This window comes from Rhodococcus sp. 1168, assembly GCF_002091955.1.
Lineage (GTDB): Bacteria > Actinomycetota > Actinomycetes > Mycobacteriales > Mycobacteriaceae > Rhodococcoides.
Map to the genome: position 1 here is coordinate 1 of NZ_MKKY01000079.1, position 115,343 is coordinate 115,343.

At 61.7% G+C, this 115,343-nt stretch carries 93 protein-coding genes, 1 tRNA gene and 1 pseudogene (1 of these 95 running past the window's edge); 49 read left to right on the top strand and 46 right to left on the bottom strand.

The features are described from left to right. Window positions 1-2: 2 nt before the first annotated feature. From BJI47_RS17715 to BJI47_RS17770, 13 genes are all read right to left on the bottom strand, one after another. Window positions 3-590, bottom strand: a complete 588-nt coding sequence (locus BJI47_RS17715) for a dTDP-4-dehydrorhamnose 3,5-epimerase family protein (protein ID WP_088942945.1) — start codon at window positions 588-590, stop codon at window positions 3-5. Between the two features lie 11 nt (window positions 591-601). Then, entirely contained in the window at window positions 602-1,471 is an 870-nt protein-coding gene (gene rfbA / locus BJI47_RS17720; protein ID WP_088942946.1) for a glucose-1-phosphate thymidylyltransferase RfbA, read from the bottom strand. Between the two features lie 308 nt (window positions 1,472-1,779). After that, the gene (locus BJI47_RS25040) at window positions 1,780-2,274 is read right to left on the bottom strand and encodes a DapH/DapD/GlmU-related protein (RefSeq protein ID WP_368655905.1); all 495 of its coding nucleotides are present in this window, start codon (window positions 2,272-2,274) and stop codon (window positions 1,780-1,782) included. 55 nt (window positions 2,275-2,329) lie between these two features. Continuing rightward, window positions 2,330-3,418 carry a glycosyltransferase gene (locus tag BJI47_RS17730; RefSeq protein ID WP_176224940.1) on the bottom strand — a complete coding sequence of 363 codons (1,089 nt, stop codon included), beginning with the start codon at window positions 3,416-3,418 and terminating at the stop codon, window positions 2,330-2,332. Window positions 3,419-3,538: 120 nt separating this feature from the next. Further along, window positions 3,539-4,786 carry an oligosaccharide flippase family protein gene (locus BJI47_RS17735; RefSeq protein ID WP_088944980.1) on the bottom strand — a complete coding sequence of 416 codons (1,248 nt, stop codon included), beginning with the start codon at window positions 4,784-4,786 and terminating at the stop codon, window positions 3,539-3,541. Window positions 4,787-4,836: 50 nt separating this feature from the next. Continuing rightward, on the bottom strand, window positions 4,837-6,198 hold the full coding sequence (locus tag BJI47_RS17740; protein WP_176224941.1) for an O-antigen ligase family protein: 1,362 nt from the start codon (window positions 6,196-6,198) through the stop codon (window positions 4,837-4,839). Window positions 6,199-6,474: 276 nt separating this feature from the next. Continuing rightward, complete coding sequence (locus BJI47_RS25045) at window positions 6,475-7,272, bottom strand: WecB/TagA/CpsF family glycosyltransferase (RefSeq protein ID WP_088944982.1); 798 nt, start codon at window positions 7,270-7,272, stop codon at window positions 6,475-6,477. After that, window positions 7,206-8,288, bottom strand: coding sequence for a glycosyltransferase family 4 protein (locus BJI47_RS17750; RefSeq protein ID WP_088944983.1), 1,083 nt, complete (start codon window positions 8,286-8,288; stop codon window positions 7,206-7,208). Before BJI47_RS17750 ends, BJI47_RS25045 begins: the two co-directional genes overlap by 67 nt. Further along, window positions 8,285-9,058: a glycosyltransferase family 2 protein gene (locus BJI47_RS17755; RefSeq protein WP_368655906.1), complete on the bottom strand. Its 774-nt coding sequence runs from the start codon at window positions 9,056-9,058 to the stop codon at window positions 8,285-8,287. Before BJI47_RS17755 ends, BJI47_RS17750 begins: the two co-directional genes overlap by 4 nt. Further along, on the bottom strand, window positions 9,055-9,963 hold the full coding sequence (locus BJI47_RS23795) for a glycosyltransferase (RefSeq protein WP_125458751.1): 909 nt from the start codon (window positions 9,961-9,963) through the stop codon (window positions 9,055-9,057). Before BJI47_RS23795 ends, BJI47_RS17755 begins: the two co-directional genes overlap by 4 nt. A gap of 23 nt (window positions 9,964-9,986) precedes the next feature. Beyond that, window positions 9,987-10,805 (bottom strand): glycosyltransferase, encoded by an 819-nt coding sequence (locus BJI47_RS25050; protein ID WP_088944985.1) that lies wholly within the window; start codon window positions 10,803-10,805, stop codon window positions 9,987-9,989. Window positions 10,806-10,883: 78 nt separating this feature from the next. Next, a complete protein-coding gene (locus BJI47_RS17765; protein WP_088944986.1) occupies window positions 10,884-12,365 on the bottom strand; it encodes a sugar transferase in 1,482 nt (493 codons plus the stop codon). Between the two features lie 630 nt (window positions 12,366-12,995). Beyond that, complete coding sequence (locus BJI47_RS17770) at window positions 12,996-14,315, bottom strand: UDP-glucose/GDP-mannose dehydrogenase family protein (RefSeq protein WP_088944987.1); 1,320 nt, start codon at window positions 14,313-14,315, stop codon at window positions 12,996-12,998. Between the two features lie 879 nt (window positions 14,316-15,194). Here BJI47_RS17770 and BJI47_RS17775 point away from each other — a divergent pair. The 3 genes from BJI47_RS17775 (at window position 15,195) to BJI47_RS17785 (ending at window position 17,783) form a co-directional block, all read left to right on the top strand. Next, window positions 15,195-16,586 (top strand): ice-binding family protein, encoded by a 1,392-nt coding sequence (locus BJI47_RS17775; RefSeq protein ID WP_088944988.1) that lies wholly within the window; start codon window positions 15,195-15,197, stop codon window positions 16,584-16,586. A gap of 80 nt (window positions 16,587-16,666) precedes the next feature. Beyond that, window positions 16,667-17,305, top strand: coding sequence for a class F sortase (locus BJI47_RS17780; RefSeq protein ID WP_217808558.1), 639 nt, complete (start codon window positions 16,667-16,669; stop codon window positions 17,303-17,305). Between the two features lie 268 nt (window positions 17,306-17,573). Then, entirely contained in the window at window positions 17,574-17,783 is a 210-nt protein-coding gene (locus BJI47_RS17785; RefSeq protein WP_088944990.1) for a hypothetical protein, read from the top strand. On the opposite strand, the gene BJI47_RS17790 is transcribed toward BJI47_RS17785, so the two are convergent. From BJI47_RS17790 to BJI47_RS17805, 5 genes are all read right to left on the bottom strand, one after another. Next, window positions 17,756-19,441 carry a hypothetical protein gene (locus BJI47_RS17790; RefSeq protein WP_254900667.1) on the bottom strand — a complete coding sequence of 562 codons (1,686 nt, stop codon included), beginning with the start codon at window positions 19,439-19,441 and terminating at the stop codon, window positions 17,756-17,758. The two genes, BJI47_RS17785 and BJI47_RS17790, sit on opposite strands and share 28 nt — an antisense overlap. Continuing rightward, window positions 19,441-21,402, bottom strand: a complete 1,962-nt coding sequence (locus tag BJI47_RS17795; RefSeq protein ID WP_088944991.1) for a hypothetical protein — start codon at window positions 21,400-21,402, stop codon at window positions 19,441-19,443. Before BJI47_RS17795 ends, BJI47_RS17790 begins: the two co-directional genes overlap by 1 nt. Before the next feature lie 23 nt (window positions 21,403-21,425). Next, complete coding sequence (locus tag BJI47_RS17800; RefSeq protein WP_254900668.1) at window positions 21,426-22,829, bottom strand: glycosyltransferase family 2 protein; 1,404 nt, start codon at window positions 22,827-22,829, stop codon at window positions 21,426-21,428. Continuing rightward, the gene (locus tag BJI47_RS24770; RefSeq protein WP_254900669.1) at window positions 22,822-24,375 is read right to left on the bottom strand and encodes a hypothetical protein; all 1,554 of its coding nucleotides are present in this window, start codon (window positions 24,373-24,375) and stop codon (window positions 22,822-22,824) included. The genes BJI47_RS17800 and BJI47_RS24770 overlap by 8 nt, the downstream gene beginning before the upstream one ends. 451 nt (window positions 24,376-24,826) lie before the next feature. Further along, the gene (locus BJI47_RS17805; RefSeq protein ID WP_176224944.1) at window positions 24,827-25,258 is read right to left on the bottom strand and encodes a DUF1707 domain-containing protein; all 432 of its coding nucleotides are present in this window, start codon (window positions 25,256-25,258) and stop codon (window positions 24,827-24,829) included. A 57-nt stretch (window positions 25,259-25,315) separates the two neighbouring features. Here BJI47_RS17805 and BJI47_RS17810 point away from each other — a divergent pair, with 57 nt between their 5' ends. Further along, window positions 25,316-25,912 (top strand): TetR/AcrR family transcriptional regulator, encoded by a 597-nt coding sequence (locus tag BJI47_RS17810; protein WP_176224945.1) that lies wholly within the window; start codon window positions 25,316-25,318, stop codon window positions 25,910-25,912. A gap of 59 nt (window positions 25,913-25,971) precedes the next feature. On the opposite strand, the gene BJI47_RS17815 is transcribed toward BJI47_RS17810, so the two are convergent. Together BJI47_RS17815 and BJI47_RS17820 are read right to left on the bottom strand one after the other, a co-directional pair. Beyond that, window positions 25,972-26,190 carry an aldo/keto reductase gene (locus BJI47_RS17815; protein ID WP_088944995.1) on the bottom strand — a complete coding sequence of 73 codons (219 nt, stop codon included), beginning with the start codon at window positions 26,188-26,190 and terminating at the stop codon, window positions 25,972-25,974. Between the two features lie 13 nt (window positions 26,191-26,203). Further along, complete coding sequence (locus BJI47_RS17820; RefSeq protein ID WP_254900670.1) at window positions 26,204-27,997, bottom strand: helix-turn-helix domain-containing protein; 1,794 nt, start codon at window positions 27,995-27,997, stop codon at window positions 26,204-26,206. 213 nt (window positions 27,998-28,210) lie between these two features. On the opposite strand from BJI47_RS17820, the gene BJI47_RS17825 reads away from it, so the two are divergent. The 5 genes from BJI47_RS17825 (at window position 28,211) to BJI47_RS17845 (ending at window position 36,043) form a co-directional block, all read left to right on the top strand. Then, entirely contained in the window at window positions 28,211-30,130 is a 1,920-nt protein-coding gene (locus BJI47_RS17825; RefSeq protein ID WP_088944996.1) for a hydantoinase/oxoprolinase family protein, read from the top strand. A 51-nt stretch (window positions 30,131-30,181) separates the two neighbouring features. Then, the gene (locus tag BJI47_RS17830; protein WP_088945127.1) at window positions 30,182-30,619 is read left to right on the top strand and encodes an acetone carboxylase subunit gamma; all 438 of its coding nucleotides are present in this window, start codon (window positions 30,182-30,184) and stop codon (window positions 30,617-30,619) included. 23 nt (window positions 30,620-30,642) lie between these two features. Beyond that, a complete protein-coding gene (locus tag BJI47_RS17835; protein ID WP_088944997.1) occupies window positions 30,643-32,769 on the top strand; it encodes a hydantoinase/oxoprolinase family protein in 2,127 nt (708 codons plus the stop codon). Window positions 32,770-32,817: 48 nt separating this feature from the next. Next, window positions 32,818-35,145 carry a hydantoinase B/oxoprolinase family protein gene (locus tag BJI47_RS17840; RefSeq protein ID WP_088944998.1) on the top strand — a complete coding sequence of 776 codons (2,328 nt, stop codon included), beginning with the start codon at window positions 32,818-32,820 and terminating at the stop codon, window positions 35,143-35,145. A 91-nt stretch (window positions 35,146-35,236) separates the two neighbouring features. Then, window positions 35,237-36,043, top strand: a complete 807-nt coding sequence (locus BJI47_RS17845; RefSeq protein ID WP_088944999.1) for a hypothetical protein — start codon at window positions 35,237-35,239, stop codon at window positions 36,041-36,043. 20 nt (window positions 36,044-36,063) lie between these two features. Here BJI47_RS17845 and BJI47_RS17850 read toward each other — a convergent pair whose 3' ends face one another. The 3 genes from BJI47_RS17850 to BJI47_RS17860 all read right to left on the bottom strand — a co-directional run bounded on the left by BJI47_RS17850 (window position 36,064) and on the right by BJI47_RS17860 (window position 39,039). Next, the gene (locus tag BJI47_RS17850; RefSeq protein WP_088945000.1) at window positions 36,064-37,323 is read right to left on the bottom strand and encodes a hypothetical protein; all 1,260 of its coding nucleotides are present in this window, start codon (window positions 37,321-37,323) and stop codon (window positions 36,064-36,066) included. After that, on the bottom strand, window positions 37,323-38,045 hold the full coding sequence (locus BJI47_RS17855) for a YdcF family protein (protein ID WP_088945001.1): 723 nt from the start codon (window positions 38,043-38,045) through the stop codon (window positions 37,323-37,325). Before BJI47_RS17855 ends, BJI47_RS17850 begins: the two co-directional genes overlap by 1 nt. A gap of 136 nt (window positions 38,046-38,181) precedes the next feature. Next, entirely contained in the window at window positions 38,182-39,039 is an 858-nt protein-coding gene (locus BJI47_RS17860) for a phytanoyl-CoA dioxygenase family protein (RefSeq protein ID WP_088945002.1), read from the bottom strand. 108 nt (window positions 39,040-39,147) lie between these two features. Here BJI47_RS17860 and BJI47_RS17865 point away from each other — a divergent pair, with 108 nt between their 5' ends. From BJI47_RS17865 to BJI47_RS17875, 3 genes are all read left to right on the top strand, one after another. Then, complete coding sequence (locus tag BJI47_RS17865; RefSeq protein ID WP_088945003.1) at window positions 39,148-39,738, top strand: TetR/AcrR family transcriptional regulator C-terminal ligand-binding domain-containing protein; 591 nt, start codon at window positions 39,148-39,150, stop codon at window positions 39,736-39,738. Between the two features lie 129 nt (window positions 39,739-39,867). Beyond that, complete coding sequence (locus tag BJI47_RS17870; RefSeq protein ID WP_088945128.1) at window positions 39,868-41,472, top strand: ABC transporter substrate-binding protein; 1,605 nt, start codon at window positions 39,868-39,870, stop codon at window positions 41,470-41,472. Continuing rightward, window positions 41,469-42,647 (top strand): saccharopine dehydrogenase family protein, encoded by a 1,179-nt coding sequence (locus tag BJI47_RS17875; RefSeq protein WP_088945004.1) that lies wholly within the window; start codon window positions 41,469-41,471, stop codon window positions 42,645-42,647. Before BJI47_RS17870 ends, BJI47_RS17875 begins: the two co-directional genes overlap by 4 nt. A gap of 197 nt (window positions 42,648-42,844) precedes the next feature. Here the strand turns inward: BJI47_RS17875 and BJI47_RS17880 are convergent, their stop codons facing one another. Continuing rightward, the gene (locus tag BJI47_RS17880; RefSeq protein WP_088945005.1) at window positions 42,845-43,183 is read right to left on the bottom strand and encodes a hypothetical protein; all 339 of its coding nucleotides are present in this window, start codon (window positions 43,181-43,183) and stop codon (window positions 42,845-42,847) included. A 106-nt stretch (window positions 43,184-43,289) separates the two neighbouring features. Between BJI47_RS17880 and BJI47_RS17885 the strand changes: the two are divergent. Continuing rightward, window positions 43,290-43,511, top strand: a pseudogene (locus tag BJI47_RS17885) (lipase); the annotation flags it as partial. 23 nt (window positions 43,512-43,534) lie between these two features. Here BJI47_RS17885 and BJI47_RS17890 read toward each other — a convergent pair. From BJI47_RS17890 to BJI47_RS17900, 3 genes are read right to left on the bottom strand one after another with little or no spacing between them, the layout of a single operon-like run. Further along, on the bottom strand, window positions 43,535-44,632 hold the full coding sequence (locus tag BJI47_RS17890) for a saccharopine dehydrogenase NADP-binding domain-containing protein (RefSeq protein WP_088945006.1): 1,098 nt from the start codon (window positions 44,630-44,632) through the stop codon (window positions 43,535-43,537). Next, the gene (locus tag BJI47_RS17895) at window positions 44,629-46,620 is read right to left on the bottom strand and encodes a condensation domain-containing protein (protein ID WP_088945007.1); all 1,992 of its coding nucleotides are present in this window, start codon (window positions 46,618-46,620) and stop codon (window positions 44,629-44,631) included. Before BJI47_RS17895 ends, BJI47_RS17890 begins: the two co-directional genes overlap by 4 nt. Window positions 46,621-46,622: 2 nt before the next feature. Then, complete coding sequence (locus BJI47_RS17900; RefSeq protein ID WP_176224946.1) at window positions 46,623-47,834, bottom strand: class I SAM-dependent methyltransferase; 1,212 nt, start codon at window positions 47,832-47,834, stop codon at window positions 46,623-46,625. Window positions 47,835-47,901: 67 nt separating this feature from the next. Here BJI47_RS17900 and BJI47_RS17905 point away from each other — a divergent pair, with 67 nt between their 5' ends. Genes BJI47_RS17905 through BJI47_RS17935 form a run of 7 tightly spaced genes read left to right on the top strand, consistent with a single transcriptional unit; the run spans window position 47,902 to window position 65,628 of the window. Then, the gene (locus tag BJI47_RS17905; protein WP_088945009.1) at window positions 47,902-51,849 is read left to right on the top strand and encodes a non-ribosomal peptide synthetase; all 3,948 of its coding nucleotides are present in this window, start codon (window positions 47,902-47,904) and stop codon (window positions 51,847-51,849) included. Next, the gene (locus BJI47_RS17910; protein ID WP_088945010.1) at window positions 51,846-58,355 is read left to right on the top strand and encodes a type I polyketide synthase; all 6,510 of its coding nucleotides are present in this window, start codon (window positions 51,846-51,848) and stop codon (window positions 58,353-58,355) included. The genes BJI47_RS17905 and BJI47_RS17910 overlap by 4 nt, the downstream gene beginning before the upstream one ends. Before the next feature lie 29 nt (window positions 58,356-58,384). After that, on the top strand, window positions 58,385-59,932 hold the full coding sequence (locus BJI47_RS17915; RefSeq protein ID WP_088945011.1) for an ABC transporter substrate-binding protein: 1,548 nt from the start codon (window positions 58,385-58,387) through the stop codon (window positions 59,930-59,932). A gap of 26 nt (window positions 59,933-59,958) precedes the next feature. Beyond that, window positions 59,959-60,897: an ABC transporter permease gene (locus BJI47_RS17920; RefSeq protein ID WP_088945012.1), complete on the top strand. Its 939-nt coding sequence runs from the start codon at window positions 59,959-59,961 to the stop codon at window positions 60,895-60,897. After that, complete coding sequence (locus tag BJI47_RS17925; protein ID WP_088945013.1) at window positions 60,894-61,697, top strand: ABC transporter permease; 804 nt, start codon at window positions 60,894-60,896, stop codon at window positions 61,695-61,697. The genes BJI47_RS17920 and BJI47_RS17925 overlap by 4 nt, the downstream gene beginning before the upstream one ends. Before the next feature lie 32 nt (window positions 61,698-61,729). Continuing rightward, a complete protein-coding gene (locus BJI47_RS17930) occupies window positions 61,730-63,109 on the top strand; it encodes an ATP-binding cassette domain-containing protein (protein ID WP_176224947.1) in 1,380 nt (459 codons plus the stop codon). Beyond that, window positions 63,106-65,628: a class I SAM-dependent methyltransferase gene (locus BJI47_RS17935; RefSeq protein WP_088945015.1), complete on the top strand. Its 2,523-nt coding sequence runs from the start codon at window positions 63,106-63,108 to the stop codon at window positions 65,626-65,628. Before BJI47_RS17930 ends, BJI47_RS17935 begins: the two co-directional genes overlap by 4 nt. A 12-nt stretch (window positions 65,629-65,640) precedes the next feature. On the opposite strand, the gene BJI47_RS17940 is transcribed toward BJI47_RS17935, so the two are convergent. After that, entirely contained in the window at window positions 65,641-66,555 is a 915-nt protein-coding gene (locus tag BJI47_RS17940; protein WP_088945016.1) for an NAD(P)/FAD-dependent oxidoreductase, read from the bottom strand. Between the two features lie 110 nt (window positions 66,556-66,665). Between BJI47_RS17940 and BJI47_RS17945 the strand changes: the two genes are divergently transcribed. Further along, entirely contained in the window at window positions 66,666-67,406 is a 741-nt protein-coding gene (locus BJI47_RS17945; RefSeq protein ID WP_088945017.1) for a trans-aconitate 2-methyltransferase, read from the top strand. A 205-nt stretch (window positions 67,407-67,611) separates the two neighbouring features. Here the strand turns inward: BJI47_RS17945 and BJI47_RS17950 are convergent, their stop codons facing one another. Beyond that, entirely contained in the window at window positions 67,612-68,256 is a 645-nt protein-coding gene (locus BJI47_RS17950) for a TetR/AcrR family transcriptional regulator C-terminal domain-containing protein (RefSeq protein ID WP_088945018.1), read from the bottom strand. A 51-nt stretch (window positions 68,257-68,307) separates the two neighbouring features. Between BJI47_RS17950 and BJI47_RS17955 the strand changes: the two genes are divergently transcribed. Then, entirely contained in the window at window positions 68,308-69,291 is a 984-nt protein-coding gene (locus tag BJI47_RS17955; RefSeq protein ID WP_088945019.1) for an NAD(P)-dependent alcohol dehydrogenase, read from the top strand. Between the two features lie 9 nt (window positions 69,292-69,300). On the opposite strand, the gene BJI47_RS17960 is transcribed toward BJI47_RS17955, so the two are convergent. Beyond that, window positions 69,301-70,302, bottom strand: a complete 1,002-nt coding sequence (locus tag BJI47_RS17960; protein WP_254900671.1) for a hypothetical protein — start codon at window positions 70,300-70,302, stop codon at window positions 69,301-69,303. A gap of 63 nt (window positions 70,303-70,365) precedes the next feature. On the opposite strand from BJI47_RS17960, the gene BJI47_RS17965 reads away from it, so the two are divergent. Further along, window positions 70,366-72,066 carry an HNH endonuclease signature motif containing protein gene (locus BJI47_RS17965; RefSeq protein ID WP_088945020.1) on the top strand — a complete coding sequence of 567 codons (1,701 nt, stop codon included), beginning with the start codon at window positions 70,366-70,368 and terminating at the stop codon, window positions 72,064-72,066. Window positions 72,067-72,209: 143 nt separating this feature from the next. On the opposite strand, the gene BJI47_RS17970 is transcribed toward BJI47_RS17965, so the two are convergent. Then, complete coding sequence (locus tag BJI47_RS17970; RefSeq protein ID WP_088945021.1) at window positions 72,210-72,521, bottom strand: cupin; 312 nt, start codon at window positions 72,519-72,521, stop codon at window positions 72,210-72,212. A gap of 158 nt (window positions 72,522-72,679) precedes the next feature. Between BJI47_RS17970 and BJI47_RS17975 the strand changes: the two genes are divergently transcribed. Further along, the gene (locus BJI47_RS17975; protein ID WP_088945022.1) at window positions 72,680-74,152 is read left to right on the top strand and encodes an MFS transporter; all 1,473 of its coding nucleotides are present in this window, start codon (window positions 72,680-72,682) and stop codon (window positions 74,150-74,152) included. 37 nt (window positions 74,153-74,189) lie between these two features. Continuing rightward, window positions 74,190-74,891, top strand: coding sequence for a type 1 glutamine amidotransferase domain-containing protein (locus BJI47_RS17980; protein WP_088945023.1), 702 nt, complete (start codon window positions 74,190-74,192; stop codon window positions 74,889-74,891). A 112-nt stretch (window positions 74,892-75,003) separates the two neighbouring features. Here the strand turns inward: BJI47_RS17980 and BJI47_RS17985 are convergent, their stop codons facing one another. Together BJI47_RS17985 and BJI47_RS17990 are read right to left on the bottom strand one after the other, a co-directional pair. Further along, window positions 75,004-75,987, bottom strand: coding sequence for an NADPH:quinone oxidoreductase family protein (locus BJI47_RS17985; RefSeq protein ID WP_088945024.1), 984 nt, complete (start codon window positions 75,985-75,987; stop codon window positions 75,004-75,006). Window positions 75,988-76,011: 24 nt separating this feature from the next. Further along, window positions 76,012-77,328: an MFS transporter gene (locus tag BJI47_RS17990; protein ID WP_088945025.1), complete on the bottom strand. Its 1,317-nt coding sequence runs from the start codon at window positions 77,326-77,328 to the stop codon at window positions 76,012-76,014. Between the two features lie 215 nt (window positions 77,329-77,543). Between BJI47_RS17990 and BJI47_RS17995 the strand changes: the two genes are divergently transcribed. After that, entirely contained in the window at window positions 77,544-79,208 is a 1,665-nt protein-coding gene (locus BJI47_RS17995; RefSeq protein ID WP_088945026.1) for a class I adenylate-forming enzyme family protein, read from the top strand. A gap of 100 nt (window positions 79,209-79,308) precedes the next feature. Continuing rightward, window positions 79,309-79,866, top strand: a complete 558-nt coding sequence (locus BJI47_RS18000) for a TetR/AcrR family transcriptional regulator (protein WP_254900686.1) — start codon at window positions 79,309-79,311, stop codon at window positions 79,864-79,866. On the opposite strand, the gene BJI47_RS18005 is transcribed toward BJI47_RS18000, so the two are convergent. Both BJI47_RS18005 and BJI47_RS18010 read right to left on the bottom strand, forming a co-directional pair. Continuing rightward, window positions 79,863-80,558 (bottom strand): phosphonatase-like hydrolase, encoded by a 696-nt coding sequence (locus BJI47_RS18005; protein ID WP_254900672.1) that lies wholly within the window; start codon window positions 80,556-80,558, stop codon window positions 79,863-79,865. The genes BJI47_RS18000 and BJI47_RS18005 overlap by 4 nt on opposite strands. Then, window positions 80,555-81,298 (bottom strand): GntR family transcriptional regulator, encoded by a 744-nt coding sequence (locus tag BJI47_RS18010; protein ID WP_088945028.1) that lies wholly within the window; start codon window positions 81,296-81,298, stop codon window positions 80,555-80,557. Before BJI47_RS18010 ends, BJI47_RS18005 begins: the two co-directional genes overlap by 4 nt. A gap of 131 nt (window positions 81,299-81,429) precedes the next feature. Between BJI47_RS18010 and BJI47_RS18015 the strand changes: the two genes are divergently transcribed. The 8 genes from BJI47_RS18015 to BJI47_RS18050 all read left to right on the top strand — a co-directional run bounded on the left by BJI47_RS18015 (window position 81,430) and on the right by BJI47_RS18050 (window position 89,116). After that, window positions 81,430-82,566 carry a TIGR03364 family FAD-dependent oxidoreductase gene (locus BJI47_RS18015; protein WP_217808559.1) on the top strand — a complete coding sequence of 379 codons (1,137 nt, stop codon included), beginning with the start codon at window positions 81,430-81,432 and terminating at the stop codon, window positions 82,564-82,566. 22 nt (window positions 82,567-82,588) lie between these two features. Next, window positions 82,589-83,497, top strand: a complete 909-nt coding sequence (locus BJI47_RS18020) for a phosphate/phosphite/phosphonate ABC transporter substrate-binding protein (protein ID WP_088945030.1) — start codon at window positions 82,589-82,591, stop codon at window positions 83,495-83,497. Then, entirely contained in the window at window positions 83,494-84,288 is a 795-nt protein-coding gene (locus BJI47_RS18025; protein ID WP_088945031.1) for a phosphonate ABC transporter ATP-binding protein, read from the top strand. The genes BJI47_RS18020 and BJI47_RS18025 overlap by 4 nt, the downstream gene beginning before the upstream one ends. Beyond that, window positions 84,285-85,106 (top strand): phosphonate ABC transporter, permease protein PhnE, encoded by an 822-nt coding sequence (gene phnE / locus BJI47_RS18030; RefSeq protein ID WP_088945032.1) that lies wholly within the window; start codon window positions 84,285-84,287, stop codon window positions 85,104-85,106. Before BJI47_RS18025 ends, phnE begins: the two co-directional genes overlap by 4 nt. Further along, window positions 85,103-86,119, top strand: a complete 1,017-nt coding sequence (locus BJI47_RS18035; protein ID WP_088945033.1) for a zinc-binding dehydrogenase — start codon at window positions 85,103-85,105, stop codon at window positions 86,117-86,119. Before phnE ends, BJI47_RS18035 begins: the two co-directional genes overlap by 4 nt. Before the next feature lie 219 nt (window positions 86,120-86,338). After that, window positions 86,339-88,405 carry an MMPL family transporter gene (locus BJI47_RS18040; protein ID WP_254900687.1) on the top strand — a complete coding sequence of 689 codons (2,067 nt, stop codon included), beginning with the start codon at window positions 86,339-86,341 and terminating at the stop codon, window positions 88,403-88,405. A gap of 29 nt (window positions 88,406-88,434) precedes the next feature. Continuing rightward, window positions 88,435-88,665, top strand: coding sequence for a YgaP-like transmembrane domain (locus tag BJI47_RS18045; protein ID WP_088945035.1), 231 nt, complete (start codon window positions 88,435-88,437; stop codon window positions 88,663-88,665). Window positions 88,666-88,705: 40 nt separating this feature from the next. After that, on the top strand, window positions 88,706-89,116 hold the full coding sequence (locus BJI47_RS18050) for a DUF302 domain-containing protein (protein ID WP_088945036.1): 411 nt from the start codon (window positions 88,706-88,708) through the stop codon (window positions 89,114-89,116). A gap of 70 nt (window positions 89,117-89,186) precedes the next feature. On the opposite strand, the gene BJI47_RS18055 is transcribed toward BJI47_RS18050, so the two are convergent. Beyond that, a complete protein-coding gene (locus BJI47_RS18055) occupies window positions 89,187-89,843 on the bottom strand; it encodes a class I SAM-dependent methyltransferase (protein WP_254900673.1) in 657 nt (218 codons plus the stop codon). Between the two features lie 2 nt (window positions 89,844-89,845). Then, entirely contained in the window at window positions 89,846-90,922 is a 1,077-nt protein-coding gene (locus tag BJI47_RS18060) for an NAD(P)/FAD-dependent oxidoreductase (protein WP_254900674.1), read from the bottom strand. A gap of 78 nt (window positions 90,923-91,000) precedes the next feature. Here BJI47_RS18060 and BJI47_RS18065 point away from each other — a divergent pair, with 78 nt between their 5' ends. From BJI47_RS18065 to BJI47_RS18080, 4 genes are all read left to right on the top strand, one after another. Further along, on the top strand, window positions 91,001-91,582 hold the full coding sequence (locus tag BJI47_RS18065) for a helix-turn-helix domain-containing protein (protein WP_088945039.1): 582 nt from the start codon (window positions 91,001-91,003) through the stop codon (window positions 91,580-91,582). 118 nt (window positions 91,583-91,700) lie between these two features. Then, window positions 91,701-91,970 (top strand): metal-sensitive transcriptional regulator, encoded by a 270-nt coding sequence (locus BJI47_RS18070; protein WP_084347360.1) that lies wholly within the window; start codon window positions 91,701-91,703, stop codon window positions 91,968-91,970. A 193-nt stretch (window positions 91,971-92,163) separates the two neighbouring features. Continuing rightward, the gene (locus tag BJI47_RS24775; RefSeq protein ID WP_254900675.1) at window positions 92,164-92,454 is read left to right on the top strand and encodes a hypothetical protein; all 291 of its coding nucleotides are present in this window, start codon (window positions 92,164-92,166) and stop codon (window positions 92,452-92,454) included. 248 nt (window positions 92,455-92,702) lie between these two features. Beyond that, complete coding sequence (locus tag BJI47_RS18080; protein WP_088945040.1) at window positions 92,703-93,083, top strand: Lsr2 family protein; 381 nt, start codon at window positions 92,703-92,705, stop codon at window positions 93,081-93,083. Between the two features lie 225 nt (window positions 93,084-93,308). Here BJI47_RS18080 and BJI47_RS18085 read toward each other — a convergent pair whose 3' ends face one another. Beyond that, a complete protein-coding gene (locus BJI47_RS18085; protein WP_088945041.1) occupies window positions 93,309-94,169 on the bottom strand; it encodes a 3-hydroxyacyl-CoA dehydrogenase in 861 nt (286 codons plus the stop codon). A 254-nt stretch (window positions 94,170-94,423) separates the two neighbouring features. Between BJI47_RS18085 and BJI47_RS18090 the strand changes: the two genes are divergently transcribed. Then, entirely contained in the window at window positions 94,424-95,164 is a 741-nt protein-coding gene (locus BJI47_RS18090) for a GAF and ANTAR domain-containing protein (RefSeq protein WP_176224948.1), read from the top strand. On the opposite strand, the gene BJI47_RS18095 is transcribed toward BJI47_RS18090, so the two are convergent. The 6 genes from BJI47_RS18095 to dcd all read right to left on the bottom strand — a co-directional run bounded on the left by BJI47_RS18095 (window position 95,090) and on the right by dcd (window position 101,337). Beyond that, the gene (locus BJI47_RS18095; protein WP_254900676.1) at window positions 95,090-95,902 is read right to left on the bottom strand and encodes a TspO/MBR family protein; all 813 of its coding nucleotides are present in this window, start codon (window positions 95,900-95,902) and stop codon (window positions 95,090-95,092) included. The genes BJI47_RS18090 and BJI47_RS18095 overlap by 75 nt on opposite strands. Window positions 95,903-96,075: 173 nt before the next feature. After that, window positions 96,076-97,125: a fused (3R)-hydroxyacyl-ACP dehydratase subunits HadA/HadB gene (locus tag BJI47_RS18100; RefSeq protein WP_088945043.1), complete on the bottom strand. Its 1,050-nt coding sequence runs from the start codon at window positions 97,123-97,125 to the stop codon at window positions 96,076-96,078. A gap of 73 nt (window positions 97,126-97,198) precedes the next feature. Beyond that, entirely contained in the window at window positions 97,199-98,155 is a 957-nt protein-coding gene (locus tag BJI47_RS18105) for an Hsp70 family protein (protein WP_125458754.1), read from the bottom strand. A gap of 117 nt (window positions 98,156-98,272) precedes the next feature. Then, entirely contained in the window at window positions 98,273-99,184 is a 912-nt protein-coding gene (locus BJI47_RS18110; protein WP_088945044.1) for a hypothetical protein, read from the bottom strand. A 98-nt stretch (window positions 99,185-99,282) separates the two neighbouring features. Beyond that, window positions 99,283-100,731, bottom strand: a complete 1,449-nt coding sequence (locus BJI47_RS18115) for a CYTH and CHAD domain-containing protein (protein ID WP_088945045.1) — start codon at window positions 100,729-100,731, stop codon at window positions 99,283-99,285. 27 nt (window positions 100,732-100,758) lie between these two features. Then, window positions 100,759-101,337 carry a dCTP deaminase gene (gene dcd / locus BJI47_RS18120; protein ID WP_088945046.1) on the bottom strand — a complete coding sequence of 193 codons (579 nt, stop codon included), beginning with the start codon at window positions 101,335-101,337 and terminating at the stop codon, window positions 100,759-100,761. A gap of 269 nt (window positions 101,338-101,606) precedes the next feature. Here dcd and BJI47_RS18125 point away from each other — a divergent pair, with 269 nt between their 5' ends. The 5 genes from BJI47_RS18125 (at window position 101,607) to BJI47_RS18145 (ending at window position 107,606) form a co-directional block, all read left to right on the top strand. Then, entirely contained in the window at window positions 101,607-103,439 is a 1,833-nt protein-coding gene (locus BJI47_RS18125) for a bifunctional diguanylate cyclase/phosphodiesterase (protein WP_088945131.1), read from the top strand. A 125-nt stretch (window positions 103,440-103,564) separates the two neighbouring features. Further along, a complete protein-coding gene (locus tag BJI47_RS18130; RefSeq protein ID WP_088945047.1) occupies window positions 103,565-105,328 on the top strand; it encodes a bifunctional diguanylate cyclase/phosphodiesterase in 1,764 nt (587 codons plus the stop codon). 50 nt (window positions 105,329-105,378) lie between these two features. Further along, window positions 105,379-105,449 (top strand) — tRNA-Gly (locus tag BJI47_RS18135). 204 nt (window positions 105,450-105,653) lie between these two features. Further along, the gene (locus tag BJI47_RS18140) at window positions 105,654-106,538 is read left to right on the top strand and encodes a glycoside hydrolase family 16 protein (RefSeq protein ID WP_254900677.1); all 885 of its coding nucleotides are present in this window, start codon (window positions 105,654-105,656) and stop codon (window positions 106,536-106,538) included. Window positions 106,539-106,646: 108 nt separating this feature from the next. Then, on the top strand, window positions 106,647-107,606 hold the full coding sequence (locus BJI47_RS18145) for a triacylglycerol lipase (protein WP_088945048.1): 960 nt from the start codon (window positions 106,647-106,649) through the stop codon (window positions 107,604-107,606). A 1-nt stretch (window position 107,607) separates the two neighbouring features. On the opposite strand, the gene BJI47_RS18150 is transcribed toward BJI47_RS18145, so the two are convergent. Beyond that, window positions 107,608-108,786: a CdaR family transcriptional regulator gene (locus tag BJI47_RS18150; RefSeq protein WP_088945133.1), complete on the bottom strand. Its 1,179-nt coding sequence runs from the start codon at window positions 108,784-108,786 to the stop codon at window positions 107,608-107,610. A gap of 202 nt (window positions 108,787-108,988) precedes the next feature. Here BJI47_RS18150 and BJI47_RS18155 point away from each other — a divergent pair, with 202 nt between their 5' ends. Both BJI47_RS18155 and BJI47_RS18160 read left to right on the top strand, forming a co-directional pair. Next, the gene (locus tag BJI47_RS18155; protein WP_088945134.1) at window positions 108,989-110,701 is read left to right on the top strand and encodes an aldehyde dehydrogenase family protein; all 1,713 of its coding nucleotides are present in this window, start codon (window positions 108,989-108,991) and stop codon (window positions 110,699-110,701) included. A 20-nt stretch (window positions 110,702-110,721) separates the two neighbouring features. Beyond that, on the top strand, window positions 110,722-112,305 hold the full coding sequence (locus tag BJI47_RS18160; protein ID WP_088945049.1) for a GMC family oxidoreductase: 1,584 nt from the start codon (window positions 110,722-110,724) through the stop codon (window positions 112,303-112,305). A gap of 9 nt (window positions 112,306-112,314) precedes the next feature. On the opposite strand, the gene BJI47_RS18165 is transcribed toward BJI47_RS18160, so the two are convergent. Further along, window positions 112,315-113,148, bottom strand: a complete 834-nt coding sequence (locus BJI47_RS18165; protein ID WP_088945050.1) for a sulfurtransferase — start codon at window positions 113,146-113,148, stop codon at window positions 112,315-112,317. Between the two features lie 378 nt (window positions 113,149-113,526). Between BJI47_RS18165 and BJI47_RS18170 the strand changes: the two genes are divergently transcribed. Further along, complete coding sequence (locus tag BJI47_RS18170; protein ID WP_088945051.1) at window positions 113,527-114,222, top strand: hypothetical protein; 696 nt, start codon at window positions 113,527-113,529, stop codon at window positions 114,220-114,222. Beyond that, a protein-coding gene (locus BJI47_RS18175; RefSeq protein WP_254900678.1) for a molybdopterin-dependent oxidoreductase crosses the window boundary here: on the top strand, window positions 114,223-115,343 show its 5' portion. 157 nt of this gene lie beyond the right edge of the window; only the first 1,121 of its 1,278 coding nucleotides appear in the window; its start codon is at window positions 114,223-114,225; its stop codon lies off the right edge, out of view.

Here is a 115,343-nt window from a genome sequence, read left to right on the forward strand (position 1 = left end):
GCTCAGGCTGTGTAGGTCGGCAAGTATCCGGCGTCGATGGCCTGCGCGAGTGAGGGCGCAGCTTTGTCTTTGTCGGAGAGCTGGTACTCGAGCGGTGAGCCGTCGCGAGCGAGGGTGGGCCAGTCGATCGCCAGATCGGTATCGAGCGGATTCATGTCGCGATCCAAAGCCGGGGTGTATTCGATCGAGCACAGGTACATCACCGTCGAGCCGTCTTCGAGCGACAAGATCGCATGCCCGAGGCCTTCCGGGAGATACACCGCACGACGGTCGACGTCGTCGATCAGCACGCTGTCCCAGGTCCCGAATGTCGGCGACCCGACCCGCAGATCGACGATCACATCCAGAAACGCACCCTTGGTGCAGGTGACGTACTTCGCCTGACCGGGAGGGGTGTCGGTGAAATGGATACCGCGCAGTACCCCGGCTGCCGAAACGGAGCAGTTCGCCTGCGCCAAATCCAACGGCCGCCCGACGGCCTGTTCGAAGTCCGAGGATTTGAACCATTCGAAGAACACGCCACGATCGTCACCGAACTGACGCGGGGTGAATTCGAAGGCACCGGGGATTTTCAATTCACGAAAACTCATCTGCAGATCCTCTACTTGCCGCGGTCGACGAGGTCGAGCAGGTATTGCCCGTACCCGGATTTGACGAGCTTGGTTGCCCGTTCCCGCAGCTGATCGTCGGTGATGAATCCCCGCCGCCACGACACTTCTTCCGGTGAACCAATTTTCAGGCCCTGCCGTTGCTCGATGGTGCGCACATAATTGGAAGCATCCAGTAGCGAATCGAAGGTGCCGGTATCGAGCCATGCCGTCCCTCGGGGCAACACTTCCACGGCAAGACGCCCGGCGTCGAGGTAGTGCCGGTTGACGTCGGTGATCTCGTATTCGCCGCGCGCCGACGGCTGAAGATCGCGGGCGATGGCGAGCACGTCGTTGTCGTAGAAGTACAGGCCGGGGACGGAGAAGTTCGACTTCGGGACCTTCGGCTTCTCTTCCAACGAGATCGCTTTGCCGGCGGCGTCGAATTCGATGACGCCGTACGCGCTGGGATCTTTCACCTCGTAAGCGAAGACCGCGCCGCCGTCGATGTCATCGAATCGGTCCAGCTGCGAGCCCAGTCCGGGACCGTAGAAAATGTTGTCACCGAGCACCAAAGCGGCACTGTCGGAGCCGATATGCTCCGCTCCGAGGACGAACGCTTGAGCGAGGCCGTTCGGCTCGTGCTGAACCTTGTAGGTCAGGTTGATGCCGAACTGGGAGCCGTCACCGAGCAGACGTTGGAACTGCTGCGAATCCTGTTCGGTGGTGATGATCAGAATGTCGCGGATATTGGCCAAGATCAGCGTCGAGAGTGGGTAGTAGATCATCGGCTTGTCGTACACCGGCACCAACTGCTTGCTGATGCCCATCGTGATCGGATGAAGACGCGACCCGGTACCGCCCGCCAGAACAATTCCACGCATATTCGGAAGTCTCCCAGATAGCAATAGTTTGCACATCGACTGCGCGATCAAAAGAACGCATTCAGCACCTCAGATCGGCAACCGAAAGGCCACCACCCGATGCGTGACTTCGCAACCCCAGTCGCATCTAAAACAATTCGGCAGGGGAATCCGCACCAGGATCGGTAGCTATGAGTAACACAGGGTTGCCCATAGGCCTACGCAACAAGAAAGCACAGTTACCTGCTATCAACCAACTGCGACCGCGCCCAGACCTACCCACACCCTGCCAAATAGCATCTAATTTTTCTACAGACAAGCAATCGTGACTACTTAAGGTCCCGTTTTGCGACTGCAGGGGATCCCACATACAGGAACCCCGGTCGACAATCACTCGTAACCAGCGATCCGGCCCCAATGACGCACCCGCTACCGACAACCACTCCTGGCATTAATATCGCCCCAGCACCTATCCAACACCCGTCTTCTACAACAATGGGCGCAGCGACAGACTTGCCCGCTCTGCGCGATCGCGGCCCAATTTCATGAGTACCAGTGATAAACAAAACGTTCATTCCGACATCACAACTTCTACCAACCGTAATCCGCGCACTATTGTCAAAGAAGCAACCGTAATTAATGGTCGCATTAAGTCCGATCGCAACATTATTTCCACCAAACCAACAATTCGGTGAGACAGTGCAGGCACCCTCAATATCTAGGCCAAGAAACCGGAGCGCCCGCCACCGTATTTTACGCGGCACCAAAGCAGATGAACAAACTCCATTAATAGTTAAGTCCCGCATCAACCGTTGAAACCCCATAAAATATCTCTTTCTACTATAAAATCATCAGGCCAAGACACACATAAGCGAGTGACTATAAGCCTTCACCTTCATCGTGTGCTTCAATAATTCCCAATAGACAAGCGTCGAACACCTCTCCCGAGAATCGCAATGCTGAGTCTGCTATTCTTTTTTTATCCCAATCAGTTTTGGCCGCGATGGATACGGATTCCGCGACAGATCGAGCGGTTAAGTCACCTACAAATATACAATTCAAATTTTCTGAACATGTATCTAGATACCCACCCGCACGAAGTGCAATCACTGGCGTCCCTACAGAGAATGCTTCAATTGGCGTTAAACCAAAATCCTCATTCGCGACAGCCACGAGCCCCGCACAGTTTGCGTACAACCACCACAACTGACGGTCCGTCAAACCACTGAGTGCAACCACTCGATCATGGCCTTGGATTTGCTCTTCCCAACCGTCCCCCACCACTATCAAATTTCTATCTGTGTAGTTCTTAAAGGCATCCAGCACGACATCAGTATTCTTATAGCCACGAGGACGGCCGACAGTCAAATAGAAATCATGACACTCGAAAGGGATGTCAACCTGCTCAACCGTCAGAACCGCGGAGAAAGGCGGATGCAAAACTATCGAATCACGAGCGTACGCATGTTGAATTCTGTCTCGCGAAATGGAAGAATTTGCGACGAAAATGTCGACCGATCTGGAGCTCCAGATATCGATTATCCTCACTATCCGCATAACAGCAATCGCGATAGCCCGCAACGGACGACTTAAACTGCCAAAATAGTCGGACGAAGCCCAAAACCAACGAGCCGGCGTGTGGCAGTATGCAACCTTAGTTCCACGAGTGCGGACGTACTGGCTCCATCCCGATGTACTACAGATTACATAATCGGCATCTATCTTGAACCTCGAAAAAATCCACGGAAGAAACAGAAATGCTAAACGCGGATCATTTCGAAACATTGACAACTTGTTGTACCTCGAAACTATCACATGGGCTTTCTTAAACTCAGGAAACGTCGTGTCAGGATTATAGAAGCTGGTATAAACAACCGCGTCTGGAAATAGACGCACAAGTTCAAGCACTACCCTCTCTGCACCTCCCCGCTGAGTAAGATAGTCGTGAACTATTGCGATAGTTGGCATGGCACCAGTATTACTATATGACATTTGAACCCCTCGACTGTCGGCATCCCAGCGAATAAATAGATCGAAGTTTAACAGCGTGGAAAGCTAGCGACCATGTAATATGCGCTGGCTGTACGATCACGGCTTTACCTTAACCAGACGCGCTGACTCTCTAGTCGGGATAAAATACTTCCAAACTGCATCGTCCGAAACATACCTTCTACACATTGCAACAGCCCACGCCAAGCTGGGAACCTTTGATACCAAGGTCGCTATCGCAGCTGCAATAGCACCGTAATGTGGAACCAACAACGATATCCCTGCGAACGCCACCAAAAACGTGGCAACTTCACCCAAAATAAGTGAACCTGGACGACCAACTCCCACCAAGGCTCCCGTCAGAATTACTATGCAACACAAGGGCAATTGTGCACACAGTAAAACGGCCATAATGGGAATAGACGGAAGGTAATCGGCACCTAGAACAAAAGGGACTAGAAACGGCAAGGTAACAATAATAAGGGTCGAGAGAACCGTCGTGGCTAGGAGCCCCATTGCGCTAGCCGCAGCCACGCCGCGGTGCTCACCTTGCGACACCCTGTTCCTGATCGGAAGCGCAAATGCAATCCCGACACTAGCAGGAAGTGATGCAAGGGTAATCGCGACTGCATAATAACCCAGCTCTATTTTGGTGGCAACCACGGTCAGAATTAGAATATCGATCCGTTGATTCAAGAACGCAATTGTACCAGTAGATCCACTGCGCATTGAAAAGCTGACAGCTTCCTTCATCGAAGACAAGGAAACCTTCTGAACACCGAAGAAACTCACCGCACAGATACCAGTCACGGCCCCTATGACAGCCGAGGTGAAGATCACAAGGCCCACAGTCAGAACGGTAGCACCCGAAATGTATAGAATAATCAAACCAAACACGGTGACGATACCAGGTAATAGCTTAACGATTGCGACAATACGCCAATCCCCAAATCCGGACGCTACTGCAACTGCAATAAAGCCGTAAATAAATACAGGAGAAAACGCACCGTACAGGAAAAGCAGAAGAAACACTACTGGGAGGTCACTCGCAACAAAATTTGCATAGGCTAGTACCGGCACAAAAACTAAACCACCAATTAAAAGTGAAAATATTAGTGACTCAGATGCCATCGACTTACGCGGCTCTGACTGCGCAGCCTTCCTTGCGTAAAAATCTGGAAGCCCAACTGTCAGCAACGCCATAAAGATCGTGGCTGGCACCACGGCAGTAGCAATGAGACCCCGGCCTTCCGGTCCTAACAGTCTCGCCTGAAGTGCTGCGGATATGATCCCGAGCCCCAGACCACCGAAGTTGGCTAACACAAGTATGGCACTTGAACTGGTCATCCTGCGAAGGATGGGCGAGATCTGTGGCTTTGGCCTTACCAACCTATGAGTCAAGCTCTACTGCTCAAAGATGCGGTCGACTTCTCTGTGCGTACGGGCAACCTACTCCCAATCGAGTGCGTTTCTTGCAAGCCCGTTACGCATAGAGCGGACAACAGCAAGAGCACGGTAAGTCCAGATACAGTCCAAGCAAAGGGGACGCTTATACTCAAAACGAGGACCGCCAAGACGCTGACGCCAGCCGAACGACCCGTCAGAGATTGGCACCTGAGCCCCCGCCACATACCATATGCAAACGGTGTAAGAAAGAGAAGAACTCCGATTAGACCAGTTTTCAGATAAATCGAGATATATACATTATGCGTGTCACGCTTCTCTACACTGATCACTTTGCCCGAGAAGTTGACGACTGAGCCAGGCCCAGATCCTATGGCTACCAGGAATGGATCACCAGCGAACTTGGAGAAAATCGTGTCCACCTCCTCGACCCGATACTGCGCGGAATTTTCATCGACACGAGCATCGAGATTGAAACGACTTTCCGATCCGAGCACGCCGCTGAAGACCAGTAAGATCACCGCAAGAGCCCCCACAACTACAAATTTTCGGACGAACGGCACCTGCTTTCGCGATATCACTATTCCAACCATGACGGCAGCAACCGAAGCTGCAACAAGGCTCAAGGTTTGACTCGCTAAGACTGCGCCGATAATCAATGCTGATGAAATATATCGGTTCTTAAGCTGACCTAGTTGCGGATTCAAAATCGCGAAGCAAATCACGATCGGAATGAGAATTTCACCACCCGGCCGCGATACTAACGGGTTAGCAGTGATACTCCAAAAGGAGTTCTGCCCCAACCCGATAATCCCGCTGTTACAAAGAATCCAACCAACAATACCAACAGTGCACGCAATGTAACCCAACAGTACAAGCCCCCGGATTGCGCGTTCCCGCCCCATTTCACGCACAAGTAGCAATGCAGGAAGCGCCATTGCGTACGCGGTTAAAAGCCGCAAGTCCAAAAACGGCGATATGAACTTGAAGGTATCTGTGGCGGGCTCGATTAATCTAAAGATAAGAAACGCCGGCCACCCTAGCGCAAGGGGTATATAGACACGATACTCGTGCATCCCAGGCGAACGGGTTACCAATATGACGGATCCAGCAATAATCGACAAAACAATTAGCGCGTCGACTTCAGTGAGGAGAACACCACCTACTGTGGTTTTAATAAGCTCAAATCCTGGCCGACACAGGATTACCCAAAATGTGGAGAATATGATGACAAATCGTGGAGCCATCATCGTATAGGCTAATGCTGCGGGTGCCAGCGCAATAGTTACACTCTGCGTAGCCAAGTATCCTGTGCCAAATGCTACTACAACAAAGATCGCCACTACAGATGCCAACGGGTGTCGGCGATCCTTAGCCGCTTGCAAACCTCCCCAACTGAGGTCTTTCCACCCCATATGGGGTGGTTTGGCCCAGCCGATACCTGTAACCACTATTTACCTCCACTTCGAGCCAGGAATCGTGAACCATCTTTTCTGTCATGAACTTTGAAATCTCGCGCCCTGAAACAGGGGCCGCGACACCGTCCGCATTTGTCTACGCGTCCGCACACTCCCTAGCCTCCTTGCGTTTCGGTCCCCGCCGTGCACATCGCCAATGGCGTCGCGGATCAATTACCAACTAACATCAGGTTTCCGCCAGGATTTAAATCCTCGATCTATGCTTAGATTAATTGCTAGTCGACCACATTCACAAAGCGCTTGGCCGACCCGCTTACGAAGATGTGGCAACTTTATTGCTCGATATGCAAATTCTAAACGATATTTTGTAACCCAGATGGGCGGAGATAGCACGGTACCCGCAATAACTTCAACGGCACCTCCAACACCTATTGCGATCAGACCTGGATGTCTTAGGCATATCTGACGGCATAAATATTCCTGGCGCGGACTTCCAAGAGCAACGATGAGAACCGCCCTTGCCCTATCTTCAGCCTGCGAAATCCAATTGGACAACTCGGCGATTCGATCATCGATGGTTTTGCTCGAAAAGTCGCCTCCAAATGCCGTCAACCCTTCGCGCTTATTCAGTACTTCGACGGCCTCCGGGGAACCCCCGACCACGATCCGTGTTCTGCCAGACCAAATGTCAGACTGATAGACAGCCTGAGCAATTTCTCTACCGGTTATTCTCTTCTGATTTATCCCATACAGCCTAAGCAATAGGCAGACGCCGTTCCCGTCTGGGGCAATTAAGTGCGATTCGCGGAGGGTCTCGCGGTAACGTTGATCCCGACGAGCCAACCAAAGCTGCCATGGAGCAACAGTACTAATCTGACCTGAGTCAAAATCGCGAAGTGTTCCCCACTCTATCAAGTCCACAAATCCGTAACCGAGTTCAACTCTCATCGGATATGCTCCTTGATTGCCGAAGCATAGAGGCTTCGAATTTGAGATGAAGTGTGTGGCCATGAGTAATTTTCCGACTTTTCGCGAGATGCTATCCTGAGTAAATGCAGCTCGTCTTTTGGCATCTGCGCAAGGCTTAAGAGCGCGACGCGTAGAGCCGAAGGCGACCCAGCAGGGAATACTATTGCGCCATGCGGCGCTACCTCAGCCAAGGCACCACTTGTGCTAATGATCGGGGCCAGGTATCGTGACATTCCCTCGACGAGGCTGCGGCAAAACTGTTCCGTCCACCCTGGTAATACATGGCTAGGAACGCATATAGCCTGGCAGTTCACGAACAATTTAGTTAGATCGTTATAGCTAAGAATTCCGTGGTCTGTGAAGTTCTCTGGCAGCACGACGTCAGCAGGTAACTCACCGCCTGCAAGGTGGATGCGAAGCCCGTCGATGTCGGCCCCAGCCTGGATCAGATCGTCGAATCCTTTGCGCTCCGTGTACCTGCCAGCAAAAATTAGTTGGACAACCCCTATATGTTTCGTCAGAGACATTTTTTCATCTTCTGGAACATCCACGCCGTTGCCCACAACTTCAACTATTTGTTTGTAGCCTTTTCTCTTCAGCACGTCCATTGCTTGCAGTGAGGGGACATAAGCTGCACTACTTCTTTCAAATGCACGGGTTTGGATTCGAGAAAATGGCAGTGGGTAACTTTTGAATACATTTTGGCTAGATCTGAAGATCATAGGTACGTGTTCCGGTATGGATCGGAGGACACTCCACATTGCCAGGGAGTATGGTTCCTCGTGCACATCGATCACATCGGGCGAAAATTGATCAATCTGCTTGCGCAGCTCTGCAATCCGGTACCACCAGAGAGGGTTTCGGAGCGGGCCCGTGGTCTTGCACGTAGTGACCTCAAGTAGATCGCGCTTTCGGGGCCTCCCAATGGTGAAGTCAGGAAGTTCGCGGTACCGAGTAGGGACAATCAATCGAACGACGGTCCCATCGCGCGCTAGTTCTTCGTCTCGGCTCTGATAGCGTTCAACCACACCGCCATGGAATATTCTTAAAACTCTCATTTTGACCGTTTTTCTCTGGAGCTCTTGCAAGCTCGAATTTTTCCGATTCCTCGCATTACGATATACTCGATGAGAGAATAATGCTTTCGATAAAATATCTTTTTGCTGATTTCGCGTTGAAGAGACCGGTTAAATCCTTTAGCAACGGACCCAGCCTCACCCTCATGCTCGACAACAATGCTGGTGTCAACTGCTACTATATGGCCGGAATCTTGAACTCGTTTAAATAGGTCATTCTCTTCGCAGTACATAAAAAAACGTTCGTCGAACCCACCCATCGCTTTGAGGGTGTCGGTCCGTATCGCGAAACAGCTACCCGACATGCATGCCGCGCGAATTAAGTGCGGTGTTGATAAAGGTTGTCCAACGGGGTACCTACGCGTCCGCCAAGGCGGTCCCATCATCTTTGAGAGGGAGTCCGAGTCCGATATGTACGGCGCGACTACGCCAATGGAGGGATTTTCATCCAAAGTCCGCGCAAGCAACATCACATTATCAGCGCTTATGTATGCGTCGGGATTGACAAAGACCACGAACTCGCAATCCTGAGCGTCGCGCCAACCACGGTTACAGCCCGCACCAAATCCTGAGTTACTTTGCCATATGTTCGTGACTGGGATGGTCTGGCTTAGTAATTCAAGTTGATCGCTGCTGCCATTATCGACGCGTATCACCCGGATCAGGCTCGTCGATTGGCCGACTTCAAGAGCCCCAATGAACCTTGGGAGTACCGCAGCGCTGTTGTGTGTCACGACCACCACTGCAATCACTGAAGCCCACTTATCAGATTTGTAATTGTGGCATCCCAATTGGTCCCCGCGCCGGTGGGATTCGGTGACGAATACCGTTTTCCGCCATCTAGCTCGATTGCGTTTGTCAAGTCCACCATTTTTTGTGCAATCTCTCCAACAGTTGCTTCGGGTAATAGTTGTGAATCTTCAGATAAGGAACGACTCAAAGTCGGTAAAGCTGTAGAAATAGTTGGTATTCCTGATGCAATTGCTTGCAAGATAGGCAACCCCAGCCCTTCATAGTTTGAGACGTGGACGTATCCTCCGCACTTACGAAATTCCATTTCCATCTGCCCGTTAGTCAAAGCGGACAGATGCACTATTCCCTCTGCTGAGGATCGTGGCGCATTGGTGATGATTCTCAAGGTCCAACCGTGTTTGTGAAGCCCTGACACCGACCACGCCCTAGTCAGATCATTGACCCTCTTATGCGGCCGGTTAGCGGCGACGTAAAGTAGTGTCTTCGTCGGGGTGCGGTTTGACGTGATATCCATCGCACCCATGTCAAGTGAGACGACGCGCGCCGCTGGGAAGTGATGTGTCACACGCTCAGCGGTAAAGTCGCTGACCGTAAAAACCGTGTCGAGCTTCTTGAGAGCCTTGCGCTCCCGAAACAGAAGACCGTTTCCCTCAGATTCGTCAAGACTTCGCAGATCATGAACGAGAGCAGCGTTGCGTTTGACGCGAGATGGCAGCATCGCTAGACGTGGTACAAGCATCCAGTCGCCTTGGGCAGTAATTAAATCTGAAAGCAGTCTCGTTCTTGCTTTGATCCCTGTGCCAACATTTTTCTCCGAGATAGTATCAATATGCAGTTCTGTTCGTTTCTTGAGCTCAAATAGAAGAGCGCGGCTAACCCGCCCAACTCCGGTCGTATCTGCCATACTGCGTCCATCGTAAAGTATTTTCACAATCGGCCTCGTATGCCATCTCTGAGCGCTACTGCTTGTTCAACGCACTCCGCTACCCTCGCTGCTACAACGCCTTGCCAGCCGAAAGATTCACGTGCGTAATGCCTTCGGCTTATTTTTGAGTATTCGGCCGCAGCGGTCGACATTTTGTGACTCCCTCCGACTCGGTGAAGCGCGCTAACTGAGTTCTGGACATACACTGCATGCGGCCCAGCGCGCCTGCTGAGATCGACATCTTCCCAAAACATAAAGAACTTCTCGTCGAAACCCTTCAGAGCAAGAAGGTCGGGGCGACGCCACACCATGAATGCGCCGCTCAACCAGCCGGCGGATGCAAGTCCGGGGCCCCCGCGGTCTACTTCACGCATCCGACGTAGCGCTAGATCACTGAGAGTAGGTAAGTATCTGGCATCGCTGGCGTGGGATCCATCGAGTCGATAAAGCCGCGGGCCAATAACACTGATGCCCTTCTCGTTCTCAAGAGTTTCGATCATTCGCAATAGAATCTTGGGTTCAAACTCTACATCTGGATTTATAATAGCCACGTACGGCGCCTCAGACCGGGCTAGCAGCGCGTTAATTCCTTTAGCGAAGCCGACGTTGGCTCCGCTTGTTACATCGACGCGGGCAGTTCGCGGAATTTCCCCGAGGGCCTCGGCCGTGCCTCCATTATCGCGGAAGTAGTATTTCCAATTCGGGGGCGACGTATCGATAAGGTGGTGCCAAAAACCCCTAATGTCTTCATTACTGTTATAGGTCAAAACGAGTATGTCGACGTTCGTCTGAGAAACGCAGTCATTGGCCGATCCCGACATATAGATTCCTTTCACTTCGGTTCAGACAACGCCACTGGCCCGCTACTTAACCTTTTACTGCAGGTTCGGGGTGATTTCCTAATACGCTCCGTCGCTACCTGCCACTGCCTTTACGGTCTTTGCAATGATAAGCAAGTCCCCCACCATCGACCAGTTTTCGACGTACGATAAATCTAGTCGCACAGTCTCTTCCCAAGATAGGTCTGACCGTCCACTTACCTGCCAAAGCCCAGTGATCCCTGGCTTGACCAACAATCTGCGTCGAACGTCTCCGTCATAGGTCTCAACCTCGCGACGCAGTGGCGGGCGGGGGCCAACCACACTCATTTCACGGCGGAGGACGTTCAAGAACTGTGGCAACTCATCGATGCTGAACTTCCGCATGAACCGTCCGACTCCTGTTACCCGTGGATCTTCACGCATCTTGAACAGCACACCGCCGGAACTATCATTCTGCGCGAGGAGGGTGTCAACCTGTTTGTCGGCGTTCTGGATCATGCTGCGGAACTTGATCATCGGGAACGGTTTGCCGTCGATGCCCATTCGCTCCGACTTGTAGAACACCGGGCCACGGCTTGTTGTCTTCACTGCAATGGCGGTCGCCAACAGTATCGGCGAGATCAGCACAAGCACGACCGTGGCGAAAATCAAATCGAAAGCCGTCTTGCTGAAGCGTTTGGCGCCGTTGTACTGAGGCTTTTCGACGTGGATCAACGGGAAACCGGCGACCGGGCGCATAACCAACCGAGGACCCGCTACGTCAACAACACCGGGAGCCACCACGAGGTCGACGTTCTTCTTCTCTAAATCCCAGACCATCTTGCGGATTCCCTTGGTTCCAAGATGCTCGGTGGCAGTCACAGCAACGGTGTCCGCGCCGGAGAGTTCGATGGCCTCGGCAACGCTGTGCTCGTCTCCGAGCACCGGGATCTCGTAGCCATCGACGATGGCTGCATCGCGCTTGGGCTCAAAGCCCGGCAGGCAAATACCGACCACGCTGTACCCTGCCCCGGGCGATCTCTCGAACTGCTTGGCCATCGAGACCGCGGCCGTGCGGCTACCGACGATGAGAACAGCCGTCTGATACTTGCCTTTGCTGCGCTTGGCAGCGACCCCCTTCCGCCACAACCATCGACTGACTAGGAGGCCCAAGAGACCGACCGGGAACGCGATCGCGAGGTAGAGGCGAGCGATGTCGATCTTGAACAGAAGCGACAGAATCGCGATGACACCGAAGAGCCGGAAGGTAGCCGAGACGATCCGCCGGTACTCCTCGGCGCCGTTCCCGATCACCCGGGTCGAACGGGTACGGAAGATAGCAAGGAACGCAATCCAGAGCCCTGCGAGGCCAACAGAGACTCCTGTGTAACTCAGCATAGCTGTGGTATGCAGTTCGCCGAACCGGATCAACTGTGCCAGTGCAACGGCAGCTATGACAACCAGGACATCGGTAACTCGGAGCCTGTCCATGTACTGGTGTTCCCACACCCGGCGAGAGGTCAACCGCCGTTCCCGCCACGCCGGCTTGCCTGGCGATACTGCATTCGAAGCCTGCCGCATTGATCCCAGTGTTGCCACCGACTCCCCCTCCTCACGGTACTGCGACAGCCTTGGGGGGACTGTCAACGATTGCCTGCGAACCCCGACGATTCAATTCCACATTGGCATGAAGGTACGTACTTCAGCCCGACTGCTCGAGCATTCCAATTTTCGCACGTTGCCTGAAGTTCGACTCGCCAAGTGAGTCACATCACAGTTTAATTACGTGGCCTAATTGGTTTACCACACCGACTACGCGGACCGCGAGCATAGCGCGTATAAAGATCAGCCCACACTACTCATCGAACGAACGCGAGGGACTGTTACACCCACGCACGCAAGCCGTCCCGACCAGCAATCTTGCACCGTGACAAGCGTTTTCCTGAAAGGAGCTACAGCGACACATAGCCGCCAGAGCCCACCACAACGCTACAAAACGAGCAGGCAACCGCGGTCGCGCGCGATAAATTTTCGTAACTGGAAACATTGACAATGCGGTTAGATTGCCAGATTAACGGTCATTCTGACGGTTTCCATGCAGTGGAAAACAATCTTGACGCCGATTCATACGATTGAATGACGCAAGTTCTTTTGGCCCTGGACAGACATTGTCGCGACTGTTAAATCGCTATTAAGAATGTCAGCTTTGCTTTACGGACGCCCAAGCCCGCGGTATGTCCATCCAGCGTCGCGCCACTGCACCGGATCGAGGCAGTTTCGGCCGTCGATCAAGGTTTTCGCCCGAACCACACTGTCGAGGTCCTTGGGCTTCAGCGCCTTGAACTCCTTCCATTCCGTCAACACCAGTACTACATCCGCGCCTTCGCACGCTTCGAGCGCCGAGGTGCTGTAGCCGAGTGTCGGAAACAGAGCTCGTGAGTTGTCCATTGCCTTCGGGTCGTACACATTGACCGCTGCACCCTGCAGTTGGATCTGACCAGCCACGTTGAGGGCAGGGGAATCGCGCACGTCGTCGGAATCAGGCTTGAAGGCGGCCCCGAGCACTGCCACTCTGGCCCCCAACAGGGACCCGCAGGCTTCTCTGGCCAACTCCACCATGCGGGTCCGCCTTCGCATGTTGATGTTGTCGACCTCGCGCAGGAACGTCAACGCCTGGTCAGCGCCCAGCTCACCGGCCCTAGCCATGAAAGCGCGGATGTCCTTGGGCAGACATCCGCCACCGAAACCGATTCCGGCGTTGAGGAACTTACGGCCGATGCGGTCATCATGTCCGATGGCATCTGCCAGCACTGTCACGTCAGCGCCTGCGGCTTCGCAGACCTCGGCGATCGCGTTGATGAACGAGATCTTGGTAGCAAGGAAGGCATTGGCCGATGCCTTGACCAGCTCGGCCGTCGCCAGATCGGTGACAAGGAAAGGAATCTGCTCTTCGAGCAGCTGCGCGTACACCTCGCGCGCCAATTCCTCAGCGCGGCCGGGACGCGCCTTGTCCACGCCCAACACCAGTCGATCCGGATGCAAGGTGTCCTTGACGGCGTAGCCCTCACGGAGGAACTCCGGATTCCACGCCACCTCGACCTCTTCGCCCACCGGGGCGAGCTCCCGGGCTCGTGTCGCGAGCCTGGCAGCTGTGCCGACCGGGACCGTCGACTTACCGAAGATGACGGCCGGCTTGGTGAGCAGAGGCGCGAGCTGCTCGATGACCGCGTCGACATAAATCATGTCGGCAGCGAACTCGCCCTTCTTCTGCGGTGTGCCGACACCGAGGAAGTGGACCTCGGCGAACTCTGCAGCCTCTTCATAGGAGGAGGTGAACTTCAGACGGCCCGCCGCGATGTTGCGCTGAAGAACCTCTTCGAGCCCCGGCTCATAGAACGGCACCTCGCCGGCCTCGAGCTTGGCGAGCTTGGCCGGATCGACGTCGACTCCGAGGACCTCATGCCCCAGCTCCGCCATACACGCCGCATGGGTCGCGCCGAGGTAGCCGGTTCCGAACACGGTAATTCGCATGGACAGTCTTCCTATTTCAGAGGCCGAATGTGAATCGCGAACAGTATGAACGCGAAGTCGAGCGCATGACGTCGATGACAAGTCATTGCTCTCGCACATCCTAAGGGCCAGATGTGACAAAGTGCGCGCCGGAACAACCACTGCCAATCGGGCAAGGATGACGCAACCGACACGGCGTCTTACCGCGAGATCACCAGCGGGGCAACAGGTCAGAATCGATGGTACAACCGGGCGTCTCAAAGGTTTCAACTGTCGTTCAGTTGAATGAATTCGTTTCTTGATTTCAGCTTCAATTACTTCATGTAATGCATGTCACATTCTCACGCATCGTTTTTTCGGCAGATACAGCAGACCCGCGATCATCGCACTGAGGCCTCAGCGCGAAGACTCGCCCAGCAATACGACACTTGGACCCTCAACTCCAGGAGTGCCCATCGCGCCTAAAGCAAGTAAATGGCTTGGTTTCTACGATGAGAGCGGAAATGGGAATTCACCCGAACTTGAGCCCTCGGGCAACAATTCTCCATAAAGCCCGTTTGGCTTCGTTGAAACAAACCTGTGAACCGATCGAATTCCGCGATTTTTAAGAAATTGTATGCCTAATGTGTAAAACGTCTACACACGGATTTAGGAGGAAATCCCTGACGCACCCAGCGCGTAGTCCGACGCCATTTCTCCATCTGTCGCTCATCGGACTACACCAGATTCGGCCCATGCGCCGCTGCACGTCCGCCCGTACGGAACCTCGATGACCAGCGCCTCCACACCAGGCGCAGCAAAGCGTCGCCGGCCGTGAAGGCTCATTCAACGTACAAATCCGGCTAGTCGGGGGACGCCGGTGTGCGGTTCAAATATGCCGCCGCAAAAAAGGGACTACATATGCCACAACCACGTTCTGCATTGAATGCGAATTTCACCCATCGTTATCGATTTTTTGCCATACCATCGGTCGGTATCCTTGCGTTGGGAACCGCTGCGCTATTGATACTGCCCAATGCGACGGCAGGTGCAGCCACCCCACCGGTGGGTCTGGGAACTGCAGACAGCTATGCAGTTCTGGCCGGTACTACGGTCACCAATACCGGCCCATCCATGGTCTCGGGCGATCTCGGGGTCAGCCCCGGTACAGCCGTGACCGGATTCCCACCGGGCCTGGTCAACGATGGCGTCATCCACTCCGCTGATGCCCCGGCGCTGCAAGCGCAGGCTGATCTGACCACCGCATACAACGACGCGGCAGGGCGGACGCCGCCGACATTGGTATCTTCCGATCTCGGTGGGCAAACCCTCGCTCCCGGGGTGTACAAAGCGGACTCTGCACTCGGACTGACCGGGACAGTCACCTTGGATGCCCAATCCGATCCGGCGGCCGTCTTCATCTTCCAAGCAGGTTCGACGCTGATCACCGCACCGAACAGCACCGTCGACCTCATCGGCGGTGCAGACCCGTGCAACGTCTTCTGGCAAGTCGGCAGCTCCGCCACGCTGGGCACGACCACCACGTTCGTGGGCACGATCATGGCGCTCACCTCGATCACCCTGCAAACAGGCGCCACAGTCGAGGGCCGAATCCTGGCGCGCAACGGTCAAGTCGCACTGGATACGAACACGATCACCCGGCCGATATGCTCCACGCCGCCCACTACAACCACCACGCCGCCCACTACAACGACGGAGCCACCGGTTACGACGACGGAGCCACCGGTTACGACAACGACAGAGCCGCCGACTACTACCCCGCCGGTCACCACCACCACGACCACACCGCCGATCACCACCACCACGACCACACCGCCGATCACCACCACCACGACCGCACCGCCGATCACCACCACCACGACCGCACCGCCAGTCATCACCATCCCGACAATCCCCGGCGTACCTACGATTCCTGGGGTCCCACCGGTAATCACGATCCCGCCGATTCCCGGGGTTCCGACCTTGCCGGGCGTACCCACAATCCCTGGCGTACCTACAGTGCCAGGCGTGCCCACCGTGCCGGGCGTACCTACAGTTCCCGAGGTTCCGCACACACCAGGAACACCCGAAGCTCCACAGTCGCCAGCTCCTAACGGCGGCCCGAGCACCAATGCACCGGGTGGTCAGATCACCCAGATACCCAACGGCGGAGTCGAGACCGGTGACGGCAGCACGATCAGCCAAGGCGATACGCGCCACTGGGCACCGATCTGGATTTCTGCCGCGGCCCTCGTCGGTGGAGCCGCACTGATAGTTGCCAGGCGACAGCACCGAAACACCAACGGCAGCTGATGTTCTCGCATCGCTCAGAATTGAGTGATCGTCCTACTGCGTCCCGACGTCGGGGCGCAGTAGGAGGGTTCGCCGTAGCCGTGGCGCTTGCACTGGCCTTGGTCACCGGTTGCAGTGCCCCGGCAGAACCCGATGGGTCCATCGTCGGGCAGCCGTCGTCGTTGGTCGACTCCTCTGCTTCTGCCTCGTCGGCCGCTACGCCACCGGACGCACCTGCACTCCTGCCTACGGGGGATGCGGACGTCGTCGACAAAGCAGCCGGCGCGCCTGCTGCGTCGGCGTCAATACCGATACGGATCGAAATCCCCGCCATCGGCGTCGATTCCGACCTCATCGGACTGGGCTTGAAATCCGACGGCACCATGGAGGTGCCGGCGGAGGGGTTCCCCGGCGGTTGGTACGACGGCTCACCCACACCGGGCGAGCTGGGGCCGTCGATCATCACTGGGCATGTCGACTGGGCCGGGAGCCCGGGGATCTTCTATCGGCTTCGTGAACTCAGCAGCGGGGACAGCGTCATCGTCAGCCGTCAGGATGACACCGTGCAGACCTTCACAATCTCCGATGTCGAGCAGTATCCCAAGGCCGAATTCCCGACGGCATCGGTCTACGGCGATATTGACTATCCCGGACTCAGGTTGATCACCTGCGGCGGTGCATTCGACGATGGTGCCGGCAGTTACGACGACAACATCGTCGTCTACGCCGCACTCACCTAGAAGCCCGCCGACTGATTACAGTCGAATCACTGTGCAGGTCGGGCGGATTCCACCCCGACCTGCACAGCCATTCGAGAGCTCAGTTCAGCGCAGGCTCATCGCAAGCATCCCGGCCGCTACGATGCCGCCGCCGGCGAGCCCGATGTAGACGTCGATCATGCGGGGTCTGAGGAAGACGCTACGTCTGCGCACTTTGTACATAAGAAGTCATCATGCCGGTGATTGAGCGTCAAACCAAGTCATTCGCCCGAATGTTTCTGACGAGCCCATGTCGCTGCGTGCCCCGGCCGTGGCCGGACTCTACGACACCACAATCGGGCAGACGGCGACAACGCGCCCGCTATCGGCCTTGTCGCCGGTCGCATGGGTGGCGTTGATCGCAGTGGCACCGTTGACCGTTGTACTCGTTCGCCAGATCCAAGCCGCATGCGTAGACCACTTCGCCAACCGTCAGCCGCCGGGTGCGTCCACCGAATAGATTCGCCAGCGGATCATGCCGCCCGGACCCACCACGCTCATCTCCCGAGCACCGAGGCCCGCTCCGTCCTCCCACAAACTGGGATACCGCGTGTTGATGGCATCCATGCCTCCGTCCGCCACGGGATCGGAGACCAAGATGTACCTGATGCCACTCGCTGCGGGGTCGTTGAGAACCGCGAAGAAATCGAAGTCGCTGGTGATCACGAATTGGTCGGGCCGGTTCGACGATAGCCAGATTCCCCAACTCTGGAAGCTATCGGAAAGTACCGATCCTTCTGGCAGATTCTGCCGATCGAGCCACTCGGCGATCGCCCGGTCGTCCTGGAAAAGTTGAAAGTAGTACTCCTGGTCCATCGGATTCGTCGAGGGCGACACAATCGACCGCAAACCGAACTGCACACTCTGATTCCCCACTGCCGGGTTCAGCATCGATATCCAGGTGACCGGAATGGACGTCACCGCGACGACGAGCATGGCCACACCGGGCAGATGCCGAGCCCATCCCGACGCACTCCGCGCACTCACTGTTGCCGGTGACCACCACGTCAAAATCGTGATGACCACAAGCGGAATGACAAAGATGTAGAACCTGAACCACCCGAAGGTGGTACCGGTGATTTGAGCCGCGGCCTGAAAGATGATCACCCCGCCGAACAGGGCGGTAGGGACGAAGGAGTCGAGGCGTCGTTGTCTTTGTGCGACAACAGCTGCAACAGCCAACACCACGAGCAGCAACGGCTGCATGCCGAAGATTCGAGCGAGAATTTCGCCACCGGCCGCGGCCAGGTCCACACCGCTCCCGCCTTGGTTCACCGCAGCCACCGATACCTGCGAGGAGTTTCCGTAGGGGGAGGTGATCTGCGAAATCGCCTCCCCGGTCAAGACCCACCCGGCAACTGCCCAGACCACGAATGCTGCCGCCGAGGGCAATCCCACGATCACGCCGTCGTGCAGAGCTGTCCCCAGAGCCCCCTTGTTTCCGGCGGTACCCCGATAACGCAACCAGGTCACCAGAAACACACCCACCACTGCTGCCGCCGCCACACTGAGCGCGTCGTAACGCACCAGATAACTCGCTCCGATCGCGAAACCCGCCCACGCCAAATCGAGCACGTCGTGAGTAGTCATCCACAACAACAACCGTCGAACAGCAACGACGACGAAGAAGATGAACGCGGCCTCGCTCAACCCCGTCGCGCCGTACTCGATGATCATGGGATTGAGGGCGAAGGTGGCTACGGCGAGCCACCGCCATACCCGAGGCACGTTCCGGTCCAACGCAATACGACGAACGGCCACCACCGCGAGCGCCATGAATACCGCACTCTGCACCACACCTGCCAAACCCAGCGTCTTCATCTCCGGCCACACCGGAGTCAGCAACAGCAACGGGATCTCGACGACGCTCGGTAGTGGATTCCACACGAACCCGATCGCACCCAGATGCGGGTCACGGCTGAAGATTGTGTAGCCCGCATTGGCCACGCGAGAAGGACCGTCGCCGTCGATCAGGTTGTATGTCGATGCCAGCAGGTAGCCGACGACGCTGTAGAGCACCGCACACGGGAGGAACAGTGCATAGGTCCAGACACCCTCGTGCCGTGCAGGTTCAGCGATGATCGGGGTCTCGGATCGCCGAACGTCCGTTACCGTCACTACCGGGACGCCGCTCGTTTACGACGTCGATCCATCCACAACCCGGCCACCATCACGGCCGCAGCGACAACCACGGCCGACGCTCCGATCCAGAGCCACGTCACCCACCCACGCTCCGGTCCTGACACCGCGCCTGCCGGTCCGTCGCTCATCACTGTCATCGGCACGGCCTCACCGCCGAGACCAGCAGCGACGACGTCGCCGGACAGATCCGCCCAACTTCCACCGGCAGTAGCTCGGTCGAGGACCGGCCCGACCAGGGACCACTCCCCCGTCGTCGTGATTGCTACGACGGTCCGATCGCCTTCCGCAAAGACCTGCAAAGACCCGATTCCGCCGTCGACGTCCATAGTCACGCCTTGATCGTTCGAGATCTTCACCGCCCCCTCGGCGACAGCCAACGGCGCCGATATCCCCGCCGCTCCGAGTGAGTCCGCATCGGCCACCACCAGAGCTCCCATGCCGCTACCGACGACCTCGTCCATCGGTGCAACCATCGGCCGCATCACCGCGTTCGCGGTGGTCTGCATCGACGCCACCACGCGCGTCGCGTAGGACAATCCCAGCACGCCATCGGCTTCCGGGTCCTGCTCGTCGAACGCGACCTGGAAGGTCGGCATGAGGCTGGTGGGTAGGGATTTGAATCCGCCGGTGCCGCCGCTACTTCCGGACACCGTGACCGTCGACTCCGGGTCGATCGAAAACTGGATCGGAGCAGTGAACGGAGTGCACCCGGCAGTCGGGCTGTAGGTCAGGGCCACATTGAGGCCGACGGTGCGGGCGATGGCCCCGCCGGCGACGGTGAACGTCGTGTCCACTCGGCCGGAGGAATCCAACTCTTGCGCATGCATCACCTGACCACCGGCAGAAATAGTGGCAGTGGCGGTGGCGTCGGACACCGGGGTGTAATCGGCCATCAGATGCACCTTCATACTGCCGGGCTGAGTCAGCCCGAAGGAACTGGAGTCGAAGCCCGAAAACAGTTGCGCCGAGCCGAGAACCGACGTCGATGCGACGGCGCCGAGCTGCTCGAAGGTCAAGGTGTCGATACCCAGGATCTCATCAGCTTCCAGATTGGTCACCGTTGCGGACCGGACCTGAACGATTCGGTCGAGACCGGCAGTGAACACCCCGACCTGATCGGCCAGCGAAGAACCGGTTCCGTTGAGAACGAGAACGGACCCCGCGCCGGTATCGGTGATACTGGCCGCCGGCTCGGTGTCGTCGCGCACCACGACCGAACGGGTCAACCCACCACCACCGACAGGGACCGGCGCCGTCCGCCCCAAAGGCCGTACCGATATCTGCACTGGAATGGGGCCGTACCGATGCACCAGGGCCGCAGCCAGAGTCAACACACTCTCCTTCTCGGCGGTCGTCGGCTCCGGATCCACGAACACCTCCACGGTATCGAGCACCGAGGGAAAGAACTGCTGCACCGTCTCCGGGACTAGATCTGCAGCAATGAAACTGACCGCAAGGTCGGCCGCCGTCAGCCGCTGCGGCGCACCACACACCGCACTCGAACGGTCGAGCGGCCTGACGGTCATCCGCAGTGTCGCCACACCAGCAGCGGCATCGACGGCCGCACCCGCGAGATCTATCGAGAACGGAGTCACACGCTGACCCGACTCGATGTCAGGGATGTCCGCCGAGCCGAGAAAACGACCGTCGGCCGACGTGACCTCGAGATATCCCCGTCCGAGTTCGACAGGAGAGCGCAACTGACCGGTCAAGGCGAGCATCGAGCTCCCGGCCGGAACGGGGACCTGCACAGCCTGTTCCACGTCAGCCGCCTCGAAGACGATCTCGGATCCGAGACCCAACGACGGCCAATTCAGAACCAATGACTCACCGTCCTGATCCTCGATCGACTCGGAGGGCTGGGCGTCGACGGTCGACGCAAATCCCACCATCGACAGCGAAAGCACCAGTCCTACTACGAGACCCGAGCACGCCATTCTCACTCGACCACAGATCGCATTCACTTGTTTCCCTCACCATTGTCCGACAGGCCATGAACAGTTTTTTCCCAATACGAAGCACGGAAGAAGAGTTGAAATAGCCCCTTGACCGCCGCGAGCCCCTGCATGACCCAGTACGCGGGCACGGTCAGCGCGGCGAGGAGAAGATACGGTTTGTCGGTTGCCCGCGTAGAGATCAGCCCCAACATCAGTGTGACGACGTTCCCCAGTGTGAAGAGCAGCAGACTGACGTAGTAGATCGCGCCGGGTAGGAGCGTCTCCATGATCGCCGGATGCCCGACGTACCAGAACAAGACGCTGGACCAGAAGATCAAGTTGATCACGTTGCTCAACGGCATCCCCAGCGTGGTGTTCGCAAACCGCAGAGTCGAAACCAAGCCTATCTCACGCACCAGTTCCCGCGGCGAACGGAAGTGCACCAGAAAGGTCTGCAAGTAGCCCTTGTACCACCGGGAACGCTGACGAATCCAATTGACCGGATCACTGTTTGCTTCCTCGAGAGTCACCGAGTCCATCAGTGCCGTCCGGTAACCGTGACGCGCCAGACGAATTCCCAAGTCGGCATCCTCGGTCACGTTGAAGGAGTCCCAACCACCCAGCTCTCGCCACACACTGCTCCTGAAGTGATTCGAGGTTCCACCGAGCGGAATGACACATTTGCGTCGGGCAAGCGCGGGAAGCATGTAGGTGAACCACTGGTCGTACTCCATGGCGAACCACTTGGTCAGGATGTTCTGCTTCTCGTTGAAGTAACCGAGACGGGCTTGAATGCAGGCTACTTCCGATGGCGACTCGGCGAACATTACTGCAGCTCTGCGCAATTGAAGTGGATCAGGGATGTCCTCGGCGTCGTAGATGGTGGCGTACTCACTGCGCTCCAACTCGAGCGACATTCCATAGTTGCAGGCCTTCGGTTTCGTTCGGGGCTCGCTCGGTGGCACCAGTACCGGAGTGACACCGCCTACGTGCCCTTGCTCGAACGCCTCGATAGTGGCGGAATCGTCTGCTTCGAGCAGCAACAGAATGTCCAACTTGTCGGACGGGTAGTTCAACCGACCGACGCCGTCCATCAGCGTCCGAACGATCTCGGGTTCGTCGAATACCGGAAGCAGGACTGTGTAGTGGGGTAACTCGTCATCGGGGACAGCCAGCGCCCGCTCGTCGGACACACGCACGGCAACGCTCTTGGTCATTCCGAGATGCAGCAGGTACGTCTTGTCGATGGTGGATGCCAGGTAATACAGGTTGACGACCACGACGATCGCGGTCAGTGTTTTGTCGGTCGCCAACACCAGCGACGTCGACAGCACCAACGCACACGCGAGCAGTCCGATCACCTGGCCACGTGTGAATGTCACTGCCGCGGACCAACGGGCGGGCAGTGCTTGGGTGTAGTCAGTCACCGAAGGATCCGCTCGCCAGGATCGATTCGAGCGTCTCCACCAGGGTGTCCATGTACTTCTCCTGGCCCGAATCCCACTCCGCGCTGCCCTGTTGGCGAGCCAACCAGTCGATCGGTCCAAGTACGGTTCCCTCGAACGTCGGCATCTCCGGCCGGGGAACGTTGCGAGGTTCATCCGCGCGCTTCGACATCATGAGATACACGCGCTGGAACACCTTGCCGTCGTCGGCGGACTGTGTCTTCCACGTCCACCCCAGCGCTGCCCACAGTGGTTCATTCGGAGTACTGACCTCGTCGGAACCGTTCTGCGAACCCACCACTACGACACCATGATCCAATTCGGCGAACTTCTCCTTCACACGGGCCGGCGGATTCGACGCGTACCAGATCGAACCCCGGAAGCTGGAGAGAACACCCGCCGATCGGGCGGTGAACACGTCGAGAAACATCACTCGCTCAGGATCTCCGGCGAGGTCCAACTCGTACCGGACTACCGAGCCGCCGGGTCCCAGAATTGCCGGTCCCCAATCGAACCGTTCCTGCTCGCTCACAGTGAAACTGTTCGAATCCGCCAGGCTGTCGAGCCAATCGGTCGGGGCGGTCGCCATGCCCGATTCGCGCACCCTCGAAGCAGGAGCCGGAAGAACCGCAAGCGCCAGCAAGGCCACCAGACCCAGCACGAACACCGAAATCAGCGACCGTTGGGGCATCGCCAGATACGCCGCGGGTTTACCGGCTCCCGGACGAGAGAACGCGTACGCGGCCGCGCAGCAACACGTCACGATGGACGGAACCACCAGACCCGCAGTACTCGACAGCGGTGTCAAGGCCACCGCGCCGAGAACGGTGCACACCGCCACAGCGAACGACAACCTCCAACGCACCGGCCGGCGCACCATCGCAAACCACACGGCAAGAGTATTGAGACCAGCGACGACGAGACTGAACACCATGGGGGTGCCGCCGAAGTACGCAGCGGTGAGCACTACCGTTCCCGGGAAGCAGAACGCCGTGAACAGAATAACGCGCCATCCGCGAAACGCCCGTCTGATGCCGAAATTGAGAATGCATCCGCAGAAGACCACCGCGAAAATTGGCACCAGCTCGATGTGCCACAGCGTCGCACTCGCCAAGAGTCGTGGGATCGCCATATACGTGCATCCGATAACCACCACGCAGATGACCAGCGCCGCGATCCAGTCCAATTCTTTGTCGTCGATGACCCGCCCCTGAGTGACCTGACCGACTCCGTACCCGATCATGACCACCCACATCGGCAACAGAACCAGATAGAGCGTGGGCGCACCGTCGACTACTGCAAAAAAGTTTGCGGAAATCACCGGCGCGAATGCAATAGCCGTCGTCCCCGCAGTGAGCAGAAAGCGACCGACAAGGGTGAATTGCCTAGGAGCACGGATACTTCGAGAGATCCGCGTACGCAGAGCTTCTTTGTCGGGTGCCTGCACGTGAGCTGTTTGGTCCAACGTCATCGACGCGTCCGACGTACCGCAGCCGACATCGCGCTCCCCCTTGACATTTGCCATCATGCCCGATCACCGCCAGGGTGGCGCACCGGAGAATTACTGCATAGGCAGTAAAGCAAGTAAATCGAAAAAGTACAGCACGGTATCCACGTTAGTGAGGCAGCTCACCAACGGCACGAAACGGGCATCAAGACCGAATGATGCGCAATATCAATACTTAAGATCATTTATTGCGAGGGGGCTTTACACGGCGCACTATTTTCCACCGATCGCTTGAATGGCACACTGAAAACATTCATTCGTATGAATGAACCATTCAAGCCGGGATGTCTCTGAGCCGGCGGGAAAAGACGCGAGAAACTCGGTCCACGACGCGGCGATATTCCGGTCGACGCTGCAGATTGCACTGTTCCAGCATCGGAATGCTCACGCTCAGCAGCAACGCCAGCATCGGCCAACACTGCGCTTGGTCGACACCTGCCCGGCGTCGACCCATCGTTGATACCTTGACTGGTCAGTGGCCTTCGTGGTCCTCGCTCGGCCAGAACACACACGCGATGAGCACGAGCGCCCAAATTCCAATCGGCAGTCCCGGCCAGAACTTGATCGCAGATCCGTCCATCAGACTTTGCACTCCCCAGATGCCCACCATCAGCACCGAACCGCCGACCCAGTACTGCCACTCTCTGAGCCACTCGCGCAGGTCATCTCGTGTACGTTTTTCGCTTGCGGTGGTGGCCGGTAGCAAAGGAGGAAGGTCGATCAGAGTGGCGGTGATCTGATCGATCGACCGGGCGCTGTTCACGTCTTCGATCCGATCGTTGTACTCCTCGCCACTCAAAGCGCCCCTGGCCAGAGCATCCGTGAGGTGGAGAGTTGCATCGAGGCGTTCCGCGTCGGTGGCTCGGCGAGTTGGCAGGTAGTCGGACATGTTTTCGGACTCCATTCGATCGACACTGACAACATTCAGCATAGAATACGTTTGTATTCTATGCTGAATGTTGTGCCCCAGACCTACGACCCCAGCGAGCGACGGCGACATGTCGGAAACATGCTGTTGGAATTGATCGCCGACGAAGGCCTCGCCGGAACAAACATCCGAGCAGTCGCTGAACGCGCCGACTGCTCCGTCGGGGCAATCCAGAAGTACTTCCGCACCAAGGACGACATGCTCGAATTCGCACTACAACTCGTGGGCGAACGAGTGGAAGCAAGGCTCCAGTCGGTCGATCGCACCGGCACCCTCGTAGACGTCGTGCGGAGTTGGTTGCTCGCCACGCTCCCACTCGACGCCGAACGAAGAGCCGAAGCCCGGATTTGGGCGGAGTTTTCAGTCCGAGCGATCGGACATCGCCCGTATTCCGAAGCCGCCATCGCAGTCGACAACGACATTCGTGCAGCACTCACCGAGTATCTCGAGGAGGGGCGACGACAAGGCGCCGTTTCTGCCGACATCGAAACTTCAACTGTGGCAGATGCATTGATCGCAACCAGTGACGGTCTTGCGCTGACAATGCTCTACGACGAGGGCAGAGAAGTGGAGGCGTTGGCCGCATTGGACGTGGTAGTCAATCGGCTCCTCCCACCCCCTGGAACCTGACGCCCAACAGCAAGGCAAGGGGTAAGGGGTTCGAGTCCCCTCACCGTCCCAGCTTCTTCTCAGTAGCGTGGGCCGACAGCGTCAGGTGCACCGTCGAGGACATCGAGATCCTCTGCAGTAAGGATGCGCTGCGCAGCAACGAGATTGGCGTCGAGGTGAGCCGCCTTCGTCGTCCCCGGGATCGGGATGACGTGCTGCCTTTGCGCCAACACCCACGCCAACGCGATGGCTGCCGGCGTCGTGGCGTGGCGATCAGACCGCGATGGCCACTCGTACAGATGTCAACGAGAGTCAGATCTTGTAGGTCTTGATTTTTCGGTACAGCGACGACCTCGCTATACCGAGGTTCTTGGCCGCTTGAACCCTGTTTCCCTCGCACTCTTCCAGGCTCTTGACTATCGCTTCCCTCTCCAAGGATTCGAGAATCCCGAAAGCGGCTGTCGATGAATTGCTGACTTCATCAGGAAGGTCCGCTAGCTTGATAACCTTCGCAGATTGATTTGCCAAACATACCGAAAGCACTTGACGCAGCTCCGCGAGATTGCCCGGCCAAGAGTAGTTGGCGAACCTCGCGACAACATCATCGTTTATCCTCGACACCGCCCCGTTCGACATTTCTCTCAACATTTCACCGGCGAGACGAGGAAGTTCCGCGGTGCGGTGCCTTAGCGGTGGGACATGTATCGAGTGACCGAACAAGGGAAGCAACGAGTTGGCCGGCGGACAACTCCCGCTGGCTACCCCTGACTCTGTTTCTAGAGCGGCAATTCCGACCAGGTTGCTCTTGACGCCAAGATACTCGAGCAGCGTACTTACAGTGTCTATTTCATCGATAGACAGCCGCTCCAACCCTCGGATCAGAATATAAAGAGCGGAACCGCCGGCGCAGGCTTCTATTTTGTCTTCTACAGCGAGTAGGTCGAAACCTGTTTCGATACCGAAAACTTCGACGTCGTCGAACACATCATGAATAGCACGAACGATCAGCGCCTCCTTCCCCACCCCGACCTCTCCGCTGATCATCAGCGATTCCTGCCGTTCGACCGCCTCACGCACGAGGTTACCGTGCCTATTCCATGCCGGGGCATTCGATTGCTCCAACGAGAGCCCCTGCACGCGTTCACTTTTCGCCGACCGATACGCGGCCACTACGTTCACCTGCATTGCTCCACTAGGCGCGTACTCCATTATGGAAACGCCCACGCCCACAACGGAGTTTTGGGAAGATATTCTCGTAGTCTTTATCTTTACTATCCGTTGCGCAGACACTTCCAACTCATCCGTTGCTTTCTCTGTCCGCTCTGCTAGATACAACGCGTGCTGCACGATAACCCGCTGCTCGTCAGCATCGAATATCATCTGGGCTTTACCGGTGGAGATCAACACATTTTTTCCCGCAACCATTACAGGCACCCGCGACTTGGCTTCCATCCTCGAAAATGCATCGAAGAGCACACGTTGGCTGAGCTCTCGATCACGAAGTAGTGCACTTTCGATCGTCGATGCGGCGGACCTGACGAAACTGTGCAGCAGCGGGCTCGAATGCTCGACCAGACACGTCAAATCCAGCACACCCTCGATGTGACCGGACAGTGGATCTCGGATCGGAGCGCCTGAACACGAGTATCTGTGAAACCGCTCGTGGAAGTGCGCGGTACCGACGATATGGACCGAACGCCCCGACTCCAGGACAGTGCCGACACCGTTGGTTCCCACTTCGCTTTCCGCATAGCTGAAACCTGGTAGCAGCGATATCGAATCGACCAGAGATCCGATGGAGGAATTGGTGTCCAACCTCGAGAGCACACGCCCCTTGTTGTCCGACACGGCGACGCTCAAGGGCACGTCCTCGGTGTACTCGATCAGCTTTTCCAGGACCGGACGGGCGTAGTGGACCAGCCTCGACGCCACATCGACATCGCCGATGTACCGAATGTCGCCCCCTTCGGGCGAAACGCCTGCGGCTTGTGACCGGAGCCAGGAAGCAGCAACGAACTCCTCGGAACCACCCGTCCATCCGTCCTTCCTGCCGAGACCGAGGCGAGTCGGCGCGTTGCTCGTGTCCGCATCGTCGGCGATACCCATCATTGCGTCCTCCATGCCACCTGCCTGCTTCTGCACCGAACCACTGCTCACAGTCGGTCTTACTCCCATGGAACACCTCGAGGCCCAGGCCCGGAGTGTCCCAAGGTCGGACACTCTGCACCCGAGCCTTCGGTGTGATGCTTGCCCTTGCTCGTCACACAAGTGATGACCATCACTTTAGTTCTAACCCTTTCGACGACGCTAGGAGCCTCGATGGAGCATCTGATCAACATCGATAATGGTGGAACCTTGACCGACATCTGTGTCGGCAGCGGATCCGAGTTCGCGTTCACGAAGACACTGACGACTCCGGTCGATTTGTCTCAATGTCTCTTCGACGGAATGACCAAGGTGTCATCGGTCATCTACGGCGAACAAGATCTTCGAAAACTGCTGCATTCGACCCAGCACATCAGATACTCCTCGACCCAAGGCACCAACGCGCTCGTCGAGAGAAAAGGCCCCCGCCTCGGGCTGATCGTCGACGAAGCTGCGATCATCGACGAACTGCGGTCCGACACTTACTCGACATCGCTCTTCGACGACATGGTCGGCCCACGCACTTCAGTGGTATCCGGCGGACTCGACGCCGAGGCCTTGAACTCCACCTTGGTCGCTGAGATCAACCGGTTGACGACGGCAGGTGCAGAGCGACTCGTCCTGGCCGCGAAAAGCAAAGAGCAGGAAGCACTTCTCAAACGCGTAATCCTCGAGAGCTTCCCTCGACATCTCCTCGGTTCGGTCCCTGTGCTCTTCAGCTGGGAGTTCGCTTCCGACGACCTCCGATCACGTCGGATCTGGTCCGGGATCATCAATTCGTACCTCCACCCCACCGTCGAACGGTTTCTCTACAGCGCCGAACGACGTCTACGCACCTACAAGGTCAAGAACCCGCTGCTGATCTACCGGAACGATGGAGCGTCCTCACGTGTCGCGAAATCCGTTGCACTCAAGACCTATTCATCGGGCCCACGCGGCGGACTGGAAGGTACGCGCGCCTTGGCCGTCGCGTACGGACTCCCACATGTGCTCATGATCGACGTGGGTGGCACAACCACCGATGTCGGATCGGTGAACGACTACACCATTGCCACCGAACGTCGTGGCCGGATCAATGGCATTCCAGTCTCGTACGAACTCAGCGATGTTCACTCCACGGGAGTGGGTGGCAGCTCCATCATCGCGGTCGAGAACGGCCGGATCGTCGTCGGACCACACAGCGTCGGCGCGGCCCCCGGCCCGGCATGCTTCGGTTTCGGCGGCAAGAAGGCGACGATCACCGACGTCAATTTGCTGCTGGGCGTTCTGGACCCCGACACCTACCTGGACGGTGAATTGTTCCTCGACGCGGAGCGATCCCGCACCGTGATCAGAGAGAGCATCGCAGAACCACTGGGACTGTCCATCGAAGAGGCGTTGATCGCGATGGCCTCCGCATATGCGACAAAGGTATCGGAATCGTTCGCGTCCTCCGTCGAAAGCCCAGAGACCACCACCCTGGCTGCTTTCGGTGGTGGTGGCCCGATGAGTGCCTGCGATGCTGCCAGGATCGCCGGAGTACGTAAGGTTCTCGTCCCACGACTGGCCGCGGTCTTCTCCGCCTTCGGCATCAGCTTCTCGGACATCTCACAGACCTACGAAGCCAATATCACCGACTGCACGCCAGCAGAGATCGATGCAGTGGTCAGCGAATCCCTTTCCCGCGCAACCCGCGACATGTTCCAAGAGGGATATGCCATCGCAGAATGCACACTGGAATGGACCGCACTCGTGGAGGACGCACAGGCGGTAGCGAACCGCAGCCCCTTCGAACGAGATATCGACGTCAGATCGATCGATGGGAACAAGACCCTCCTGGTGCTGAAAGCCACTCGCGAGCTCCCGCATTCGATCGTCAAGGGCGGGTTCCCCGACAAGAAGACGCCGGCCGTGTCCACTGCGACGCGCTCGGTACGAACATCGGCGACGCTCATCGAGGAACTGCCGGTCTATCTACTCGACCAGCAGAGCGCCGGGTCCGTCGCCTCAGGACCGGCCATCGTGGAGGGCCAGTTCTTCACCGCCCAGGTTCCGACCGGCTGGAATTTGGAGGTCTCCGATTCCGGTGACCTCATCCTGACCGACACCGTGTAGCTCGACACGACCATGACATCTGCATTTCTCGAAACGAAAGTGAAGAACATCATGCGTATTCCCATGACCGAATATCTCGCGATCGATCTCGACTCCGAACTGTGGCTGTGCCGGGTCTGCGAACACGACCTCGGTGATGCCCGCGGGAACTACAAAGAGGGAACTTTGGTGTACGACCGCGACCCGCGCGAGATTCACCCATCCATTCTCGATCCAGAAAAGTACGAGTACACCTTTGCCCCAGATCCCCTGTTCTGCCGCATTCTCGAATTCTATTGCCCGGGTTGCGGCACCCAGATCGAGACGGAATACACCCCTCCCGGCCATCCCCCGACCGTGGACATGATCTGGGATATCGACGCCCTCAAGAAGCAGTGGGCCGACCGCGAAGGTGATCCCGAAACCTTGATCAACTACGGGCCCGGAGAGAACGCCATCTCGGAACCGCGCCCCCCACACACGCATTCCCATTCACACGCTCAGCACTGATTACTGGATCGAAGGAGACTTTCATGAAACGCATTTCCGTTGACATCGGTGGAACGTTCAGCGACTGCTTCTTTGTCTGGGACGACATCTACGTCGAAGCGAAAGCCTTGACCACCCATCACAACCTTGCTCTCGGCTTCAACGAAGCACTCGACCTGGCATGCTCACGGGCCGGGGTGAGCCGTAGCGACGCCCTCCGCGAGGTCGACTCGGTTCGCTATGCCACCACACTCGGCACGAACGCCCTCATCGAAGGCAAAGGACCCAAGGTCGCGGCGCTGGTGACACACGGTTTCGAAGACACCATCCACCTCTCGCGCGGTCGCGGCTACGGAGAAGGTCTCGACGGCGTCAAACAGGGCGACATGGCAGATGCGCAGCGCCCCGAGCCATTGGTACCGCGTCAACTGGTCCGATCCGTGAAGGAACGGGTCGACGCGGTAGGCGAAGTCCTGGTTCCACTGATGGTCGATGATGTACGTCGACAAGTACGAGAGTTGGTGGACAACGGCGCCGAGGCCATCGTCGTAGCGCTGACGAACGCAACCGAGAACTCGTCCCACGAGCGGCAGATCCTCGAGATCATTCTCGACGAGTATCCGACGCATGAACTCGGCGCGATACCGGTCCTGCTCAGCAGCCAGGTATCCGGACGCAAGGGCGAGTACGTTCGCGCCACCTCGACGATCGTCGATGCGTTCCTGCACAACACGATGTTCCACGCACTCAATCAGCTGTCGAGCAACCTGCGCGATTCCGGCTACGAAAAACCGATGCTCGTCATTCACAATTCCGGTGGTATGGCCCAACCGAACTCGACCGACGCACTGCAGACGATTCACTCCGGACCGATCGCCGGAGTGGGCGGAGCGCAGCATCTCGCAGAATCAACCGGAATCGGCGACGTCATCTCGATGGACATGGGCGGGACATCCTTCGACATCGGCTTGGTCCCCGAGGGCGGTGTTCGACACTACGACTTCCAGCCGACCATCGGCCGTTGGCTGGTGTCGGTACCGATGATCCACCTCAACACGCTCGGTGCCGGTGGCGGCTCCATCGCATCGTTCGATCGCATCCACAATTCGGTGCAGATCGGTCCCGAATCGGCAGGCTCGGACCCCGGCCCCGCATGCTACGACCGTGGAGGACTGCAGGTCACGGTCACCGATGCCGACTTGGTACTCGGTTACCTCGACCCCGAGAACTACGCCAACGGTTTCATCACACTCAACAAGAAGCGGTCCATCTACGCCATCGACGAAAACCTTTCCGACGAGCTGGACATGGACGCTGTCGACGTCGCAAAGGTCATCAAACGCACCGTCGACGAACAGATGGCAATCGGCATCGAGAAGGAACTTCGTTCCCGTGGAGGTCTCGTCGAGGACTACACGATGCTCGCCTACGGCGGCAACGGCCCACTCCATGCCTGCGGGATCGCTGCCAAAGCGGGAATCAGCAAGATCCTGTTCCCCCCGTTCGCATCGGTGTTCTCCGCACTGGGCGCAAGCAACATGAAACCCCTGCACATCCATGAGCGCAGCTCCTACATCGTTCTCTACGAGCCGCGCGAGCGAACGATCTACGACCAGTACGAACTGCTCAACACCTACATCGAGGAACTCGAAACCAAAGGCACCGAGGACCTCGTGCGGCAGGGCTACGATCGCCAGGACGTCAAGTATCGCCTCGAGATGGACATGCGATACGGCAACCAGTTGGTCACCACTGCAGTCTCTTTCGAGATCAACCGGGTCAACGGTGTCGCTGATGTGCTGTACCTGATCAAATCGTTCGCCGAGATATTCGGCCAACGCTACGGCGAAGGCACCCAGGCCCCGGAAGCCGGCGTACGCGTCCAGACCTTGCGCGTTGCCTCGTACATCGAAGGGGGCGTCATCAAATTCGATTCCATCGACGCCGGCGGCGACCGTGCGGTCCCTGCATCGGTGGCTACTCGGAAAGCGCACTTCACCGACATAGAAGGACCAGTGCAGACCCCGGTCTACGACGAGAAGGCCCTCGATCACGCCTATGTCATTGCCGGCCCCGCGATCGTGACGACCGAGAGCACCACCTACCTCGTCGAACCAGGTTGGCGACTCGAACCCACAATGCAAGGCGCCGTCTGGCTCCTCAAAGACTGACGTGCAGTCGAATCATCCACAGTTCTTCGTAAGGAGCCTGAAAGCATCATGACAATTTTGGACAACTCCAGCGGCCCATCCTCCAACCAAGACGGATCCCAGAGGCTCAGCGAGCAAGAGCAGCAGTGGGTCGACAAGTTCATGGACGAGACCACGCTGTTCCTCGGTCCCGATCCAGAGATCATGCGCAATCACAAGATCGCTGCGCGCACAGCGCACGAAAACTATTGCATGACAGAAGATACGAACCCGATCGAGGCGGATCGCATCCGCAAGCGGCTCGCCGGTGCGCTCGACGAGGCCTTCGAAATGTGCGAAAGCATGGGCGCGGCGCCGGGCGCAAAATGGGCAGATCTCTCCGTCGCCGTGTACACGGCCGAAGGTGACGTCAGCTACCTCTCCAACCGCGGCGTCATCGCGTTCTCCGCAGTGCTGCATCACCCGATTCGCTACATCATGAAGAACTGGAAAGACGAACCCACAGTTGGCATCCGGCCCGGGGACGGCTTCTTCCACAACGACTCCAGGTTCGGCATGGTCCACAACACCGACCAATCGATGCTGGTGCCCGTCATGCGCGACGGGCGAATCATCGCCTGGGTCGGTGCGACAATCCACGAGGGTGAGAACGGTGCATGCGAGCCAGGCGGTATGCCGTCGGGATCGGAAACGCCATTCGACGACGGACTGCGGGCCTCACCCATCAAGATCGTCGAAGGTGGTCATCTTCGACGAGATCTGTTGACCTTCCTCCAGCATTCGACTCGTGACCCGAAACTGATGCTCGCCGACATCAAGGTCAAGATGGGCGCTGTCGGCAGGGTGATGGACACCGTCACCCGTCTCATCGACGAGGTCGGTGAAGAAGCGTTCGTTTCCACCCTGCGCACCACGGTGGAAAACGTCGAAGCAGAAGTGCGGTGCCGAATCGCCGACCTGCCGGACGGAACAGTCACGTTCAACCAGTTCGTGGACTCGACCCTCAAAGAGAACATTCTCATCAAGTTCGCCTGCAAGATAACCATCAAGGGCGAAAAAATGACCGTCGATCTGACCGGAACCGGCCCGGAGATCCTCAACCGAGCCATCAACTCTCCACTCGGATCGACCAAATCGTTCATGACGCAGGCCATTCTGTCGTACTGGTGGCCTGACCTACCCCGCAGCACCGGCGCCCTCTCACCGATCGAAGTCATCTCCGAGGAACACACGTGGGCAGACGCCGGCTACGACGCTCCCGTCGGACAGTCGCTGCAGGCATCGTTCCGCGGATTCTCTGCCCTGCAAACCGCCTACGCGAAGCTTCAATTCTCGGCCCCCACCAAGTATTCGAACGTCATCGCTCCGTGGTTCAACCAGATCAACGACTTCCTGTGGGGTGGAACGACACAGCACAGTGAGCAGGTAGGAAATCTGTGCGCCGACCTCAACGGAATGGGCGGCGGTGCCAAAGCCTTCAGGGACGGTGAAGACGGTGTGGCACCACTGTTCTGCGCGATGGCCGACATCGCCGAGCAGGAAATAATGGAGGAGGAAGTCCCGTTCCTGCAGCTGGTCAGCAAACGTATCGTCAAGGACAACCAGGGATTCGGAAAGTTCCGCGGCGGTATGGGATACGAGATGATCGTCGCTTCACGCGGCACCCCGAGCTGGGGATTCATGACCGTCACCTCCGGTTCGAAGTTCTCCTCCGTCACCGGAATGTTCGGCGGCTACGGATGCCCCACATATCCACTGTCGATGGTGAAAGACATCAACATCTACGACATCATCCGAAAAGACCCCGCCCAGTTCGACCTGTCCATCGAACGCGTCATGAACGAACAGCCCTACGAGGGAGGGACATACATGACGGGGCACATGGGCTTGCAGTTCGACGTCGCCAAGGAAGGTGAGCTGTACATGATCAGCCAGGGCTCCGGCGGCGGATACGGCGATATCCTCGAGCGCGACCCCGAAATGGTGATGGCCGACCTTCAGCTCGCACGAATCTCGGACAAGGTCGCCGGCGAACTGTACGGTGTCGTCTACGAACCCGACACCTTCGTCGTCCGGGAAGAGGACACGGTCGCACTGCGCGCACAAATGCGCAGGGACCGTCTAGGGCGTGGCAAGCCCTACAAGGAGTTCGTGGCCGAGTTCGTCAAGCCCGAACCACCGAAGGATCTGCTGTACTTCGGCTCCTGGGGAGACGACAACGACCAACTCGTTGCCACTCACTGGGGCAAGAGCAAGCCTGAACGAGTGAAGGCCCCGCTCAGCGAGCTCCCGTTGATCATGATTCCGGATCGTCGGGTCCTCAAGATCGAGGAACTCAACAAGCGTGTTCGTGAACTAGAAGCCAAGTGCGGCGAGGAAGTTCAGCACAAGTCCTGACCCCTTCGATTCCGTGCGGTGATGCTGCTATCGACTATGTCGGTACGGCATCACCGCACGGGATCGGTCTATCCCATGGAGCAGAGCACCCATGACAACCAGCATTCTTTCCGCAGTCGCCGCACCACAATCGGGGCGGCCCACGGCACTTCTACTCGATCACCACGAGTACGCGCACTCGGTGTTTCTCCGCAACCGGCCGGTCCCCTGGGACGACCCCGTGGCCTACGCCCGCTTCTTCAACCAAGCACAGGGCCTGCTCAACCCAGACCTGGCCATTCTCGACTTGAGCCACTTCTACGCTCACCACCTCGACCAGAACCCTGCGCTGCAGGGTGCCATGTCGGAGAAGAAGCGAACCGGTTTCGCCCTACGCACCATGCTTGCAAACAAGGCACTCAGCGGAAAAGCAGTCGATCTTGCACAAACACTGACTGCAATGGTTTCTGGACCGGTGGTGTTGCAAATACCTTCTCCCATGCAGTGGCTGCAGGCAACACATTCCTATTCGGGGGCCTCCGACCTCGACGGTCTCGATGCAGACGACGCGGAAAACTCGTCCATGTATGTCGCGGATTGGTTGCGTGGTTTCGCAGCACTGCCTTTCGCTGCTGTACTTCTCGATGACCGATCCGCTGCGGTCGGGTCGCCTACAACCGTCGGGTTCGACGCGTACACACCGATCACCAACGTCACTGCGCACTATCGACTCGTCGTCGGAATGCGGGATGCACATGGTGTCGACCTTCATCAAGAAGCCGTCCATGGATCTGACTTACCGGAGGAATATTGGCTGGGAACAGCGGACACCTGGCCCGCCGCAGATTTCCACATCTCTCGAATTCCCGCCACCGCCGTACCAGAAACAGTCCTCGATCAGCTGGGACAGCTCAGCTGACGCCACGACATCCAGTGTGGTCAGTCCGCAACCTGGTCACCGGACGAGTGAGCTCGACGCTTCCGCAGAACCGCGAATGCCACGCCCGCCGCCAGGACCGAGCCGACGGAGACTGCGGTGGACGTCCACATCCAGGTGGTCGGGGAGAACTTCGGCTCGATCGTGGTGAGCGGGGTGTAGGCCGTCCACCCGAACTCGGCGACGATCGGGATCGACACCGCGATCGGCGTCGTCACCGACATCGTTGCAGCGGGTGCAGCCGTCGGCAGCAGCGATGCGTATAGCAAGCCGACGGCGAAAGGAAGCACGAAAACGTTTGCGCCCATATTGATCCAGTCGAGCGGTGGATCGGTGAACAATCCCGTAGCAGCGACCACCGCCAGGAGTGCGAAACCCGTCATCGGTGAACGCCATCGCCACCCGACCACCGTGCCCGCCAACAACAGTGCCACGAACACCAGCGCCGTCGACATCTCGAACGAACCGGTGGAGCCTGCACCCAGATATGCCAACGCGGCGAGGACGACGGCCCCCGTCGCAGCAGGAAGTGCGAACGCGGCGCCGACCAGTAGCGGGATCACCACCAGCCCTAGCAACCACCGATTCTGCATGGCCTCGCCGGTCCCGAGGCTCCACACCGACCGCTGGAACAGCCAGTACAGCACCAAACCGGCAACAGGAATAGCGATCCCTACCAACAGTATTCGGCCCTTGCTGTCCACGGGTACGGGTTCTTTTTCGAACGCTTTCATCCACACCGACACAGCCAACAGGGCAGCGAACACACCGAGCGCGACCAGCAGATACGTCTGCGGTGCATCAGGTTCGAGGTAGTCGGCGTAGCGAGCCGAGATGCCTTCGCTTTCCAGAGGGCCCGCCATGACCGCCCCGGAGACCACTCCGACCACCAGAGCGCACTGCAATGTACGACGCTCTCGCATGCCGGTGAGAGCCGCGACGCCGCCGAGAATCAGCCCCGCCGCAAGCGCCCGCAGTTGCAGTTGCCCGGCCGGTTGCACCAGCGACACGACCGCAAGCAGCACGATGCCGAATCCCGCTGCCGCACCCGCACTCCGGGTGCGTGAGACGACGGTAGCGATCACCACCGCAACAATCGCACCGAGCGTCGCCCCCGACGCCGCACTATAGAAGAAGACATCGAGGCGATCACCGCCGGAGAAGAATGCGAATTCTTGCGCGACCGTCGTCGTCAGCGTCAACGCCGCCACGAACGCCCCCGCCAACAGGGTCACGTGCGCGAGTGCGAGTTTCAAGTTCATCAGTTGATGTTCCGCAAGAAGACCACGAAGGCAAGTATGCCAACGAGCAAAACGGTGTTGGCTTGCCAATAGCGCTGCAGCACAGCCGCGAATTCGCGTAGGAAAGCCTTTTGTAAGTAGGGCCGGGCAGTTCTGGCCCCCGTCACATGAGCGTTGATAGCCAGATCGCGGGTGAGCCCTGCTGTCCGCAGCACATGAAAGTCGCTGGTGACGACAATCATCGGCTCCGATGTCAGGCCCGCCGAGTCCAGTAACTCCTTGCTGTACACGAGATTCTCACGGGTATTTCGCGACTCCGTCTCCGCGAAGACCTTCGCCTCCGCAACGCCCTGCGCGGCGAGGTACTGCTTCATCGCAGTGGCCTCGGCCATCGACTCGTCGGTCCCTTGCCCGCCCGACACGATCAGAGCAGGCCAGCTTCCGGCCTCGATCTGGCCGTTGTACACCTCGAGCGCACGATCCAACCGGCTCGCCAACAATGGAGTGACGCTGCCACCCGGACCCAACTCACAGCCCAACGCGACGACGGATGCACTCCCCTCCGGTGGCTCGATGCGTCCGAACCTCGAGGCGTACACGGCAAATGCCGCGAGCTGAACAGCCAACAACGCCCCCGCCCACAGCAGAAGAAACCACAACTCGAGAACGACCACCGCGATCAGCAGTCCAAGCCCGAGCACCGCGACGAGGCCGAGCGCAACCGCACGTGCGTTGAACGACATTCGTCGAACCTATCCGACTGGGTATGCCCCACCGCAGGTTGCAACGATCCGCTCGCGGTCCGCGGGCACGGGCTGACGGCGCTTGAGCCCTGAGCCCTGAGCCCTGAGCCCCAGGACACAGAGCCTGGCGTAGCGCCTACAGTTTGCCGGCGGCGATCAGCTCGACGGGGTCGGCAAGGTCGACGGTGCCGAGATAGCCCCCACGCTGCGCGATCGCATCATGCACGCCGAATCCCAGAATATTCTGCGACTCACGCGGCAGGGTGCGAACCTGTTCCAGCGGGATCGACAAGTACTGGTTCTCCTCGGTTCGCAGCCAACCGACGCTGTAACTGATGTGCATCCCCCGGCGCCACTGGTCGGCCGTAGTGTTGGCGCCGGCGGCGTGGATGGTGGAACCGAGATAGATGATGCCCGAGCCCGCCTTCATCACCGCGGGGATGGCCTCGGCGTCGGTCGGCCGGCGCTGCGGATCCCACAGGTGACTACCCGGGATCACGCGGGTGGCACCATTGTCCGCGGTGAAGTCACGCAGGGCCAGCACCGAGGCCAACATGATGGTCGGCCGCGGTTTGGCCAAGTGAACCCACACGTCCTCGTCTCGATGGAGCGGCTGCGGGGTGCCGCCGGGTCCGCGGTTGAGCACGTGGGCAAGGTTGAGCTGATAAGTCGCGCAGTTGGGCAAAAGCACCTCGTCGCAGACCGCGCGATAGATCGGGTGGGTAAGCACCTCGGTGGCGAACACCTCGGACTTGGCAGCCAGCCCGGCCAGATGCTCGGTGCGGTCGCCGAAGAAGGCCGCCACCCCCGCATTGACGAAGCCTCGCTCGTCGCCCTGAGCGCTTTCGTTCAGGTGTACATCCAGCTCCTCGTTGAAGCGCCGCAGCAGATCCTGATCCAGCAGGTCTTCGACGATCACGGCACCATGCGCTTGCAGCGCGTCGGTGATGTTCTGCATGGGCCCGGAGGCGTGAATACGGGGAAGATCGGTCATGAGCACTCCTGAGTGTCTAATTTGCGGCTAGATGCACACAACCAGACATTTCCCACTAAAGCAACAGATGTCGCTTTAAGGCGCTGGTTCGGCAGATACGATCCCAACATGACGAGCGATGAACCCCGAACCCAACGCGTGCGCTCGGGTGGACGAAGCGAGGTCGTGCGGACCACGGTCGCCGCGACGGTGCTGGAGATGCTCCGCGAGGGCAACACGACATTCTCAGGCGCAGACGTCGCGCAGCGAGCGAACATCCACAGGTCGACCGTCTACCGATGGTGGCCGACCCGCGTGGCATTGGTGGAAGAGGCCCTCACGCTGCACACGGCACTACTCGTCGCCCCGGACACCGGATCCTGGGTCACCGATGTACAGGCCCTCACGCGAGAGTTCGCGAATTTTTTTGCCAACCCGGTGGAGATCGCACTGAACGCGATACTCGCGTCCGACGTCGACTCCGAGGTCGCGGAGATCCAGCGCACCCACTGGAACCCGATCCTGCGCGACCTGTCGGAGATGGTTGCCCGCGCGAAAGCGCGCGGCGAAGTAGGTGAGGACGTCAACGCCCGCTTCGTGCTGCAAATGATCGTCGGGCCACTCCTACTGAGCACAACTTTCGGCAAAAAGCCTGCCACCAGCGCCACAGTGGAGGCCATTGCGGAGGCGACCGCGAGGGCGTTCGCGCCAACTCTGTAGGCCGATCAGGAACGCTGCCAACACCCTTAAAGCAACAACTGTTGCTCTAAGGGTGTTAAGTCGCCTACTGTCGCCTTAGTGACTTGGACCACACGGGCCAGGCCGGAGAGGCGTGAGATGACGAAACAGATGAAACGGGGGCCAGCGACTCGGTTGACGCCGGTGCTCGCAGCGGCGCTGGGTGGCGCTTTGGTGCTGACCTCGTGCGGCAGTTCGGGCACCGGCAACGACGACGGCGGTTCCATCGGATATGTCGCCGAGGTCGCAGACTCGTCGAACGCGGTGGCCGGTGGCGAGCTGACGTTCGGCTCCTACTCGTTTCCCCGCACGCTGGACCCCGCCGAGACACAGGCTGCAGGGTCCACAGGCGGCACAGAAATGGCCGCGATATACGACGTGCTGGTCAAGCGCGACAGCCGCGACGGAAAATTCGTCCCTCAACTCGCCGAGACGCTCGATGTCGACGACGACGACATGAAATGGCGAATGACGCTGCCGGAAGACGCGACGTTCAGCGACGGCAGCCCGCTCGACGCGGCAGCCGTGGAATGGAGCATGGATCGGTTCGGCGCCAGCTACGCCAGTGGCTCGCAGACCTGGAACCACGTGGTCAAGTCTGTCGAGACCGCCGATGACCGCACGGTGGAATTTCAGCTCAACCAACCGTGGCAGGACTTTCCAGTGCTGCTCGCCACCGGGGCCGGCATGATCGTCGCCGAGTCCTCTGTGAACGGCGACAGATTTACACCGATCGGGGCCGGGCCCTTCACGGTGCAGAATTACGCTCCAGACGAGGCACTGGTCCTCACCGCGCGCGAGGATTACCACGCCGGCCGCCCCAATCTGGACAAGGTCCGGTTCGTTCCGACCACCAGCGCCAACATGCAACTCGACTCGCTACGCAGCGGCGAGCTGGACATGGCCTTCATGTTTCGCAACCCCGACGCGATCGCGCAGGTAGAACAGGACGGCTGGGCTGGCTACCGTGACCTTCAAGGGCAGGGGGCGGTCGCGTTCATCAATCAACGGGAGGGCCGACCGGGCCAGGACATCCGAGTACGCCAGGCTATTGCTCTGGCCATCGACCCGGCGATCATCGACCAGCGCACCTTCGGCGGCAACAACGACAGTCCAGTGGGCGCGGCGATGTTTCCTCAGGGCTCTCCGTGGCACAGTGACGTCGATCCACTCGTGGTAGACCCCGACGCGGCCCGTGCACTGCTGGACGCGGCGAAGGCCGACGGCTATGACGGGAAACTGACCTATGTGACCACTGCAGAACCGACGGCCGAGGCGGGTGCGCTGGCCGCACAGGCGATGCTGGGCGCAGTCGGCTTCGATGTCACGATCGACCGCGCCAGCAGCGTAAGCGATCTGATCCGAAAGCTGTACATAGTCAATGATTTCGATATCGCCCGAGGCGGCATGAGCCTTGTCGACGAAGCGCCCTACCTTCGCCTGTACGACGGATTGGGCAGCGACTCCGGCGACAATGCGAGCGGCTACGCGGACCCCAAGATGGATTCGCTCCTGGAGGAACTGCTGAACTCGCAGTCAGAGGAGGCCAGCCAGGGCATCATCGACAAGATACAGACGCAGGTCAACGAGACGGTGCCGTACCTGGTGTGGGCACCTGCACAAATCCGTGTGGTTTGGGATGAGCGAGTGCAGGGCGCGGAGCGCTCGGTCGACAACATCATTCTGCTGCACCGAGTCTGGGACAACGAAGCATGAAGGTCGTGATCCTCAGCGCAGGGAGCGTGGGCGGGGAAGTCGCCCGTGAGCTTGCCAAGTCTGGCGTCGTCGACGAGATGGTCGTCGCCGACCGTGACGAGTCGCTAGCAGTAGAAGTCGTAGCCGATGTGCAGTCCGAGTCGATGACCGCGGTCGCGGCGGGCTTCGATGCCGCCGACACCGCGAGCATCGGCGCGGTGATTGCCGGCGCGGACATCGTCTTCAACGCCGTCGGCCCGTTCTATCGCTTCGGCATGAACATCGTGTGTGCGGCGGTGGCCGCGCATGCCCACTATGTAGACGTCTGCGATGAGTTCGACGTCACGCAGAAGCTGATCAACAACTCGGAACTGGACGAAGAGGCCCGAGCGGCAGATTTGACGGTGCTGACCGGCATGGGGTCCTCACCGGGAGTAACGAACCTGGCCGCGCGCTGGGCGGTGGACGAGTTGACGTCGGCACACACCGTCAACGTCGTGATCGGCGTGCCATATCGGGTGGACCTCGGCTACACACTGAACGACCACATGCTGCACTCCATGTCCGGCAACGTATCTCAGTACCTGGACGGCGCAGAGCGTGATGTGCCGGCGTGGGCCTCGCCGCAGACGTTCACGATGACCGAGCCATTCGGCACTCACGACTTCGGCTACATGGGCCACCCCGAGGGTGTCACGCTGGGGCGCTACATCGCTGGACTGCGCAACGCGGTGGTGCGCTTCGCCTGGTTCGAGACAGAGGGCGTGCGGATCTGGAAAGACCTCGACAGGCTGGGCATGCTCAGCGGCAAAGTCCCGGACGGGCTGCCGATCTCACCGCGGGAATTCCTCGCCCGCTACATGACAACGCCGGAAGGCCAACAGGACCTGGGCATAGAGGTGACCGAACAACTCCCCGGCAGCGCCTGGCAGGTGGCCGTCGACGGAGAGAAAGACGGAGTGCCCACTCGGATCGCGATCGAAGGCCACATTCTCTACCCGAGTAGCCGAAACAGCGCGGGCACCATCACCGCAGTTCCCGCTGCGGCTGCCCTCGTCGAGCTGATCGAGGGACGACTGACCCGACGCGGAATCGTCGCGCCCGAGGCTTGCATCGAAGACGCGGAGGGGTTCGTCCGCAGAGTGACAGCGGCATCGGAAGTGGGGCTGCACCACACCGTTACGGTGACCTCCTGAACTTGGCCAATGATGGGTCGAACGGCGCGGTCTGCCACAGCGCCGCCGGCCGGCCCCCATAGGCAGGTTCTGGTCGAGGCAGCGAGGTGCCGATCGGTACCTCGCTGCCGGCGATCACGCTATAGACGGCGCACCACCCCGAGCCTCGCATAGTCGGAGAGGACTATTCTCCTGTGGCACAAGAGGTGCTACGCGACCTAGGCCCCACCGCAGGTCTCGATGATCAGAGGTTCGATCGGATCGGCCGTCAGAGCAATCACTCCCGCGAGTCGCGCCTGCATGCACAAACCGCCCGACATCCATTCCTCCCAATCGATTTCGTCCTCTTCATCCAAATAGCCCTCGGGAGCCGAACGATCCGAAGGGTCCGCCACCCGCCCCAACTCGAAATGCCGCTCGATGCCGCCGTCGACGGCATACACGAACGTCGACAACAAATTCACATCCCACTGCACAGTGATACTGGTGCCGAACGCGTCCGACAACCGCTCCGGAAGCGGCGACAACACCGCATTGATCGCGAACTCCTCAAGCACCTACACCCAGCCACCGGGTCAGCGGAATGCACCAGCGTGAAACACAAACCCATATCGAAGCGGTCGTCCTCCTCGACCCATGCAAAATCGTCCTGAGAAATTTCTGTACGACGAGCTCGTCGTCCCATACTCCGCGGCCCTGCAGCCCGGTGGCGACAACGTTCACAACATCCTCGTCCAAGACGGATGCGACGTCGACTACACCGAGCACGCCGGCATCGCCGGATCCCGGCGAGCCGCCTACTTCGTGCTCAATGCCCTCGATCCCGAGAATCCGCAGCCGGTCCCCTGCGATCGAGCGGCACCACTGTCCGGCTCGACCTTCTGAGCTCCGAGCGTCGACGGCAAGCCTTACTGCACCACCAACTCGTGCACCAACGGATCCGCTCGGAGCCAGTGCACCGCGTCGATCGGGTCGATCGCCTCGGCCGCCAAATGAACACCGGACGAGACTTCTCCCCGCACGATACGTTCTGTGGCAAGAGCTACCATCGAGCCGCTCAGACCGTACGAATCTTCGGCGCGCAGAACCACCCGAGTGATACCGCGGTCGTACCCACGCGCAGGCCTACCGGTGAACAGCATCACGTAGAACGACCCGAACTCGTCCTCGTCCGCGACTGTGGCATCGACGATCGACGGAATGAACGGAGCCAACTCGTCGTGATCCGGAGAATCCGACAGTTGTGCCCACGCGTGCGTCATCACCCGAGTGAGTCGGTCGGAAGCGAAGACGTTGTACGCGCGCACCTCCGCGATCCCCGGAAGATGTCCCAACGATTGCGCCTCGGTCGTCAGGTACGGCCACGCCTGAACCGGCATCGGGAATCCCGGTAACTGGACGTCGCGAAGAGGCGCCACCGAGTTGGATACGATCGCAGCGTCCTGCATCGACGCCATCGCCTCGCCGAATCGATCGCCGCGAGTCAGAAGTCCGTCGGCCGCCGAGAGCGGGGTGAACCGAGCCACCCCGCCGACGTAGGTTTCCAGCCGTCGCAACGGCCGGCCCGCGGTGATCAAGCGTGGCAACAGGCCGGACAAACCCGGCATGGCCCCCGCCGAGAAGATTGCGGTCCGCTCGGGAAAGATGGCCGCAGCTCGAAGTGCATCGGCGGCCGGGAGATCGCCGCCGACATCGACGTAGTCTGCACTGACCGAAAATGCTGCCTGCGCAACGGAATCGAGTACGAGGTACGAAGGACCGGCGCAGTTGACGACGACACTGCATCCCGAACAGAACTCTTCGAGATCGCCTCCGTCGGTCAAATTCAACCGCACCGTCTCGGCGGGCCCCACGCATTCTTCGGCGACATCCATTGCCGCATCGAGGTTTCGGCCGCCGATGCGCAGCGATCCTAGGCCGGCTGCGGATATTCGCAACGCTGCGGTACGGCCCACCGTCCCGGATCCCCCGATCAGTCCGATTACCGGGACGCTACCGCTGCTCATTGAACAACCCCCAGCCGCAACCGAACTGCCGACGCGGTGCCCGCCACTGTCGGATCGTCGAGGAAGTCTCGGATGGCAATGGCTGCACCGGTTTGCTTCGAGAGCAACGCCACCACGCGAACGGCGAGCATCGAGTCTCCGCCGAGGGCGAAGAAGTGACCCCCGCGATCGAGGACCGGAACATCGAGGAACTCTTCGAACACCTCGCACACGGTGTATTCGAGGTCGTCGATCGGGGGACCGCTATGTTCGTTGACCGGAGGATCAGGAAGCAAACCCAATCGCATCCGATCGTCGGCGACAGGATAGGCGGCGCGGGGAAGGTCGGGGGCAATGTCCCATCCTTTGCCTGCGGCGAGGTCGTGAATGGTGGAAACGAACTCTTCGAAGGCCACCGATACCTCTGCCGCGTCGAAGATCTCGTCGACCAGAGAGAACACGGTCACCACTTCGTCACCGAGTTCGAAGCAGCGGACTTCGAGGGCGACCTGTGGAGTGCGAAGCTGATGGAAATAGTCCGCGATGTCGACCGTCCCCAGGGGTCCGGCGTCCGTGGAGGCCGTTCCGCCCATCGCAGCATCCACTCCGAGGACGCTCTGGAACACGATCGGGGCCGGCGGACGACGAGTCCCTCGACGGCGGGCGAGCTCGCGACCAGCTTCGACACCGGAGACGAGGTTGTGTGATGTGTACTCGCTGGACACCGATTGCACGGACGCCGCCAACTCGGCAAAGGTTGCGTTGGGATCGAGTTCGAGCGGCATGAGCATTGTGGCCGCGAACGCACCGACGACCCGATGCACGTCCGAATGTAAGGGCAATCGGTTGAGTTGCAGTGCATTCAGCAGCAGGTGCGAGTGTCCGGACCAGCGTGCGAGAACCGTGCCGAACGCGGTGATCATGACCGTCGAGGCGGTGACGTCACGTGCGGTGCATTCCGCTCGCAACGCCGCCCATTCGCCGGCCGAGAATCGCGCCTCGCGATTGCCCATCGTGACCGGTCGGACGGACTTGGGGTCGGCGATCAGTGGAAGCGCAGGCGGTGCAGGCAGGTGGTCGAGACGATCCCACCACCACTCGCGATCGGCGAGCCAGGCCTCGGTACGGCTCAGCCCCGACAGCGAGGACACGTAGTCACCGAAGTCTATCGACAGCGGAACAAGTGTCGCGTTCCAGTCGGCTGCGTAGGCCAGCAGGTCACGGTTCATCGCGCCCGACGACCATCCGTCGAAAGTCAACAGACTCATTCCGAGGTGAAGGCGTCCGCGCCCACCCGGTAGCAGGGTCAGACGAACGTCGATGCCCGGGCCCGTGATCGGGTCGGGGCCGTGCTCGCTCATGTCGCGGCGCACTTTCGCCAGCGTCGTTTCGATCTCCTGTTCGCCGCGATCGCGCAGGTCGTGCAGCGTCACCTGAGGCAGAGCCGATGGATCCGACTCCGCGAGTACGTACTGACGACCGTCCGGCGTCACTCTGGCCCGTAGCGTCGGCTGGTGGCGTGCCAGACGTTCGAGTGCGTCGGTCAGTGCATCCTCGGCCTCGTCGCTATCCATGCCGTCGAGCGCGTAGTCGAGATAGTAGTGCGCGGACTCGTAGGACAGTTCCCAGCCGTCCTGCTGTCCGACGAAGTACCCCTGCTGCAACGGCAACAGAGGAAAAGTCGAGCCTGGATCCTCGCGTCTCGAGATCTCGATGTTCAACGCACGGGCCGGTTCGTTGGAACTTCGCCGTTCGACGAGCTCTACGAGTTGATCGAGTGTGGTTTCGACTCGGACGTCGGAGAGCTCGAGTACTATGTCGAGGCGTTTGCGAACCAGCGCGGACATGCGGACGGTGAGCACGGAGTCACCACCGAGTCGCAGGAAACTGGCATCACCGACGATGTCGTCCGGTTGCAGATCGAGCAGTTCCACCCAGATTTCCGTGAGCACTGGACGGATGGCGTCAGTGCTCGATAATGTTGGGACGCCGACTACTTGGGCATTCATGTTTACTGTCGCCTCCGCGGGGGTTGTAGGGGATCGGGCCGGACTGCGACAAGTAGTCGCTGCGAGAACGCTTCGAGTGGATCGCCTGCGCAGGGTAGATCGACGCACGGCCGGAGCCCGGCGGACGTCATCGCAGCGGTCCACTCGTCGGAGGTGAGGTAAGTGCGATGTGACCCGGCACGGATATCGGTTCGTTCCGGCGGCCCGGACCCGTCCGGCATCGACAGCGCGAAGGGCATCGTGGTCAAAGATTGCGCATGCTCGACGACCGTCTCGATCAGCACGACAACCCCGCCCGGCGCGAGAAGATCGTGTACTTCACGCAGGAGGACATCGACGTCGACGGCGTTGTGCGCCATTGTCGCCGCGAGGACGACGTCGTAGCTCACGCCGTCTGGACCACCGCCTCCAACCTGGTCGGCGATCGGTTCGGTGATGTCCACCGTCACGAACGTCATCGCGTGCGCCCACGGCTCGCGCGCGAATCGCGTTCGCGCGCTGCGTAGAAAGTGCGGGGACAGATCAGTGAAGACGTAGCGCTCCACGCGTGCGCCCCCGAGCGCTCCCAGGATATGTTCGGACGTAGCGCCCACACCTGCGCCCAGCTCGAGGATCCTCAGTGGTGCCGCTCGGGTGCACGCGAGATCGGCGACCACAGCCGCAGCGGCCGCATTGAGGTAGCGGCTGACGACGTTGGTGCCGTAGACCTCGAGCGCTGTGGTCGCGTCGCCATCGGGGTAGAGAATCGATTGCACGCTCACTGTGCCCCGCAACAGGTCGACGGCATAACGGAGCGAATCGAGCAAGAGCGTGGGCAGCGACGTCGAATAACCCACTCGCACACAGGCATCGATCATACGTTCGCGCGCGGCCGTCAGATCCTGCCTTCGGGGTCGTTCGACCAACCTGACTCGGTCGTCATCGACAACGTCCACCATTCCGGCGTCCGCGAGGTCCTCGAGCCAGCGTTCGACGACCCAGCGATGTTCGGCGGAGGTGGCCATCCGTTCTACGAGGACTCGTCTGTCACAGCCATGTGTTCCATCGATGTCGGTATTGCGCGCAAGCACGTCCGCGAGACCGACGAGCACCAGACGATCGAGCGCGTCCACGTCGTCGGCCCAGCTCGCGACCGGCCATCCACTGATCGCTGCGAGACCGTACTCGTCGGCTACGAGCTCGAGTTGCCGATCCGGGTCGATAACGATATTCATTATCATCTAAGGTAACAGACGAACCGCTCGTTTCATGCCATCCCCCACAGCCGAAGGGACGCCACTCATGCCGTCGACCGAGAACAATGACGTCACGGATTTCCGAGCCGAGGACGCCATCGACGTCGTTCTCGACGCACTCGGGGACATCGTGGAGACGCCCCCCGAGTCCATCGACTCGACGGCAATTCTCACCGCGCTGGGTATCGACTCCTACACCGCAGTGCGGTTACGCCGCAGATTGCTCGAAGACACCGGCGTCGATCTCGAATTGACCGATTTTCTCGGTGCCGCAACGGCATCGAGCATCGCCCAGCGCATCGGCAGGCAGAGAAACGAAGCCGGCCCCGCACCGTCACTCACATCGCCGACGACATCGGAGGCCGACGAGCACCCGGCCGACAACTCATTCGAGCTCGGCCCGGTTCAGCAGGCATACCTCGTCGGCCGGGAACCGGCTTTTCCGCTCGGGGGCGTTGCCACCTACTACTACCACGAATACGACCGAGCGACAGCAGACACCCACGCAGATTTGCGCACACTCGAAAATGCCTGGAACGCAGTGGTTCAACGGCACCCTATGCTGCGATTCGTCGTCAACACCGATGCGCGCGGTGTCGTTCGCGATACCTGCCCCAGGTACAGCTTCGATGTCACCGATCTGACGCAGGTAGCGCCGGAGGCATGCACAGTCGCACTGAACGAACTCCGCCGAGAAAACTCCCATCGCGTCCTTCCAATCGAGACTGGCCCGCTGTACGACATTCGCGTAGCCCTGCTCCCCGGTGGCATCACCCGCCTCTTCGTCGGCTTCGACATACTCGCCCTCGACATGGCCGGGTGGATCACGCTGATGCGAGAGTGGGGTGCTCGAGTGAACGGGCAGAACGATTTCCAGCCGCTGGGCCCGACGTTTCTGGACATCGTCCGGGCCAAGACCATCGATCCGGACCACCTGTCCAGGCGCGCGGCCGACCTCGAATACTGGAGCGCGCGTTCACGCGAGCTCCCTGCCGGCCCGAACCTGCCCTGGCTGGCCACCCCCGACAGCCTCGGCATCCCCCGGTTCACCCGCTGTTCAGCTGATTTGACTGCGCAGGAATGGGATTCGCTACGACGTGCGTGCGCATCGCGCGGACTGACACCGACTGCCGTGCTGCTGGCAAGCTTCGCCATGACACTCCGACAGTGGGGTGCCACCGAGAATTTCGCTCTCAACACCACTCTCTTCGACCGCGAACACTCGGACGACAAGCAGGCCACGACCGACTCGATCGGCGACTTCACGACCACGATACTGGTCGAGATTCAACCGGTCGAACACTGCGATTTCGAGACATTCTCGGCCGCCGTCAATCACCGGTTCTGGTCCGATATGGACCACCGCACCGTATCCGGGATGGAAGTGCGGCGACTGACCGCCGATGCATCGCTGACGCCCACTCATCCAGTGGTCTTCACCAGTGGACTGGGACTGTCCAACAGAGACGAATCCCCCACGGAATGGCTCGGCACCGAGATGTTCGGCGTCTCGCAGACACCTCAGGTATTGCTCGATCACATCGTGCGCGAGGACGGTGGCCGACTGCTCATCGCGTGGGACGCCGTCGAGGGAGCACTCGATCCCGACTTCGTGCGCTCGATGGCAAGTGCGCATGCGCGGCTACTGCAGCGATTGGCCCACGACGACTCCACCTGGACGGACAACGCCCTCACCCACGATCCCACCTTCCTCTCTCCGGAACCCGTCACACCCAACGCATTCGATGCTGCGGGCCCCCTGCTGACCGATCCGTTCGACGCCCGCACAGACCGATCCACACCCGCCGTCATCTGCGGCAGCACCGAGTTGTCCGCGGACCAGGTCCACCGCGGTGCTGGAGATATCGCTGCGGCACTGGCCGGGCGCGGAATTGGCCCCGGCGACGTTGTCGCCGTCAGTTCCGAGAAAACTCCGGCGCAGATCATCGCCGTTCTCGGCATAGCGGCGAGCGGGGCCGCCTACGTTCCGGCCGAACCGAACTGGCCGGCGGAACGCATCGCCAGCGTCGTCCGCCAGGCCGACATCACGCACGCTCTGATAGCGGCCGACAACGACCGCAGCCAGTGGCCCGACCACGTCGAAGTCATAACATTCGACTCAGCCGGCAAGGTCGATGCAGACGGCTCCGCGGACCTCCAGCAAACCGCTCCTTGCCGCCCGGACGCCGGCGATCTCGCGTACATCATCTTCACCTCCGGCTCGACCGGTGAACCCAAGGGCGTGGCTGTCGAACATCGCGCGGTACGAACCACACTCGACGACCTGATGGGGCGCTACCCGCTCACCGCAGACGATCGGGTGCTCGGGCTCTCCGCCTTCAGCTTCGACCTGTCGGTGTTCGACATATTCTCGGTGCTCGGGGCCGGTGGCGCGTTGGTACTGCCCGACAGCACACGACTGCGCGACCCCGGGCATTGGATGGACGTGATGTCACGTCACCGCATCACACTGTGGAACACGGCTCCGGCGCTGCTCGAAATGCTGGTCGAGTACGTCGAAATCGAACCGGAGCGGGCGCGACACGCCTTTGCCTCGCTCAGACTCGTCTTCCTCTCCGGCGACTACATCCCGACTACACTCCCGGACCGTCTGCGTGCTCTCGCGCCCGAGGCCACGATCGTGAGTCTCGGCGGTGCAACGGAGGCCTCGATCTGGTCCATATTCCACCCCATCGGCCACGTCGATCCGGAATGGACGACTATCCCCTACGGGCGTGCACTCGGCGGACAGAGCTTCCATATCCTCGACGACGGTGTGGCGTGCGCGGTCGGGCAGACCGGTGAGCTGTACATCGGCGGCGGCGGGCTCGCACGGGGGTACATCGGTAACCCGGAACAGACCTCAGCGAGGTTCGTCATGCACCCCGCTACGGGTCTACGCCTCTATCACACCGGCGATCTCGGGCGGTGGCGTACCGACGGCGCTATCGAGTTCCTCGGTCGAGTCGATCGCCAGGTCAAGATCGCCGGACACCGAATCGAGCTGGGTGAGATCGACTCGACCCTCGAGCGCCTCCCCGAAGTCCGTGCCGCAGTCGCCTCCTCCGTTCCCGGCCCCGACGACCGCCCACGCCTGATCTGTTTCGTCGTCGACGCGGCAACCGGAAACCTTGCCGCCGACACCGATCTCGTCGCGGCCCTACAAGTTCATCTTCCTCCGTACATGATTCCGAGCCGATTCGTGCGTCTGGCGTCGTTACCAGTCACACCGAACGGCAAGGTCGATCACCACGCCCTCCCGAATCCGTTCAAACGCGAACCCGCCCCGCAAGTCCCCACCCTCAGTGCCGAAGACGTGCCGCAAGCTATCGAAACGCTTTCCGGTGACGCAAGTCTCGACGTTCTCGCCGACGCGCTCGCCCGCGGTCTCGAGCTTCGCCTCACGGTGACAGCAGGGTCCCTGTCGCCACGCAAGTCCCTCGACGCTGCCATCCAGTGGGCCGATCGCACCGTGCGTCACCTCGGCGATGCCGTCGCCGTGCACGAGGTGCATGCGACGAACGGTTTACTCGAGCTGCACATTCGGGCCCTCGAATCGGCAGCGACGGGACCGGTTGGCCCGGCGGACTCGACAGAACGGGAGAACTCCGACAATCCGAGGAAACACGTCGATTCGAAGATCGAGGAGTTGGTGAACGGAGTGTTCACCGACCTCCTCGGCGAGGATATCGATCCGGCGACACCGTTCTTCGACGCGGGAGCAACTTCGCTGACCCTGGTGCTCGCACACCGACGATTGAGTGCCGCCGCATCCTTCGACGACTTCACGGTGATCGACCTGTTCGCCAACCCGACCGTCAACTCGCTCACCTCGTTCCTTACCGATCTCGGCAAGGCCCCCGCCTACAGCCCAATAGCGACACCGCCTCTGGAACACGCATCCAGACTGCCCCGCACATCGAAACCCGGCGCAGTCGACCGCTTCGACGCCCGACTCGCTGCTCGCCTGCACGCAGCCGAGGTCGCGCGATGACCGGTCATGTTGCCGTCGTCGGTCTCTCGACGCGCTTTCCCGGCGCCGCGACGGTCGATCAGTACTGGTCGCTGATTCGCGAAGGACGCAGCGGGCTGTCACGGCTGAGCACCGAGGAACTTCTCGCCCGCGGCGTATCGCCATCGTTGGTCCGCGACCGCAACTACGTACCGGTCGCCGGCATCATCGATGAGCAATCCCACTTCGATTCGGCAGCATGGGGATTCACCGAGGCCGAGGCGTCGACTCTCGATCCACAACACCGCATGTTGATGGAGTGTGCGTGGCTCGCGCTCGACGACAGCGGACACGGTCACGGTCGTGGTGCCGGCGCGGTCGGCGTCTTCGTCGGATCCACCCAGAGCGGCTACCTGGCGCACAACTTGGCCGATCGATGGGATTCGACGGGAGGTGGGCACGATCCACTGGGAAGTATGCAGACGGCAATTGCGACACAACCTGACTACCTGCCCCTGCAGATCGCCTACCGTCTCGGCCTGACCGGACCCGCGATAGCCGTCTCGACCAGCTGTTCGACATCCCTCGTCGCCATACACCTTGCGACGCAATCGTTGCTGTCGGGCGAGTGCGATACCGCGCTCGCGGGCGGGGTGTCGGCAATCGTTCCCCAGGGACGGGGATACCTGCACGTCGAGGGTGGAGTGTTCTCGCGGGACGGCGAGATCGCTCCGTTCGGGGCCCGCGGTTCAGGCATCGTCTACAGCCAGGGCGCCGGCGCCGTCGTCCTGCGAAGACTGGACGACGCGATTGCCGACGGCGACCCGATCCTTGCAGTGCTGCACGGATCCGCGGTCAACAACGACGGTACCGACAAAGCCGGATTCACGGCACCCTCCGTACGAGGTCAGGCCCGGGTCGTAGCGGAAGCGCTAGCCGCTGCCGATGCGGTGCCGTCGGACATCGGATTGATCGAGGCGCACGGAACAGCGACGAGGCTGGGCGACCCGATCGAACTCGCAGCGTTGCGCACGGTCTTCGGCCGAGGCGGGCCGCCCTGGTGCGGTCTCGGTTCGGTGAAAGGCAACATCGGACACACCAATTCCGCCGCCGGTATCGCCTCCTTCGCCAAGACAGTCCTCGCGATCCATCACCGGACCCTGCCCGTCTCGCTCGGCTCCGATGTGCCGGCGGAAGGCCTGCGGCTACCGGAGTCACCGTTCGAACTGCTCCGCGAAACCCGCCCCTGGAACACGCCCCCACTGGCAGGAGTCAGCTCGTTCGGCATCGGCGGCACCAACGCCCACGTCGTGCTCGGCCCCGCACCGGTCGTGTCCTCCCGGCCGACGGTATTCGAACGGCCTGTACTGCTGATCTCATCAGGCGCCACAACCGGTGGGGTCCGTGCCACCGCCGATGCCATCGCAGACTTCGCGCCGCTGACATCGCCGGTAGATCTCGCACACACCCTCGCCGTCGGCCGCGCCGAACTCGAGCACCGGACCGCGGCCGTGCTCGACCCGGCGCAGCCGCTTGCACGTCCATCGTTCTCCGAACCAGTCGCGGCGCGCACACAGGCGCCCTCACTGATTTTCACCTTTCCCGGTGCAGGCGGACACTACCGCGGCATGGGCGCAGATCTATACCGCGACGAGCCGGTGTTCCGCACGGTAGTCGACGAGGTCGCCGAACTACTCGTCCCGCACATCGGTGCCGACGTCCGCGACATCTTCGACCGCAACGACACCTCCGACCGGATCCGGGATGTCGCCTTCGCCGTGCCTGCCATGTTCGCAATCTCCCTCGGAACCGCTCGCCTGCTGCAATCCTGGGGTCTGACTCCGACTGCGATACTCGGCCACAGTCTCGGCGAATGCACGGCCGCAGCTTTCACCGGCGCATTGACGCTGCCCGACGCGTGCACACTCGTCGCCGCGCGGTGCACCGCTGCCGCGCGATCTGCGGGTATCGGCGCGATGATGTCCGTCGCACTCCCCGAGGACGAAATCCGCAGCATACTGACCGACCTACCTGCACTCGACTTGGCCGCAGTGAATGGGCCGAACTCCTGCGTCATCGCCGGTGCACATGGCGAATTGCGTTCCGCTGAGTACCTTTTGAAGGGCCGCGGTGTCGATGTCAGCATGCTGAACCTGGCCGCGGCAATGCATTCCCGGCACGTCGAGGCTGCACTGGGAGACGTCGAGCGGGCAGTACACTCGTTCGCGCAACCGCCCTCTCCCTCCCGTGTCTGCTCGGTATACAGCACGGTCACCGGCGATGTCATCGAGGACGCCACCCTTCGGCAATCCTCGCACTGGGTCGGACAGCTTCGGAGTCCCGTTCAGTTCTCGCAGGCACTCACCGCAGCGGTGAACTCCGCGCGCGGCGATGTGGCAGTGGTCGAGGTCGGACCTGGTTCGTCGTTGACGGGTCTGGCCCGCGCTCACGGATTCGGCAACGCCGCAGCGACCGTATCGACAATGAATCGCGATGAGTCGGAGTCCATTACCGTTCGCGCAGCCGTCGGTCGGCTCTGGTCCGTCGGTGTGCCCGTCGATGTCGCGGCAGTGTCCGGTGGCAGCGGCCGGCCGGTACGGGCGCCCGGCTATCAATTCGATCGCAGACATCTGTGGATCGAACCGGCAGACACCGACGCGGTGACCACCACCGCATTCGTCGACCTGCTACAGCTTCCGCTGTGGCGGCAACTACCGCCCGCGGGCACCGTCACCGCACCGAGCGGGGTGTGGGTGATCGTCGGCAAAGACCCTGTCGCAGAAGCACTGCGTCGCCGGTTCGAGCAGTTGGAGGTCACCGTCCTCGAACCGGACGGCAGCCCGACCGAGGTCAGCGGTGTCGTCACCATTGCCGACGCCGGCGAACACGGTGACGAGGCGGTGGAGGCCGTGACCACGTTCGCCGAGACAGCCGCGCATCTCGTTCCACTACTGATCGACGGTGCGCTCTGGATGTCGGTGACCTACAACGGGACAGCCACCGCTCACAGCGACACCATCGACCCGGTGGCCGCTGCGGTGCGAGCATTGCCCCAGATTCTCGGCCAGGAATGCCCCGGTCTGCGCTGGGCTGCAACCGATCTGGGTATCGACATCGCCGTCGATCCGCAGAAGTGCGCCGACGTTGTCGTGCACGAGGTAACCGACGCGCTCGGACGCCCGGCAACCCTCCCCTCCTCGGACGTCACCGTGGGTGTGGGTACGCGGTGGACGAGCACTCTGACATCATGGCCCGCCGTCGAAACACCCGAGGCCACTGTGCAACCTGGAACACAGGCATTGATCGTCGGTGGATCAGGGGCGGTCGGTCGACTTCTGAGCCGACACCTGTCCGAGCTCGGATACGACGTCGTGGTCACCTCTCGTCGAGACCGCTCCCACACCGACCCAGATTCCGGCGGCGTCCGTCACATCGTCAGCGATGCAACGGACGCCGCCGACCTCGCCGACGTGATGGCATCGATCGACGCAGAGGGCGGCCCGGTCGGCCTCGTCGTCCACGCAGCCGGGGTAGCGGCCAGCGTCGCTCCCATCACGCTCACTACCGGAGTATCGGAGGCCGCTCGTGCTCACCTCGATTCCAAACTGACCGTGGCACAAAACATTCACCGAGCCATCTCGGGACTGACCGAAGACCGCCGACCCGTCGTGGTGCTGTGCATGTCCTCGGCCACCGGAATGCTCGGCGGTATCGGGATGGGCCCGTACGCCGCGGCGAACATGGCAATGGACGCGTACGCCGCGGCTACGTCGAGTCACCGCACCCGGTGGGTCAGCATCGGGTGGGACGGGTGGCGCCCCGACCTCGGGCAATCGGATGTGGGATCGGCCATCGCCATGTCGGGTGCCCTCGACGCCGACACCGGACTGGCCGCCTTCGACCGCATCCTCGGCCTGGCTCGCACCGGACGCTGCCCGGCCGTCGTGGCGGTCAGCACATCCGATCTCGACGCACGTTCCCGCACAGCATCGGTTCCCCGGAAGCGAACGGCGGCCGACTCGGATCTGTCGGACCTGACCGACACTCAACAGGGTGTGGCCGAAATCTGGTCAGCGCTGTTCGGTACTCCCGTCGAGGAAGCCGACGCTGACTTCTTCGCACTCGGCGGGCATTCACTGCTGGGGACCCGCATGCTCGATTCGGTGCGTCGACGATTCGGCGTCGAACTCGGTCTGCGGGACCTACTTACAGCTGCGACGCTGGCGGAGTTCTCGGGACGCGTCGATGTCGCAGGCGAATTCACGGCAACTCGAAACGCGGAGAGCGCAGTCCCCGCGTTGTCGGACGTTCTGGGAGCTGACGCAACATTCGAGATGACCCGCGTCCAACATGCGTACTGGATCGGACGCGACGGCGGATACGAGTGGGGTAACGTCCCGTGCCACTTCTACCTCGAATACGACTGCGTCGGATTGGATCTGGAGCGATACGGCAGAGCGCTCGACGCGGTCATCGCACGTCACCCGCTGCTGCGTAGTGTTGCCACACCCGACGGACGCCTGCGGACACTCGACTCGGTTCCGCCATACCGAATCCGAACCCGCGATCTCACCTCGGCAGACGCTGAAACCAAGGCGCGCTCCCTCGCGGCGATGCGGCAACGGATTGCCGAGAAGCCTGGTCCGCCCGATCGCTGGCCGCTCGTGCAGATTGCCGCTGCCACGGTCGAAACGAACCGGGTTCGCTTGTTCATCGGCGTCGACGTCCTGATCTGTGACGCTGCGAGCTGGTGGATTGTCGAATCGGAACTGAAGACCTTGTACGACGACCCCGATCTACCGCTGCCGACGCTCGATCTCCATCCGGCACAGTGCTCGTCGGCGATGGTGATACGACGGCAGGGACGGGCAGGGGTCGAGGCCGAGCGTTACTGGCTCACCCGGGCGGACTCGATTCCCGGCCCGCCCGAACTGCCCATTCGTGCGGGATTCGATCGACGTCCACGGTTCGTACGACGGGCCACAGCGCTGCGCCCCGAGCAGTGGAGTCGATTCGTCACCGAATGCCGACGCCACCGCATCACGCCGACAGCTGCCCTGCTCACGATGTATACCGATGCACTGCGAACGTGGTCCACGACTGAACACTTTTCGGTGGTACTGACATTGTTCGACCGCCCGCCGGTTCACCCCGACGTCAACAAGGTGGTCGGCGACTTCACCTCGCTGATCGTGCACGAATCCGAGGCACATGCCGGTTCGACGTTCGCGGACCGGGCACAGGCGACGCAACGCAGGATGTTCGAAGACCTCGATCACCGCGAGTACTCGGCGCTGGAACTTCTGGCCGAGCAGTCGACGCGCTCCGGGGAACGGCGCTCTATTCCCGTCGTCTTCACCGGGGCTCTCGGAGTGCACGACATGGTCGATGACTCGGGCTCACTCGAGTGGGTGGGTACGCAGGTTCACGCGGTCGGTCAGACACCACAGACCTGGCTCGATCATCAGGTGCTCGAACAGGACGGGGAGCTGCGCTTGCAGTGGGATGTTCTGGACGGGCTGTTCGCTGACGACGAGCTGGATCAGCTCGTGGCCCGGCACACCGAAACGGTCGCGCACCTCGCCGACAACGACGAGGCGTGGACACACTCGAGTGATACCACCGATCTGCCAGCAGTCGATCCCGCCGACGTTCTCGTCCCGTTGCGGGGCGCGAGGGCCTCGGGAGGGGCTGATGGGCCCACACTGTTCCTGATTCATCCGTCGGGCGGAGACGTACTGTGCTACGCCGAGCTGTCCCGGCGATTGGCGACCGACGTCGCTGTCGTGGCGCTGACCGATCCGCAGCTCACCGGGGACACCCCCGGCCAGAATTCGACCGAAGCGATTGCCGCGCAGTACCTCTCGGCACTGCGGAGTCGGTATCCGACGCCGCTGGGAGGTTGGCTGCTCGGCGGCTGGTCCATGGGCGGAACATTGGCCCAGGAGATGGCACGGCAACTCTACGACGACGGCGAGCACACGGCGCTGATCATCATGCTCGACTCGAACGACCCGACCTACATCACCGCCATCGAAGGCACGACCACACAACGCGACACAGAGGTCGCGCGTCGCCAACTGGGTGCACTGGAGGCGTTCCTCGACATCGACCTCGACATCGGTGAGGCCGCGTGGAGCGAGATCGCAGACCTGGATGTCTGCGAGAGAAACAACATGATCGCCGCGAAGCTCCGCAGTCGTCGACTGCTCGGTCCTCGCGACGACGGTTCGTCACGGCGCGAGGTGTTCGGGCGCCACCTCAGTGCTCTCGCACGTCACGAACCTCGTCTGCTCAGCGACCCGAACACTGAGACCGTTCTCGTTCGCTGCACCGCACTCGCGCCGAAAAATTCGGGGATCGGCATGGGCATCGACGACACACCAACCGAATTCGCGGCGGACCTCGGCTGGTCACGTCATCTCACCGGACCACTGACCGTGGTCGACGCCGACGCCCATCACTACTCGATTCTCCGGGCCCCTGCCCTCGATGCTGTCCTCGCCCATCTTGATCGCGCACTCACCAAAATCCTCGACCGCCACTGATGTCATCAACCGAAAAGAGTAAGAAACTCATGCGATATCGCACCCATCGTTCTCCATCGACTCCGCTTCGCGCGGCCACAGCGCTGGCCGCGTCGGTCGCAGTGTTGACCGGTTGCGCGACCTCGGAAGACCCGAATACCAGCGGCAGTGAAGTCGGTTCGTCCGACGTCCTCCGTTATGTCGCACCGGGTTCGTCGGCCTTGAGCACCTACGACCCGCACGGACTCCTGCCCGCAGAGAGTGACGTGGTCCGAATGGCCCTGACCTACGACCCCTTGACCATTCCCGGTGCCGACGGACAGACGCAACCGCGCCTGGCCGCATCCTGGGAACCGGACGAGACGTTGACCGAGTGGACCATCACGCTGCGTGACGACGCGACGTTCTCCGACGGCAGCAAGGTCACCGCCGCAGATGCACTGTTCTCCTTGCGCCGGATGGGCGAGAAGTCCGCAGAAAACTCCGGACGCATGGAGCGTTTCGATCTCGCGGCCTCCGAGGCGACATCAGAGACGACACTCTCGTTGCGCACCAAAGAACCGTATGCGGAGGTCGGTCAGGCGCTGGAAGGATCGACCTTCGTCGTGCCCGAGGGCAGCGCCGACTTCACCGAATTGGTCCCGGGATCGGGCCCGTTCCGTCCGGCCGCCACAGACGGTCAGGTAGAGGTGTTCGAGCGCAACAACGACTGGTGGGGCCCCGTTCCTCCGATGGGCACCATCGAGATGCGAGCGATCCCGGATCCGCAGGCCAGGGCCGAGGCCGTCATGTCGGGGCAAGCCGACCTGGCCGCCGGAGTCCCTGCGTCGGCGGTCGTCGGGCTCGGCGATGAATCGGACATCGACGTGGTTCGCCACCCGGGCGCAACTCTCTACCCCCTGGTGATGCGCACCGACACAGCACCCTTCGACGACAACCGTGTCCGCGAAGCCGTCCGCAATGCCCTCGACCGCGAGCAGCTACTGGATGTCGCGTTCCTGGGTCAAGGACAACTCGGTAATGATCTCATCAGTCCGCAGGACCCGGCCGCGCCCGATCTTCCGCAGCGGACCCGTGATCTCGATCGTGCGCGCGAACTGATGACCGAGGCCGGTCTGGCAGACGGCGTCGACGTCACACTGAACAGCACCACCGCGTACCCCGGAATGGACAGTGCTGCAACGCTCATCGGTCAGCAGCTCGCCGACATCGGCATCCGGGTGAACGTCGAGCTCTCGCCCCCGGATACATATTTCCACGACGTGTACGCCCAACGCCCCTTCTACGTCAGCTACCTCGGCGGCATTCCTTTCTTCGACATCACCCAGGTGGTCCTGCGTCCGAATGCACCGACCAACGAGACGGCGTGGAGCGATCCCGCGTGGTCGGCGGAGCTTGCCGAGACCGTCGCCGAGCCCAACGACACGACCCGCAACGAGGGCGTCGCCGAGCTGATGACCACCCTCCGCGACGAGGGCGGGTACGCCATCTGGGCAGCCTCGGACCGCCTCGACCTCGCGGCACCTGGAGTGACCGGAGTGCCCGAAGGTATCGGATTCGCCAGTGCGTTCATCGACCAGGTCGAGCTCCTCGATTGATACCTTCATCACCCGATTCGAATGGGTTGCGGCTGTGCGCGGCGCTTGCTTCAGCGGCGCGCGCAGCCGTAGTACTCGTGGCAGTCTCGATCATCGTCTTCGCCGTCATCGCTCTTCTTCCCGGTGACGCCGTCTCACTGCGCGCGGCGGGGCGCATAACGCCCGAACAACTGTCTACGACGCGTTCCGCGTCCGGTCTCGACGATCCACTCACTGCTCGCTATTTCGCATGGCTGAGAAGGATAGCCACTGGTGATCTCGGCACGTCGACAAGCACGGGCCGGAGCGTGGCGTCCATGCTCGGCAACCGGTTGGCGGTGTCCGCGAGCATCGTGTTCGTCGCTCTCGTCATTGTCATCCCGCTGATGGGAGTTCTTGCGGTGCTCACTTCGCACGGTGCGGGGCGTCGATCGGCCGGAGTGGCCGCGATGACGGCCGTTGCGGCACTTCCACAGATCGTGGTTGCGGCTCTCGGTGCCGCGATCCTGTCCGGGTGGGCGGGACTCGTCCCACCCGTCTCCCTTCTGCCCCGTGATGAGTCACCGCTGGCTCATCTGGATTTGTTGCTGTTACCGGCGCTGACCCTGGCCCTACCCGCGAGCGCGTATGGAGCGCTGATGCTGCGTGGGCCGCTGGTCGACGCCGCGGCGACGGCATACATCGTCGATGCTCGGATGCGTGGCGTTGGCCGCATGCGGTTGGCCGGGTCCTACCTTTTTCCTGTCGTCGTGGCTCCGGCCGTTCGCGTGTTGTCGTTCATTCTCGCCGGCCTCGTTGGTGGAACTGCATTGGTGGAGAAGATTTTCGGCCTGTCCGGTCTCGGTGAACTGTTCGTGACCTCGATCGCGACACGCGATGTGCCAGTCGTACAGGCAATCTCGATGCTCGCTGCAACCGTGGCAGTGGTCGGTATGACCGTCGCCGACGTCGTCGCCGCTCGCACCACCAAAAGGGATGCCACATGATCGGGAGCTCTCGGTGGTTGCTGCGGCGGCTCGCCATGCTGGTGCTGGCTGCGGTACTCGTCTTCGCATTGTTCGGCCGCTATCTCACCGATCTCGACCCGCTGGAGACAGTGGCCAGTCCTTGGACGTCGCCGAACGGCGACCACCCTCTCGGAACAGACGCGCTCGGACGCGACGTACTGTCGCGAATCTACTGGGGCGGAGCGACTTTGACTGCTATCGCTCTCGTCGCCGCTGCGGTCGCGACGTCGGTCGGCGTTGCGGCCGGCCTCTGGGCCGGGTGGTCGGGCCGTCGAATCGGCCTCGGCGTCAGCACCGGGGCGGACTTGCTTCTGGCAGTCCCTGCCGTTCTCGTCGGACTGATCCTGGCCGTGACACTTCCGATGCCCGTCGCGGTCACGGCTGCGACCGTCGTGGCGGGTGCTCCGCTCACCGCACGTGTCGTTGCCGACGTGTCCGCCGATGCCCGCCATGCGACGTACATCGACGTTGCGCGCATGCGCGGTGATTCTCTGACGTCCATTCTCGTGCACGAAATCTTGCCGTCACACACGGCAGTGATCACGGCCGACTACGGACTGCGGGTCATCGTCGCCCTGCAACTAGTGTCCACTATCAACGCGCTCGGCTTGGGAACGTCACCACCGCAGGCAGATTGGGCTTCGATGATCCTCGAGAACTATTCCGGCATTTCACTGAACGCTGCGGCGACCGTCGCGCCAGCGGTGGCACTCGCGGTACTTGCAACGATGATCGCAGTCGCCTCGACGGCGCTGAGCGCTAGGCGGGACCCGGTATGAACACGATGCCCTGCGCCCTTACCGTCCGGGGATTGACGGTCACCGACACACGCGGACAGTCCCCGCTGCGCGGATTCGACTTCGACGCCGCAGCCGGAGAGGTCGTCGCACTCGTCGGCCCTTCCGGCTCGGGCAAGACCACTGCGATCTCCGCTTTCCTCGGGGCGCTCCCAGCGGGATTGGCCGTCACCGCCGGGTCGATCGACTGGTCCGGCACGGGCCCGCACGGGAGTAGGGCATGGCGGAGAAGGACAGTCGGTTACGCCGCTCAGGACCCGTCCTCTGCGCTACATCCCGGCTACTCTGCGTGGCGCTCGGTCGCCGAGGCGGCACGCATGCGCGGTTGTTCGCGGGATGCCGCAGCCGCATCTGCACGCGCCATTCTGATCGAACTAGGGCTTACCGCTGACCAGATCGACTCGCCCCCACATCGGCTTTCGGGTGGCCAGGCCCAGCGCGTTGCGGTGGCCCGCGCATTGGTGGCCTCACCGGAGTTGGTGGTCCTCGACGAACCCACCTCCGGTCTCGACGATATCTCCCTTGAACCGGTACTGGCAGCTATCACCGCCCGGCGGCACTCCAACGGCGTGACGGTCGTCATCACCCATGACCGGCGCATGAGTGAGGTCTGCGATCGAATGCTGCGAACCGCACCAGCTGCCTTACACCGGCACACGTGCGCGAACGGCACCGCGCGAGCAGGCAGGACTGCACTCGAACTGACCGGCTTCGGAATCAGTACGCACCAGGGACGTGTGCTCTTGGCTCGAGCGGCCCTCACCATCGGCACCGGCGAGCTCGTTGTTCTGCGCGGCCCGTCCGGGTGCGGCAAGACCACATTGCTGCGCGCGATATGCGGACTGCACACTTTCGACGGCACGATGCAGCTCGACGGTCGTGCTGTGGCCAGCCGGGTCGGTAACCGATCAGCGGACACCCGCGCCGCCATCGCACTGGTCGGTCAGAACCCGAGAGATGCGCTCAACCCCACCCACACCATCGAACGCATCCTCCGGCGGCAGATCACACGTCTACGTCCACAGGCGGACGCGCACGCCGAGGCAGAACACCTTCTTGGCCGCGTCGCTGTGCCCGCGGCCGCTTTGCGTCGCCGACCGCACGAACTATCCGGTGGTCAGCGCCAACGTGTGTCCATCGCCCGTGCACTTGCGGGTCGCCCGCGACTCCTCGTTGCCGACGAAATGACCACATCGCTCGACCACAACACGGCAACCCTGATCAGCGACCTGCTCGACGAGCTCAGAGAATCCAACATCGACACCGACGGCGGGATGGCGGTCCTGGCCGCAACTCACGACGAACACTTGATCAGCCGCGCTGATCGCGTCGTCGAGCTGAACAGCCGATCCATCAACGAAGTTCGACAGGACACGAGGAGAACACAACGATGACCGACACCCGATTGCCCAATCACACCGACCTCACCGCGGCCGCCGCTACTCTTTCCGCGCACCCCTGGGTCGCCCGTGTCGACACAGACGACATTCACGGCGACGGCGAACACGGCCTTCGAATCGTCGTCACCGACGAGTCCGTGGCAACGACGAGAGCTGCGGGCTCGGCGATTGTCGGCGGGCTCACCAACGAACATCTGACGCACTGGACGGAAGTCTACGACTGGACCTACAGCACTGCGCAGCAACATGATTCGGACGATGATTTGGCGGGCTGGCGTGCCACCGACACAGGCGAGCCACTCCCAGCCGAGCACATGATCGAATGGGTCGAGCGGACAGTTGATCTCGTTCTCGCGCAGCATCCGCGGAACATACTCGAGCTCGGGTGTGGAACCGGATTGCTGATGCGCAGGCTCGCCCCGCACGTCGAGCGATACGTCGGTACCGATGTGGCGGGCGATGTGGTGGAAAGGCTCTCGGCACAGGGCATTGCCGGGACCAGCTTCGTGAAAGCCGGCGCACACGAACTGCGCGGACAACTCGTCCAGGACGCCGTCGCAGCCACCGGCGCCGTCCCGGACTGCATACTGCTGAACTCCGTCACGCAGTGCTTTCCCGACACACGGTATCTCGCAGCCGTCGTACTCGACGCGATCGACTACGTTGCATCCGGCGGCACGGTTATCGTCGGTGACATCCGCCACTCGGGCCAGCTACTCGACTTTGCCCGCTGGGCCGAGACGGCCAAGAATCCCGACGGTGACCCCGGAACTCTCGACAACCGGGTCGCGCACCGTGCGGCTACGGACAGTGAACTGTCGGTGGACCCTTCGACGCTGGCGTCCATCGCATCCGCATCGGGCCGCGAGGTCTCGGTGCTCACGTACGCGAAGACGTTGCAAGACGATTCCGAACTCACCCGGTACCGGTTCGACGCCGTGTTCACCGTCGACGCACCCGCAGAAGGCGGACCCCATGCCGTGACGTCATGGCAAAGCCTCGATCGCAACGGAACCGGGCTGACGGAGCTGCGAGACCATGTCGAATCCGGACCCACTCTTGTTGCCGGGATCCCTCGCTCCGTCACCGCCGCGGCACTGCGCTCGGCCCTGACCGGGACGGATGCCGTGGTGTTGATCGACCCGACCGATACCGCCGTGTTCCGGGTGGCCTCGCCCCCTGCCGTCGGCGCGATCATCCCCGCCGATCCACCAGCGACCGGTGTTCCTCACGAACCGCTCGGCGCGTTCGCACGCAGCCGGATGCTCGACGTCGCGCGCACGGTGCTGCGTCGAGCCGGAACAACCCGTCCGGCTGGCATGCGCGTCGAACTTCCCTCAGGTCGCGGCCTCGACATCGTGGCGGCGACTCGTCGACGACGCGAGATCGACCGTGCAGGACGATGCGCGGTATCCGGCACACCGGAACCCATCATCGATGCGGCACTGGCACGCGTGCCGGGCGCAATCGAACGGCTCGACGCCATCGCGCTCAGTGCCCTGACAGGTTTCCTGCACTCTGACGCCGGTGTCTGCTCGGGTGTGCCCGTGCTCGTCGACGAGGTGGCATCGACACTTCGTGTTGCCGATCGGCACCGATGGATACTGCGTCGCTGGATCGAGGTTTTGTGCGAGCAAGGACACGGATCGATGCGCGGTGCCGACATATTCGTCCTGGGCGATTCTCGAACGGCGTCGAACGATGCGGACGACCGAGAGCTCGCGCGCGCCTGCCGTTCCCTGGGATATCCGTCTGCAATGGCCGAGTTCTACTCGACAGCGTTGTCCTCGCTCGGCCCGCTTCTACGCGATGAAATGTCGGCGCAGGCGATGATGTTTCCGGACGGTGACATGACCACCTCGCTCAGCAAGGACGAAAACAACATCAGCAACCGGTACCTGCACGGGGCCGCCGCCGAGGTCATCGCCGAGGCGGCTCGGACCCGCCCTGGGCCCCTTCGCATTCTGGAGCTGGGTGGTGGCGCTGGCGGTGGAACACAGGCGGCGCTCGCTGCACTCGGCGACCGGGATATCGACTACCTCTTCACCGATATCTCGCGATTCTTCACCACCTCGGCCGCTGACCGCTTCGGTGATCGACCTGGGTTTCGAACGGCCATCGCCGACATCGATGTCCAACTGACTTCTCAGGGTCTCGAGGCGCGCTCGTTCGACGTGGTGGTGGCAGCCAATGTTCTCCATTGTGCAAAGGACGCGGCGGCATCCGTTGCAGCCCTGAGTGACATGCTTGCGCCGTCGGGGATCGCGGTCGTGATCGAGGCCGTCCGGGAACACTACCTGGTACTGCTTACGATGCAGTTTCTTCTCTCGCCGCGAAACGGCGCACTTCATCCGGGTAAGCTCGACCGGCGCTGTGGGAGCGTCTTCCTCTCCGGTGCCGACATCCAGCACTACCTGTCCGTCAACCGTATTCGTCTGTCCCTCGACCTCCCAGAGGAAGGGACACCGCTGGCAGCCCCGTCGCAGCGCCTGTACGTCGGGCAGACGCTGTGACAGAGGCGGACGTCAGCTCGCGAATGCCTCGCTGAACAGATCCTGCTCCAACCACACTGCGGCGCGGACACCGTCCGCGGCCGCCGAGGCCACCAAGGTCACTGGCTCGGGCACCGCGGCAAGGTGCGCTGCGTCGCCACCGGCGGACACTCCCGGAACGGTAGTCTTTCCGAATTCGTCGACCCGCACGCAACCGTCGTCGAAGTGCTCGCACCCCAGCGTACGGGTGAGTGTGGTGTTGGGAGTTGTCGGCGCACGGTGATAGAGGGCTTGCCGTTCGAGAACGGAGCCGTCGGCGAAATGCACCGTCAGGGAGCCGAGTTCGCCTTCGATATGGGTAACCGGAGTCTCCACTACCTGTGCGCCTACCTTGTCCAGCATCGCGCGCAACGGATCCGGAATGGTCGACGGGCCGTCGGTGCATACCACTACATCGTCGGAGAACCGGTCTGCGACGTAGGCTGCGAGCACAGCATTCGAACCGTTCGCCAGGACACCAAGCGTCAGTCCGTCAGTTTCGAATCCGTGGCAGAAGGGACAGTGAAACACCCCCGACCCCCACAGTTCAGCCAAGCCGGGGATCTCCCACGGAACATCGGTGACGCCGGTGGCGAAGAACAGCTTGTGAGCCTGCAGCGGTGCCCCGTCGCCGATCGTCACCTCGAATGCACCGTCGACTCCGCCGACCGCGCTGACCTGACCGGCCACCCGCTCGACCGTCGGGTAAGCGTCGATCTCGGCGCGCCCGTCGGCGAGGAGCTGAGCCGGTACGCCGCCGTCGCGGCCGAGGTACATGTGCATTTCGGCCGCGGGTGCGTTGCGTGGCTTCCCACCGTCGATCACCAGGACCGACCTTTTCTGGCGCCCGAGCACCAGCGCTGCGCTGAGCCCGCTTGCACCTGCGCCCACGATGACAACGTCGTACATGGCAAGCATCTCCGATCGACGGCCAATTGACCGCTATTGTTGCAAGTGATTATCATTGTCAATGATAGCCGACGCCTGGCTGGTCGGATGGGACAACCTGAAGGACCCACGTGTTCGCGTATACAGACCCGTACATTCGATCTGCCGACCATCTCGATCTCCTCAGCGCAGGGCCATGGCAATCCATGGCCCCTATCGTCAGTGAGGCCTTGACCGGGATCCGCGATGGTGTTCGAGAGATCGTGGAACTCGGGGCTGGTACCGGTCTCGGAATCCGTGTCATCTGCGATGCGGTACCGAACGCACGGATCGTGGCGATTGAGCCGTCGAGTCCCCTCCGCGCTGTTTTGTTACATCGCATCGCATCCGATACCGACATGCGTTCCAGGGTGACGGTCGAGAACCAGCCGTTCCCGGCGGCGCGACTCCCCGAATCGTTCGATGCCCTTGTCATGATCAATACTCTCGGCCATCTCGACCGCTCTGCGCGAGAGAAACTTTGGCAGGTGATTGCCACAGGGCTGCGGACCGGGGGCTGCGCGGTAATCAACCTCCAACAGCCGACCACATCGACTGCCGTCCCGGAGTTCGAGATGGCACGCGAACAGGTCGGCAATCGCACGTACCACGGCTCTGCGTGGGCGGAGCGCATCGATGACACAACCATGAAGTGGCACATGACCTACCGAACGAGTGAGGGTAGCAACGAGATCGACGCGACGGACGTCGAGTACCTGTGGAACGTGATCGACTCCCGCACGCTGGAATACGAACTAGCACAACATAATTTGCGGGTCAGTGCTACAGGTGACGAGCGGGCCGGGGTGTTTGTCATCGAATCGAGCAACTAAGGGTTGCGGTCGCCAAACCTGGTATGGCTTCTTGCCCCTGTCATCAATGATCCGGGGGGGTGGTGTCGCCGGGTGTGGTGGCGTCGATGGACCGCTGACAGGGACAGGGCCGCTGATCGTGAGCAGGTCTCTTCATAACGTGGGTGTCGCCCGCAATCGTCCATGCCGTGGTCCCCGTTCTGCGGAAGCCTTGTGAGCACAGTCGTCACCGAAGCGCGCCCGCGCCGTCGATGACCATCGCCAGCCCCACTTCGAAGGAATCCGCGAACGAATACCCCGGTTGCATAACGTGCTCGCCGGCGAACTGTGCCATCCGTGGGAACTTCGTCAGATCCATCGCATCCCGAATCTCCGGTGCCGAACTCGGAAGGTCGATACTCGCGAGCATGCTCTCCTGCAACGCGAAACCATAGACGAACGCGTCGACCACCGCGTAAGTGTGCGCAGCGCCGGACAGCGAAAAGCCGTTCGACAGAAGCACATCGAGCACAGCTTCATGATTGGTCAACGTGGCCTCCCCCGGGCGCACCCGCGTCTCCATCAACGCAGTCGCCCACGAATGCCGACCGAGCGCCAGCCGAAGAGACCGCGACCTACTCGCCAACTCTTCCCTCCACGCCCCGTCCGCCACAGGCAGGTAGACCTCGCCGAAAACGTGATCGACGAGCGCGTCGAGAATATCTTCCTTGTTGGCGACGTGGTTGTAGATCGCCATGGGGCGAACCCCGAGCTCGTCGGCGAGAGCCCTCATCGTCAGCGCCGGTACGCCGTCACGATCCGCCAGCGTCACAGCGCAGGCCACGACGCGTTCTCGCGTCAGCGAATTTCGTGGAGCGCGTGCCTTTCCCATCGTTCCAGAGTAACGTACTTTGTACGTTACCAACTTCCCGGAGGTCGGCTGATGGATCAAGCACACACGATGCGCGCGATACTGCAGCCGCGCTACGGAACCAGCGCAACACTCGTCCTCGGCCAAACCGCGATCCCCACCCCCGGGCCCGGCCAAGTACTCGTGCACGTACGAGCGGCCGGCATCTCCCGCGGCACCGTCCACCTCCTCACCGGCCTCCCCCGAGTGATGCGCCCCTTCACCGGCCTCCGCGCCCCGCGCCGACGCATCCCCGGACTCGACGTCACCGGAGACATCGTCGCCATGGGTAAAGGTGTCACCGATCTCCATGTGGGACAACGGATATTCGGCATCGCGAAAGGCTCACTGGCCGAATACGCCATCGCCGACGCAAAATCCCTCGCACCCGCACCCGCCGGACTCGACGACAAGCACGTCGCCGTCCTCGCCGAATCCGGGCTCACCGCACTCCAAGCACTCGACGCCGGCCGCGTCGAACAAGGCACGCGCCTACTGATCATCGGAGCCTCCGGCGGGGTCGGCAGCTACGCCGTCGCGATCACCGCCGCCAAGGGCGCCGAGGTCACCGCAGTATGCAGCGGAGCGAAGGCCGAAGCCGTAACCAGTTGGGGCGCGCAGCACATCATCGACTACCAACGCGAGGACTACACCAAGACCCAACACAAGTACGACGCCATCCTCGACATCGCCGGCGGCACGCCGCTCCCGCAGCTCCGCCGAATACTCGCCGACGACGGAACAGCCGCCTTCGTTGGAAACGAAACCGGCGGACCCTGGACCGGAGGCTTCGAGAAGTCCCTCTTCAACGCTGTGCGGATGATCCCAGAGCGGCAGCGCTACGCAGTGGTGACAGCGCGCACCCGGAGCGAGGAGCTGGAGCGCCTCGCCTACATCATCGAACGCCACAACATCATCCCCCACGTACACCGCACCTACCCGCTCGATTCCGTGCCCGCAGCCCTGGACGAACTGCAATCAGGAGATGCCTGCGGGAAGATCGCCATCACCATCTGAAACCGCGGGTCAGGGACGAGACAGACCTGCGAGGACCGCGTCGGGCAACTCCCGGAACCCATCGAATCCGACGGCACGATGACACCCGTCGAGCTCGAACGACACCCGAGTTCCACCCGAGCCATCAGGCCGCAACAGAACGGTCGACGCCATTTGCGTCGCCTCCAGCGAACAGGGCTGTGCAACTGGCGCATCCGCGAACGATACCGCCAGCGCTGCACTGTCGGACCGATTCAACGCAAGTGTCGATCCCGGTACGACATAACTACCATCCAGCCCCGCCTGCACGGCGGGATGCCTGCACACTTGCAGAGCACCGACATCACTGATCGGCATCGCCAGCGCAGGCGGACGAATCCGGCCACCCTCGCGCTCACGTTCCACGGCCGCATCGACGTCCTCGGTAGTGGTGTTCTCGAACTCGCTACCCGATGCGCCACCACACCCCAGGGCATCGACGGCGACACCCGACGGGTGGACGGACCGCGACACCTCGTCCAGCATCCCGAGAGGCTCCAACGGATCATCCTGAAACCCACACGGCGCACTCGGCCACGCCGGGCGAAAAGCCTGTCCGCCATCATCAACGAGCCACACGCCCGCCGGAACCTCCACTGCAAAGACACAGTCGACCGAAATATTGTCCGCATACCGCGACGAACTAGCCGAGAACGCGTCCGCGACCGCACCCAAATCACCCTGCAGACGCACCGAATCCACCGACATCTCACCCGAGCTGCTGACCCCGCGCTCGCACCGCACCGCCGCGACCGGCTCGAAACCCGCAGGTGGATAACCTACTTCCGGCGCCGTGGACGCAATGGCCGAATCCCAGGGCCCCAAACCGGTCAAGGCCGTATAGATGTCCCGCGACAAGCAATCCGCGGACTCAACCACGGCGGCCGTCGGCGGCCGGAACGACACCGTGTCGATGCCGACCATCTGCAATCCATAATTGCACGAGCTACACACCACCGCCACGAGCGGCAGCCACACAGCTGAGCGACGCATGCCGTCGAGGCTACGCCCGGCTGGTTGCGAGTTCTTGTCGGTAGGGCGTTGTATCTTTTTCGTATGCACGAGTTGGGGGACTTTCGCAGCGCAGACGCACTCTCCGATCAGGAGATCGTGTCCGGCATCAGCGCCATCACCCACGCCGAAAACAACTTCGCTGCAAAGAAATACGCGCTCCTCGCCGAATTCTCCCGACGCGGACTCAACGTCACCCTCAAATACTCGACGCCGACGCGGTGGCTCGCGTCCGGAACCCGCGTCGCCGACGGAAACGCCGCCCGACAATTCGACACCGCCAACTGGCTCACCCACTGGCCCGCAGCATCGAAGGCCCTCGCGGACGGTGACATCCACGTCGCGCACGTCAGAGAAATCTACGACGGCTACACCCACATCCGCACCGCCGATCCGACGCTCGGCAGCACCCGAATCGCCGACATCGTCGACGACCTACTCGGCGTCGCATTCGACGCGACCGCAGCGAAGGTACAGAAGCGGGCCCACGAACTCGCCCACGCCGTCGCCCAGGACGCCCGCGCCCGCTACGACGAAGCCCAGCGCGAACGCCAACGACGCGAGTACGAACGCCGAAAGCAGGAAAAGCTCGGTGACACAGTCGAACCCGAAGACAAATACGAAGAGAAGGTGGGTGCCGACGGTGTGCCCGAGGGGCCGCCTCCGCTACCTGCATCGGAGAACCCAGCACTCAATAGGTTCGACCTCTACCTCCAATCCGACGGGCGCACCTCCCTGAGAGGGGACGTCGACAAGATCCTCGCCGAAAAGCTGCGGGCGGTCCTGTCACCGCTGTCGAAGCCGCAACCCAAGCCCGACGCCACCCCTGACACCCGGAGTCCATCGAAACGCCAGGCCGACGCGCTCTCCGCCCTACTCGACGCACACCTCACCGGAGACACCCCCGGGCACGGTGCATCGAGGCCGCAGGTGAACGTCACCGTCCACCTGCGGGACCTCCTCACCCCCGAAGCGCAAGCAAGAATGGGTGGGAATGCTGCGGCCGTTTCCGATGAGGCGGATACCGACAGAACGGGTTCCAACGGCCCCGGCGCCGACAGCCCAGGCGCCAATTCCTCCGGTCCCGACAGCCCAGGTTCCAATGCCCTAGGTCCCAACAGCCCAGGTTCCAACGGTCTAGGTGCCAATGCCCTAGGTCCCAACAGCCCAGGTTCCAACGGTCTAGGTGCCAATGCCTTGGGTCCGGACCGCCCAGGTACCGACTGCCCAGGCGCCAGTGCCTCCGGTCCCGACGACGCAGCAGCAGACCACGCAGGTTTCAACAGCGCAGCAGGGCCGACGGCCGACAGCCCTGACTGGCCTTTCCGCCTCGAGTGGACCGGACCCATCAGCAAAAACCTCGCCGAACTCCTGAGCTGCGACGCCGACCTGACCCCGATCATCATCGACCACAACGGGATTCCGCTAGCGATGGGCAGGAGAGTCCGCCTCGGCACAAGCCCCCAACGCACCGCCGTCATCCTCCGGGACCGCTGCTGCGTGATGTGCGGGCGCCCCGCCGACTGGTGCCTGCTCCACCACGTCGTCTTCTGGCGGAACGGCGGCCCCACCGACGTGAACAACCTCGCCCTCGTCTGCAGCGAATGCCACCGCGCCATCCACAACGACGGATGGGAAGTCGCATTCGGCGACGACGGCCACCCCGTCGTCATCCCGCCAGCCACCGTCGACCCACACCGAAAACCAAGACCCAGCTACCATCGAAGACGAAAACCGGCCATATAGAACAACATTGACCTCAGCGCTGGGTCTGCGCCGCCACCCAGCCACAATATATCGACGCCAGGAGATGCTGCGCCCCAACCCATTCAGAGCCAGAATAGGGAGAAGCACGAAAAACAAGACCATAGCTACCCGGGCAGCAACCGTCAGATCGAGCCGGCCTGCTCGATGACCAAGATCCGTGCCTCCCCGACCGGCACCGCCTTGTGCTCGTCACCGACTCCGGCCACGCACATCGTTCCAGGGACGAGCCTTTCGACGTGTTCGCCCGCCGAGTCCCGATAGTGCATGTCCACGACGCCGTCGACGACGACGAACACTTCGGTGCCATCGTTGACGTGCCAGACGTAAGCACTGTCGGTCCAATGCAGTCGGACAGTGGCGTTGTCTACGGACGCGAGCAGTTGCGCGCCCCAAGCTTGTTCTGCGGTGAAGTCCCCTGCCGTCACGAATCGCATCTATTCGTCCCTCCATATGTGTCGAAGTCGGTGACCGGACGCTACCGCCTCGCGCATGGCGCAGCTCACAGTCCCCTCAGTTGTACGCAACATAGTTGTGAACTACTATTTTCCGGGTGCAACGACATCGCGCCGCCTGCACAAACATGAGGAGACCTATGAGCACCACCGAAAAGCAGGCCAGTCCAGTGTTGATCCCGGCGCTCGCCATCACCGTGATGGTCGTCGCGCTGCTCCAAACAGTGGTCATCCCGGTACTGGCAGACATCGGCAAAGCATTGAACGCATCCTCCTCAGCGGTCGGCTGGACGGTGACCGCGAATCTGCTGGCCGCCGCGGTCCTGACCCCGATACTCGGACGGCTCGGTGATGTCCGCGGCCGACGCCCAGTACTCCTCGGCATCCTCCTAGTCGTCGCGGCGGGTTCGCTGCTCGCGGCGCTGACTACCTCGCTTCCGCTGCTGATCCTCGCTCGGATTCTGCAGGGCGCGTCGTTCGGCCTCTTCCCTCTCGCTATCGGGGTGCTGCGTGACGAATTACCCGCGCAGCGGCTCACCGGCGCGATGGCCGTGGTCAGCGGCACACTCGGCATCGGAGGCGGCATCGGGTTGGTGCTCACCGGGCTACTGACTCGCGACGGAGGCGACTACCACCGCATCTTCTGGCTCTCCCTCGCCGTCACCTTGGTGTCTTTGGTGCTGGCAGCGGTTACGGTCCCCAAGCACGGCCCAGCAGGCGGCGGCAAAATCGACTGGCTCGGCGGCGGAGTGCTCGGCGCCGGATTGGTGCTACTGCTGCTCCCGCTCTCGCAAGGCCATGAGTGGGGCTGGGCCTCGCCCGCCACCATCGGCTGCCTCGTCGCATCGGTGATCGTCTTCGCGCTCTGGATTGTCATCGAACGCCGGGTCGACGAGCCGCTCGTGCTGCCATCGCTCCTGGCCAACCGCCCGTTCATGATCACCAACGCCGCAGGACTCCTCATCGGCGTCGCGATGTTCGTCTCGTTCCTCGGCGTCTCCGGGTTCGTGCAGGCTCCGTCGGAGGTCGGTTACGGCTTCTCGGCCAGCGTCCTCGCCGCCAGCAGCGTCTACCTCCTGCCCGGCGCGTTGGCCGGGGTGGTCGTCGCGCCGATCGGCGGACGCCTCGTGCACCGTTTCGGTGGCCGTTTCACCTTGATCCTCGCCTCCCTGGTCGGCGCTGTCGGCTTCACGTTCATCGCCGTTCTCCACACCGCCAGCTGGCAGCTCATCCTCGGAGTGCTGTTCATCAACAGTGCAGTCAGCCTCGGCTACGCAGCGATGCCCGCGCTCATCGTCGACGAGGTCCGCCCCGACCAGACCGGCGTTGCGAACAGCGTCAACTCCATCGCCCGCTCGGTCGGCAGTTCGCTGGCCAGCGCGGTGGTCATTACCCTCCTCAGCAGTCAGCTGCTCCCCATCGGGCTGCCGAAGGAGTCCTCGTACGTCATCGCCTTCGTCATCGGCGCCGTCGGCCTCACCCTGAGCGCCGTCATCGTCGCCGTCGGCCTGCCTCGCCCGGGTTCACGCGTCGACACCCGGACCGCCCTGGAGATCGAACAGGAACGGGCGACTTCCCTCGCCGCGGAATGGTCGACGGTCAACGGACGTTGAAGGCAACATCAAGCCAACCAAGAACGGAAGTACAACCATGACCTCAGTACTGATCGTCGTCACCGGCTCGGACCACTGGACCCTCAACGACGGAACCCTCCATCCGACCGGATTCTGGGCTGAGGAACTGCTGAGCCCGCTGTCCGTATTCGAAGACGCCGGCATCCCCTTCGCCATTGCCACTCCCGGCGGAGTCCGCCCGACGGTCGACGAAACCAGCCTCGCCCCCGAATCGACCGGTGGCGCAGACGAATCCGCTCGCCAGCGTGCCGCACTGGATGCACTCGACGACCAGCTCGCAGCACCGCTGAAGCTCGAAGACGTCTCACCCGATGACTATGCAGCCATCTACATCCCGGGTGGGCACGGCCCGATGGAAGACCTCGCAGTCTCCCCGGTTCTGGGCAAGCTGCTCATCACGATGCTCGACACCGGAAAGATCATCGGCTCGGTCTGCCACGGCCCCGCTGCCCTGCTCTCCGCGACGAAGCCCGACGGCGAATGGGCATTCGCCGGGCGCGTGATGTCCGGGTTCACCAACGACGAAGAGCGCCAGGCCGGTTTGGCCGACAAGGCACCGTGGCTGCTCGAGGACCGACTCCGCGCCGCTGGCGCCGATCTGAAGGTCGGGCCCGCGTGGGGACCGTTCTCCGTCGTCGACGGCACCGTCGTCACCGGCCAGAACCCGCAGTCGAGCACCGAAGTTGCCGAGAAGATCGTCGCGCAACTCCAGAAGTAACGCACCGTGCAGGAACGGAGCCCGAAAGGGCTCCGTTCCTGTGTGCAACCATGGGTGAAGAACATCCTGGTGATCGCGGAAGATCTCGTCTCCGGTTCCCACGTCGGGTGAATCAGAACTGAAATACGATCCGGCCGACGGTCTTTCCCTCGCCGAGGCGTCCAATCCCGTCTGCGACGTCAGCAAAGGGCAGCCGCTCACTGATCATCGGTTTGATAGCACCAGAATCTGCAAGTCTGGTCAGCTCGGCATGACACTCGTGCATCGCTTGCTGGTTGTACTGCTTGTACAACCCCCAATGCAGCCCAATTATCGAGTAGTTTTTGATCAGAGCATGATTGAGCCCGGGGGTTTGGATAGTGCCGCCGGCGAACCCGATAATGAGGATACGTCCTTCGAACGCAATGCATTTCGTGGACTTCATGTACGACTCGCCCCCGACGGGGTCGTAGACGACGTCGGCACCGCGGCCGTCGGTGAACTCTTTGACGAGTGGGACGAAGTCCTCACTCCGTCGATCGATCACCAGATCCGCTCCAAGTTGGCGACAGTATTCCGCCTTGTCTCGACCGCCGACGACACCGATCACTTTGGCACCTGCCGCTTTTCCCAGCTGTACTGCGGTACTTCCCACGCCACCCGCAGCGGCGTGCACCAGTAGCGTCTCACCGGGCTGCAGTTGGGTGCGCCGATGCAGAGCGAACCAACTTGTCTGGTAGCCGATAGTCAACGCAGATGCTTCAGCATCGTCCAATGACGTGGGGGCGGCAAACGCATTCTCTTCGTCCAGTACGGACAACTCGGCAAAGCCACCGATAGGCAAGGTCGGGGTGCCGATCACTCGGTCACCGACTGCAAACCTGGTGACGCCGTCTCCGACCGCGACGACCCTGCCGCAGAGTTCGACACCGGGGGTGAAGGGCAACGTCGGCTTGACTTGGTATTCGCCTCGGCACAACAACACATCGGGAAAATTGGCCGGTGCAGCGAGTACTTGTACGAGAAGCTGCCCTGCTCCTGGCACTGGATCGGGCACCTCCTCGATAACGAGAACTTCTCGTGGCTCGCCGAGTTTGTTTATGCGCCATGCTTTCATGATGCTTCTCCTGGTTTCGTTTGTTCAGTTTGCTTGCAGGTCGGCACGGGAGGTATGACCGTGCCGAATAGTCGAGAGGGCGATCAGTCCGACGATCGCAAGGGCAATGACGAAGTACGCCGGGGATTGCACGTTGCCGGTGTATTCGACGAGCCAGACAGCAACGAATGGCGCTGTGCCACCGGCGATGATGACACCGAAGTTCCAGCCAAGAGCAACTCCGGTGTAGCGGGATTCCTTCTCGAAGAGTTGAGGAAGGACCGTGTATGCACCCACCTGCGCTGCAACGGTGTTCAGCATGATCACCACGTAGGCAAGGGTGGCGACGAGCAAACTGGATTGCATGATGCTCATCATCGGGTAGGTCAGCACGATGTATCCGACGAAGCCGATGGTCATCAGTCGCACCAACCCGATTTTGTCGCCGAGCATTCCCCCCAGCGGCATGCATACTGCCGAGATGCCGATGGCTATCGTCGCTACCCAGTACACCGGGGTGGCGTCGTATCCGAGCTGCTTTGCCAGATGGATGGTCATGTACGTCAGACCGATGTACGCAGTGCCGTTGACTGCGGCACTGATGGCCACCGCTTGGGCGAGCGCCCTCGGCTGACGTCGGAAGATCGCACCGGCCGGTGAATGGATAGCCTTGTCGGTTTCGGCAGAATCGTACGTTTCTTCTACTCGCGTGCGCGCCCAGAGGCAGAACAGCGTGAGTGGAAGTGCCAGCAGGAACGGGATCCTCCATCCCCACGATTCCATCTGACTATCGCTCGTCAGGGCAGAAACAACGCCTGCCACTGCGGCGGCCAGGGCGAAACCACCTGTCGCACCCAGCGGTGTGAAAGAGCCATAGGTGGCTTTTCGGTTCGCCGGCGCCGATTCGGCAATGAACGTCGCGGACCCGCCGACTTCTCCACCAGCGGAGAACCCCTGCACTACACGCACCACAACGAGAAGGACCGCGGCCCAGATTCCGATGAGGGACGGTGTGGGGAGTAGCCCCATCGCCGTGCTTCCCGCGCCCATGCAGATCAGTGTTGCCATCAGGGCTTTCTTGCGCCCGTATCGGTCTCCTATGTGACCGAACACCAGGCCTCCGAGGGGCCGGACGAGGTAGGCGGTACCGAAAACCGCCAGAGCAGACAGCAACGAGGTGACGGGTCGATCGCTCGGGAAGAATAGCGGCCCGATGATCACTGCCATGTAGCCGTAGAGGCTGAAGTCGTAGTACTCAATCAGCGTCCCCACGCCGCCTGCGATGGCTGCTCTGCGTGCTTTCGTCGCTTTTTCTGCCGACTGGACCACCGGTTGGATGGTCGTGGTTTGTTCTTCGAACATTTACAACTCCTCGAGCGGGCATGTGGGCAAGATCATCCAGAATGATGTGTTCCGAACGATCGTTTGTCAATCTTGCTGCGGACATTTCTTCGAAATAGTCATCTTTTGCTTGGCCTAGCCTCTACTGCCAATTTTTTGACAAACGAACGTTCGAGTGGCAATCTCGGTGGGTCAACAGTCCTGCGCACGCAGTCAAGGCAGAGAAAGGCGATCGAATGGACATCATCGAGACCCCCTGGGCGATCTACTACCCCAAGGGCGTAACAGCAGAATTGACAACACAGTTTCCGACGATGCTGGCAGCGTGGGACCACCAGGTCCACACCCGATCGACCGATCCTGCCGTCCATTATCTGGATGTGACACTGACGTTCGCGGACCTGGACGACGCCGCGAATGCTCTCGCTTCGGCTCTGCTCGAAAACGGGCTCCGTCGCGGCGACTGTGCGGCGATCTACCTACAGAACGATCCTCAATGGCTTGTCTCGATGCTGGCCATATGGAAGATCGGGGCGATCCCTACCGCGGTGAACCCGATGCTACTGAGCAAGGAGTTGGCACATCACCTGGCCGATTCCGAGGCAAAGGTCCTCCTTTGCATGGAAAGCCTGTACGCCGACGTAGTGGCGGAGGTTCGAGATGAACTGCAACTGCACACGGTGATCACCACGCACCCCCTCGACATGACCCCTGATGCCGTTCTCTCACCGAAGATGTCCACCGTTATCGGTCGACAGCAGGGCTTCGCGGAGACGCTCGACTGGACATCTCTGATGAACACCTACCGGGGACAGCGACCACCACCGTTGAACACTCGTGGTGACGATATCGGGATGCTGACGTACACCTCCGGAACGACGGGCCCGTCCAAAGGTGCGATGAACCTGCACAGCGCCATGGTGCACAGTTCGACAGTATTCAGTCAGTGGTGGGATTTGCATCCGCAACGCGACGTGATCGTCGGCATCGCACCCGTATTCCACATCACCGGACTGATCGCCGGATTCGGTGCACACATCGTCAGTGGCGTACCCCTCGTACTTCTGCACAGGTTCGACGCAGAGGAAACGCTTCGCGCGATCGAAAGGTGGCAAGGCACATTCATGATCGCAGCGAGTACTGCGTTCATTGCGTTGAGCACCAATCCCGCTCTCGCGAGCACAGACATTTCTTCCTTGACGAAGACACCCTCCGGGGGTGCATCCGTCAGCCAGGCACTCCTCGACCGTGTTCGAGCTTCGACCGGGTGGGTTCTTCGCGGTGCATACGGCATGACAGAAACGACGTCACCTACACATCTTGGACCACCCGATGTCGACGCCCCGACAGACCCCGATACCGGCACATTGTCAGTCGGCGTTCCAGTTCCAGGCGCCCGCGTGCGGATCGTAGACCTCGAAGACGGCCACGACCTGGGCCCTGGTGAGATCGGTGAGATCGTCGTCTCCGGTCCGATGGTCGTACCGGGTTACTGGCAGCTTCCCGAGGAGTCTGCCCACGCGATCAGGGACGGTTGGCTACATACCGGCGACATCGGTAAGACAACCGACGACGGGTGGCTCTTCGTCGTCGACAGGCTCAAGGACATGATCAACGCAGGCGGCTACAAGATCTTCCCGAGGGATGTCGAGGACGTCCTGTACCAGCACCCTGCGGTGAGGGAGGCGTCGGTGCGCGGAATTCCCGACGAATACCGAGGTGAGACCGTGCTGGCTACCATCTCCCTCCTACCAGGAACCAAAGCCTCACCCGAGGAGATCATCGAGTTCTGCCGCGGCCGAATGGCTGCATACAAGTACCCTCGCTCTGTGATAATTCTCGAAGAACTTCCGAAAACTGCAAGCGGAAAAATTCTGCGAAGAGAGCCGCGCCATGCCTAGGCCGGCCTCGAGCACCGAATCCGACGAAAGGGACGCAGCGAGCCCTCCCCCTCGCCGCTACCCAACTCGTCCCGACACAACCACGAGCCGGGACGCCATCATCGCGGCGGCCACGAAGAACTTCCAAAACCGCGGCTATCATGGCACTTCGATACGAGATATTGCCCGGGACGCGGACATGACTGCAGCGTCGATCTATCACCACTTTCCATCGAAACAGCACATCCTCCAGTACCTCATGGAGAGTGCACTGAAAACCGTTATCGCTCAGACCCAATCGGCGCTGATAAACGCCGGGCAATCCCCGGTGGAGCAACTCGAGGCGGTGGTGCGCGCGTGGGTCCAGTTCCACGCTTGCAACACCGCTGAAGCACTGATCAGTTCGACCGAGATCCGCAGCCTCGACGCGGTCGGCCATAGATTGGTGATATCGCTCAGAGATCAACAACAGCAGCTGTTTCGCGACATCATTCACCGCGGAGTCACCGATGGAGTCTTCACCACGGTGTATCCGGTCGAAGCCTCGCGAGCAATCATCAACATGGGCGTCGCCATCTCGTCTTGGTATCGACCGAACGGCAGTTTGACCCCCGATGACATTGCTGAGCGCTATGTCTCCATCGCGTTGGGTGCGGTCGGTGTTCGCGCAGAGGTCTAGAGCAGCCGACCGACGGTGGCGAGGCTCGGCAACACGTGCGTGAGCGGCGACTTCCTGAGCACGTCCTCGCCGAACGAACCACTGAGCACGCCGACGACGATGCCGGCGCCCGCATTGTGCCCGGCGAGAACATCATTGGGCGTGTCCCCAGCCACCAGGACGCGTCGAACATCGGTGACTCCGGTTGCCTCCATGCTGCGGAAGATCAGGTACGGCGCGGGCCGGCTCGCCGCAACGAGGTCCGAGGTGACGAGCGCGTCGACCGTGTCGCCCTCCCCTGGCCCGACGGTCCAGCCCATTCCGGTCAGGATGGCGTCGGCGATGTCTGCGGAATACCCGGTCTGCAGTGCAACTTTCACGCCCTGCCCGCGCAATGCACGCAGCGCCTCCGGCACGCCTGCCACCGGTTTCGGCGGAGCCTGCCGGTAAGCGGCGATGAGGCGAACGCGAAAGTCCTCGAACACTTCGTCGACGAACTTCGGATCGGTGGACGCGCCCAGCCCGTCGAGTAGACCGGCGATCGCTTCGAGTTTGCTGGTCCCCTTCCACTTGGCCAGCAGTTCGGCCGGTAGCGGGCAGTCGGCTGCATCGGCGACGGCCCGCGAGAGCACCTCGTACACGAGGCCTCCCTCGTCCACGGTGGTACCGGCCATATCGAGGCTGGCGAGGTCGAACGAGCGAGTGGTGGTCACGAAATCTCCTTGACGATGCGCAGGTCGTGCGCGGATCGGGTGTTGTCGATGGTGAAGGCGACCCGGTCGGGTCGGTACCGGTCGTCGGCGTATTCGAGCGGTGTACCGGAAAGGTCTACTGCCCTGCGTCTTTCGCGTAGCAGGGGCGCCCCTGGGTCGATGTCGAGGTGCGCGGCGTCGACGTCGGTGGCGGCGACGGCATCGATGGTGTGCCGGCCTTCGTGCAGGTCGACGCCTTGCCTAATCAGGTATGCGTAAATGGAACCGGAGTCGGGGTCGAAGTCGAACAGGGTGCGTCCGACCGATTCGACGAAGCTGGATCGCTCGAGCATCGCGGGCATGCCGTCGAGCATCCGGAGCCTGAGCACGTCGACGACGGCGGTGCCTGCCTCCAGGCCGAGTGCTGCTGCGGCCAGCGGAGTCGCTGCGCGGCGAGCTATCTCCAGGGTGCGTTGACCCGGTTTGCGGCCGATCGCCTCCGCCCACGCGGTGAACGACATGAACGTCTCGAAGGATTGCCCGACGGCGGTGTCGCACACCACCGGTGGACGTCCACGGCCACCGGCGATCAACCCCTCGTTACGGAGCGCGGCCAACGCGGCCCGCACCGTCCCGCGTGAGGCCTCGAATCTCGTGCACAACGTTGCCTCCGAAGGCATGGGAGCACCGACGGGCAGGGTGCCCTCGACGATCTGTGTACGGAGAGCATCGGCGACGCGGGAATGCAGCGGAAGTGACACTGAGGCTGGCCTCCAACATGATTGAACAACTTTGTCTATGCGCAGTCTAGCCACTCGAACCTGACAGAAACAATGCTGCACAACGGATATGAACGCGTGGTGAACTTGTTCGAACAACTCGCACTGAACCGTTGACGGCCACTCTTCGAGCGGGAACTGTTGCCCAGGTGATGATCGACCGAACCCCCCACCACCGATACGACCTCGTCGTCGTCGGCGCCGGCATCGTCGGCCTGGCCCATGCCGTCGAGGCAGTCCTGCGCGGTATGTCCGTAGCTGTCGCCGAACGAGACGACCACGCCGTCGGCGCTTCCCTCCGAAACTTCGGACACATCTGCGCCACAGCACAATCCGGGCACGCCCTGACACTCGCGCTGTCCGCACGCGAACGTTGGCTGATGCTCGGACGCAAAGCCGGCTTCGAGGTACGTGAATGCGGCACCCTCGTTCTCGCCCGTGCACCGGACGAGCTGGCAGTACTCGAAGAGTTCGCCGCCGAACGCGGTTCCGAACAGGTGACGCTCGGCGTCCCTACCGGCCCCTTCAGCGGCATCGGCGCCGCGCACCTGCCCCTCGACCTCCGCGTCGATCCTCGCGAGGCAGTGCCGGCGATCGCAGCGTGGCTCGCCGCAGAAGGCGTCGAATTCTTCTGGAACACATACGTAACCGGCGTCGACGCGAACGCGGTCCACACCTCGCGCGGTGAGATCCACGGGCAGAACATCGTGCACGCCGTCGGTCACGACGTCGACCGACTCTTCCCTGACATCGCGGCCGAATGGAACGTCGAACGCTGCCGCCTCCAGATGCTCGAAGTCGCTCCACCCGGCAACGTCGTCATCGACGCGGCCGTACTCACCGGACTGTCGATGCTCCGCTACGACGGGCTTGCGGCCATGCCTTCCGCCGCGGCGGTACGCGCACGAGTGAAGGAAGATTCACCCGAATTGCTCGACACCGTCATGAATCTCATGCTCACTCAGCGTCCCGACGGTGCCATCGTCCTCGGTGACACCCACCATTACGCACGCACCCACACCCCGTTCGACGACGAACGCAACGCCGAGCTACTTCTACGCGAGGGCGCATCACTGTTCGGGGCGCCGCTGACCGTCCTGCGCCGGTGGCGTGGGGTCTACGCCTCCAGTGACCGCACCGACTTCCTCACCGCATCCCCCTCCTCGAACGTCCGGGTGGTGTCGGTGACCTCCGGAATCGGTATGACCACCGCACTCGGACTCGCTCCCACCGTCCTCGACTCGTTCTGACCTTCACCCTCCAGGAGAACCCATGTTCAAGCCCCGCCACGCCGCCCTCGTGATCGCCGCACTCACACTTACCCTCACCGCCTGTGGCGAAAGCTCCGACTCCGCCGCAAGCACTCCCACCTGCCCAAACGGGAAGATCCGCTTCGGTGTGGAGCCTTTCGAGGATCCCGCAAAACTGACCCCAGCGTTCCAGGTCGTCGGCGAAGCTCTTTCGGAGAAGCTGAACTGCCCGGTCGAGGTGACCGTGGTGGACAGCTACTCCGCCGAGGTCCTCGCCATGCGCAACGGGCAACTCGAGCTCGGTGTCTTCGGCCCGCTCGGTTACGTATTCGCGAGCCAGGAGGCCGACGCCCGCGCACTCGCCTCCTTCGGCACGGCCGACGGTCAGCTCTCCACCTACACGGCCGGGATCTGGGTGCCCAAGGACTCCGACATCAGCTCGATCGATGACCTTCGCGGACGCACTCTTGCCCTCTCCGAGCCCGGATCGACCTCGGGTGATGCACTGCCCCGGATGGCATTGCGCAAGAGCGGAATGCAGGACAACGACGTCAAGATCACCTATGCGGGCGGGCACCCCGAGGCACTGCTGGCATTGGCCAACGGCAAGGTCGACGCCGCCGAAATCAACTCCCAGCAGCTGGCGACCTCCACCGGGGAAGGCCAGTTCGACACTTCGAAGTTCCGGCAGGTGTGGACCTCGGACCCGATCCCCAACGACCCCATCACCGTCGCAGGCGGAACCAGTCCGGAATTCCAGAAAGCCGTCGCCGACACCCTGGTGGACCTGCCGCCCGACGTCGTCGCCGAGGCTGGAGCTCTGCTCGACGTCGACCCGGCCGGACAGCTCCTTCCCGTGGACAAGAGCACGTACCAGCCACTGTTCGACCTCGCCGAAGCCCTAGGCCTCACCTCCAAGGACGCGGAATGACCGCCGACGTGTTGTCCAAAACAACAAGGGGCGCAGTTGCTCTCGAGCGCGACGCCCCCGCGTTGTCGATCCGCGCGCTGCGAACTTCCTTCGGTGACCGTACCGTCCTGCACGGCGTCGACCTCGACGTTCACGCCGGGGAATTGGTGGGCATCCTCGGCGCCAACGGATCCGGCAAGTCGACGATGCTGCGATGCGTCGTAGGCCTGACGTCGGTGGACGGCGGCAGCATCGAGATCGGCGGCGAACCCGCACTGACTCATGGCCGTGCCCGCAAGGCGGCCATGGTGTTTCAGCAGATTCATCTCGTCGGGCGAAGGTCGGTCCTCGACAACGTCTGCGCGGGCGCGCTGGGGCGATTGTCGCTCCGCCGATCGTGGTCCACCCTCGCATTCCCGCGTGCCCTGCGGGAGGAGGCGATGGGATGCCTCGACCGCGTCGGGCTCGCCGACCGAGCACACGACCGCGCCGACCGACTCTCCGGCGGCCAACAACAACGCGTCGCCATTGCCCGCGCACTCTGCCAACGAGCACCCGTCCTCCTCGCCGACGAGCCCGTCTCGGCCCTCGACCCTGCCTCGGCCGAACAGGTCATGACGTTGCTGCAGTCCTTGGCCTCCGACTGCATCGCCGTCGCCGCGGTACTGCATCAACCAGATCTTGCGCGACGGCACTGCCATCGCATCGTCGGGCTCGATCAGGGCCGAATCTCCTTCTCCTGCACGGCCTACGACCTGGACGACGACACCGTCGCCGCGCTCTACAGCCCATCCGAGAGAGCCGACCGATGACCACTCTCGAAGTCCGACGCCTCGAGGTCCCCCCTCACCCGCGTCGCCGAATGGGCCTGATCGGGGGCGCAGCCCTCGTCCTCGGCTTGATCGCCGTACACATCTGGGCGGTGGAGGAAACCGATGTGTCCGCCACCGCCCTCATCAGCGGGTGGCAGGGCATCGCCTCGTTCCTCGGCTCTGCTTTCCCACCGGACTTTTCGTGGACGACCGTGGTGCAACCTGGTATCGAGGCATGCCTGGTCACGCTGGCGATCGGACTCGTCGGCACGACGTTCTCCATCCCGTTCTCGGTCCTGTTCGCTGTCCTCGGATCACGGTCGACGAACCGGAACCCCTTCGTATATCAGGCCGCTCGCGCCGTCATGTCGTTCCTGCGCGCGGTTCCCGACATCGTGTTCGCGCTCATCTTCGTCACCGCCGTCGGGCTCGGACCGTTCGCTGGTGTACTGGCGATCATCCTGCACAACACCGGAGTGATGGCCAAGCTGTGGTCCGAAGCGATGGAAGAGATCGACCAGGGACCCATCGACGCACTACGCGTCGCCGGAGCGTCGAGCACGCAGGTAGCGGCACATGTAGTCCTACCGACGGTCGTTCCGCAGTTCGTCGGGCTGTTGCTCTACCGGCTCGACGTCAACGTCCGGTCCTCGCTCGTTCTCGGACTGGTCGGCGCAGGCGGTATCGGATTCCTCATCAACCAGTCGATCTCACTGTTCCGCTTCGACGAAATGATGACCTACATCCTGATGGTTCTGGTACTCGTCGTCGCCGTCGACCTGCTCAGCGGTGCAGTGCGCAAGCGCCTCGGGGCATGACCGCCCTCGCGGCCGTGTGGTCGGGGACCTCGTTCTCCCTACAACAGGTGCCGTTCCCGGACTTGGCCGATGGTGAAGTCCTCGTCGAGATCGAACTGTCCACGGTGTGCGGAAGCGACCTGCACACCGTCGCCGGGCATCGGAGCACACCGGTCCCCACCGTCCTCGGGCACGAAAGCGTCGGGCGCGTGGTCAGCATCGGCGCGGACGCGACCGTCGCCGTCGGAGATCGAGTGGTGTGGACTGTCGGTACAGCCTGCGACACCTGCAGGAGATGCGTGCGCGGGGTACCGCAGAAATGCGTCGACCTCCGCAAGTACGGACACACCGCGATCAGCGACCGGTGGACTCTCAACGGCGGCTTCGCAACTCACATACACCTCCTGGCCGGGACGCGCGCCGTCGTCGTACCGGAAGATCTGCCCGCGACGCTCCTCGCCCCCGCGGGGTGCGCCACCGCCACCGTCGTCTGCGCGGCGCGTCGAATCGGCCTCTCCCCGGGTGACGCCGTGGCGGTCCTCGGCTGCGGCATGCTCGGGCTCACAGCAGTGGCCTACGCCCTCGACCGCGGGGCCGCATCGGTGGTGGCCTGCGATCCGGACCCGGCCCGTCGAGCAGCGGCCTCGGACATCGGGGCGAGCGCGGTGTGCGCGCCGGAGGAGCTGGCCGAGGTAGCCCGCGGAGCCGATGCGATCTTCGAACTGTCCGGGAGCTCGTCTTCCGTCGCCGCAGCACTCGACGTGGTGGACCTGGGTGGCCGGATCGCGTTGGTGGGATCGGTGTTCCCCAGTTCAGCGGTCGAATTCGATCCTGAACGTCTTGTGCGGAACCTCGTCACCATCGTTGGAAGCCACAACTACGCACCGGCCGACCTCGTCGAGGCGGTGAAGTTCTTGCAGCGCACACCGGCGGCGCAACTACTGGCTACGGCCGTCGGAATGCCTCATCCGCTCGAAGAGATCGACGCTGCCTTCGTCTCCGGACGGTCCGCTGTGCGGGGTGCCGTAGGCTAGCTCACAGACGGGGTACCCCCGGGGGTACTTGCATACCCCCCTCGGTATGTGCGACAGTGGAGCAACAGAGCCACCGCTGACCTGACCACTGCTGGTCGCATACCCCCACCCGTATAGGAGTAGCTGATGTCCGAGTCGGACACCGTTCCGGATTCACGTCGTGAATCGGAAGAACAACAGCACCGAAAGCCCGGCATACTCGGCCGACTGGGCAGCACCATGGTCACCCGTCGCAAGTGGGTGTTCGGAGTCTGGCTCATCGCTCTCGTCGCCCTCGGGTCCGCCGCGCCGTCTGTCTTCACCTCGCTCGCCGGAGCGGGATGGCAGGCCAACGGCTCCGAGTCCGTCCAGGTCCGCGAGCTAGCGCAAGAACACTTCGGCGGGAACTCCTCGGCTGCAGTGCAGGTCGTGGTGCATTCCGACACCGCGACGATCGACGACCCCGCAGTGCAGCAGACACTCGCCGCGGTGACCGGAGTCTTCGACGGCGACGCCCGGTTCGGCGAGATCATCGCCCCACAACCAGGCATGACGATCAGCCCCGACCAGCACACCGGCATCGTCATCGCCGGCGCCAATGCCAGCACCGACGACATGGTCAAAGCCGTCGACGACGTCAAAGAGGACCTGACCGCACTGTCCGGTGACGGCATCGAGGTCTACCCCACCGGATCATCCGCACTGTGGTCGGACTTCAACAAAGCCAACCACGACGCGATGATCCAGGCCGAATTGATCTCCTGGCCGGTCACTTTGGCGATCATGGTGCTCGCATTCGGCTCCCTCGTCGCCGCTGGCCTACCGTTGCTGCTGACCGTCGCCGGACTCGTCGCCTCCGCAGGTGGCCTCGTCCTGCTGAACCAGGTCACACCGATCTCGGTGTGGGCGATGAACTTCGCAATGATGTTCGCCCTCGCCCTCGGAATCGACTACGCCCTCTTCATCGTCGCCCGGTTCCGTGACGCCCTACGCAAGTCCGATCCGCGGGCCGCGGTCGCCGAAACCATGGACACCGCCGGTAAAGCCGTGGTGCTCTCCGGCCTGACCGTGCTGGTCAGCCTCAGCGCAGTCCTACTCGTCCCTGCCCCCGCGGTGCGGACGATGGCCGTCGGAATCATGCTCGCAGTGTTCTTCGTCCTTGTCGCCACCCTGACATTGCTGCCGGCGACGCTCGGCGCCCTCGGCCCCAAGGTCAACGCCGCTTCCCTGCCCTACGCCAAACGCCAAACGCATCGTTCACCGAAGTTCGCGGCCTGGGGCGAACTGCTCCACAAGCACCCCTGGCCGTTCGCAGTCGTCTCCGTCGGCATCTTGATCGCACTCGCATTGCCAGTCCTGGGGCTCAAGGTTGCGATGCCGTCCATCGCCGTCGTCCCCGAGGACGCACCCGTCCGCCAAGGCTACGAACTGGTCCAGACACAGTTCGGCGACGGAGCACCCGGCGCACTACAGATAGTCGTCGCCGACGCCGATGCCCAGCAGACCGCAACAGCGGCAGCAGGCGTCGACGGAATCGCCATGGTCACCCCACCCCAAACCGCCATGGACGGATCGGGATACTCACTGCTACAAGCACTTCCGACGGTCGATCCTTCGGATGAAGCGATGGGCACCATCCTCACCGACCTCCGCGCCGAACTACCGGAGTCCGCACTGGTCGGCGGCGCACCGGCGGAGAACCTGGACCTGCAGCAGGCCCTGAACGACTACCTGCCGCTGGTGATCGGCATCATCCTCGTCCTCGGCTTCATTCTGCTGCTCGTCGCACTGCAAGCTCCGTTGATCGCGGTGCTCGGTACCGTCGTCAGCTTGCTGTCCACCGCCGCCGCATTCGGTGTCGCGAAGCTGATCTTCCAGGACGGTCACGGCGCATCCCTGCTCGGCTTCACCCCACAGGGCTTCCTCGACGGCTGGGGACCGGTGTTCTTCTTTGCGATGATCTTCGCCATCGCCATGGATTACACCGTCTTCCTCCTCGCCACCGCGAAGGAGCACTACGAGAAGTCCGGTGACGCAAAGATCGCCCAGGTCGACGGCCTCGCCCACTCCGGTCGCGTCATCCTCGCGGCAGCAGCGGTCATGGTCGCGGTGTTCTTCACCTTCGCGCTCTCCGACCCGCTGCCACCGAAAGAAATGGGCATCATTCTCGGCGTCGCAGTCCTACTCGACGCAGTGCTGATCAGGCTCATCCTGCTCCCGGTGATGCTGCGCCTGACCGGCCACGCGGCCTGGTGGTCACCGGCATGGCTCCGCAAGGTTCTGCCGTCCATCAGCTTTTCCCACTGACATTTTTGTACAGAAGATCGGAGAGAAAAATGATCGACAAGTTCTCGGGCTGGCCCATCGAACGCACCGTTCCCGCCCTCGCGGCCGCCGTTGTCACCACCGGTCTGGTCCTCGGCGAAACCAGCTCCCCACGCTGGCGGTTCCTGAGCGCCTTCGCCGCAGCAAACCTGGGCCTCTACGCTGCAGTCGGATGGTGCCCGGCAAGCCTGCTCCTCTCCAAGGCCGGCGTGCCCAGTCTTCGTAACGCTCGAAACGGGTAGTCCTTTTACAAGGGCCGCTCACAACCGAAAGGAACCACTTATGAACATTGCACTATCGACCACATTGACCGATACCGACTTCGACACCGCCGTCACAAAAACCAAAGAGGCACTCTCCGCGCAAGGCTTCGGCGTCCTCACCGAAATCGACATGCAGGCCACCCTGAAAGCCAAGCTCGGCGAAGACATGGAGCAGTACCTGATCCTCGGCGCCTGTAACCCGAACCTCGCCCACCGCGCGGTCGGCGTCATGCCCCAGATCGGACTGCTGCTCCCCTGCAACGTCCTCGTCCGCGCCGACACCAACACCGCAGGATCGTTCCTCGTCGAGGCAATGAACCCTGCCATCATGGTCGAGGTCACCGGCGAAGCCGAACTGTCCTCCGTCGCACAGGAAGCGACGACCAAGCTGCAGGCAGCGATCTCCGCCCTCGGCGGCAAGAACTCCTGATCCAACCGACGGGGGCGGCCAGGTTCATCCTGGCCGCCCCCGTCTGCGTCCTAGGACGCAGGCACTACAGCTAGCGATCTGCGCGGCGGAGCGCGATGACGTTGTCGGTCACCGTGGCTCTCTGCCCGTCGGGTCCCGATGCGGTTCGCTGCGCTGCTTCGACGCGTATCGGTTGCCAGTGGTTCTCGTCGAGGCCGAGCTTTTCCAGGGTGTCCTGTGGTGTCGGGAACCGAACGTCGGGGTCTTGGTTCCAGGACCAGGGGGCAGTCGAAGCATGATCGACGATCAGAAGCAGACCCTGCATTGCGACGCTCTCTGCCGCTCTGCGGAGGACCTGCTCCCTGGGGATGTCGATCGGGGTGTGGGAGTACTGTGCGGACACCAGATCGAACGATCCGTTTGGCAGAGACTGCGATACGTCGCATTTCTCGAAGGTCACGTTGGCGGTGAGGCCCCGTTCAGCAGCTTGGGCGCGGGCGCGTTCGAGGACAGTGGCAGAAACATCGACCGCTGTGACCTTCCATCCTTTGCCTGCGAGCCAGAGTGCGTCCCCGCCTTCGCCGCAACCGATATCCAATACCGACCCCGGAGTCAGGTCGGCAGTGATATCGGCGAGCACGGCATTGGGTAGACCGCTCCATGGTCGAATGTTCCTCTGGTAGTGCGGTTCCCAGAAAGACTCGGACGCGGGGCGTGGGACGGTAGAGCCATCTTCATGTGTCGTCACTGTCATACCTTCGCTTCGGTGGAGAATCCATGACGTCGGGCGCCCAGAACTCGTTCGCACACTTCCGCTTCTGCCGCGGCGGAGAACACATCAGGTGCCGTCGGGGCAGTTCGCCTCTCGGCGACGGCGCGACGCACATCCTCGTCGAGGAGGCTCGCATTGATCGCCGCCGCTGCGGTGAAACCTGCCGCTGCCGAATTGATCACTCCGGCATACATATCGGTGACATTTCCGGCCACCCATACGCCGGGCACCTGCGTAGCTCCGCTCGAATCTGCGGCGAACACGGAGCCGAGGAGCGCCTCACCCGCTCGCTGTTCGGTTGGATTCAGTTCGAGTGACTCGAGCACCTCGGAGTGCGCGGAGAAAAGCGGCGCAACCACCAAGGCTTGGCAGGCGAGTGTGTCGCCTGACCCCAACCTGACACCCGTCATGCGGTCGTCGTCGACGAGCACGTCGGTGACGAGGCCGTCGATCACCGAGATTCCGCGGGCGGCGAGCGCTTCCCACTGCTCCTCGGTCGGTTCCGGAGCTGTGTGCAAAAACAAGGTGACATCATCACTGAGCTGACGGAACATCAGTGCCTGATGCACGGCGGCCGGCCCGGTACCGAGGACCCCGATGGCCTGGTCCCGCACTTCCCATCCATGGCAGTACGGGCAGTGCAGCACATCACGGCCCCACCGCTCACTCAGTCCAGCGATGTCGGGGAGTGTGTCGGTGAGTCCGGTGGCGACCAGAAGCTTACGGGCGCGCACCCTCTGCCCGTCGGTCAGATCGACTGCGAAGCCAGTCTCGGTGCGCTGGGCAGCAACAGCACTTCCGCAGATCACCGTACCGCCGTAGGACATCAGTTCGTCTCTACCGACAGCAGTCAACTCCGTCGCGGAGATGCCGTCCCGAGTCAGGAAATTGTGTACTCCTTCGGCGGGCGCGTTGCGGGGGTGTCCGGCATCGATGACGATCACCGAGCGTCGGGAACGCGCCAGTGTCACCGCTGCGCTCAAGCCGGCGGCACCACCACCGATCACTGCAACATCCCAGGTAAGGGATCTATTGTTCATGTCTTGTCCGGTCATTGTGCAAATATGAACTGCCCACATCCTCGGCGACAAGTTCTCTTGCTGAGCTGTCAAGATGAAGGCATGAACTCCGACATGAGCACCTACTTGGAGCAGACCATCAGCGCAGTCGGGCCCCGGCTACGGGTCCTGCGCAAACAACGAGAGACCACACTCGCCGACCTCTCCGCGGCCACCGGGATCTCCGAGAGCACCCTGTCTCGGTTGGAGTCGGGGCAGCGCCAACCCACCCTCGAGCAACTACTCGCACTGGCGAGGACGTACCGAATGCAGGTCGACGAACTGATCGGCGGCCCGTTGACAGGCGACCCGCGGGTTCACCTGCAGCCAGTGACCCGCTACGGGATGACATGGCTCCCGCTCACTCGCCGCGCCGGCGGAGTACAGGCGCACAAGCTCATCATCCCGGCGGCACGGTTCGGCGATACGCCGATACCTTCCTCCCACGAAGGGTACGAATGGCTGTACATACTCAACGGACGGGTCCGACTCGTTCTCGGCGACCAAGATCTGATACTCGTCCCCGGTGAAGCAGCCGAATTCGATACCCATGTCCCGCACTGGTTTTCCACCGCAGCCGACGCATCCGCCGAACTGATCATCCTCTTCGGCCAGCAAGGTGAGCGCGCACACCTTCGTGCCCGATCGGAGCAATGACGCCCGAGGAGATGACACAACCGCCCGGAACGCTGCTGCTCAGAGGGCGTCATCACCGCCTTCTATGCCCCCAGGGGTACTATGGAGGAACACCCAGCACAATCCGAAGGAGTCCGACATGAACGGCGACCAAGACAGCATCGCATTGGTACTCAACCGACTGCGACGCGCCCATGGCCAACTCGCCGGCGTGATCGGCATGATCGAAAACGGACGCGACTGCAAAGACGTTGTCACCCAGCTCGCCGCCGTCTCCCGCGCACTCGACAAAGCCGGATTCAAAATCGTCGCCACCGGCCTACGCGAATGCATCACCGGCGAGACCGCCGACAACACCGAACCGATGACCGAAGCCGAACTCGAGAAGCTCTTCCTCGCGCTGGCTTGATCGTCTGGAAGTGGCTGACGGGGCCCTCGCGGTACTGGTAGCAGTGGTGTGCTCAGTGATCCTCTCCACCTTCACGCCACCCGTCGTCCTCTTCCCGTCTACGCACTGACCTCTGCCGCCTTGCGGTTCCTGGGCGCACTATGACTCGTACTCGCACGGATCGGCTGGTTCCGCAGTTGCACCGGCCATAGTCGTGATCACAGCCGCACTCGTCTTGTTGTCCGTACCTTCGAAAGGCGCATTCGCGGTATCGAAGGGCATACTGGAAACCGTCGCCCAGGACTGCACGAAATCCACGGGCAGCCTCCGAATCGAGGCATGCGCGGTCCGTTCGGTCCGCCCCACCGACAGCGGATGCCTGTCCTTCATCGTGGGCGGCCTCATCGACTCGACCGGCTTGGCCTACCTACCCGACGGCGCGCCCTACCTCGGCGAAACGCGTCGCGACGGAGACATCGGTTACGAACAATACGATGGCGATTGATACCGGTTCGTTCAGTTATTCCGACCCGCGAGCCCGTGTTTCTGTGGGCCACAACCACAACTATTCGGCAACTCTGGTAATTCTAACTAGTGAATGGACTGGGGAATAGCTCGATACTTAGCGTCTGAACACCATCCACTCTTTTACACCACCCGAAACGGGCATATCGGTCCATTCTCAGTTTTCGCGCCAGCCGCATTTGTTCGCTACTCTCGAGAGGAATACACACCTCGAAGGGATCTCGCACCGTGGCGAAGCAAGTAATCTATGAATTGGTCGACGACATCGACGGCACAGCGATCGACGAGGGCGAAGGCGAATCGATCGAGTTCTCCCTCGACGGCGTCGACTACGTCATCGACCTGAAAACCAAGAACGCCAACGAATTCCGCAAGCGGCTCGAACTGTACGTCGGACACGCAACCCGCGTCGGCGGCCGCAAGCGCAAAGTAGCATCAGCCGGCGTCGCACCGAAGGCCGCATCTTCCTCGGCACCGACGACCAAACGCGACCCCGCTCAAACCCGTGCAATTCGCCAGTGGGCATCGGACGGCGGCTATGAGATCAACGATCGCGGACGCATTCCCGCCGACATCGTCGAAGCATACGAAACAGCAAACGCCAGCTAGATTCCGACGCGCCTGGCCTGCCTACTGGTCAGCCAGGTGCCTCGAGTCGGCATGACAAAGACCACAATTTCTATTTCGGTAGCCGTTGTTCGCGGGAATTGTTCGGTATTTGTGTGCTGACCCTGTTCGTTCGCCCCCGCCCCCATCGCTTCAATGGTCCACTCATACGATCAGATAACTCGAGGGCGCCATTCAAGCGATCAGGGGCCGGCCACGCGAAGCAGGTCAGCTCTTCGGGTACTTGTACAGGCCTTCTCCGGTGGAGATGCCCAGCTTTCCCTTGTCGATGTAGTTCTCCTTCAGGAAAGCAGCCAACCGTCGCTGATCTTCGTTGCCCTGAGAGGCGATGTTGTACGGCGTCGTGAGTCCGATGATGTCGTAGATCTGGCATGGGCCGAGCGGAGCGCCGGTTGCGATGCGCCACGTCTTGTCGATCATTTCCGGATCGGAGACTCCGTCGACGAGGAGGAGTCCGGCCGCGTCGAGGAACGGTACGAGGAGGGAATTGAGCACGTAGCCGGGCTGTTCCTTCTTCAGTTCGATCGGGACCATGCCGATTGCGGATGCAAAGTCGACGACTGTCCGGTACACCGCGGGGTCGGTCTTCGAGGTGCCCATCACCTCGGCGGTGTTGCGAACCCAGATCTGGTTGGCGAAGTGCAGGGCGAGGAACTTCTCCGGACGACCGGTGGAGTCCATGAAGTCGCTGGGAAGCAGCGTCGAAGAGTTCGTCGCGAAGATCGTGTGTTCGGGGGCGAAACCGCCGATCTTGGAGTAGGTATCGCGCTTGATCTCGAGGTCCTCGGGAACGGCCTCGATGACCAAGTCTGCGGCCTGTACAGCTTCCTCCAGGTTCGACGACAGAGTGATCCGCTCCAGCACGGCCTCTGCCTTGCCGTCGGCCGCACCCTCGACCTGCTGGGTATACACCTTGACCAGCTTGTCGAACTGCACCTTCGCCTTGGCCAACGCCTCGTCGTCGATGTCATATGCTACGACCGAAAATCCATGGTAGGCGGTCTGATACGCGATCTGCGACCCGAGAACGCCTGTCCCCAATACCGTCACGTTGGTGATGTCAGTCATCTGATGGTCTCCTCTGCAATTCATTCGTCATCGTTCACCGAGCGATGTCAAAGATTCACCGCGGGAGAGGGTGTGGCACACACACTTGCTCTCCTACGGAGTTCAGCCAGCTCTCAACATACGCCAGATTCTCGATCGAGGCCGAGCATCGAATGTTCGAGAGATCCGGCACGGATGCAATCGTCGGCGAAACTCTTTGTCCATCAACGTCACTAACAACAAGGCCGAGATTCGGATCATTCCGAATCGGGGGCATGACCGTTGACACACACGGACCATCGCGACGGGACGCCGGATACCGATTCGCGTCGCTGGCCTGGGACCTGGCGCAACACCCTGGAGCAGGCCCGACCGCACAGCGCGTCGTCGACCTCGCGGTCACGACCATGAGTTGCGTCGGCGCCGCGGTGACCACCCTTCGCGCCAACGGTCGGCTACGGATCATTGCGGCCAGCGATCGACGAACGGTCGCCGAGGCCGCCGAGGTCGCCGATCGCACAGGCCAGTCCGCCACCAAAGCCGTTCTTGCAACCAAGGGCACCATCGTGAACAATGATGTCGAGAACGATCCGCGGTGGGCACAGTATCGAGAACTGATGACCAAGCAGACTTCGATCCGGTCGACCGCGAGCTTCTATCTGATCCTCGGCGGCGTCGAGCTGGGTGTCATGGGCTTCTACAGCGCCCGCAAGGACTTCTTCACCGACGAGATCCTCTACGACTGCGCCATCTACGCCGACCACGCCGCCGTGGCACTGAAAAATGCCGACGCAGGCGACCGCAACGATCAGCTGTCGATGGCGGTGGACACCAACCGCGAAATCGGGATCGCCGTCGGGATAGTCATGAGCCGGTACAAGCTCACCCGGGACGCCGCGTTCGACATGCTGGTCGTGGCCTCCTCGCACACCAACCACAAGTTACGGGACGTCGCGGCCGAGACAGCCTCCACCGGGAACGTCCCGACCTGGCGGCCGAAAGCCCTCGCTCCATAGGTGCTGCGCGGGGCGCCTGACGACGGCGGTGTAGATCCCCGCCACCAATGCTGCGATCGCTGCCGCCCATCCGACGCGGGCATTGATTACGTCACCGGCGAGGCGGCCCTGGGCAATCCACATCAATCCCCAGACGATCCCGATCGTCGGCGCGAGAGCGCCCGAAGAGTACGTGGCCACCCCGACTGCCACCAGAGCTGCAAGGATCAGGACTGCCACTGCCCAGAAGGTGGCTCCGCCGGTGACGCCGAGGTAGACGAGCCATGCCGTCACGTTCGTGATGGTCGCCACGCACACCCAGCCGAGGTAGACGCCCATCATTCCGTCCGTGATCACCGCGTCCAGCCGGTTCTCGGGGCGCTGCTGCTGAAGGAGGACGAACACGCGGGCGAGGACCGCGAGCAGCGCTGCGATGACGAACACGCTCAGCCACAGCAGTCCCACCTGAATGGTCAGGATCCATGCGGCGTTGAGGAGCATGGACGCCGCAATCGGCAGTCGGAGGGGACGGTGGCGCTCGCTTCGCCCGGGCAGCGCCTGCCACACCGCGTACGCGAAGAATCCTGAGTAGATGACCGTCCAGATCGAAAATGCAGTCCCAGCAGGCGCGACGAGCGTAGACGTGGCGCTGAGCGCACCGCCTGCGGCTTCTGCGATGGGAGTGCCAACCCACGCACCCGAGCCGATGAACGAACCGATGACCGCCGCAATGGCGCTGACTATTACCCCGACCTTCATAACGGGTCAATGCTCGGATCGACCGTTCGCAAACGGGCATCAGGTACACAAGCGCTGCGCATTTTCATCGAATCTCCCGCGTCATGTTCGCCTAAGGGGAGCCCTGAGCGGCATTTCTGCTGGTCAATACGCTTGCGCGGCCGGGAGGTACGGGCCGGAGCCGCAGGTTTGCATCACGCCAGGTGAACGGTGGCCGTCGCCCGGTGTCCGAAGATGCGCTTGCCCTCGAAGGTCGCGCCCAGCGAAATCACTGCCGTACGACTGTCCGCGTCGAGCGATTTGATCTTGCCAGTGAACAGGATTTCCGCGGCGCGATGCGGGTCGACGGGTATCGGTGCAGTGAAGCGGACCGTGTAGTCCTTGACCGCGCCCGGATCACCCAACCATGACGTGATGTAGCCGCCGCCGAGCCCCATCGTCAACATCCCATGTGCCAAAACATTTTTCAGGTCGACGAGCTTGGCAAACCCATCGCTCCAGTGGATCGGGTTGGCGTCTCCGGCGACACCCGCATAGTTCACGAGATCGCCGCGAGTGAGTCGAAAGACCTTCTCCGGCAACATATCTCCCACAGTGACGTCTTCGAACTTCACCGAAGGTGCAGAGCGATGATCCACCAGCACGAGTGGCGGATGCTCCACCTGCTCCTCTTCCTCGTGCATGGTGGCGTTCTCACGCGCAGTCGACGGCGTAGCGCCGTGCATCACCAGATTTTCGGCGGCCTCCACGATGCCGGAGTCGACATCTCCGTCGCGGCCGATCAGGAGCGTCGTGTACGTGGTCTGTACGAGTTCGTTGCGTTGATTGGACACGATGTTCTTGGTGACCATCATGTCTTTGCCCATGACTTCTTTGTAGGAGTCGAGGGAGACGTCGCAGTACAGCTGATCGCCGGCGACGATCGGCTGGTGGAATTCGAGGATCTGATCGGTTTGCAGCATCTGCCCCAGGTCGAATCCGACTGCGATCTTCTCGAGCAACCGACGCTGCGCAAGGGTTCCGACCAAGGAGATGAAGGTCAGCGGCGCAGCCAAGCCGCTGTAGCCGAGAGCTTTGGCCGCGTCGGAGTCCCAGTGCACCGGGTTGAAATCCTGAACTGCGCGAGCGTACTCACGGACCTTCTCGCGTCCGACCTCGTAGAAGTCGCTCGCCCGGTAGTGCAGGCCCACCATGGCACGGACATGCTCCGCTGGATCGAAATTCTCAGAAGTTTTTCCAGTCATTTCTCGCAACATACCGGGCCGAGCGCCGGTAGTACACGTAGGACCGTGACCTTGTGGCAGTTCACAGCCTGCGTCAGGCGGTGCGATGCCGGGGAACGGCGTCGTAACTGTCCGGCTCGAATGGCGTGGCCGGGGGGATGCGTGTCACTGTGGTCAGTGCCCGCCGAGAGCGAGCACGCGATGCATCGGCGGCCAGCAACGCCGCCCCGTGTGCGGTCAGCGATTCCGGCATATCGGGCACGAGCACCGGCAGTCGAAGATCACGCCGAAAGACGCGGCGAAGCGAAGGGATATGTGCGCAGCCACCGACTATGACCAGCGCATTGACCGATTTCGGTGCGTCCACGATGGCACTGGCGGTCCAGTCCTCGATCGACCGTACCGAGCGGTCGACGATATCGTCGAAAGAGCTGCGCCACAACCGAACCGGTCCGCCGACGAACGGTCCGGTCACCTCCGCCACGCGCAGGCTCGACAACTGCTCACGAGCGAACCGAATGGCAACGCTGAGACTGGCTAGTGCCGAGGCGGATACCAACTCGTCGGCACCGTAGGTGGCAAGTAGGTAGTTGCGCACTGCCTCATCACACACCGATCCACCGAATCGAGTTGTGCGCTCCGAGCTGAAAACCTGACCGGTGGCGGGATCGGCAATCGACACGGTCGTCCCCGAAGCACCGACGTCGCAGAGTGCGACCGTGCGCAGACCCTCGAGCTGTCCACTGCCGCGCAGAAACCTCAGCTGAGCGCCGAGTTCGGAGACGACCATGAACCCATCGGCCTTGTGCATCGAATACGCCGAGGTCAGGGGCCTGCTCGCCGGATCGTCCGGGACAGCGAGAACGGTATCCGCGGCGTCAACATCTTGCACCTTCGCCATGGAGTCCAACAGGCCGAGAGCCGCGGCGACGTGCTCGAACGGCTCGAACAACCGCGCGACGTTGACCGATCGCACCGAATCGTCCGCTGTATCGAGAGCTGTAGCCCGGGCGGCCGAAGAGCCCACTGACACCCCAAGCACCGTTTTCATGGCTTCCTCGACTCCACTATGACTGACCAGATGTAGAGACCATAGCTGTGAAATCAGTCCGTGGGTAGGCTTCGGTGCCGTCGAAGATTCTTGAAGTATGTTTCGGTCCGTACGCGGCTACTCCGGAGTCGGCTCGGGCTCCTCAGCCGTCGTCGGTTGGGGCGCGATCGTGGTGGGCGTGGGGTCCAGGGTGGGCTCGACCGACGTTTCCACCGGCGGGTGGTCCACGTCCGTCGGTTCGACGCCGCCACCACCTGGAAATGTCGACGTGGCCGTAGGCACAGAGGTAGGCGCATTCGTCGCAGCCGGCGGAAGATATGGCCGTGGTCGTTCGACCCCTACGACAGGGGGTTGTAAACCATCGACGGGCGGAAGCAATTCTGGTCCGACGGCAGGGTCAACCACTGGATCCTGGACTGACGGCGGCACCTGTGCCGGAGGAACCGAATCATCTGCCGCCGGAGTCGACGTCGCGTACGGCGCATCCGGCGTATCGACCGAGTCGGCAGGGATGACCGTTCTGGTATCCACCGCAGGGTCCACCGTCATCGCCAACGCACTGACTCCCCCGAGCGCCGCCAACATCAAGGCGCCGACGGCAGCGACCTGCCAGATCCTGCGACGAGGACCGGACGCCGCCACGGTACGCCGGGCCGGACTCACCGGATCCAGTACGCCGACCAACAAGGCTGCAGCGACATCGAGCGGTAACCCGTCGACGAGGTGGGAATCGAAGATGTCGACGACGATCAGCGGCTGCGCCTCCGACGCAGCGACCGCGTCGATGACGACCTGGCACTGCATCACGTTCTCGCAGACAACGGCAGCACCGGTGACCGTGAGACCGCTCTGCAGAGCTTGAATTCTGGTCGATCCCAGTGCTGTGGCAACCGCCTGGCCGATACCGTCGGGCACTGCTTCGACCGACACGACGCGGGTAGCTACCGGCCCGAGCTCGGGTAGATCCGCGTCGACCAGGGACGCCGTCACCTCGAAGGTACTGACGTGCACGCCGAGAGCTATACGCACGACAGACCTCCCCCCTTCCCGTTTTCCCCGAAAATTTCTATTGCTCGAAAGGTTTTGTGTCCAAGAATACAGTCGCCTTCCAGTTTTTCGTTAGTTGTTCACACATCAATTTTCGACACTTCGGCCCGAGCAGCCTCGGCCGCCGCGACCTCCTGGGCATAGAGCACACCGAAAGTGAAGCCGTTCTCTCCCGGAGTCACCCCCGCCTTCCGTCCGAGCTCGAGCAGCTTCTGTGCAGCTACGACCGCATCCTGATGCTCGCCGAGCACTTCCTGGACCGCCTCGTATCGCTCGATCCGAACCTTTGCTTCCTTCTTCCCGACGATCGGCTTGACCAACTCGGCGGCGTACCTGGCACGCTTACCCGCCTTGCGGGCCCGGTGCAGTGCCTCATCGTCACCCCCAGCTACTGCTGCAGCAACGCGCCTACGCACCTTGCGTCCTGCCTTACGCGCAAGTCGATCGAGTTCTTCGGCATCGACGTCCTCAGCCCCTGCCGCTGCCGGGAATGCGCGCGAGAGGTCGCCGAGACTCGTCAGCAGGGCCCGGTAACGATCTCCGTCCAACTCCGTTGTGATGATCGCTCGGTGGCGAATCTGTTCGGCCAACAGATCATTCTCGATCCGCGCGGCAACCGGGCCCAGTACCAGCTCCGGCGCCAGCTCGTGCACCGCGTCGGACAAGCGGGAACGCAGCACCTGCCGATCCCTGACCTCACCGAGAAGTCCTGCATACCAAGCCAACTCGGAATCCAGCATCGAAGCAGTGTCCTCGTCGAACAAGGCACCGAAGACACGCAGTGTGCTCCGGTAGCGTCGAATCGCAACGCGCGTGGAATGGATCGGATCGAGTCCCCGACGCAGATACACATCGCCGGCGAAGATGGCCTGCGCCTGCTCGTCGAGGTAGTCGACCAGGACCGCGAGCTCCGGCACCTGAGTCTTCTCCAGGTTTACCGCCAACGCGCGATGCAGCTTCGACGGGTGTGTGCCCCGCTGAGCCCCGGCGGTGAGCAGCGTCTTACCGAAAAGCTTCAGCGTCGCTTCGGACCCCGCCGCACCCAACTCGACTTCCAGCTCGCGCCAGCGGTGGCCGGGGACGCCTTCGGCTTGGACGCCGACCGAATCGTCGGCGAGCTCGGCGAGGACGGATCCGTCCGAGGCAGTGAATACATGCCGTCGCCGCCTCGACGTCAGGGTGGCAACGGTGACCAACGGCTTACCGAGGGCGACGCCTGCGAGCACGCTCGCAAGCTCATCCGGGACCTGCGCGTCTTCACCGCTACCGAGTGGCAGCCGGATCTCGGTGCGTGCCTTGTCGGCGGGGACTTTCACGTGCCAGCCCGTGTCGGAGTCTCCGCGCCGACGCCGCAGCGTGATGCCGCGCCGGAGTAGATCGAGACCGGGTGTATCGAAGTAGCTGCTGATCAGCTCCACCTCCGATACGTCGATCGCTCCGCCTTTCGGAATCAGTTCGGTGAGGGAGGGAAGTACGAAGTCCGAGGTCGCGTCGTATTTGTCCTCGCGCTCGGTCTGTATCGAAGCCATGTCCGCCAGTGTGCCCGACAGGCCAGATCAGTCGACCGGTGACTGGACGAAGTTCAGGTACGCCTTCGACGGAGTCGGGCCTCGTTGCCCCTGGTACTTCGAACCGGTCGTCGCGCTGCCGTAGGGATGCTCGGCCGGGCTGGACAGCCGGAACAAACACAGTTGGCCGATTTTCATGCCGGGCCAGAGCGTGATCGGAAGGTTCGCCACGTTGGACAGCTCGAGGGTGATGTGGCCGCTGAAACCCGGGTCGATGAATCCGGCCGTCGAGTGCGTCAGCAACCCGAGGCGACCGAGCGAGCTCTTGCCTTCGAGTCGTCCCGCCAGGTAGTCGGGAAAGGTGGTCAGCTCTAGTGTCGAGCCGAGAACGAACTCCCCGGGATGCAATACGAACGGCTCGCCTTCGGCGGGTTCGACCAAGGTGGTCAGCTCGTCCTGCTGCTTCGACGGATCGATATGGGTATACCGAGTGTTGTTGAAAACGCGGAAGAGCTTGTCGAGACGTACATCGACACTCGACGGCTGAACCATCGAGTCGTCGAACGGCTCGATCCCCAAGTTGCCGGTGGACACTTCGGTACGGATATCGCGGTCGGAGAGCAGCACACCCCGCAGGCTATCGCGCCCACCGCTGAGGTTCGGTGGTGGCCGTGTGTCGAGCACCCCGCTTTCGTCACTTCATCTTGCCGAACAGCGGGACTTACACACCAAAATGATCAAGATCAACCTCGGATGGATTCGACTTCGGTTCTCGACACTGCGGTCAGGGAGCAGAAGACGAACATCGGCGTAGGTGATGCACTGGACGGTATGGTCCACTCGGGCTTACCCGGGGTGGGTTGTCGAGGCTGAAGTTCGAGGTCAAGGGGATGGGAATGCGCGACATACGAAGTTTCGACGCGCTCGTCACCGACGTCGCCTCGGACCTCATCGGTGTCGATGGGTCTTCGGTATCGACCGCATACACCCGAGTGCTACGCACGCTCGTCAAGTTCTTCGATGTCCACGCCGGATACCTTCGACACACCGACCACCGGAATCGATCGACGGTGATGATTGCCGAATGGCCTCCGAGACCCGATGCGCCCGAGCCCGATCCACTCGGCATCATCTATTTTGCCGACGCCGACGTGGTCTTCGCCGCGTGCGAACATCTGGTACACCCCAAGGTGTTCCGCCGACCAGTCGATGATGAGGAACTTCACCTGCGGATCGAAGCAGCCTTCGGATACACCGTCGCCTCCATGGCGGTAGTTCCTCTCGTCCAAGAGAAGTCGATCGGATGGGTCGGCCTCATCAAAAGCCACGACCGCACGTGGTCCGAGGGCGAAATCAACGCACTCGTCGCCATCGCGTCGATGCTCACGCAGGTTCACGCCCGCATCCGGGCCGAGGAATCGCTGCGTCTCGCCGCCGAAAGCGACGCCCTGACCGGGCTGGCGAATCGGAGAAAGTGCACCGATGACCTTCGCCGCCGCCTTTCCTCCGGCACCGGACCTCTCACCCTGCTGTTTCTCGATCTGGATCGACTCAAAGCACTCAACGATTTCTACGGCCACTCGGCAGGCGACGAATATCTCCGCGCGCTGGCCGACACCCTCAGAGCAGTCCTCGCACCGGAAGCCACCATCGCCCGATGGGGTGGGGACGAGTTCGTCGTCGTCATGCAACCCTCGATGCTCGACGGCAAACCGACGTCGCCGTACAACCTGGCGCTACGAGTCCTCGACGCAGTGGCCGCTACGCGGGTAACGATCGCCGGCGACGAAATTACTCGCACCGCAAGTATCGGCGTCACCACCGTGACCCCTGGCGTGGGAAGCGTCGACGACGTTATCGCCAATGCCGATCAGGCTGCGCTGGTAGCCAAGCATCGGGGCGGAAACAGTGCCGTACTGTTCGATTCGACCATCCGCGCGAATACCGCACTGCGTAACGACGTCGAACTCCATCTCCAGGCTGCCATTTCGAATGGCGATCTCGTGCTGCACTTCCAACCCGAGGTCGATCTCAGAACCGGTGAAATCACCGCCGTCGAGGCACTCGTGCGTTGGCAACACCCCACTAGAGGGCTCCTTCCCCCGAGCGACTTCATCGATATCGCGGAGTCCTCGGAACTCGCAACCGGACTGGGCCGATGGGTGCTCGTGGACGCTGTACGCGCATACTCCGACTGGGCATCTCGCATCCCCGGCCTCGACATCGTGCTGCGCGTGGACATCTCACCCGCGCAGCTCCTCGCCACCGAGTTCGTCACCGTCGTCGCGCAAGCACTCGACGACGGTTGCGTACCGCCGACCGGACTGTGTCTGGAGATAACCGAAAACGCTGTCCTGCAAGATACTGGCCAGACTGCCAAGATTCTGACCACGCTCCGCGAGCTGGGTGTCGGTATCGCGATCGACGACTTCGGCACCGGATTCAGCTCTCTCGCACACCTGAAGGTGCTGCCGTTGGATGCCCTCAAAATCGATGGCGAGTTCGTGAAAAATCTCGATTCCGACACCAACGATCAAGCGATCGTCAGAGCCATAGCAAACCTCGCCGCAGCCTTCGGGCTCGAACTGCTCGCCGAGGGTGTCGAGACCGAGGCCGCGAAATCAGCGTTGCTGGCCGTGGGTTGTGATCGGGCGCAGGGCTATCTGTTCTCGCGGCCGGTACCGGAAGCGGAGATGCTCGAGATGTTGGCGCGGGGAGCCATCCACTGACCACTCCAGGCTCGATCGACCACAGTGGGTTAAAGTCTCGTTAGCCGGGGGGCCGGAGGCAGGAGAGGGCACTGAATCGACGCCGAGACCTCGATGTCGTCGTAACCGACGTCGCGACTACCCTCATGCGCGTGGACGCCGAATCGGCCCACGAGACATATCCATCGATCCTCCGCGGCCTGGCCTTCGAACTGGAACTCGAGTCGGCGTTTCTACGCTTGACCGATATCGATACTCGGACAAGCATTCTCGTAGCCGAATGGCCGCCGAAAATCGGAATAACCTACCCGGACCAGTCGACGGTCGCGTACCGGGACGGCCCAGATCCGATCCTCGCTCTCGCCGCAACGATGAAGGACGTCACCGTAGTGTCCACGGCCGGAGACTACGCGGAACAACTCGACGGGCTTGCACCCGAGAAGGTTCCGCTCGTGGTGATCCCCCTGGTCGCCGGAGGCGTCGACGTGGGGGTCCTCGGCTTCGCCAAGACTGCCGGGCGCATCTGGACCGAGTGCGAATTGAGCTCGCTGCGATCGGTTGCTTTGTTGATGACACAGCTGCAGGCGCGAGTGGACGCGGAGAACCGTTCCCGTTTCGCAGCCACGCACGACGAACTCACCGGGATGTCGAACCGCAGAGCGCTGTTGAATCATCTGAGCGCGCGCCTGGAGGAACCCGGCTGCGGCCCGGTGGCAGTGCTGTTTCTCGACCTCGACCAGCTGAAGTCTTTGAACGACTTCCTCGGCCATTCGACCGGCGACGAATACATCCGTGACGTCGCCGAGACAGTGCGCAGAGATCTTGGATCCAAGGATGTGATCGCCCGCTTGGGGGGCGACGAGTTCGTCGTCGTACTCGCAGGCCCGACAGACGAATTCATCGCCAACTTGGCAGCCGAAGCGATACTGATGGCAATCGACGGGATCGATATGCCCCTCGCCGATCTGCGTCGGCGTGCCCGGATCGGCATCATGATGGCCCAACCCGGTCGCATCACGGCTGAACGTGCCTTACGGTGCGCGGACCAGGCTGCGCTCATCGCGAAGATCGGCGGTACCGACAACATCGAGCACTTCACCGAATCGGTGCGGGCACAGAGCGAGCTGCGAAGCGACGTCGAAGTGCACTTGCGTGACGCGATCGAAGGCGACGCCCTCGTTCTGCATTACCAACCCGAAGTCGACCTCGACAGCGGACAGATCACCGCGGTGGAAGCTCTCGTCCGCTGGCAACACCCGGTGCGCGGACTTCTGCCGCCGAGCGCATTCATCCCCGTCGCCGAAGCGACCAACCTCGCACCGGAATTGGGGCGGTGGGTGGTGGACAGAGCGTGCCGCACGTTGTCCGAATGGCAGTCGACGTTGCCGTCCCTCGATATCTCCATGCGCGTCAACGTCTCCCCGGCGCAGCTCGTAGAACGCGATTTCGTCGGAACCGTCGAGGCAGTACTTCGGCGATACGGGGTCGAAGGCCCACAATTGTGCCTCGAGATCACCGAGGTCGCCGTCGTCAACGACGTGGACCGCACCCGAAAGACGCTCTTCGGCCTGCACCAACTGGGCGTTCGCATCGCCATCGACGATTTCGGAACCGGTTACAGCGCACTGTCACAGCTGAAGGAACTCGAAGTCGATGCGCTCAAGATCGACCGCTCCTTCGTCACCGACCTCGGAGCAGGCGACGCCAACGACCTCGCCATCGTCGAATCCGTCGTCGGGCTCGCCGACGCCTTCGGCCTCGATGTCATCGCAGAAGGCGTCGAGACCACCGCGGCGGTCGATGTCCTCCAGGCGCTCGGTTGCACGCGGGCGCAGGGGTACCTCATTTCCCGTCCGGTGCCCGCTGCCGAGACGCTCGAGCTCCTTCGCGCCGGGACCATCGAGTTCTGACTGCCGCCGGCGGCTGCTAGAGTATGTCCGCGTGGCCTCAGGGCTGCCAAGCCGGTGTAGTTCATTGGTAGAATGCGACCTTCCCAAGGTTGAGAGGCGGGTTCGATTCCCGTCACCGGCTCAATTGCGACCACAACCCAAACAGGATAAAACCTGATTTCGGCTCGATAAACGAGATTTCTGTCCGAAACATCTTCGGACAATAACCCCCGAATCACGTATTTGATCTTTTTTCCCGTTCACCCCGTTGATATCCACTCCTTCGTGCTAAAACTTCTGACGTGCCTGTTGTTTCCCCCGACAATTGCCATGACAGGAATAGAGCATGAACTGGATCGCATTATTGTTGTCCGCATTGATGTGGACGCCCGGGGCACCCCCTGCCCCCACTCCCACCCCGACTCCAACCCCGACTACGCCGGTTCCGACCACGACCACGACCACTCCCCCTCCCGCGCCACCGGTACAAGGTGGAGTGCTGTGGGAAGACTCGTTCAACGGCACCGGAGCCGTGGACGCCAGCAAGTGGACATTCCAAACCGGCAGGTGGGGTGCAAGTTCCGGCGAACAGCAGTACTACACCAACTCGACGTCCAACGCGTCGATGAGCAATGGCGCCCTGCAGATCACCGCTCGGCGCGAGAATCCACCCGACGGGGTGCGCGCACCCGACAACATCACGAGCGCACGCGTCGTAAGCTTCGGAAAACAATCCGTAACCCCGCCGGTTCGAATAGAAGCATCCATAAAGATGCCAAGAGCCGCTGGATTACTTCCGGCATTCTGGTTATTGGGCTTGGAACCGGGACATGAATACGATTGGCCGCGTCAGGGTGAAATCGACATCGTAGAAATTCCAGGAACCAATGGCCCATCCTTCAATCTGCATGGTCCATCGCGCAGCAATTCTTCGGTGGACGTCAAAGCCGGCGGCGACACCGCTCCCCTGTCCGACGCTTTTCACACCTACCGCGTCGACTGGATGACCGACAGGATCACCTGGTTCATCGACGGGGTAGCCAAGTATTCGCTGACCAAGGCCCAGTACGAAGCGAAGGGCGGCAACTGGACTCCGTTCTCGGGCGCCTTCCCGCACTACGTGCTTCTCAACGTGGCAGTCGGCAACAACTGGGTAGGTAAGGTCCCCGCCTCGACGCCGTTCCCGCAGACGATGAGTGTCGACTGGATCAAAGCGAGCCGAATTTCCTGACCACGGTCACGTTTGTGACCCATCCCACCAACTACCCCCGCTCATTGGGACATAACACACAATTGGGCATAGCATCCAGAAAGGAAGTAACCAAAGTCGAGGTGTGGCATGAAATTTCGTCTCGCGCTGAGCTTCAGCGCTGTCTGTGTTGCCTGCTCCGTAGCGGGAATGGGAATCGCGTCGGCTGCGCCGGTGATCCCGACGACACCGGGTCCGGGTCAATCCAACCACGCTGATGCGATCAGATACTCCGCGGAGAATTCCGAAGCTGTCCCACCGGGGGTCAATGATCTCGAATGTGTTCCTATGCCCGAGCACTCGGAACCGGTGATCCTGGTCCACGGAACCGATGCCACGGCATACTCCGACTGGGCCGGTCTCGGGCCGATGCTGAAAGCTGCGGGGTACTGCGCGTACGCGTTGAACTACGGTGCGTCACCGGACGGGACGAGCTACGGCTTCAGCGACATCGGCGGCAGCGCAGAACAACTGAAAGAGTTCACCGATTCGGTACTCGCCTCGACGGGCGCAACTTCGGTGAACCTCGTCGGTTACTCCCAGGGCGCTGCGGTCACCCGCTACTACACCAACCGCCTGGGCGGGGACGCCGTGGTGGACAAGTGGATCGGCATCGCCTCACCTACCTACGGCGGCACTGCATACGGCACCTCCCCTGTACTGCAAGCAGTTCCGGGTGGAACGAAACTGGTCGCCGGTAAGTTCGGGCCGGCACTCGTCGAACTACTGCAGGGTTCGGACTTTCTGAACCAACTCAATGACGGCGGCGACACCGTCCCCGGCGTCGAGTACACCAGCATCGCCACACGTGTCGACGAGACGATCCAGCCCTATACCAATGCGCTGCTTCGTGACCCCGGTGCCACCAACATCGTGATCCAGGACGTCTGCCCGCAGGACAACGTCGCACACTTCACCTTCACCTACGATCCGACCGCCATCGGGCTCGTCCTCGCCGCCCTCGACCCGTCCGCCGGGATCGTCGCACCCTGCGGTCCGGTCCCACTCGGTGCCGGAATTCTCGACGTCGTCATCGCGAGCAACCAGTAAATCACCGAACACCGCTGAGATTCGCGGCCGACAACTGATAAGCACGCAGACCTACGTACAGCTCCGAGCACTGAATCGGGTCGAGAAAGTCCCGACCGGTCAGCTCGCCGATCCTCCGCAAGCGATACAGCACGGTGTTGCGGTGATAATGCAACCGCGACGCGGCCTCGCTGGTCGACCCTTTGGAGCCGAACCACGCATCCAGGGTCATCAGCAGGCTGTCCCGCTCCTCTTCGGGAAGGTCGAGCAGGCGGCCGAGGATCTGCTGGGTAGCCGCCTGCGCACTGTCCGGATGCCGAGCGAGCAACAATGGCACCGGAACCTTGCCGAAGCGGGTCAGCGCACAGCCGCCCACGCGCGCACAGGTCCGCGCCAACCTCGCCTGCTCGACGGCCGTCGGCATTCCAGCCGGTGACGAGAATCCGGCACTGACCCCGATGGCCGCATCGGTGACGCCGTTGTCGATGCAGCGCAGAACCTCTTCCAGGAGAGCATCCGACGTCGCGAACAGCAGGCCGAGGGTGCCGTCGACTTCGGAGTCCCACACCGCACCGATGCCCCGCGTCGACAGTTCGACATCACGTGAGTCCGCGGAGACGACGACGAACGATCCACGATCGGGAATTCGGAAGGTCCGCACCGCGTCGGCCACGGCAGCCGGGTTCGAGACATGATCGCCGAACAGTGCCCGCACCAGCCGCCGTCGAGATTCCGCATCCTGTTCGGACAGTGTGTCCACCGTCGAGCGGTACGCCTCCGCGGCGGCGTCGGAACAGACGTCGACGAGCGCCCAGACCTGCGCCGCCATCTCGAGCAGGGCACGCGATGGTTCTCCGTCGGACCGATTCATCAACTCTTCCCAGATGAGTCGACCGCCCAGCCGAAACGCGTGCAGCAACGCGGCGAGCGGGACACCCTGCTCGGCCTTCAACCGACCCGTCGCGTGCGCCGAAGACAGATCCGGTACGCCGTGACCGGCGAGGCAACCGATCATCGCGCGCAGATTTTCCTGGCAAGCACTGCGCAATTCGTCCTCGGTCAGCAGCGAGGCCTCGAGGTAACCGTGCTCGGCGTCGAGTATGCGGCGGACCAACGTCTCGGCCAGCATCTCAGTCGAGTCGAGCAGTTGCGCAGCGAGGTCCGTCGACGCGAGCACAGTGGTCGGGGTGCCGGTTGCCATGACCGAAGCGTAGCGCCGCACATCTACGCCACGTCAACCTTCGGTTGTGCGGTGGCACAACAATGTGACCGACTTGGAGAGCGCGGGCCTATAGCGCTCACGACCAAATGAGACGACAATCACATCAACAGTGGACGTACGCGCACCCCGAGTAAAGAGAAGAGCCACCCCCTTGACCGATCGAATCGAACCCGACCTGCACATCGCGCTCACCCCCGAAGATGAGACGCACCGCCTGGTCGACGCCGCACTCGAGGAGTTGAGTGCAGGTGAGAAGAAATGGGCGACGCTGACACTGACCGCACGTCGGGAACTGCTCGAGCAAGTGCGCGACCTGACCGTCGCGCACGGCGCCGAGTGGGTCGACGCCGCGTGCTCGATCAAGGGCCTCGACCCGTCGTCGTCACTCGTCGGTGAGGAATGGATCTCCGGGCCCTACGCATTCGTCAGCGGCGCGGCCACCCTCGCACACACTCTGGCAGCCCTCGAATCCGGCACCAGCCCGCTCGCCCAGGCGCACTTCGGGTCCGCGCCCGGCGGACGCACCACGGTCCAGGTACTGCCCCTGAGCATCTTCGACTCGCTACTGCTCAACGGATTCAGCGCCGACGTGTGGCTGAAGCCTGGAATCGACGCCGAGACCGCCAAACGCACCGCAGGCCTGGCCCAACGCGATCCGGCACACACCAACGGCATCGGCGTCGTACTCGGCGCAGGCAACATCATGTCCATCGCGCCGCTGGACACCCTGTACGAACTCTTCGCCCACAATCGCGTCGTCGCGCTCAAGCTCAACCCGATCACCGACCAGTTGTTGCCGGTGCTGAGAAAAGTCCTTCGGCCGCTGATCGACGTCGGTGTCGTCCGCTTGCTCACCGGCGGAGCCGAAACCGGCACCTATCTGGTCAACCACGACCTGGTCGATCACGTACACATGACCGGTAGCTCGATCACCCACGACGCCATCGTCTTCGGGACCGGACAGACCGGAGCCGAACGCAAAGCCGCCAACGACCCGATACTGACCAAGCCGATGACGAGCGAGCTCGGTGGTGTCTCACCGACCATCGTGCTCCCCGGCGAGTGGAGCACCGCCGACATCGAATTTCAGGCCGAACACGTTGCCACACAACGCCTGCACAACGGTGGCTACAACTGCATCGCATCACAGGTGGTCGTACTGTCCTCCAACTGGAGCCAGCGCGACCAGTTCCTCGCTGCACTTCGCAAAGCACTCGATTCGGCACCGGCCCGTCGCGCGTACTATCCCGGCAGCGACACTCGCGTAGCCGGCGCCCTGGAAAATTATCCGAAGGCCTCGAAGCTCAGTGGCGGACGCGTCCTGATCGACGACATCGACCCAGGCAAAGAAGCCTCACTGTTGGAGACCGAGTACTTCGCACCCGTTCTCGGCGTCATCGAACTCCCCTACGACGGAGATCAATTCGCTGCCAAAGCAGTGACCACCGTCAACGAGGATTTCATCGGCACCCTGGGGGTCAACATCATCGCCCACCCCAAGACGATCGACCGCCTGGGCGCGAAGTTCGACTCGATGCTCGCCGAACTGAACTACGGCACGATCGCAGTGAACGCTTGGACCGGAGTCGGATTCCTCACCGCCGCCGCGTCATGGGGCGCATTCCCGGGCCACACGATCGACGACGTCCAGAGTGGAATCGGCATCGTCCACAACGCACTGCTGATCGACGGTGCCGAACGCACCGTAGTGCGCGGACCTTTCCGTCCATCTCCTCGCTCGCTGATCAACCGCGAATGGTCGATCTCCCCCAAGCCGCCATGGTTCGTCAACAACCGAACGGCCGCAACCACCGGCCGACTGTTGACCGGATTCGCCGGAAAGCCCTCCTGGGCAAAGCTTCCTGCCATCTTCGCCTCCGCCCTGCGCGGCTAGAGAAAAAGGTACATTCTTTTATGTCACAACCAGCCATCGCCGACTACGTGGTAGTCGGCGCCGGATCCTCTGGGGCGGTACTCGCCAATCGGCTCAGCGCCGACCCGCGCCACACCGTGGTGGTGCTCGAAGCGGGCCCAGAAGACAAGAACAAATTCGCTCACATCCCCGCGGCGTTCTCCAAACTGTTCCGCAGTGACGTGGATTGGAACTACGACACCGAACCGCAGCCAGAACTGCGGAACCGCAGCATCTACTGGCCCCGCGGCAAGATGATCGGCGGATCCTCGTCGATGAACGCGATGATGTGGGTCCGCGGGTTCGCCGCCGACTACGACGAGTGGGCATCACTGTCGGACTCCTCATGGTCGTTCGAGAACGTCGTACCCTACTTTCGTAAGATCGAAAGCATCGAAGCAACAAAGGAACTCGACGCGGGCACCGGCGGACCGTTGATCGTGTCGAACCAGCGCAATCCACGTGCGTTGACCGCTTCCTTCCTCGACGCCGTCCAGGAAGCCGGATACCCGGTCGAAACCGCCAATCGTGCCGAGCCCAAGGGCTTCTCACAAACCATGGTCAACCAGAAACGCGGTGCCCGCTGGAGCACAGCCGACGCGTACCTCGCACCGATTCGCAAGCGGGCGAACCTGACTATCCTCACCGAAGCTCACGCAACGCGCGTCGTCTTCGAAGGGTCCGCCGCCGCCGGCGTCGAATACATCAAGGACGGGATCACCCACACCGTCCGTGCCGCCAGGGAAGTGATTCTCGCCGGGGGCGCAATCAACACGCCACAGTTGCTGATGCTCTCGGGCATCGGAGACAAAGCGCAACTGCCCGCACACGGCATTGCCGTGCAGCACCACTCCCCGGAGGTCGGTAAGAACCTGACCGATCACCTGTGTGCGCTCATCGGCTGGAAGACCGAATCCGACTCACTGTTCCACGCCGAAAAGATCCCGCAGCTCGTGAACTACCTGGCTCGCCGACGCGGCATGCTCACCTCGAACGTCGCCGAAGCCTACGGATTCATCAAGAGTCGAGTCGAAGTACCGTTCCCCGACGTCGAGCTCATCTACGCCCCTGCCCCATTCTTCGACGAGGGACTCATCGCGCCGGACACCCACGCCGCCGTCATCGGGGCAGTGCTGCTCAAACCGGTGAGCCGCGGCGAGATCGGTCTTCGTTCCGCCGACCCACAGGCCAAAGCCGTCATCGAACCTCGTTACCTCAGCGATCCCGACGGCGCCGATCGGCGCGCGATGATCGAGGGATTGCGGGCATGCACGACTATCGCCTCGCAACCCTCCCTCGAGAAATTGCTCGGCAACGTCGTCCGCCCACGCGTGAAAGCCGGCATCTCGACCGAGGACCTCCTGACCGAAGCCCTCGAGCAGAATGCTCACACCCTCTACCACCCGGTGAGCACCTGCCGGATGGGCAAGGACAGCTCGAGCGTCGTCACCCCGGATCTCCGTGTCCGTGGCGTCGACAATCTACGGGTCGCGGACGCGTCGATCATGCCGACCATCATCCGCGGCCACACGCACGCGCCGAGCGTACTGATCGGCGAAAGGGCCGCGGACCTGGTGCTGCGCTGAGGGGACGGGTCACATGCCCGTCGCCACCGGACGAACCGGGTCGTTGGACCATTGTGACCACGACCCCGGATAGAGGGCTGCATCTATTCCGGCGATGGCCAGCGCGGCCACCTGATGGGCCGCCGTGATACCGGAGCCGCAGTACACCCCGACCTTCGGCTTCACCGCGCCGAACCGTTCGCGGAGCGCTTCCGCCGTCAGGAATCGCCCGTCCGCGTCGAGGTTGGCGCTGGTGGGAGCGCTGAGGGCACCGGGGATGTGGCCGGCGCGCGGATCCACCGGCTCGGACTCACCCGAGTACCGTTCGGCGGCCCGCGCGTCGAGCAGCGTTCCGGACTCGGCGAGTGCAGCGGCTTCCTCGGTCGTGAGCGTCGGCAGATGACCCGCGCTGAGCTGGACATTTCCGAGCACCGACGCGACTTCCTCGCCAGTGGAGGTGCCGTTACCTACGGCGATCCAGGCTGCCAGACCGCCGTCGAGCAGGGTTACCTCGTCGAAGCCTGCCCACTTCAGCAGCCACCACGCTCGCGCCGCGGCGAGGTTGCCGGTGTTGTCGTAGACCACGACCGGCACACCTTCGGTGACTCCCCAGCGTCGCGTGGCCGCCTGGAGCCTCTCGATGGAGGGCAGCGGGTGCCTGCCCAGCTCGGGAGCGCCGGGTTCGGCGAGTTCGTTTTCGAGGTCGACGAACACCGCGCCAGGGATATGCGCGTCGCGATAGTGCAGGCGACCGTCCAAATCCCCCAGAGACCAGCGAACATCGAGCACTACGGGCGGAACGAGGCTACGCAGTGCGGACTTCAGGTCGGTGACGTCACGAGTCGTTCGGTTCTCCTGTTGCATGGGTGAATTTTGCTCCATTATTGCTTCGAATCGACGGAAACCCGCCCAGCCAGCGCGATAGTGGAGCAAAATTCACGGCACTAACCGGGCGTTAGGTAACGGTCCGGCAACGGTGACGTATCGAACTCGACTCGGGGTTACTACGAATGTTCGGATCGGACATTCTGCCCAAATTCCCGTGTTTTTCCGTGAGAACATTTGTCCACCAAGGTGATTTGCCGTGCTGTTCGGTCCGGGTCGAACGCCCGTATACGAGATTTTCAGCAGTTCGGCATGTGGGACAAAGCCCCGGACTAAGATTGGACCCATCCGGAACGGGCCCTGCGGCGAATTACCTACAACGCTCAACACTTGAGCCAACGAAAGGTAGATCCTCACATGATCTCGATCCGTAAAGTTATGGCCGCCACTGCAATCGGCGCAATGACCCTCGTACCTCTCGCCGCATGCTCGAGTGACGACTCATCGAGCACCGACTCCAGCACCACCTCGGCCGCCGCTGCTTCCGCCGATACCACCGAGGCAATGCCTGCACCAGCTGCCGAGGTCGATGACCTCAGCAAGGGTGTCAGCACCGCTGTCGCACTCGATGCCGGCTTCACCGGCGCCCTGACGACCCTCGGCCTCACCCCCGGAGTTGTCGGAACCGCTACTCTGGCAGACGGATCCATCGTCTTCCCGATCACCGGCGGAGACGTCAAGTACTGGGAGCCGGGCACGGTCGACCCCTACGTTCAGGGCGAGATCATGCACGACGGAAGCGGCTTGTCGCTGACCGCAGGCGAGACCGTTGTCGAGCTGACCGACTTCGACATCGATCCGGGCACCTCGCTTCTCACCGGAACTGTCACTGTCAACGGTGACGTTGCTGCCGAAGATGCAGTCCTCTTCGACCTCGACGGCCGCACATTGCAGCCGCTGGCAACCGGCCCGAACGACACCGCGGTCCTGACCGGAACCCAGGTCAAGATCTCCGAGACCGCCGCCGGCCTGCTGAACGACACGTTCAAGACCGACGCTGTCACCCCCGGACTGCTCGTGGGCGTTGCAACCATCACCATCGCAACCGCGTAAATGACCAACGAAACCGTCCGCGCGAAGTCCCCACACATGGCGGCCCCGCGCGGACGGTTTCGTAGTCCGCTCCGAGGCCCCTGGCTCACCTCGATCTTCGGCGCCGTACTGCTCGCCGGCCTTCCCGTCGTCATTTTCACCGGGCTTGCCTCCTACATGGCGTACGGCCCACAATTCGGCCAAGCCCTTCCGACAGATGTCGGCTGGCTGCGGCTCCCCTACTTCGACTGGCCCACCAATCCATCGTGGTTGTACCGCCTCACCCAAGGTCTGCACGTCGGCCTCGGATTGATCCTGGTTCCGATCGTGTTGGCGAAACTGTGGTCGGTCATCCCCAAGCTGTTCGTGACGCCTCCGATCCGCTCGGTTTCCGAAGCACTGGAACGGCTTTCCCTGCTCGCGCTCGTCGGCGGGATCCTGTTCGAGATCGTCACCGGAGTGCTCAACATCCAGTACGACTACATCTTCGGCTTCAGCTTCTACACCGCCCACTACTGGGGCGCATGGATCTTCATCGCCGGCTTCGTCTCCCACTCGATCATCAAGATGCCCTTGATGTTTCGCACTCTCCGCTCCCGCTCGCTCATTCAGGTTTTGAAGGACAAGCAGACCGAGCAGGAAGTCGATCCCGACGGATCCGACCTCATCGCCGAGAATCCCACCGATCCCACGATCAGCAGGCGCGGCGCTCTCGCTCTCGTCGGCGGCGGCGCCCTGTTCGTCGCAGCCCTCACCGTGGGGCAGACCACCGGCGGGTTCCTTCGCAACGCCGCGATACTTCTACCTCGCGGTCGGTCCTACGGAGACGGACCCAACGATTTCCAGATCAACCGCACAGCCTCCGCAGCCCGGATCACCGAAGACGCCACTGGTGCGAGCTGGACCCTCGAACTGACCGGAGGTGCGACCGCGTTGACGTTCACCAGAGAGGCCCTCCTACGGATGGAGCAACACACCGCCGATCTACCCATCGCCTGCGTCGAAGGATGGTCGACGGTTCAGAGGTGGACCGGCGTCCGGTTACGCGACCTCGCTTCGGCAGCCGGCGTCGAGGGTCTTCGGTCGGCGCAGGTCACCTCGATCGAGGAGAATGGGCCTTTCCGCCAGGCAACGCTGCAGTC

Bases quoted from the DNA above. Each gene is read 5' to 3' on its own strand.
- BJI47_RS23795 (WP_125458751.1), bottom strand. From the start codon at position 9,963: ATGGCAGATACGACCGGAGTTGGGCGGGTTAGCCGCGCTCTTCTATTT.
- BJI47_RS18095 (WP_254900676.1), bottom strand. From the start codon at position 95,902: ATGAAGGTCGGGGTAATAGTCAGCGCCATTGCGGCGGTCATCGGTTCG.
- BJI47_RS18160 (WP_088945049.1), top strand. From the start codon at position 110,722: ATGTCACAACCAGCCATCGCCGACTACGTGGTAGTCGGCGCCGGATCC.
- BJI47_RS17935 (WP_088945015.1), top strand. From the start codon at position 63,106: ATGACCGACACCCGATTGCCCAATCACACCGACCTCACCGCGGCCGCC.
- BJI47_RS17905 (WP_088945009.1), top strand. From the start codon at position 47,902: ATGCCGTCGACCGAGAACAATGACGTCACGGATTTCCGAGCCGAGGAC.
- BJI47_RS17840 (WP_088944998.1), top strand. From the start codon at position 32,818: ATGACAATTTTGGACAACTCCAGCGGCCCATCCTCCAACCAAGACGGA.
- BJI47_RS17960 (WP_254900671.1), bottom strand. From the start codon at position 70,302: ATGCGTCGCTCAGCTGTGTGGCTGCCGCTCGTGGCGGTGGTGTGTAGC.
- BJI47_RS17980 (WP_088945023.1), top strand. From the start codon at position 74,190: ATGACCTCAGTACTGATCGTCGTCACCGGCTCGGACCACTGGACCCTC.
- BJI47_RS18085 (WP_088945041.1), bottom strand. From the start codon at position 94,169: ATGACTGACATCACCAACGTGACGGTATTGGGGACAGGCGTTCTCGGG.
- BJI47_RS17830 (WP_088945127.1), top strand. From the start codon at position 30,182: ATGCGTATTCCCATGACCGAATATCTCGCGATCGATCTCGACTCCGAA.
- BJI47_RS17955 (WP_088945019.1), top strand. From the start codon at position 68,308: ATGGATCAAGCACACACGATGCGCGCGATACTGCAGCCGCGCTACGGA.
- BJI47_RS17870 (WP_088945128.1), top strand. From the start codon at position 39,868: ATGAAACGGGGGCCAGCGACTCGGTTGACGCCGGTGCTCGCAGCGGCG.
- BJI47_RS17915 (WP_088945011.1), top strand. From the start codon at position 58,385: ATGCGATATCGCACCCATCGTTCTCCATCGACTCCGCTTCGCGCGGCC.
- BJI47_RS17730 (WP_176224940.1), bottom strand. From the start codon at position 3,418: ATGCCAACTATCGCAATAGTTCACGACTATCTTACTCAGCGGGGAGGT.
- BJI47_RS25045 (WP_088944982.1), bottom strand. From the start codon at position 7,272: ATGGCCACACACTTCATCTCAAATTCGAAGCCTCTATGCTTCGGCAAT.
- BJI47_RS17865 (WP_088945003.1), top strand. From the start codon at position 39,148: ATGACGAGCGATGAACCCCGAACCCAACGCGTGCGCTCGGGTGGACGA.
- BJI47_RS17895 (WP_088945007.1), bottom strand. From the start codon at position 46,620: ATGAATGCCCAAGTAGTCGGCGTCCCAACATTATCGAGCACTGACGCC.
- BJI47_RS17860 (WP_088945002.1), bottom strand. From the start codon at position 39,039: ATGACCGATCTTCCCCGTATTCACGCCTCCGGGCCCATGCAGAACATC.
- BJI47_RS17855 (WP_088945001.1), bottom strand. From the start codon at position 38,045: ATGTCGTTCAACGCACGTGCGGTTGCGCTCGGCCTCGTCGCGGTGCTC.
- BJI47_RS17795 (WP_088944991.1), bottom strand. From the start codon at position 21,402: ATGGCGTGCTCGGGTCTCGTAGTAGGACTGGTGCTTTCGCTGTCGATG.
- BJI47_RS17910 (WP_088945010.1), top strand. From the start codon at position 51,846: ATGACCGGTCATGTTGCCGTCGTCGGTCTCTCGACGCGCTTTCCCGGC.
- BJI47_RS18020 (WP_088945030.1), top strand. From the start codon at position 82,589: ATGTTCAAGCCCCGCCACGCCGCCCTCGTGATCGCCGCACTCACACTT.
- BJI47_RS17995 (WP_088945026.1), top strand. From the start codon at position 77,544: ATGGACATCATCGAGACCCCCTGGGCGATCTACTACCCCAAGGGCGTA.
- BJI47_RS18140 (WP_254900677.1), top strand. From the start codon at position 105,654: ATGAACTGGATCGCATTATTGTTGTCCGCATTGATGTGGACGCCCGGG.
- BJI47_RS17835 (WP_088944997.1), top strand. From the start codon at position 30,643: ATGAAACGCATTTCCGTTGACATCGGTGGAACGTTCAGCGACTGCTTC.
- BJI47_RS17825 (WP_088944996.1), top strand. From the start codon at position 28,211: ATGGAGCATCTGATCAACATCGATAATGGTGGAACCTTGACCGACATC.
- BJI47_RS17950 (WP_088945018.1), bottom strand. From the start codon at position 68,256: ATGGGAAAGGCACGCGCTCCACGAAATTCGCTGACGCGAGAACGCGTC.
- BJI47_RS18115 (WP_088945045.1), bottom strand. From the start codon at position 100,731: ATGGCTTCGATACAGACCGAGCGCGAGGACAAATACGACGCGACCTCG.
- BJI47_RS17770 (WP_088944987.1), bottom strand. From the start codon at position 14,315: ATGCGAATTACCGTGTTCGGAACCGGCTACCTCGGCGCGACCCATGCG.
- BJI47_RS25040 (WP_368655905.1), bottom strand. From the start codon at position 2,274: ATGGGGTTTCAACGGTTGATGCGGGACTTAACTATTAATGGAGTTTGT.
- BJI47_RS18070 (WP_084347360.1), top strand. From the start codon at position 91,701: ATGAACGGCGACCAAGACAGCATCGCATTGGTACTCAACCGACTGCGA.
- BJI47_RS17845 (WP_088944999.1), top strand. From the start codon at position 35,237: ATGACAACCAGCATTCTTTCCGCAGTCGCCGCACCACAATCGGGGCGG.
- BJI47_RS18060 (WP_254900674.1), bottom strand. From the start codon at position 90,922: ATGACCGGACAAGACATGAACAATAGATCCCTTACCTGGGATGTTGCA.
- BJI47_RS18045 (WP_088945035.1), top strand. From the start codon at position 88,435: ATGATCGACAAGTTCTCGGGCTGGCCCATCGAACGCACCGTTCCCGCC.
- BJI47_RS18125 (WP_088945131.1), top strand. From the start codon at position 101,607: ATGCGCGACATACGAAGTTTCGACGCGCTCGTCACCGACGTCGCCTCG.
- BJI47_RS18050 (WP_088945036.1), top strand. From the start codon at position 88,706: ATGAACATTGCACTATCGACCACATTGACCGATACCGACTTCGACACC.
- BJI47_RS17940 (WP_088945016.1), bottom strand. From the start codon at position 66,555: ATGTACGACGTTGTCATCGTGGGCGCAGGTGCAAGCGGGCTCAGCGCA.
- BJI47_RS18040 (WP_254900687.1), top strand. From the start codon at position 86,339: ATGGTCACCCGTCGCAAGTGGGTGTTCGGAGTCTGGCTCATCGCTCTC.
- BJI47_RS24770 (WP_254900669.1), bottom strand. From the start codon at position 24,375: ATGATGGCAAATGTCAAGGGGGAGCGCGATGTCGGCTGCGGTACGTCG.
- BJI47_RS17900 (WP_176224946.1), bottom strand. From the start codon at position 47,834: ATGAATATCGTTATCGACCCGGATCGGCAACTCGAGCTCGTAGCCGAC.
- BJI47_RS17805 (WP_176224944.1), bottom strand. From the start codon at position 25,258: ATGGAGTCCGAAAACATGTCCGACTACCTGCCAACTCGCCGAGCCACC.
- phnE (WP_088945032.1), top strand. From the start codon at position 84,285: ATGACCACTCTCGAAGTCCGACGCCTCGAGGTCCCCCCTCACCCGCGT.
- BJI47_RS17735 (WP_088944980.1), bottom strand. From the start codon at position 4,786: ATGACCAGTTCAAGTGCCATACTTGTGTTAGCCAACTTCGGTGGTCTG.
- rfbA (WP_088942946.1), bottom strand. From the start codon at position 1,471: ATGCGTGGAATTGTTCTGGCGGGCGGTACCGGGTCGCGTCTTCATCCG.
- BJI47_RS17715 (WP_088942945.1), bottom strand. From the start codon at position 590: ATGAGTTTTCGTGAATTGAAAATCCCCGGTGCCTTCGAATTCACCCCG.
- BJI47_RS17875 (WP_088945004.1), top strand. From the start codon at position 41,469: ATGAAGGTCGTGATCCTCAGCGCAGGGAGCGTGGGCGGGGAAGTCGCC.
- BJI47_RS18035 (WP_088945033.1), top strand. From the start codon at position 85,103: ATGACCGCCCTCGCGGCCGTGTGGTCGGGGACCTCGTTCTCCCTACAA.
- BJI47_RS17970 (WP_088945021.1), bottom strand. From the start codon at position 72,521: ATGCGATTCGTGACGGCAGGGGACTTCACCGCAGAACAAGCTTGGGGC.
- BJI47_RS18165 (WP_088945050.1), bottom strand. From the start codon at position 113,148: ATGCAACAGGAGAACCGAACGACTCGTGACGTCACCGACCTGAAGTCC.
- BJI47_RS18150 (WP_088945133.1), bottom strand. From the start codon at position 108,786: ATGGCAACCGGCACCCCGACCACTGTGCTCGCGTCGACGGACCTCGCT.
- BJI47_RS18145 (WP_088945048.1), top strand. From the start codon at position 106,647: ATGAAATTTCGTCTCGCGCTGAGCTTCAGCGCTGTCTGTGTTGCCTGC.
- BJI47_RS18025 (WP_088945031.1), top strand. From the start codon at position 83,494: ATGACCGCCGACGTGTTGTCCAAAACAACAAGGGGCGCAGTTGCTCTC.
- BJI47_RS17785 (WP_088944990.1), top strand. From the start codon at position 17,574: ATGTCGCTGCGTGCCCCGGCCGTGGCCGGACTCTACGACACCACAATC.
- BJI47_RS18170 (WP_088945051.1), top strand. From the start codon at position 113,527: ATGATCTCGATCCGTAAAGTTATGGCCGCCACTGCAATCGGCGCAATG.
- BJI47_RS17925 (WP_088945013.1), top strand. From the start codon at position 60,894: ATGATCGGGAGCTCTCGGTGGTTGCTGCGGCGGCTCGCCATGCTGGTG.
- BJI47_RS17820 (WP_254900670.1), bottom strand. From the start codon at position 27,997: ATGGGTATCGCCGACGATGCGGACACGAGCAACGCGCCGACTCGCCTC.
- BJI47_RS17850 (WP_088945000.1), bottom strand. From the start codon at position 37,323: ATGAACTTGAAACTCGCACTCGCGCACGTGACCCTGTTGGCGGGGGCG.
- BJI47_RS17990 (WP_088945025.1), bottom strand. From the start codon at position 77,328: ATGTTCGAAGAACAAACCACGACCATCCAACCGGTGGTCCAGTCGGCA.
- BJI47_RS17985 (WP_088945024.1), bottom strand. From the start codon at position 75,987: ATGAAAGCATGGCGCATAAACAAACTCGGCGAGCCACGAGAAGTTCTC.
- BJI47_RS18130 (WP_088945047.1), top strand. From the start codon at position 103,565: ATGCGCGTGGACGCCGAATCGGCCCACGAGACATATCCATCGATCCTC.
- BJI47_RS25050 (WP_088944985.1), bottom strand. From the start codon at position 10,805: ATGTCGGGATCGGCCAATGACTGCGTTTCTCAGACGAACGTCGACATA.
- BJI47_RS18090 (WP_176224948.1), top strand. From the start codon at position 94,424: ATGACCGTTGACACACACGGACCATCGCGACGGGACGCCGGATACCGA.
- BJI47_RS18100 (WP_088945043.1), bottom strand. From the start codon at position 97,125: ATGACTGGAAAAACTTCTGAGAATTTCGATCCAGCGGAGCATGTCCGT.
- BJI47_RS17775 (WP_088944988.1), top strand. From the start codon at position 15,195: ATGCCACAACCACGTTCTGCATTGAATGCGAATTTCACCCATCGTTAT.
- BJI47_RS17765 (WP_088944986.1), bottom strand. From the start codon at position 12,365: ATGCGGCAGGCTTCGAATGCAGTATCGCCAGGCAAGCCGGCGTGGCGG.
- BJI47_RS18105 (WP_125458754.1), bottom strand. From the start codon at position 98,155: ATGAAAACGGTGCTTGGGGTGTCAGTGGGCTCTTCGGCCGCCCGGGCT.
- BJI47_RS17890 (WP_088945006.1), bottom strand. From the start codon at position 44,632: ATGAGCAGCGGTAGCGTCCCGGTAATCGGACTGATCGGGGGATCCGGG.
- BJI47_RS18065 (WP_088945039.1), top strand. From the start codon at position 91,001: ATGAGCACCTACTTGGAGCAGACCATCAGCGCAGTCGGGCCCCGGCTA.
- BJI47_RS17750 (WP_088944983.1), bottom strand. From the start codon at position 8,288: ATGAGAGTTTTAAGAATATTCCATGGCGGTGTGGTTGAACGCTATCAG.
- BJI47_RS17965 (WP_088945020.1), top strand. From the start codon at position 70,366: ATGCACGAGTTGGGGGACTTTCGCAGCGCAGACGCACTCTCCGATCAG.
- BJI47_RS17975 (WP_088945022.1), top strand. From the start codon at position 72,680: ATGAGCACCACCGAAAAGCAGGCCAGTCCAGTGTTGATCCCGGCGCTC.